We start from the raw sequence: 115,343 nt of genomic DNA on the forward strand, positions 1-115,343 counted from the left end.
CTGCTCGTCCTCGCGGCCGTGCCCTGGTTCAGCACCCTCCTCCCCGCCCTCGCCGGCCTCATCCCCTTCTAGAGAACATAACCACATTGACAGTTGAGCAACAGCAGCCGCCCGCCATCCACGGGTCCGTGGCCCTCCTGGGCACCGGACCGATGGGGGCACCTATCGCACGGAACATCCTGGCCGGCGGGGTCCCGCTGGCACTGTGGAACAGGACATCGGACAAGGCCCGAGCCATTGCCGGTGCCAGCCTCGCGGCCTCCCCCGCCGGCGCCGCCCGGGACATTGTCCTGACGGTCCTGCCGGACCTGCCGCAGGTCGAGGCCCTGCTGGCGGGCGACGACGGGCTGCTGGCGGGGTGGAAGCGCGCCGGCACCGAGCAGCCCATCCTCGTGATCCATGGGACGGTCTCGCCCGTGGCCGTCGCTGCCTTCGGTGAGAAGTGCCGGACCAACTGGGGCGTCACGGTGGTTGACGCGCCCCTAAGCGGCGGAACCATCGGTGCGGCGGAGGGCCGGCTCAGCATCATGGCCGGCGGGCCGCGAGAGGCCTTCGAACGCTGCGTACCGCTGTTTGGGTTGTACGGCACCAAAGTGGCGTGGTTCGGGGAAACCGGAGCCGGATCAACCGTCAAGGCGTGCAACCAGATTGTGGTTGCCGCCACCGTGACAGCGTTGGCCGAGGCCATGGCCCTGGCTGCGGCGTCAGGCCTGGACCTGGCGGGCGTGCAGTCTGTCTTGGCCGGCGGCCTGGCCAACTCGGAGGTACTGGCCCAAAAGGGACAGCGCTTCATCGACCAGAATTTCGACGGCGGCGGCTCGGCAAAGAACCAGCTGAAAGACCTTAACTTCATCGCAGAGACTGCCGGGGCTTCGGGCGTGAAACTCCCGTTGGCAGGCTGCTTGCGGGGCGTCTTCGAAAAGATGATCGCGGCAGGCGACGGCGACCTGGACCACACGGGGATCTACCGGACCATCCAGGGTTAGGTCCTTCGATTCAGCGGAGCCGCCTCGAGGACCTGCTGCAGCCCGGTGACCGGGATGTCGGGAAACTCGGCCCGCGCTGGCGCGTACTCAAAAGAAGCCGCCCCCGATTCCTCCCAGGCCGCAGCGCCCGCCACCCGGGCGAGGAACGGTGAAAAGGGCTTTGCAGCCACGGAGAGGGCCCGCGCGGCGGCCGCCGGGATCCGTTGGACCGACCCACGGCCGGCCCGGGCGAACAGGGCCTCCGCCATCTCGTTGGCAGTGAGCGTCTGCGAGCCCCAGTCGATGACGCGGTTCCGCAGCGCAGGATCCCGGAGGGCACGGACCACGACGGCGGCCGCGTCCCGGACCGAGGTATAGGTCACCGGGACGACTCCCGAGCCGAACACGGGCACCTTGCCCTTCGATTCAAGCGGGGCCGCCATGATCTCCAACCGCTGTTCCAGGAGCGCCCCCATCCTGATGACCGTCCAGTCCATGCCGGATGAACGGAGCGCATCCTCGGCGGCCGCTTTGCATCGCAGGTAGTCAATCGGTCCGTCCGGGGCGGCGCCGTGCATGGACATCATCACCAGGTGCCGGACTCCGGCTGCGCCGGCCGCACGGATCAGCCTGATGGCGCCGTCGCGGTCAACCGCGCGCGGGTTTGTGTCTTTGGCCCCAAATCCGGAGGCCGCGAACACCACCCCGGTGCAGCCGGCCACCGCTTGCCGGCAGTCCGTGTCCGAGGCGAGGTCCCCACGGAGGAGTTCGACGTCGTCGCCCATCTTTTGGGGGAAAGGCTGGGACGTGCCGCGGGCCATGACACGGACCTGCTGTCCCGCCTGCAGCAGGAGGGGAACCACGGCGCGGCCAAGGCGGCCCGTGCCGCCGACCACCAGGATCATGGCCGGCCACCTCCCGCAGCGCCCTGGATTGCTTCCCGGACGGCTTGGTTCACGTCGCCGGAGTCCTGGTCCACGGGCTCAAGGTAGAACTGGGCTGCGGCGATCTTGTCGTGACGGAGGGTGAAAATGGCCACCCCCGCGGCGCGCTGCACGGATCCGTCCGGACGGGTGCCGCGGTTGCTCCATTCCAGCCAGAGTTTGCCGTCCGGGCCGGTGGCGGCGTCGTGGACGGTGAGGGTGAGGTCCGGCAGGCCGGCAAAGAGTGCCGTCCAGTTTTTCCGGACCTGGGCGGAGCCGGTGAAGCTGCGGGCGGGGTGGACGGGGGTGGTGTTGCGGTAGTCATCCGCGAACTGGGACACCATGTCCTCGAGGTCGTGGCGGGCGGCCGCGGCCAGCATGCGCCGGACCGGGCCTTCGGGGACGCGGTCTATTCCTGAAGCGTCCATGATCTGCTCCTTAGGTTCCGTCGCGGGAGGCGGAGAGGCTGGTACGCTGAATTTGATACAGTCAGCTGTATCTAACTGATACAAGGAGCTTAAGCCCGATGGGACCCGCGGTCAATGGTGCGCCACCTCGTTCCCGCGGCTACGACGCCCGCCGCCGGCAGGAGGCGGCCGAGGAGTCCAGGAAGCGGGTGCTCGCCGAGTCGCGCGCGCTGTTCCTCGCGAAGGGATACGGCCGGACCACCATCGCCGCCATCTCCCATGCCGCCGGCGTGTCCAAGGAGTCGGTGTACAAGGGGTTCGGCGGGAAGCCCGGGCTGGTCCGGGCGATCTACGAGCAAAGCCTCCTGGGATCCGGCGGCCCTCCCGCTGAAGAGCGGTCGGACCGTGCGCAGGCCACCGCCGTCGACGCCCGCGAGCTTCTGGAGCAGTTCGGCCGGTTCATTTCCGAGGTGAGCCCGCTGGGCTCGCCTGTCTACCTGCTTATCCGGGACGCCGCGTCGAGCGGGGACCGGGACATGGCCGCGCTCCTGCGCCATGTGGATGACGAGCGGTACCGGCGGATGCTGCACAACGCGCACCAGGTGCTCGGACGGGGATTCCTGCGCCCGGGCCTGACGGCGGAGGAGGTGGCTGACGTCTTCTTCATGAGCACCTCGGCCGAGCTGTACGAGACCCTGGTCCTCAAGCGCGGCTGGAGCGCCGAGCGCTTTGGGACGTTCATGGCCAGGACCCTGGCGGCCAACCTCTTGCCGTCCGCCGGCGGTTGAGCCTGTCGAAAACCAGCCTTTCGAAACCGCGCGTAGGCTACTGCTACACCTGATATGTAGGTCTCGTTTGTCAAGAGCGTGAGGAAGCGGTCCTCGGGCTGGATTGCCTGGGACCGCTTCCTTTTTGTGCCCTGGGAAGAGGTGTTGGGTGTGGCCAGCGTGTCGTTGGCGACTGCGCGGTCAGACTGATATGCGCGGGTTGGTTACCGCAGGACGAAGTGTTCGGCTGGAGGTTACCGCTGGTCTAGCAATGACGGGCGTGGCCGTTGTTGGTTGCCCATAGGTGTATCGCGGATTTACTCCACGCGCTGCAAGGAACCACTTCCAACTGGGTTTCCCCGGGGGCTTTCTGTCTCTGATCAGTGCACGGACGCGATCGATCTTGGGGAGCGGGCTGCCGGAGGTGTGCTTGTGGCCAGGGACCAGCACCAGCCGGAGAGTTCGCGGGCGATGGCGACGTTGGCGATGACCGGGCGCTTGCGGCGTTCGAGGTAGCTGAGCCAGCGTTCGTGCAGGCGCCGATTGCCGGCATGGCCGCGGGTTCGTGCTTCGGAGGTGGCTTCCTCCCACCTGGACCGCATGAGCCGGGACGGGTTGTTATAGGGCCTGCGGTGGTGCCATGCGGCCTCCACAAGCAGGCGGCGCGCGTGGCTGTTGCCTGTCTTCGTGATGGACCCCTGGGACCGGGACTGCCCGGAGGAATGCTCAGTCGGGACCAGGCCGAGGTAAGCGCCGATCGTGGAACCAGTAAACCGGTCCCAGTCGCCGATCTCCACGGCCAGTCCAAACGCGGTCAGCGTCGAGACGCCGCGCAGGCACTGCAGTGATCTGACCACCGGGGTGTACTCGCTCGCATACGCCATCTCTGTGATCGCTTGATCGAGGCGGTCCCGGCGGTCTGAGATCTCATGCATCGCTTCCAGGGAGGACTCGTAGGTCAGCTGCCGGACCGGGTTCTCGAAGTGCTGGCGTGCCAGCCAGAGTTCATGAGTGCCAGTCCAGGCTTGCCCGCCGGAATAGACGATGCCTTGGCGCAACAGCAGTTTGGAAATCCGGTGCCGGGAACGCATCAGATCGCCACGGACGTCTTCCCGGGAACGGACCAGATCCCGTGCAGCTTCTTGGTCCGCCGATGGAATTCTTACCCCGGTGACCTCACCCAGCTTCAGGAGCCGGGCCAAATGCAGTGCGTCCTTTGCGTCAGTTTTTACCCGGTCCCCGGACGGGCGCTGGAGCTTCGATGGTGCCGCGACGACTGTGTCGATCCCGGAGGCCAGCAGGAACCGTGCCAGGCCAAAGCCCGTTGGTCCTGCCTCGTAAACGACTCTGACCGGCGACGGCAGGGAAAGAATCCAGGCGAGAATCTCACCACGATCCGGAGTCATGCGGTGCAAAATGACTTCGCCGGTCTGCGCGTCCAGGGCGCATGAAACAACAGTGCGGGCATGGACATCCAAGCCGACGCTTGTACGCTCGAACATAGCTGGAACCTCCAAATTTCAAATGTGGCTCTACCTGTTCGCCAAGTGTGGCAGGCAACCCACGACTTGCTTTGAAAAGGAGGTTCCAGCCCCCTGGGCCACATATTCCGGACCCTTCTGACAGAGGGCCATCAGCGCCGGAACTAGATCCGGAGCGTCCACCGATCCGCATCGGCGACGGGAATCGCACAAAGCAGGACGCTCCGGAAACGGTCCGGCGACAATGGACCTCCAGAAGGGTCCAGAGGCTCGACAGGTGGTCCTCCCAAGCCGGCCACCTCCTACTACATATCGTCTAGCCATACCCCTGACCGGAACGGAGACCCGCATGCACGCCGTGCTCGAATACACCTACGCTGACGACTATCTTGAGAGCCGTGAACAGTACCGCGCCGACCATCTCAGGGCGGGGTGGGAAGCCGTGGAACGCGGCGAGCTTCTGCTGGGCGGAGCAGCCGGCGAAGGCCCCTTCAAGGGATTGCTGATTTTCACCGGCGAGAACCCACTGGAGGCCGCCAAAGCGTTTACGGAAGCGGACCCCTACGTCATCAACGGCGTCGTGACATCGTGGGCCGCCAGCCCGTGGAACACCGTGTTGGGCAACGAAGCCGCCTCACCGGTCCACCCGTAAACGTGACTGTTTGGCCGCACTGACCTGAACCTACTCGGCGATGTCCTCGGCCCACAGGTCCGGCTTGTCGGCTTGGAACGAGCGCATCATGTCCACGCAACGCTGATCATCCAAGACCACCACCTCAACCCCACGTGCGCGCAGGAGGTCCAGTTCGCCGTCGAACGTGCGCGCCTCCCCCACCACCACGCGGGGGATCTTGAACTGGATGATGGTTCCCGCGCACATGGCACACGGGGCCAGCGTGGTGTAAAGCGTGGTGTCCCGGTAGCTCTTCTGCCGGCCGGCGGCGCGGAGCGCTGACATCTCGCCGTGCGCGATCGGATCGGCGTTCTGGACCCGTTCGTTGTGTCCGCTGGCAAAGACGCTGCCTTCCCGGGCGATCGCGGCCCCGATGGGGATCCCGCCATCGGCCAGGCTCTTCCGGGCGGCCTGGTAGGCGGCCTCGAATGCCTGAAAATCGTTGCTCTCCAGTGCCGGGGCGGCGGTTTGGTGCTGTTCGTGGGTCATAGCGGGGACCTTACGTCGTCGTGTGCGGCGATGGACTCGGCGATTCTCTTGATTGCCTCGAGTGTTTTCGGGATGCCCTCCAGCGCTTGCTGGGTGCGGTCGGCGATCTGGGCGTCGGCGCCGGCGCCGTACTTTTCTCCGAACATGGCGATACCCTCGGGCAGGAATTCCCAGGACTCGGTCAGGACCGTTCCGGTGCCCGCCGGGGTGAGGGTGAAGCCCCAGCGGACGTATTTGCCGCCCACCACCCAGGCGAACTCGCGGCCCGGCTCGGCGGCCACCACCTGCGAGCGGGTCTCCCAGGTCCGGTCCGGGAGCTCGTTCCGGCCGGTGAACCAGGCGCCAACGTGGTCGGCGCTGGTCTCGTCGTCCCACCAGCACGCTTTGCAGACCGGGCTCCACTCACCGGTGCGGGTGACGTCGGAGACCAGGCTGTAGAGCGTCTCGGCTGATGCATTGACCGTGACGGAATCCTGGTGCTGGCGGGGGCTGCTCTGGTCCATGGCTCCATCCTTGCAGACGGGCACTTCTCCGGCCGATAGCGGCCGCCGTGCCACAACTACTCCTGGGCGGGGATAGGACATGGCGAGGAAGATGGAACGACGACGTCGCGACTACCTTCCGGCGTCGGCCTCAGTTAGCGTGGGCGAGCGTCAGCCGCTGCCCTGAACGTAAGGCCGGAGCGGGAGCTATGGTCAGTCAGCTTCGGCTGAGGCGTTTGGCCCGGTTTGCGTACCGCCCTCCCCAGCCTTGCTGAGCGTGAAGATCCCGTAGTGCATGGCACCGGTGCGGTAGGCGAGGATCAGGCGCGGGATGCTAAGGACGAAGACGCGGTTGCGGGCGCGAAGGGCCAGCCGGCGCATCTCGGGATCCACGAGCAGGGCCTTCACCAGCCGGCGAGCGCAGATCGGCCAGGTGCGGGCGACGCGGCGGCTGACATCCTCATAGCCGGTGATCTCAAAACCGGCCGCCATAGCCATCGCCTCATACTCTTCGCGCGTGCCCATCGAGGGCAGGCGACCCTCGCGGCAGATCGGCTCCAGCAGGTGGCGGATTTTCCAACGGCCCGCATCGGTCTCGGCGAGCCACGCGCAGATGACGAACCGGCCGCCGGGTGCCAGCACGCGGTGCGCCTCGGCGAAAAACCGGGACTTGCCCACCATGTGCTCGCTCGATTCGATGGCCCACGCGGCGTCGGCCGAGGAGTTGGCCAGCCCGTTGGCGAGCCAGTCGCGGACCTGGATGTCCACACCGGCCACGGGATGCGCGGCGGCATACTGGGCCTGCTCAGCGGACAGGGTGAAGCCGGTGACGCTAACCCCGCGCGTCACAGCGAGCCGCCGTGCCGTGGAGCCGTAGCCGCAGCCGATGTCAACGCATTCCTGGCCCGGCATGAGGCCCAGCCGGTCGCCAACAGTATCCACCAGCGCCTCGACGGCCTCGGCGGGCGTCTCGCGGCCCGTCGTCCACAGTCCGTGGTGGACATGATTGCCCCACACCCGGCGGTAGACGGGATCGAGCTCGTCGTAGTGGTCCGCCACCGCTAAGGCGTCCTGGGAGATATCGGGGACGATCACGCCCCGACCCTACAACGGCGCCTCAGCACGAAGGAAGGGACGGACGACGACGTCACGTGCGTCCCACCGTCGTCCTTCCACCGGCCCCCACCAGTGCGTCGTTGACACCCACGGTGAAGGTTTGTCGGGGGTGTCGCCTAGAGTAAAAGCCGACGACGTGATGCACCAAACATCGGACCCTAATGGACTTCTACGCCATCAATTCCCTACGGGAAAACCATGCAGGCTGGTCGCTGCTCCGCGCCCAGAACGCGCCCCTTGCACTGACGTTCTTCATGGCCGCATTCACGGGTCCAAACGAGCGCAACCTGGGCCGGCAGGAGCTGATCGACGTCCTGGATGACGTGCTGTTCGGCCTCCGCGACAGCGAAGGCGAGGACAGGTTCCCCCGTCCCGCAGGTGAATACCTTGATGACTGGGCGGCCGACGACCGCCAATGGCTGAGGAAGTACTACGTCCCCGGCGAGGACGAACCCCATTACGATCTCACGGCGGCCGCGGAGGACGTGGTCCGCTGGGTGGAGAACCTGCGCGGGCGGGACTTCGTCGCAACCCAATCCAGGCTCACCAGCATCTTCGCGGTCCTAAAACAGCTGGTGCAGCAGTCCGAGACGGACCCGGAGGTGCGGCTCGCAGAGCTGCAGCGCCAGCGGGACGGGATCGACGCCGAGATGCAGCGGATCCGCGAAGGCAACATCCGCGTCATGACCGGCCCGGAAACGCTGGACCACTTCCAGCAGCTGACAGCCCTGGCCAAGGACCTGCTCTCCGATTTCCGCGAGGTGGAGCAGAACTTCCGCAAGCTGGACCGACAGGTCCGCGAGCAGATCGCCACCTGGGACGGCACGCAGGGTGAACTGTTGGAGTCGATTTTCGACAACCAGCAGGACATCAGCAGTTCCCTCCAAGGCCGCACGTTCCAGGGGTTCTGGGACTACCTGATGTCGCCCCAGCTCCGGACCGAGCTGCAGGACCTGCTTCAGCGTGCCACCCGGATCGAAGCCCTGGCCAACGCGGACAGCCTGAACGCGCTGGCCAACCTCCACCAGGACTGGCTTCCCGCCGTCGAACAGACCCAGGCCACCGTCCGGCAGCTTTCCCAACAGATGCGCCGGCTCCTGGACGACAAGGTGTTCCTGGAGAACAAACGCATCATGCAGCTGATCCGCCGTATCGAGTCCGGCGCGCTGGGCACCCGGGAGGCGCCGCCGTCGGGCGCTTTCATGGAGATTGACGCCCCATCCGTGGACGTGGTGCTTCCCTTTGAACGGCCCCTCTATGAGCCCAGCCGCAAAGTCCTGGTGGACGACGCCGTCGAAACAGCCGCCGACGCCGACGTGGACGCCTCGGCCCTGTTCGGCCAGTTCTTCGTGGACAAGGAACGCCTGCAGGCCAACATCGACTCCATTCTCGCCGGGACCGAGCAGGCCACCCTCGCCGAAGTCACGGCAGCTTACCCCCTCTCCCAAGGCTTGGCGGAGGTGGTGGCGTACTACCAGCTGGCCACCGAATCGGACTGGGCCACCATCAACCCGGAACAGTCCCAGCGGCTGTCCTGGCAGCTGCCGGACGGCTCCATCCGCGAAGCCACCATCGAACAGATCATCTTCGGAAGGCCGGCATGAACGTCCCAGCCCCAGCTGACACTGAAACCCGCACGCCGGAGGAGCTTCCCGCCGTCGTCACCCGGCTCTTCAAGGGCGTGCTGTACGCGGAGAACGACGAAAAGCTCTGGCAGTCCCTGCTCGGGCTGACCTCGCACGTGCGCGACTATGTGGCGGTGCTGGGCCTGGACCTGGTGCTGGACGAGTCTGAGGGTTACGCGTTCCTGCGGTCCAAGGATGATCCGGACGGCACACTCCCCCGGCTCATCGCCCGCCGCTCCCTGACCTTCAACGTCAGCCTGCTGCTGGCCCTGCTCCGCCGCCGCATGATGGAGTTCGACATCAACAGCATCGAGGTCCGGCTCATCATGAGCGAACAGGAGATCGCGGACATGGTCTCGGTGTTCCTGCCCGAATCCAGCAACGAGGCCCGGGTCCTGGACCGGCTGGGGGCTGACATCAAGAAAGTGGTGGAGCTCGGCTTCCTGCGCAAGCTCAGGGGGCAGACGGACACGTACGAGGTGGCCCGGATCCTGAAGGCGTACGTGGATGCGCAGTGGCTGGAAGAGTTCGACGCACGACTGGATGACTACCGCCGGACGCTCACCGGCGAGCCGCCCGCCTCTGCGGAACCAGCCAAGGCAATCGAAGCCGCACGCACGATTGGGGAGGACCAGTGACCGCGGATTTGGGCACGGACCTGCAGGAGAGCCTGTTCAGTCTGGATGAAACAGCTGCCGACGGCGGTACTCCCCCGGGCTTCCGGCTGCACCGCCTGGAGCTGCTCAACTGGGGCACGTTCCATCAGGGGATGCGCACGTTCCGGCTGGACGGGGCCAACAGCCTGCTCACCGGCGACATCGGTTCGGGGAAGTCCACGGTGGTGGATGCGATCACGACGCTGCTGCTTCCGGCACACAAAATCGAGTACAACAAGGCCGCGGGGGCGCAGAAGAAGGAGCGCTCCCTAATGTCGTACGTCCGGGGCTTCCACAAGAGTGCCCGGAGCGCCGCCGGGGAGTACTCCAAGCCGGTGGCGCTGCGCAGTGCGGGCCAGCTGACCGTGGTGCTGGGCGTTTTCCACAACGCCGTACTCGGCAAGTGGGTCACGCTGGGCATCACGTTGTGGGCTACCCAGGAGGCGGGGCAGCCCAACCGGTTCTACTCGCTCGCGGAAGCGGACCAGACGATTGCGGCGGACTTCAGCAATTTCGGCCAGGACCCGCTGAAGCTGAAGAAAAAGCTGCGTGCGGCCGGGGCGTCGGTCCATGATTCGTTCGAGCCGTACTCGGCCGCCTTCAAGCGCCAGTTCGGGATCAGCGGCAACCAGGCCATGGAGCTGTTCCACCGCACGGTGTCCATGAAGCAGGTGGAGAACATCACCTCGTTCGTCCGCGGCAACATGCTGGAGGAGGACGACGTCGCCGCCCGGATCACTAACCTGATCCACCACTTCGACGACCTGAAGAAAGCCCACGACGCCGTCCTCCGGGCCAAGGACCAGATCGCCCTGCTGACACCCATCAAGGAAGGCGCTGCACTCCATGCCGGGCTGACCGCCGACGACGAGCTGGCCCGGAAACAGCGTGACCAGCTGCATCCATGGTTCACGGAGCGGAAACTGCAGCTGAGCCTGGAGCACCAGGCCGAGCTGGAGCGCACCGGCGTGCGGCTGCAGGAAGACTGGACTCGGCTGAACGGCGAAGTCAAGCAGCTGCGCCGGGACCTGACCGGGGTGGAGGAGGACATCCGCACCAACGGCGGCGGACGGCTCGCCGCGATCGACGCCGAGCTTGCTGCTTTGGCCGCCAAGTCCGCCGAGCAGAAACAGCGGTTCGGTGCCTACTCGGCCGCGGCAGCGGACCTTGGCCTGCAGGCGCCCGAGGACCGTGTCCTGTTCGACGCGAACCGGGCTGGGCTCGCCGGCGTGGAACAGGACCTGACTGTCCAATCCGAGGCGCTGCACGAAGAGCGCACCACGCTATCCATCCGGCAGGCAGGGCTCGATACCAGGTCCGGGGAGATCAAAGCCGAGCTCACCAGCCTGCAGGCCCGGCGCAACCTGATTCCGCTTCCCCAGCTGGATATCCGCCGCCGGCTCTGCGAAGGCACCGCAATCGCCGAAACCGACCTGCCCTATGCGGGCGAGCTGCTCAAGGTCCGGGACGGCGAGGCCAGCTGGGAGGGCGCCGCCGAGCGGACCCTCCACGGGTTCGCCCTCTCGCTCCTGGTCCCCGCGGAGCACTACGCCGCGGTCAGCAGCTGGGTGGACGCAAACAACCTGCGCGGCCGGCTGGTGTACCTTCGAATTGGGGAGTCCTACGCGCCCAGGGCCGCCGAGCCGGGCACGCTGGCGGCGAAGATCGCCATCAAACAGGGCACCCCATTCAGGGACTTCCTGCAGGACGAGCTCAGCAGCCGGTTCGATTACTTCTGCTGCGAGAACCTGGCCGACTTCCGCCGCTACCCGAAGGCGCTGACACCCAACGGCCAGCTCAAAGGCGGGCGGGGCCGGCATGAGAAGGACGACCGCAAGGACCTGGCCGACCGGCGCAACTACGTGCTGGGATGGGACAACCACGACAAGATTGCCGGGTTCCGCGCCGACCTGGACGAGGTACAGGGCACGCTGAAGGTCGTGGCCGGGCAGCTTCACCGGGTCAATGGGGAGCTAGGGGCTCTGGACCGGCAGAACCGGCAGCTCGGTGTGGTGGGTTCCGTCACGGAATTCGCGGAGATCAGCTGGCAGGCCACGGCGCGCAGCATCGAGGACCTGAAGGCGGAAAAGCGGGCCCTGGAGACCATCAGCGACACTCTTCGTCAGCTAACGTCAACAAAAAACAACCTATGCGAGAAGCTTGGCCGCGTCGAAAAGAAGTCGGACAAAAAGAAGGAATTGCTTGGCGCTAACAAAAACGAGACTGAGGCGATCGCCGAGGGTATCACCGACTGCGAAGGCATCTTGGCTGCCACGCCTCTGACAGACGATGCCGCAATCCTGGCCGCGGTCCAAGGCTTGACCAATGAGACGCTCGGCGAACAGTCGTTGACGTATAAGAACACAGTCAATGTGGAAAGCAGTGTGCGAGCCAAGTTGCAGTCAAGAATTGACGGCCTCAAGGACCGCATCGCCGCAGCCTCAAACCGAACCGTCACCAAGATGGCGGACTTCCGCAACAAGTATCCGAACGAAACCACCGACGTCGACGCCTCGCTGGAAGCCGCGGCGGACTACAACCGGCTGCTGGAGCAGCTGGTGGGCAACGACCTTCCCCGGTTCGAGAACCAGTTCAAGGACCTCCTGAACCAGAACACCATCCGCGAGGTGGTGGCGTTCAATGCGTTCCTGGACAGCCGGCGGCAGAACATCGTTGACCGGATCGGCGAGATCAACCAGTCCCTGGCCGGTATTCCGTACAACACGGGCCGGCACATCCAGCTGGAGCACCAGGCCACATCGGACCAGGACGTGCGGGAGTTCGGCAGCGACCTGCGGGCGTGCTCGGAGGGAACCATCGGCGGGACGGATCAGTACTCCGAGCAGAAGTACCTGCAGGTGGAGCGGCTGATCGACCGGTTCCGTGGCCGTGAAGGCCTGACGGACCTGGACCGGAAATGGACGGCGAAGGTGACCGACGTGCGGAACTGGTTCACATTCTCGGCGTCGGAGAAGTGGACGGAGACCGGCGAGGAATACGAGCACTTCACGGATTCGGGCGGCAAGTCCGGCGGCCAGAAGGAGAAGCTGGCGTACACCATCCTGGCGGCGGCCCTGGCGTTCCAGTTCGGGCTGGGGTCCGGCAAAGGAACGGGCAGGAATGCCGGCAACGGCAGGAGCTTCCGGTTCGTGGTCATTGACGAGGCGTTCGGCCGCGGCTCGGACGAGTCCGCCCGCTATGGGTTGGAGCTGTTCCAGCGGATGCAGCTGCAGCTGCTGATCGTCACTCCCCTGCAGAAGATCCACGTCATCGAGCCCTTTGTCGCGCACGTGGGCTTCGTGGCGAACATCAACGGTCACGATTCCCAGCTGCGCAACATGACCATCCAGGAGTACCGCGAGGAGAAGGACCGGCGTGGCCACTAAGGCGTGGACCACGCTGGCGGACCTGAGGGCGCTGTCGCTGAAAGCGTGGAGCAGCGGTTCACTCCTCCGGGAGCTGCTGGAGCCCAGCGGACTGTACCCACGCCGTCGTCCGTTGAAGCGTCCGACGGCGGCCGAGCTGCTCAGCGATTACGCGGCGGTCCGCGCGTGGGCAGGTGAGCTTTTTTCCGGGGTAGGTGCCTACTCTTTGGAGACGGTGGAGACCGGGCGGCGGACGGTGGGGGCCAATTCCCTTCCTGGCACGGCTGTATTTGCCACTGTTGAGGACGAGATCGGCTTTGTAGGGAAGGCACGGGAGGTCGGCGTCTTCCGGTCCCTGACTGAGGGCCTGGCCGGACTGGATCCCCAGCTGGTGGACTGGGCAGCGAGGCGGCCGATGAAGCTCCTCGAACTGGGCCCGGCGGCCATGACTGCGGCGCGCATAGCGTTGTGGCTGCGGGACAACCCTGCGCCCGGTATCTACGTCCGCCAGTTGGTCCTGCCCGGGGTGCACACGAAGTTCATCGAGCGGCACCGGCAGGTTATTGACCAAATGCTGGTCACCCTCGAGCCTTCTTCGCGCGACCAGGAAATGTCCGCGGGTGACGACGAGCTGGAGTCCTCGGGCCGTGATGCGGGGCTCGAGGACAGCGCGGGAAGGACACCTGCGGCGAGATTTGCCCGCCGGCACGGGTTCCTGCACCCTCCGGAGTTAGTGAGGTTTCGTCTGTTGGATCCTGTAATTGACCAGTTCGGTGGGGCGCGGGACATCACATTGACAGCCGAAGCGTTCGGCGGGTTGCGGCTGCCGGTGGATACCGTCATCGCAACGGAGAACCAGGTCAATTTCCTGGCGCTTCCCGACCGCCCTGGGACGCTGGCACTTTTTGGGGGCGGGTACGGATTCTCTTCCCTGCGGGACGCCGCCTGGCTCCGTGACTGCCGTGTCCTCTACTGGGGCGACATTGACACCCACGGCTTCCGGATCCTCGACCAGCTCCGGGCCGCCCATCCGCATGTGGAGAGTGTCCTGATGGATGAGCGAACCCTGCTTGCACACAGGGGTGCCTGGGGTAGAGAAGAATCGCCCTCACGGGCGGCGCTTGCGAGGCTGACGGCGGCAGAAGCGGCGCTCTACGAATCGCTGGGGAACAGCACCTATGGCTCGAATATTCGTCTGGAGCAGGAGCTGATCAACTGGTGCTGGGCGCTTAAAGAGCTGGGGGCCTGAGTCCTTATCCCAGTTACCGGGCCAGGCCGGGAAAGACTTCGCACGCGCCGAACAACCCGTGGGCATCAGCCGCGTCGCATCCACTCCCGCTTGTCCAACAAACAGATCAGACGCCGACGTAGGCTGCCATACCCGGACCAACCCAACCAAAAGAGAGACAAGAGTGCATCAGGACGCCGCCCGGTTCCTGTCCCAGCCATTCGGGGCGTCAGATTCAGGTCCTTCTGGGCCGCTCGGCGGTGGAGCCAGATTCGAACTCCTGGCGGGGACCCCGGAAGGTCGTGTCTTAGGCAAGTTGCCCTCGGTTGTCATGGGCAGGCCTTAGAGTTAAGGGCAACATTTAGCGCTCGAAGGACAAGAACTTTGCAGACACAGGCCACTACCTGCCACCTAGTCCTAGGGGACGCAGCAGACCACATGACTTCGCTGGAGTCCGCAACGGTCGATCTCGTGCTAACCGATCCACCGTACAACCTTGGTACCTTCATGCAAGGTAGGCAAACTAATCTCGCTGCAATGCGTGCCAACAACTTCGTCGAAGCTGGCTGGGACAACCATGACTACAGCTCATGGTTGTCTCTAATGGATAAGTTTTTAGGTCAGACCGCGCGAGTGCTTAGACGCGGCGGTTCTTGCGTCATTTTTATGGCCGTCATCAAAGTCGAAACTCTAATACAGATTGCAGAAAGTCACGGACTGTACTACAAAACGACCGGTGTTTGGCATAAGACGAACCCAATGCCCAGAAACATGAATCTACATTTTGTCAACTCGACCGAGTCATGGATCTACTTCACTAACGGTACGAAGACTGGGACATTTAACAATCGCGGCAAAGTACTCCACGACCACGTCTCAACGGGTCTCACTCCATCGAGTGAGAAATTACACGGAAAACACCCCACACAGAAGCCGGTCAAATTAATGGAACATTTCGTCGAAGTGCTGACGAACAAACATGACCTCGTTTTAGACCCGTTCATGGGTAGCGGCTCCTCGGGCGTAGCCGCAAAGAGACTGGAACGTAATTACATTGGTATCGAATTGGACTCCAACTACTTCCAGATATCCGAAAAGAGAGTTCGCGCGATTGTCTAGCCTTAAAATTGTTGATCTTTTTGCCGGCGTTGGGGGAATGTCACTTGGCTTTGAAATGGCCGGCTATGAAACGCTCGTAGCAAATGAAATTGACCCCTCCATCGCCAGTTCATTTGCCCGCAATCTACCTCAAGCAAAAATGATAAACAAGGACATCACGCTCCTTAATCTCCATGAAACCTTCTCCCCTCTCCGTGGAAAGGTTGATGGCGTGGTAGGCGGACCTCCCTGCCAAGGATTCTCGCAGAAGGGAAAGCGAAGGTCAGTACTAGACGACAGGAACTTCCTGTTTAAATCATTTTACTCTGTTGTTCGAATTCTCGAACCACGTTTTTTTGTTATGGAGAACGTGCCTTCACTTCTGACCACGGAAAGCGGATTTTTTGCGCAGGAAATCAGAGGCTTGTTCGAGGGCATTGGCTACTCAGTGACTATGCAGGTGGTGGCTGCAGATGAGCTGGGGGTGCCGCAGAATCGGCGCCGCGCAGTAGTAACCGGCGTCAGGGGCCAAGCGCGGGGCTCCCGGCTCCAGCTGCCAGTCCACGAAAGGCAGACTATTTGGGCGGCTATAAGCGATCTTGCCTACCTTGAGAGCGGGGAGGGGGAGTTTGAGCAGGACTACCGCCTGGCTCCAATGAGCGTTTATCAAAAAGAAGCCCGTCGTGTGTCTACCAAGCTCTACAACCACGTCTCCACGCGTCACAGTCATGTTGCGCTCGAAAGAATGAAATTAGTACCACCCGGCGGAGGGCGCGCGTCATTGCCCGACCATCACCTCACGAAATCTATATTTAGCGGCACGTGGGGACGTATGGTTGGCGACGAACAATCTGTCACGATCACAACCCGCTTTGACACACCCTCTTCGGGGAAGTTTACGCATCCCCACTTGCATCGGGCTATCACCGTCCGCGAGGCTGCTCGGCTGCAATCCTTTCCTGATTCGTTCGTTTTCCATGGAACAAAAACGTCACAGATGAAGCAGGTGGGAAATGCGGTTCCACCACTCATGGCCCGTGAGATTGCCCTAGCTATAAGGAAAGAACTTTCTTGACAACTACCTATCCTGTACCCTATTTGCCCCAAAAGCCCTACCCGATCAGACTACGAACTAAGACTTCATTCACTGCTCCCAAGTCGAAGATTGCGCTTGTCATTCTGTTTTGGCTTGGCTCTAAACCCTCTGGCGTGGTTCCCTTTATCATTTCCAAGGAACCGACCGGAGAGCAAGGGGACCCTGGAGCGCAATTTGATTCTTCCTTGGTAAACGAGTTGGTCGATCGAGTCAACAACCTCCTACCCCAAGTTCAAGTTAACCAATTACGTGTCGCCATTCAAGATCATCCACTTCTCAAAGATCAACTCGAACCGATGCAAATGGGAATAAGCTATTTGTGGAAGCTTGCCGAAATAACTTTTTCCGAGCCGCGCCCCAACTCCGCCGAGCGGACGGGGGGCCGGCGTTTCCCGAAGAATATCTCTTATTCAAGTGCGATTGATCTCATATCTGCACTTGCCGACCTTGATGAGTCAGCTGTCCTGCGAACATTGATCACCTGGGCGCTACCTGGGCTGAACGTCGAGCCATCGATAGTCGCAGACGGATCTGCCGAGAAGGCGCTGACGCGGGTTTTGACGCACTCATCGGAGAGGTCCCTATTCAAGCTCAAACTCAACGGGGACGACTTCATCTTCACTCAGCCCGGAATTCTGGACAGGCTGGGTGACGGCGTTCCTTCCGTAGATATCAAAACTGATGACGAGCTCATGGGTTCTACTAGAATTCTGCGACCTCTTTTGGCAGACGGACTCAATTTCTATGCTGAACTAAGCAACGGGCGTGCGGCGCTGTCAAGCCACGCGGGTACCGCTAACGCTGCCAAGGCTTATGTTGGTCGTGCCCGGTTGTATGAGTCCCTCTTCAACAGCGAAGACGTCACCGCAAAGAATGAGATCCAAGAAGAGAATATTCAAACCGGAGTTGAAGCGCCGTTTCCGCGGAATCGGGTCGTTGTCGGCGCCCCCGGCACTGGGAAGAGCTTTCGTCTCGACGAGGATGCATTGTCGGTCGGTGCTGAAGTGACGCGAACCGTCTTTCATTCAGCGATGTCCTTCACGCAATTCTTTGGCTCGTTGCGACCAATGTCTTCGAAGGACGACGAGCGTGAGGTAGCCTTCAAGTTTATACCTGGACCTTTCATTCGAACCCTAGTAGCGGCCCTCCGGCGGCCCAGCAGAGCTCAAGTGCTACTCATAGAGGAACTGAACAGGGCCGACGCAGCGGCTGTTTTTGGGGATGTCTTTCAGCTCCTGGATCGCGACATGACCGGCAGCAGTTCATACTCCATCTCAGTGTCAACCGAATGTAGGACGTACCTCGAGCGCGAATTACCTGGGTACGATTTCAATTCGATAAGCATCCCTGCAAATTTTTGGATATGGTGTACCCTCAACCCAGCGGACCAAGGCGTAGGACACCTGGACGCTGCCTTCTTGCGCAGATGGACGCGCGAGTATGTGTCAATCGACGCGGGATCTGAAGCAGTAAGCCACCACATCCTGCGGTTACCGCAACATTCCCTTACGATTCCATGGAATGGCTTCCGAATTAGACTCAACGAGCTGTTGTCCACCAAGCTCGAACGTAGAATACCTGAAGATCGACTGCTAGGCCCCTTTTTCTTCACGCCGGCAGAATTAGGCTCTTCCAACCACGACTTCTTGTTTTGCGACAAGCTTCTGAACTATGTCGCCGACGACATTCTTCGACATTCAAAGAGCGATTTCTTTGGCAGCCCAAAGCTTGCGACCTTTTCGAGCATCAGAAGCGACTATTTTTCGAGTGATCATAGCTTGATACGATCTTGGCTGGCAGCTAACTTTGATTCGCTAATTGCGCCGGTGCAGTCGATCGACAATTTCCCACCCGATACCCAGGAACCGACCGTCGAAAAAGATGCATGAGTTCGCCTAAATATTCTGGCCTGGTCTACATACGAGAGGGTAGGTATTACAACCAGCATTCTCTGGCTCAGTCTCTATGCCTGTCGATCGAAGCCGCTGGCGAGCTGCTTAGAAAACTGGTAAAGGATGGCACAGCTGATTCTCGCGTAAGAGGTGGCGAAGAATTCATCGCTTTGCAATTCGTGGGGCTCATTGTGTTCGAACATATACCCTTTTTAGTCCTTCCAAAGACTGTCAAAGGCCCCGTAGCATTGGACGAGCGAGTGCGCTACCTGCGTCTGGTGACGAAATCCGTTGCACGCTATGCCCTCGACTTTCCTAAAGCAAATCTTGCGGACCTGAGAGACTTCGTAACAAAGGACGATTCTAGCCGGATAAGTCGATTTGGACTTGCGATAAAACTCTTGGAACATTGGATGGATCACGGTCTCCATTATCGCCCAACCTTTGAGTACGAGATCGACGGCCAAGGTGAAGCAGACTGGAGTCGAACGATAGATCGCGAAGTTCCCTTCAAAAGTAGCAAAGGGAAAACCGCGTTCCTAACTCTCCATACTCGGCGAACACTCGAGGATGAGTCACATCTCGTTCGCCGGTTGCATAGAGCCATCCTTGCCGACTGTGAGGACTATTTACTCGGGCTAGGACTACTGGACTTTTTTGTCCCCGCGGTACCGATGAAAGCTTCCGACCTACTATGCGACCTTGTGGTCTCACACGATTTGGACTCTGCCCTTCACCACGAGCTGGCCACTGTATACAGTGAGTCAGCGGAAGAACGCGTCAGGCTGATGATGGCCTATCTCCAATTTTACAGCGGTTTCGAGGAGACGGAAAGAATCACATATCTAGGCACGAAGAGTTTCCATCGAATCTGGGAGACTGCGACCGCATGGTCTCTTGGCAATCAATTATCATTCGAACGCGGAGCAAAGGCGACGGTTTCGGAAATTACTTTTCACGCGTCTGAAATTTTCGAATACAGTTTAGAACAGCTTCCCCATTGGACGTTTCTGGATGGTAATACTTTATTGGGGAGCCCCGGCGAGCCAGACATACTTCTCAGCGGTCAGAATCTAAGTTCTAACGACGACACAAAGTACTTCTGGATTGTTGATGCAAAGTACTATGACGTAAATGGTAGCTTCAGGGTCGAGAAGTTCCCGGGCGTCAATGATGTTCTTAAACAGCATATGTATCAGTTGGCGTTCGAAAGGCGAGTTACCTCGAGTGACTTGTTCTCAAGGAAGAACATATTTCTATTTCCCGGCGCAGATTTCGGTGTGCGTGTCATGGGAACGGTGAGTATCCCATTCCTTTTGACATCCTCACTTACGGAGATCGATCTCGTATCTGTGTGCCTTCCTAAAGTTCTCGAATGTTATGTTTATGGCGCCTCCGGTTCTCTAAGGCAGGAACTGTTAGACGCCTTCTGAGAATTTCTATGACGAGTGACAACAGGACCTAGGAGGTGTCATCGCCCCCCGGCTCCTCCAATACCTGCAGGTGCCGCTGCGCGCGGCGAAAAAGTCCTTGTCTTCTCCCGCAGGCTCAAGCATGTACGACCCTCCTAAGGTGTTCTGTGTGCATCACCGAAAGGTCAATCAGTTGTTGCACCGTAAGGCTCTGAACCTTTTTGGACCTGTAGATGAAGTTGGGATCAAAGTGGCCAAAAGGGCCCTCCGGCTTTGAAGTGGCGGACACCGCCACATTTGCAGTACCGAGGACGTGGTCCACGTGTTCAAACGAGAAGAATGCAGGGTAACGGCGCGCGAACTCTGCACGTTTCATTTTTGCCGCTGATCCTACGCCCGCCAGATGGTCGAGTATCAGGGCAAGGCTAAGCACACCGCCCTGATACTGCCACCCGGCCCGAACAGCCACACCATCGACGGCAACGTACATAAACCATGACACCCTTGGGAGCGAATGGCTCAGACCCGCTTCCACACCATCCGCGGGGACATCCCGCCGTTCCAGCTCATGCCGCAGCACAGCCCCGGTATGAGCCGCTCGCGCCTTCCCTAAACCGGTCACAGCCTGCTTTGGCAACCCCGGCGGGATCGAGTCGGGGGGCAGGAAGGCCTCTTCATCCGGTCCCGCCACCGCTGCCTGCGCCATCATGGCAGCCACGCCGCGAAGAACTGTGCAGTATCGAAGGACGGTCTCCACCTCGTAGCTGGGGTCCACCCCGTCAAAGGCGAGCTCAAGTGACTCTGCCAAGCGTTCAAAGCTCAGATGCTGCCATACAATGACATGCCCGTTTTTGGTCTGCTCTGCAGTGACGTACCCCTGCTCCAGAAAACTGTGTCGCGTCGGGCTGAGTAGCACTGTGCCGCCAACTGGTACCTTGCATTTGGCGAGCTTGGCAGCGTAGCGGTCCAGCTGTCCCGGCGACGGCACAGCAAAGACCTTGTTTTCGATGACCAGAGCACGACGGTCAGGCCAGTGCATGACAAGGTCAAGGTTTTCACGCTCACGCTCTACGAACCTCATACCCGAACCTCCGGCACCCCCGTTGCTAAGCGGCCCGAAAACATCGTCTGCCTGCCCGGGAAACGCGTCGAAGATCCAGGCAATCATGTTGCTGTGGAACAGCTCGCTGTTGCCGAACATGATCCTTCCGAGCGCCTCTTCCTGGAGAGAAACCGAAACGTCCAGAACTGACTGTTCCTCTGCCGGGGGGACCCCATCCAGATACAGCCGGACGGGATTCGCAGCTCCCTTGGGCGGAGCCAGGTGCCGGACGGAAAGCCCCAGCCATGACCTGGTTTCCTCGGTCTCATGCCCTTGGAAATACCAGCGGTTCTTTCCGTCTTTCTCCGTCCGGGGCGCCTCCGGTTCCTCCGATTCACCCCAACGGTCAATCTCGAATGCCGAACGAACCACGCCGTCCGCGATTCCCAGCGCTATTTCAGACTTCGCTCGGCTGACAGCGCCGATCTTCCAGTTACCCCGCGTCGCGTCGTGCAGCCGCTGACTCGACACTCCCTCGGCAAAGGTTTTGCTGATCACAAACATCACCACCGGGCGGCCTATCGCCGGCAATGGATTCTGCTCCAAATCATGCTCACTGGCCTGTTTCATAACTTCCCCATATCAGTTACTGCGTTCGCGCAGGTGTACTTCTTTAGACCATACGTTTCAATGTGATGAGCCCAGAGATCATGAGGCCCCGGATCCCCCATCGTGGTCAACCCCGCACCCACAACCGCGACGGTCTCCCCCGCGTCCCGTCTGACATCTGCCCCGTCGCGGCCAGCTTCGGCTCCATAAACCGGCGGAAAGTGTCTCGCATCAAAGGTGCGCCAGCCACCACCTCGTGCAGCTCCCGCAGATCCTTCAAAGTGAACGGCTCATCCAGAAGCGCCCCAGGATCCGGCGTCTCCGCGTAGGCAGCCTGCAACCACTCCACAGCCTTGGCCACGATGTCTGCATGTCCATAAGGAAGCCCGGCGATCACCTCCGGTTCCGCCGTCATCGAAGCCAGCCGGACGCCGTCGGACGTCAACGCCTCCTCCAAGTTCGCCAGCGGCACCACGTCCATGTGCGCCACCGACAGCACCCAGCCGCGGTCATCACGGCCAGGTTCGTCAAGCACCTGCAGCTGCCGCGGCACCCGCCCGGAGATCCCGGCCTTCTCCCGCAGGCACCGGAGCACAGCGTCCGCCAAGGTCTCCCGTTCCCGCAGGAAAGTTCCCGGGAGGGCCCACTTTCCGTGCTGGTGATCCTCCTCGCGGCGCACCAACAGTACGCAGACACTTCCCTCGGAAACGGTCAGCACCGCGGTATCCACTGCCACCGAAGGCCGCGGGAAGTCGAGCAGGGACGGAGCAGTGCCGTTCTGGGAATCCTTCACACCTCCATTTATCGCAGTCTTGCGCTAAAGAAGCAACCCGTGCATACTGACGTCAATTAGCGCAGAAATGCGATAAATAATCAGGAGGTCTTCATGAAAGTTCCCCAGCTCCACGTCGGCGCCGGCAGCAGCCTCGGCCCGCTCAGCATCTTCCCCGTCTGGACCTCCGCCCCCGGAAGCCTCGGCATCAGCACCGGCACCCACGCCGACGTCGCCGTCACCGAACTCGCCCGCGGCGCCCAGGTGTCCCGCCTCACCGTCACCAACAACGGCCCGCACCCGGCACTGCTGCTGGAAGGCGAGCTGCTCGAAGGCGGCCAGCAGCACCGGACCTGCGCCCGCGACGTCGTCCTCGGCCCGGGCGAAACCCGCGACATCGATACGTTCTGCGTCGAGGCCGGCCGCTGGGAGGACGGGCAAACCAGCCACCGCCGGCAGGCACGGCGCGCTCCGCTGAACGTCTGGTCCGAGCTGGCCAACGGTATGAACGGGCAGCGGGGAGGGAACCGACAGGACCGGATCTGGGAACGGGTCCGCCGCTTCGACGCCGCCCGGGGCGTCTCCGCCACCAGCTCCCTCCTCCAGCACCTGGACTGGTTCAAGGACGACAAAGAGGAACGCAACCGGTTCAGCGCCGCGGACGCTCCCGCCCCGCTGGAAGGCCAGCGCGGCGTGGTGATCGGCCTGGCCCGGCAGCCGCTGCTCCTGGAGGTCTTCGGCACCCACTCGCTCTTCCGCCGCCACTACCGGCAGCTGATCGAGTCTGCGCTGCTGGACCTTGAGCTTCTGCCACCCGAGGAACTCGCCTCCGGGCCGATGCCCGGCCAGCGCGCCCGCGACTTCGCCGCCCAGGTGCAGGCGATGGACTTCGGATCGTTCGACGGTGACGCTGCGGCTGTGGAGGTACGGAACCATGGCTCGTTCCGGAGCCGCAACGTCATCCGTGCCGCCGGGGCGGTCACCGCTGCCGGCATCGCCGTCGCACTCCCCCAGCGCTCACCCCAGCTCGCCCATCTGGCCGGCTGGAACACCCACCACCCCCTGATGGAGATGGCATGAAACTGAACCCCCTGCAGAATGACCGCGCGGCCGGCGTCCTCGTCGCCATGGCCGCCGGCGACGCCCTCGGAGCCGGCTACGAATTCGGTGCCCCGCTGCCGGACGGCACCGAAGTCAGTATGAAGGGCGGCGGCCCGTTCGGGTTCGCTCCCGCCGAATGGACCGATGACACGTCGATGGCCATCCCGATCGCCGAAGCGCTGCTGGAGTCCGCGGCCGACGGCGGCTCCTCCCCTGCGTGGCTCACAGGCGTGGTGCGGGCGTGGACTGCCTGGGCGGCCGAGGCGAAGGACGTGGGGGCGCAGACAAGTTCGGTGGTAGCTGCTGCCCGGCGGCTGGCTGCTGCTTCTGGCCGCGAGATCCAGGCCGCTGACTTCATTGCCGCAGCCGCCGACTTTCATGCCCGGACCGGCCGCAGCGCCGGCAACGGGTCCCTGATGCGCACTGCTCCCCTTGCCCCCGCGTACCTAGACCGGGAGCCCGCCGAACTGATGGCTGCCGCCGGCGAGCTCAGTGCCCTGACCCACGCCGATCCTGACGCGCAGGAGGCCTGCGGTCTGTGGTGCGTTGCCATCCGTCATGCTGTCCTCACCGGTGTGCTCGATGTCCGGGCCGGACTGCCGCTGCTGCCCGCCGAACGGGCTTCCGCGTGGCTGGAGCGGATCGAGACGGCGGAGCGGTCCCGGTCCCGCGACTTCACCCGCAACGGTTGGGTGGTTGAGGCATTCCAGGGTGCGTGGAGCGCCATCCAGTACGCGGGTTTGTCCGCGGTTGGCCCGACCCATCTTCGGGCTGCCTTGAAGGAGGCGGTGCGTGGCGGTCGGGACACCGACACGGTGGCCGCCATCGCCGGCGGCCTGGTGGGAGCGGCTTACGGCTACACCGCGGTGCCATTCGAGTGGCGCCGGCGGCTTCACGGCTGGCCCGGGATGCGGGCGCGTGACCTGATGGTCCTGGGCATGGAGCTGGGACGCGACGAGGGCCGCCGGCAGCTGTCCTGGCCGCGGGCGGAACGGCACGACTACAGCATGTGGAGTCGTACGGACTCCCTGGTCCAGCACCCACACGACGACGGGGTGTGGCTGGGTGGGGTCGGTGCACTTGAGTGCGTGGCTGAGTTGGGCATCGACGCGGTGGTGTCGCTCTGCCGGCTGGGCACGCTGGATGCGCCAGGCGTGGCACCGGAGGACCATGCAACTTTCTGGGTAGTCGATTCGGCTGATAAAAACGACAACGCACATGCCGCCTTTGTCCTTGGGGAGGCGGCGGCCGCCGTCGAACGCTTCCGGGCGGAGGGCAAAACCGTCCTGCTGCACTGCGTCCGGGCGGAGTCCCGCACCCCTACAGTTGCCGCCCTGTATGGCGCTCGTGTTGCCGGCATTTCCGCCATGGACGCGTTGGCAGACCTACAGCGCGTTCTGCCCGGCGCGCGGCCGAACCCGCTGTTCGTGCGGTTGCTGAAAGAAGCCGGGCCTGCCGTCAGGTCATAAGGACGACGGCGCGGAGCAGTTGCCAAACAATGTCGGCGGGAGCTGATAAGAATGATTTGGCATCAGAGGCGATGCCGCTTTGGCGCTCAGAATGGGGAGAGTTGCACTTGGGGGAACATGAGCCGACGTCTCACGGACGTCAGCTAGATCGGCACCGGATTGCTAGCCGGGCAGTGAAGGCCTACCAGGCCGGTGACCCGCTGCAGCGCATTGCCGCCGACGCCGCAATGAGAACGTACGACATGCTTCGCCTCCTCAGCAGGCGAGTAGCGGATCAAAGTGAGCAACTGCGGTCCCAAGCCCTTCGCAGGCGATGCTCTGCAACTGCTGACGTTCTGCGTAAGGATGCCTACCGAGTTGTCCAACTTTTAGACGCTGGAATTGAAAGCTCTGATATTCCGAGAATTCTCGCCGCTCTCGGCGCCACGATCGACATCGACATTGCTGCAGAGCTATTGAAGAGTCCTGACCTTCTCGTAGACCCCGCCCTTCGTCGAAGACCATTTATGGTCACCGACATGATGTGGTTGCGCTACGTCACGGGGTATCACCGAGGCATCGAACCGAATTACGAGCTGGCACTGGATAAGGTTCCGTTGCCCGAAATTCATGGTTTTCGAATAATCCTGTCCGAGGCACTCTCGCGGCAACAGGTCGGTCAGGTCATCGCTCTCATCGAAACAACGACTGCGGCGATGGACGCCGGCGACGACGAAGGCATTTCCTTCTCTCAGTATCAAGAGACGAGGGAAGCCATCATTCGTATATCGAGCGGCGAGGGGAACCCCCTGTCCCCGCCCCCGGCCGAACGGATCCGCGAGGGAACGACGGGGAGATCATGGCACTTGGCTCTTGAATGTGTCGGCATGAAGTTTCCGGCTTTGGAGGGTGGATTCGGCGCCGCCGACTACGTCGACGCTTCTCAGGCGTACCGCGCCACAGAGGGTCTCTTCGGGTCCCCGAAAGATGTCGCCAGTTACGACAGTTGGATGATCGCCGAAGTGGCCGCGGGTCGGGATCGTCCCTCTGCGGTGGCCATAGGACGGCACTTTGGCGCTTGGGAATCTGTGATCGGCGCCTGCGTTCCACTGGAAGAAGATGAGTTCCGCGGGATCGTCAGCCACTTGAGAACCGAGGCTGCGGCCGACAAGGCTTGGGCCCGAGCAGGAGAACTCATCAACGAAGTGCTCCGAACCATACCGTGGAACTCCTTCCTCAGCATTCAATATGGGGACGGCGCTGATGGACGCCCTCAGCCGTATGCCCAGATCACACCGGGGCCCGATGGGGCCTGGTGCGAGGTCGTTTCCGAGCAATTCCTTCAACCGGACGACTGGCCGATTTATCCCGAGCATCTGCTGGAACACGGTTGGTCGAAACCCGATGTAGAGGTCCCCAACTGGTACAAAGAAGCCGTCCCGCTGGAGGACGCCGGCCATGTCACCCTTGAGGGGCTCAGAAACGGCAGGTCTTGCTATGACGCTGACGAGCTTCGATGGCACACCGGGAGTTTCCCCTCGGGAACCAACCCGGACGGTGACGTCACAGTGGCAGACGTCCTGAAAGGATCCGTGCAAACCCTCCGCAATGCCAGCTGAATTCCCATTTTGAGTAGAAGGACCAGCATGACACTCCCCACGATCCTCACCGAAGGCAATGAAGAAGAAGCGGCCCGTCTCGTGGCCGCTTACTATCGGCGCCTACCAGACGGCCTTCCTGCCTACACAGGTAGCTACTTCAACTCATGGGCGGGAGGTGGGGACTCAGGCGAGAATCGGGATTCGATTACGGCCGACGATCTTGTAGCCGTCTCATTTCTGGCGGTGGATATACCGGGCGAAGCTGCCATCGGCATCCTGGACACGCATAGAGTACAAATTTCGGGTCTCCTAGCCAAAATTCCTGCCGACCGAGACCTTGCCGAGATACCCTCCGTCGAATTCGCGGATACCTTTGGCCCGGACAGCCCCGCGACTCAACTGTGGCATCTACTTCGCGGCCGCGATACCGGCAGATGGGGCGTGGGAGAGACAAAGACCAGCAAAATTATGGCTCGTAAACGTCCTCGGCTGGTTCCGATCTACGACTCAGTGGTTGGCCCGCTCATGGGCCTCAATGGAAATTCGATAGGCCAGTGGTCCACCTGGCACAACGCTTTCATGGAGGATCCTGGCCTATCGCCACGTTTGCGGCAGATACGCGATAAATCCGGAATCGAAGAACCGATCTCTGACCTCCGAGTTATGGACATCGTCCTATGGATGGATGGGAAACAGCGTCCATCGTCTGCAGCAACTAGCGAGACCTAGAGCACCGGAAGAGTCATGCCCCTATACCTCGAAGAACTTGCGTTGAGCGTTGCTCGGTGTAGTGAACTTGTGCGTGCTGCTACGGACACGGAAGAGGGCCGAGCCCACCCCTGCCGAAAGATCGTGGACTCGCAGGATGGATTTGCTGGCCCATTTCAAGTGCCAGAAGCTTGGGCCGGCAATTTGGCGTCGGCCCGTATCGTGTACCTGTCCTCGAACCCGGCCATTAGTGCGGGCAATCCAGCTGCCAGATGGCGCGCGAAGCGCGTAGCCGAAAAGTACCCCACTGTGGACTGGAGTGACGCCGACATCGCGGACTTCATGATTAGCCGTTTCGACCTGGAACATGGATGGGTCCTGAACCGCCGGCATCGAAAGGTGGAAACAGCGGACGGCCCCGCATGGGGTACTCCGGAGCCGTACTGGGGATGGGTGGAGAAGCAGACTAACGCGCTCATCGGGGCAGGAGCCCCGTGGTACGAGCATGCTGTAATGACGGAAGTTGTCCACTGCAAATCCAACGGCGAGGAGGGTGTCGCCCAGGCCGCGCCGCTGTGCTCCAGGAAGCATATGGACCGCATTCTTGCATCGTCACCGGCAGGGCTCGTTGTGGTCGTTGGCAGCAAAGCCGCGCAGGCTCTCAAGCTCGCCTATCCGAACAACTTTGGTCAGCGACCATTGTTCGGGAAGTACACCGACCACGGCGCGCCCTACCCGGATCAGAACCTCATTCATATAGAGCTCGGCGGACGGGACCGACTTGTCTGCTTCCTAAAGCATCCAAGTTCACACGGCGCAAAACCCTCATTCTCGTCTAGTTACCCTGAATCCCTCGATCGGCTACGGCTGGCAGCGAAGGGAATTCTATGAGGTGCATTCCGGAGGAACCGGACTTCGGCGAAGGACATCACGCGGAAAAGGCCGTGTGGACGGCACTTAAGAACAGCCTCCCCGATGACTGCGTCCTTGCCCACTCGGTCCAGGTCCGCGACGGCCGGAACGAATACGAAATTGACCTGCTGGTCCTCTGGCCCAACGTTGGCATGGCTGCGATCGAGGTCAAGGGCGGCCAGGTCAGCATCACGGACGGGCAGTGGTACCAGTCGGACCGCACCCAGAGACGCAAGATCCAAAGCCCCGTGGCGCAGTCCCAGAGCTCACTCCACGCCCTCAAGAACTGGCTGGAGAACCAGCTCGGTGCGCGCCTGAGCAGCCGCTGCGTCTACATGGTCAGCCTGCCCTACACCGACATTCCGCGGGACTGGACCATGGCAGGCTGCCCCCGGTCGCTCATCCTCGACCAGACCGGCAGCAAGTCCCCCGCCGACCTCGTCCGCCAAGCCATCGAAAACGAAGGCGGCGGCGCCTCCCCGCTGGCCCCGGCCTTCCTGGAACGCATCGTCCGCAAGCTGGGCGGAAACCTGGACACCGCCGTCGTACCTTCCACCACCTCGCAGGAGGACGAGGCAGAGCAGGATCACCTCACGGAACGCCAGTCCGTGCTGCTCCAGGCAACCCGCTCACTCAACAGGGTCCGTTTCACCGGCGGCGCGGGCAGCGGAAAGACGTGGCTCGCCGTCGAGAAGGCCAAGCTGCTCAGCAAGCAGGGCAAACGCGTAGGCCTCTTCTGCTACAACAAAGGCCTCGGGCAATACCTCCAGGACCGCGTCGGGACATGGAAGCGGCAAGCCAAGCCGGTGTTCACGGGCGAGTTCCACGAATACGTGCGCGGGCTGGGAGTCCCGGACGGCTCGGGGCAGGACTATTTCGACGTCGAGATGCCCCGCCTCCTGAAGGAGCTGGCAGCCGGACTGGAGCCGCACGAGCGGCTGGACGCCGTCGTCGTCGATGAAGCGCAGGACTTCGCGCCCCTGTGGTGGGACGCCCTTCTCGCGTGCACCAGCGACCCGGACGCGGGTGAGGTATACGCGTTCATGGACGACCGGCAGGACGTCTACCGGCGCTGGGGAGGCGCGACGGCGGACCTCACCAGCGGGCCGATGGCCACCTTCGTGCCCATCCACATCGACGATAACCTCCGGAATACCGTCAAGATCGCTGAGACGTTCAAGCCATTCGCCGGCGAATACTTCAAGCCCCGCGGAAGCACGGGCCTGCCCGTCCGGTTCGTGGACTGCCCAACCGAGGATGCGCTCGAGATCGCCGGGGACTGCCTGGATTCGCTGATCGACGAGGGCTGGGCGAACAACCAGATCGCGCTTCTCACCACCAAGGACCGCCACCCCATCCATTTGGACTACTTTAAGCGCGGCGCCACGGAAGAGTACTGGCGGGACTTCCACGCCAACGACGGTGAGTTCTACGGCCATGTGCTGGGTTTCAAGGGCCTGGAACGGTCTGTTGTTGTTCTTTGCGTGAACGGTTTCAAGGACATGGACCGGGCCCGGGAACAGCTCTACGTCGGGCTGTCCCGGGCACGCAGCCTACTGGTGGTTGTGGGTGATTCCGGGCTGCTGGAGGAGGCCGGCGGACGCGAACTCAAGCTCGCGCTGTCCCGGAGCCAGGCGTGGAATCCTGTGCTGAAAAACGGTTAGTGGCGCTGCTCACCTAAATTGTCGGTGCCCCGCAATACTCTTCAGGCACCAGATCAGAACCGTCCAATGGGGGATGAAATGCCAGAACTAGCCGACGCCGGGTCCCACCCGGTCGCGACGCTTCCGCGGGTGCCCGTCCAAGCTCCGCCCGCGGCGGTGCCTGCCTCCTACGACTACGGCTTCCTGTATCCGTGGCAGCAGGAGGCACTGAAGGCCTGGCACTCGAATGCGCGCCGCGGCGTGGTGGAGGCCGTGACCGGTTCCGGCAAGACGCGCGTCGGGATCGCCGCCGCTTTCGAGGCAGTCCGGCAGGGCATCAAAGTCCTGATCCTGGTGCCAACAGCCGAGCTGCAGCGCCAATGGCTGGTCTCCCTGCGCCGGGACCTGCCCGCCGCACGGCGCGGTGCCCTTGGCGACGGCCGGTCCGATTCCCTCGATGACGTGGACATCCTCGTCGCCATCGTTCACTCGGCGTCCAACCGGGAGACCCTCCGCTCGCACAAGGCCGGACTGATCATCGCTGATGAGTGCCACCGTTATGCCGCGCCCATGTTTACCGGTGCCCTGCAGGAAGGGTACGCATGGCGGCTTGGGCTCACAGCTACCTTCGAAAGGGCGGACGGTGAGCACGCGAACCTCCTGACGCCCTACTTCGGCGGCGTCATCTACAACCTCTGGTATGACCGTGCGCTGAAGGACCAGGTCATCGCCCCGTTCGACATCGCTTTGGCCGGTGTTGATCTGACGCCGTCGGAACAGAATGACTATGACGAGTTCTCGACGGTGATGGTGGAGGCGGCGCGGAACCTGGAGACGTACGCCGGCATCTCGCGGCGGCCCTTCCCCCAGTTCATCACTGCCGTGGCCGCGCTGGCCGCTTCGGATTCGCCCAGCCGGGAAGCAACCATCGCGCGCAGGTACATGCGGGCAATGTCCTCGCGGCTCACCCTGCTGGCCGAAGCCAAGACGAAGTATCTGGCGCTGGCAGCACTCAAGGAAACGGTTGATGGCTCCAATGGGACCTTGGTTTTCACCCAGACCCAAGATTCCGCGCGGCGGGCCCAGGAGCTGTATACGTCCCTCGGCTCAACAGCCTCTGCGGTGTTCAGCGGCATGAGCAAGGACGACCGCCGGCATGGCCTGGAGGATTTCCGTACCGGCGCATCGCAGGTTCTGACCGCGCCACGGCTCCTCGACGAAGGCATCGACGTCCCGGAGGCCGACCTCGGGATCATCGTTGCCGCCAACCGCAGCCAACGGCAGATGGTGCAGCGGCTCGGCCGTGTCATCCGCAAGAAGGCCGACGGACGGCCTGGACGCTTGGTTGTCCTGTACTCCAAGGGCACGGTGGAGGACCCAGACGTCCAGGGCGAGGAATTTCTAGGGAAGGTTTTGCCGTTCGCCCGCAACGTAGGTTTTTTCGACATCAAGACAGACCTGAACGGGTTGCAGGAGTTCCTTCGCCAGGCCGAACCTGAAGAGGCATCACTGCCCCGGACTGGCGGGACCACAACGGGCACGCCCGGGAACGGCGCTGGACCGGAGTGCGGCACTGCGCCTGAGCCGGTGGTGGGGCCCGCTGCGGAGGAGGACGAGAGCGCACCGACGTCGTTTGATCTTGGCGACTCCGATTGGCTCGAGGAGCTCCAAGGGCTCGAGGGCTTCAGCGACGACGGGGTTTCGGATTACCTGCAGCGGGCAGGCCGCGCGGATTTGCTGACAGCCGAGCAGGAAGTGGAGCTCGCGAAAGACATCGAGGCTGGCCTCTATGCTGCGCACCTGCTGGCGGACGGCACCGCACGTGGCCGCAAAGAATCCCGGGAACTCCGCACGATTGCCTTGCTCGGCGAACGCGCCGCGGAGGCCCTGCTCGAGGCGAACCTCCGGCTGGTCATTTCCATCGCCAAGAAGTACGTGAATCAGGGCATGGACCTGCTGGACCTGATCCAGGAGGGGAACATCGGCCTACACCGGGCAGTCTGCAAGTTCGACTACACCCTGGGTTTCAAGTTCTCCACATACGCGACCTGGTGGATCCGGCAAGCTGTCACCCGGGCGCTGGCCGACCAAGCGCGGGTTATCCGACTTCCGGTCCACATGGTCGAGCAGATCCACAAGGTGCAGGCAAGTCAGCGTGACGCTACCCGGAAGGGCCTCGAATACAGCCTTGAGGAACTCGGCAAGCTGACGGACCAGTCGGCTGAGAAAGTGGAGCATCTACTTGCGCTGAACCAGCCCGTGCGTTCGCTGGACTACCTTGTATCGGACGGCAGGGGCGGCCTGGAGCCGCTGGCCGACCAGCTCCTCGATCCCTGGCACGTTGATGTTCTTGAGCAGATTGCCAAGGAACAGCTCAAGGCCCAAGTGCACGCGGTCCTCGACACGCTGACTGAACGGGAGGCTGGCGTCATTGCGATGCGCTTCGGCATCGATGACGGCGAGGAAAAGACCCTCGACACCATCGGCAAGGTCTACGGCGTCACGCGGGAGCGCATCCGCCAGATCGAGTCAAAGACCATGGCTTTGCTCAGAGAACCAGAACGCTCCCAGTCCCTTCGTGAATACAACTATGGTGGTGTTGCATGACCAGCACGAATTTCCCCTCCGTGGGCCTCGCTCTAGCGGAGCTCGAAGCAATTGTTAGCCGTGCACAAGCCGCGGATCCGCTGGCGCCTGTAACCATTCTGGTCCCGTCACATGCTTCCGGCCTGGACGTCACCCGGTATCTGGGCAGGACCCTCAACGGGGGTGCTGGAAGCGTGGGCGTCAAAGCGCTCACGCTAAAGGACCTTGCAACCGAACTCATTGCCGAGGACCCTGCGCTGAACGGGCGGCGGCCGCTTCCTCCAGTCCTCCGGCTTGGTGCGGTCAGCAAGGCACTGCTCGCGGAACCGGGGCTCTTCAAGGATGTGGCTGACCAACCGGCCACGGCCCGGGCAATCGCCCGGACAGCTGAGCTTCTCGATGCTGTACCGGACCCCTCTGACGCGCAACTCCCGAACGTGACGCACGAAGTGCTGCGGCTTCACGGGACCGCGCAGGAGGTGTTTAGCCCGCGGTGGTACACGGACCATGAGGCTTTCATTCTCGCCAGCGGCAAACTTGGTAACAGCGCCGTGACGCGCAGGCTGGGCACCATCATTGGATTCATGCTGGGCAGCGAAAAGCGTCCGGCCGAAACGACCTTCCGCGAAACCCTTGAGCGGGCGGGAATGCAGCATCTCGGCGCGGCCGGATCGGTGGAGAGCGTCTCCAAACTGCTGACAGCATCGGACGCCGACGACGAGGTCCGCTCCATTGTCCGTCTTATCGTCGAAAGGCTCGCAGCAGGCGTTCCAGGCCACCGCATCGGAATCTTCTACTCTGCCGCACAACCCTATGCCGCACTGCTCACGCAGCGGCTCGGCCAGGCCGGAGTCACTTTCGTCGGACCATCAGCCAACCGGCTCATGGACTCGCCACTCGCCCGCGGCCTCCTTCAGTTGCTGAAACTGGACCCGCAGGATCTGGACACCCGCGCCATCCTGAACATCCATGCGGAACGGACCTTCTCCTGGCATGGGCAGAAACTGCCCAGTAGCGCAGAATGTGAAAGGTTCTACGCCAATCCACCCGCCGAAGAGGACTATGCAGGAGCAGACACCTCCGCCCAGGCGGACTACCTTAAAAAGTTCAGAATCTTCCAATCTTTCACGGAGGCCCTTGCAGCACGTATAAGCCAGGTCCATGCTGCTGCCACATGGAGTGACGCCTCCAGCTCGTTGGTCTCGCTGCTTGAGGATTTTATGGGTCCCAGGAGCGGTGGCGAACGTCCCGAGAAGAGCTCTGTCCGCAACGCCTTGGTTGAAGCAGCCTCGGAACTTCGTTACCTGGACCAGATCGGCCCGTTGCCGCTTCCCGCACTTATTCAAAGCACCATGGAGGACGCTATCGCCTCGCTAGGTGGCTGGACAGGGAAAAGCGGCACGGGCGTCGTCATCGGCAATTTCGCTGACGCCGTCGCAAGAGACCTGGATGTCATTTTTCTCATTGGGGCTGCCGAAGGGCTTGCACCAGCAAGGATCCGCGAGAACCCCCTGCTTCCGGACAGCGTCCGGGCTATGCTTGGTGGCGCCCTCCCTAGTGTCGAGCAACGTGCGGAAGCCAACAAGGAGCAGTTCTTTGCTGCTCTCGCTGCCGGGTCAGAATGCTTTATCACCAGCCCCCGGGGAGACCTCCGCGGCGCCGGAAGTTACCAAATGTCGCGCTGGATCAACCGCAAGCCCGCTCCACAGGACCAGTTGCAGTCTTTCGCACACGGCATCGAGAACGGCGCGCCGACTACGGGCTCGCTTCCCCCCACGCCACAGGAATGGCGGTTGCGCCGGATTCTCACTGCAGAGGGACGCACGGCATCGCTCCCGGAGGACATTGCGCTCCAGAAAGCGGTGGCTTGCACCCGCGACAGGCGGGATGGCATCTTCTCGAGATTCAACGGCAATCTCGGTGAATATGCCGGGACCGTCGTCAATCCCGAAAAGCCGCTCTCGCCCACACGTCTTGAGGAATGGGTCATCAGCCCGTTCAGCTACTTCGTGAAACACGTCCTGAAGGTCAACGTTTTGGAGGACGTGGCCCTCGAAGTGCAGATTTCGCCTCAGCAGCGCGGCATCCTGGTACACCAAGTCCTTGAAGACTACGTCCGCGGCATCACGAAGGGAGGACTACCGCCTTCATCAGATCGCCTTATGAAGTTGGCAGATGCCGCCTTTGAGGACGCGGCAAATCCCGCGTGGCTCAGGCACGTCTGGGAGCGCAACCAGGCCATGCTCCGTCAGGACCTGAAGCGTGTGCTCGCAGACGATGAGGACAGATTTGTTGAAGGCTGGCAGTACCTTGCAGCAGAAGCAAGTTTCGGGTCGGAAGACGCGGACAGCCACCCGCCGGTCGAGCTGACTCTTGGCGACGGCACTATCGTCCGGTTCCGTGGAAAGGTAGACCGGATCGACCGGAATGCCGATGGAAGCATCCGCGTGATCGATTACAAGACTGGCAAATCAAAAAATTACGAGGCTTTGGAGAAACACCCGACTGCCGCTGGCACCAGATATCAGCTACCGGTCTACGGTCTGTTCGCCCGGACGCTCGCGGACTCTTCGGCCAACGTCGCAGCGGAGTACTGGTTCATATCGAAAGCAGGCGGCTTCGCGAAGATCGGTTACTCCGTGTCTAACGAGGTTTTGGAGCAGCTGCGCGCGGACGCCGGTCTCATCATTTCAGCGCTGCGGAACGGAATCTTCCCGCCCCGGCCTGAGTCTGACCGCTACGTCAACTTCACAACCATGATGGGCGCCCAGGAGCTTGGGCAGCAATGGCTCAAGCTCCAGAACGCTCCCGAACTTGAGCCCTATGCCCAGCTCCTGAAGGCGGAAAAATGAACTCTGACGTAATGGAACTCAAAGACCAGTCGGACCGAGCACTGATCGAGCAAGAGCTCGAAGCGAACATCTTTGTCGAGGCAGGTGCTGGGAGCGGCAAGACGCATGAACTTGTCGAGCGCATCTGCTCGATTGTGGACGCGGGCCTCGAACTGAAAAACGTGGCCGCCATTACGTTCACTGAGAAGGCGGCGGGTGAGCTCCGGGAGCGGGTCCGCCAGCGGCTAACGGACGCCAGCCCCGCGGACCTGCGGCGGCGGGCGCTCGACCAGCTGGATACGGCCCCCATCGGCACCATCCACTCCTTTGCGGCGCGGATCATTAGCGAGCACCCCATCGAGGCGGGTGTTCCACCCCTGATCACTGTTGTAGACGAGCTGCGCTCCCAGATTGCTTTTACTCGACGCTGGGAGGCAGCCCGGCAGAAACTATTCTCTGACGAGTCTTTGAACGACGCCCTTCGCATCCTGCTCGCCGTCGGTGTCTCGCTGGACCACCTGCAAAACGTTGCTGCTGACTTGGACGCTAACTGGGACCGGCTGGAAAGTAATCCTCCCCGCAGGCGCCATATACCGGCCGTAGACCTTGGCCCGCTTCTCCGCCAAACTTCGGACGTCCTCGCACATGCAGACCATTGCTCTGACCCTGCGGACAAGCTGCTAGCTGCCTTCGAACACATAAAGAGCTGGCACGGCCGCCTCTCTAAGGCAGGATCCGGCGAACTGGGCCTGGTCCTCGAGTTGCTCAACGCTGTTCCAAAGAAGGGTTTCAGCTGTGGAAGGAACGCCAACTGGTCAGGCAACATTTCCACTGTTCAGCAGTCCTGCAAGGACTTAGCTGATCAAGCCGTGGCGTTGCGCAACAGCTTCGTCCAACCGGCCGTCGAAACCGTCACGGCCGCTATGGCCGAGGTCCTACTTCAAGCTGCCCGTGATCGCCAGCGCAGCGGCGAGCTCGAATATCACGACCTGCTGATCCACGCCCGCGACCTTCTTGTCGGCCAGGACAAAGAGGCCGTCCATGCTGCCCTGCACAATCGCTACCGCTGCATCATGCTGGATGAGTTCCAGGACACAGACCCCATCCAGGCCGAGCTTGCCACGCGGATCGCAGCAAATGAGGTCTGCGGCCCCGACGGCTGGGAACAGCTCAGCGTACCGCCGGGCCGTCTGTTTACTGTCGGGGATCCGAAGCAGTCCATCTACCGCTTCCGCAGGGCCGACATCGCCACCTACTTGGCTGCTCAGCAACGCTTTGCAAAGGATTCGGACTCCAGAATCGCCTCACTTCAGACCAACTTCCGGTCCACTGGAAGGCTTCTCGAGTGGATCAACGGCACCTTTGGCCAGCTCATCGCACCGAACGGCATGATTCAGCCGGAGTACCGCGCCCTCACTCCTGATCCGCAGCGCCCGGAGTGGCACGATGATTATGGTCCTGCCGTCTCTGTGATCGGACGCGGCGGTGCCCAGGCGGACGAATCGGGTAGAGTCTCCGCGGATGGCATGCGCCGGCAGGAAGCCGCGGACGTTGCCGCAGCCATCAGAATCGCCACCGGATCGGCAGGGGCGCCGCCGTGGCAGAAGCAAAGCAAACGGCCCGGCTTTGATTGTTCGCCCGTTGAGTTGAAGGACATTTGCATCCTGATTCCGACCCGCACCGCCCTCGCGGCCCTGGAAGATGCCTTGGACGACGCTGGCATCGAGTATCGTGCCGAGGCATCCTCTCTGGTCTACTCCACGCAGGAGGTCACCGACCTGCTGCTCGTCATGCGGGCAATCTCCAACACAACGGATGAAGCCGCGTTAGTGCTGTCTCTCCGGTCGGCAATGTTCGGATGCGGTGATGATCAGTTGTTCGAATGGAAGCAGGCCGGAGGACGCTGGAACCTCTTTGCCCCGGCGCCGGAAACAGTAAGAGACACGACTGTGGCGCAATCCATCAGTTATCTTGCGGCACTGTGCCGAGAGATGGAAGTGCTAGCGCCGGCCGAGCTTATGGAGCGTCTGGTTACCGACCGGCGGATGCTGGAAGCAGCCGTAGATGCTCCGCGTTACCGGGATGTCTGGCGCCGACTGCGCTTCGTCATAGACCAGGCCCGGGCATGGACGGAAGCCACGCACGGCGGGCTGCGTGACTATTTGGTGTGGGCGGCAGCCCAACAAGAGGAGAACTCCCGGGTCAAGGAAGCCGTTGTGCCGGAAACGGACGTTCAGGCCGTGAGGATCATGACCATCCATGCTTCCAAGGGACTCGAGTTCCCGGTGGTGATTCTGGCAGGTACGGGATCCGGCCCTAACAATCAGAAGGCTGCTGCCCTGTGGGACCAGGACTCGCAAGTTCAGGTACATTTCATTGGCGACATTCGGTCGGCAGGTTACAAATCTGCTGAGGATGCCGAAAAGGCGTTCGATAATGCCGAGAGGCTCCGCCTCCTTTACGTTGCATGCACTCGCGCGGAAAGCCACCTTCTCGTTTCCCACTACGTAAACGCCAAGGACAGTCTCGGCCAATCCTTGAAGGAGGCAGCTGACGCGGTTCCAGCACCAGATCTCAACATCCCAGAGGACATGCCACTGCATGCAAGAGCAGCCCACAAGGTCCAGCCAGTCGAGCCATTCGAAGTTTGGCAGAAGCGGTGCGATGTCTGGCAGAAGAACGCAGCCCTCGTATCGTCCACCTCCGTCACGGCAATTGCCAAAGGAGCGGACGGCTTTGCCGCGTCTGAGGTCGACGGGACCCCGCATTTTGTGAGCATTGATGAGGACGGCTCGCTGCCGACTCCGGTAGCGACAGCCGGGGAACACGGCAAGGAGTTCGGGACGGCGCTGCACCGGCTGCTTGAGCTAAGTGACCTAAGAGAAAATGAGAACCTCGACGTTCTCGCTGAAAGGATCGCCAGCACCGCCGGACTGTCAGATCCCGTTGGTTTGGCTGAACGTGCCCGTTCTGCACTTCGGAGCGCACCTGTACAGCGTGCGGCTGACCGGAAACACTGGCTTGAGCTTCCCGTGGTCACGACCAGCAACGGAATGACTCTCGAGGGCATCATCGACCTGATGTACCGCGAGGACGACGGAACCCTGGTCATCGCCGACTTCAAGACTGACATCAGTGTCACGCAAGAGACCTTGGCCGCTTACTGGCGTCAGCTGTCGACATATGCGGGCATGATGGAGCGCATCACTGGGCAAAGAGTGAATGAACTGGTGCTGATTTTCTGTAGGGCTGGCGACGCCGAAATCCGTCGTCAGTCTCGAGATGTGGGCGCTGAGGGGAGGGCGTAGGCGTAGGGTGCCGTCACCACCAACGGTGGCGGCACCCGGGGCTCTGACAGGCCCACTTCGGCACGCCCCACTCAACGTGGCCGGTCGTCGGGTAGAGACGCTGTTCCTCCATCACCACGCAACCGGCAAAGTCCGCCTTCGGATATTGCTCCATAACGTCGGGCAGTACCATTCCGTAGATAATGCGCCAAGACTCGTGCCCGCACACGGGGCATCTCCGCGTCGCAGAGGCCCTCTTTGTCTTTTTCTCCCCGGTCATGCAAGCAACATAGCCGCGGCGCCCGACATTCCTCGAGTTACAAAAAGTTCTAAGCTGCCATTTTGGCACCACCTCTCAAGTGCCGCAGTTCCTACGGCCGCCGCTGCCGCACCACTGAGAACCACTCCCGCACCCGGTCCGCGGCCGCCAGCACACCTCGCACGCCAAACTTCAGCCCAAAGTGAGTCAGCAACACCTATCGGGCCCAGTAACGTTCCTCGCCACACGGACGCCGGCGGCGCGTTTGAGGATGCTGATCCTAGCTCCAGTAAGCTCCTCCTATGGAATTAAACAGAGCTCTAGAACAACACATCGCAGTGTTTGGCGAGAGCGGCAGCGGCAAAACCGTCATGCTCTCCTCGTTTTACGGGGCGACACAGGAGCCGCGATACCTTCAGAAGAGCCTGTTTCATGTCCTGCCTGATGATGTAGGCCAAGGCAACCGGCTGCACAGGAACTACCTCGGGATGAGGAATTCGGCGCGGCTCCCCGAGCCCACCCGTTTCGCCGCCACTTCTTACGCATTCTCGGTGAAGCTCAAGGATGAGGCTGACGCCGAGTTGATGAAAGCCAAGCCTTTTGACGCCTTGCGCCTGGTCTGGCACGACTACCCCGGTGAATGGTTTGAGGAGGACGTAAGCGGTCCTGAGGAGGCCCAACGCAGGATTGACACCTTCAAAGCGCTGCTGGGCTCCGATGTCGCACTTTTGCTCATCGACGGTCAACGATTGTTGGACAACTCCGGCGAAGAAGAGCGCTATCTTAAGTCGTTATTCACCAACTTTCGCAACGGGCTGCTCTCTTTGAAGAGTGAGCTTTTGGAAGACGGCAAACCTCTCGTTGAGTTCCCCCGCATTTGGATCTTGGCGCTTTCGAAGTCAGATCTATTGCCGAAACTTGATGTGTTCAAGTTCCGTGATCTCCTAATCGAAAAGGCCTCGGAGGACATCGATGAACTGCGTAAAGTCATCGCTGGGCTCGTCGAGGCCAACGGCGCCTTGTCGGTGGGCGAGGACTTTGTGCTTCTTTCATCCGCGAAGTTTGAGTCGGGCAAGATTGAGGTGACCAAGCGCGTTGGCGTGGACCTCATCCTTCCCTTGGCCGCCGTGCTCCCATTCGAGCGACACACCCGATGGGCTGAGGCGCTGCACATACCGGGCAAGGTGCTTGAGAACTTACTGCGCGGCGCCGGACCTTTTGCCGCAGTCCTGATGGGAAGTAAGGGCATCTTGCCAGGACCCCTCGGTTTTCTGCAGAAGCTTGTCGGCCCCGACTTCATAAAGGACGCGGTAAACCTCGCCGCGGACAAACTGAGTGCTATCAACGCGGAAGCCGTCGCCAAGCGCGACTACCTCACGGCCACGTTAACGCGCTTCAAGATGGACCTAACCCAAGGTGAAGCGGACCGGACCCTGTTGAGGAGCCGTAGGTGAAGCTCATCTGGGCAACCCGCGGGCGGACGTGGGGTTTCCGTTTCCTTCGTGATGGGGGATTCCCAGATCCACTCGTGGAGTACGACAAGGCCTTCTCGAATGTGGAAGGCGAGTCGGAAGTCTGTCGCCGCGTTGGCGACACAGTGGCTCTTCGTTTCCCCGATCCTTCAGGATGGCAGGACGCGGCCGGCAGAGTCATCCCCCATGAATTCGTCGTTTTCCCGCCCCTTACTGAAGGGATCGACTCCCTCGAGGACGGTATTCGCGTAGTCTGGCCCATTGTTGCATCCGAATTCGCCCGGGTGTGGGAATTACCCAAGCCGCCCTCGGCCTAATGCGCATTGCTTGAAATGAAGATTTTCCCGGTCAGGACCTGCGCGACCGTACGATCAACCAGGGCGGCAGTCGAAGGGCGCGCCCGATAAAAACGGGACGCGCCCTTCCTGTACCCCGGGCCCCGGAGCGGCTCAGAGTTCTGATTCAGTCGACGAGCACCCGGGGCTTGGCTTGATCAGTTGCTTCAGCAGCGACGGAAACCTTCCGGTTCCGGTGGTTCAACCAGCATCCCACTGTAAGAACCGCCACGAGCCCGAAGGTACTCAGGAGCTGGGGCCGGGAGTCCTCCCCGATGAAGCCCACGGTGAAAATCGCCGCGAGGATAACCAGACCAACCACAGTCAGCCACGGGAACCCTGGCATCCGCAGGGGCAGCTCCGTCCCGTCGCGGTCGGCGCGGAGGCGCAGCCCGAGCTGGGCCAGGAGCGCGGACGTCCACACCAGCAGGCAGGTTGAGCCCACGATGTTGAGCAGGACGCCAAGGACCATCTCGGGGAAGGCCAGCTCCAGGACCACGGTGACAACGCCAAAGGCAACGCTGGCCAGGACTGCAACAACCGGAACCCGAGCCTTGGACACGGCAGCGAGCAGGCGCGGCGCTTCGCCGCGTTCGGCCAGCGAGAACGCCATCCGGGACGCGCCGTAGAGGTTGGCGTTGAGCGCGGAGAGCAGTGCCGCGACGGCTACCAAGGTGATGGCGGTGGCGGCCCCCGGCATACCGGCGGCATCAAGCACCGCGGCGAACGGGCTCTTCAGCCCCTCCGAGCCCACGGGAACCACCGCGGCGATTACGAAGATGGCACCGATGTAGAAGACCAGGATGCGCCACAGCACCGTGCGGACTGCCTTCTTCACGCTGCGGGCCGGCTCGGCGGTCTCGGCTGCCGCCACGGACACGATCTCGGTGCCGCCGAACGCGAACGCCACCACGAACAGGGCCGTCGCAATCCCGCCGAAGCCGCTCGGCGCGAAGCCCTCCCCCATGAAGTTGGCCAGGCCCGGCGACTGGACGCCGGGAATCAGGCCGAAGAGCAGCGCAAAGCCCACCAGGAGGAACCCGACGATCGCCGCCACCTTGAGCAGGGCGAACCAGAACTCGAACTCACCGAAGTTCTTCACGCTGGTCAGGTTCACGGCGGTGAGCACCACGATGAACACCAGGGCCATCAGCCAGACCGGCAGCGCCGGGAAGATCGTGGCCAACAGACCGGCAGCGCCCAGCGCCTCGGCGGCAATGACCACCACCAGCTGGATCCACCACAGCCAGCCGACCGTGGCGCCGGCCACCGGCCCGTAGGCCTTGGCGGTGTAGACGGAGAAGGCACCGCTGTCCGGGTTGGCGGCGGCCATTTCGCCGAGCGCCCACATCACCAGGATGATGAGCGTGCCGGCCACGAGATAGGAGATCAGCACCGCCGGGCCAGCCGCCTGGATGCCCGCGCCGGAGCCGATGAACAGGCCGGCGCCGATGGCGCTGCCGAGGCCCATCATGGTGAGCTGGCGGGGTTTCAGGACCGCGCCGAGGGCGCGGGCAGACGTCGTTGTCTGTTGTTCCATGGGGATTCCTCTGGGTTGTGGGTGGAACGGGTTGGGGAAAGGTCAGAAAGATGTCAGGCCGCGTGGGCTGCGAGGAGCCGGAGCACGCGGTTGTTTGAGGCGGGGTCGGCCACGGTGATCCGCATGCCGTCCCCCGGGTACGCACGGACCAGGATCGCCGCGGCGTCGAACGCGTCCACCAGCCTCGCCAGCAGCGCAGCATCCGCGCGAATCCACAGGAAGTTGCCTTGGCTCGGCTGCAGCTTCCAGCCCTGGGCCGCCAGCTCCGCGGCCATCCGGGCGCGCTCCTGCTTCACGGCGGAAACCCGGGCTGCCATTTCCTCCCCCGCGTGCAGCGACGCGATCGCCGCCTTCTGCGCCAGCGCGCTCACGGCGAACGGCAGGGCGGTGCGGCGCAAACCTTCGGCGATTGCCGCCGTCGTAATTGCGTACCCGACTCGCAGGCCGGCGAGCCCGTAGGCCTTGGAGAAGGTGCGCAGGATGCAGACGTTCGGGTACCGGCGGTAGAGCGCCAGGGAATCGGGGCCGCTGCCGGCGTCGGCGTACTCCACATAGGCCTCGTCGATCACCACCAGGACATCGGAGCGGACGGACTGGAGGAAGGCCTCGAGGCGGTCGTGGCTGATCGGCACGCCGGTGGGGTTGTTGGGTGTGCAGAGCAGGATCACCTTGGTGCGGCCGGTGACGGCGGCGGCCATGGCGTCGAGGTCGTGACCCTCGGCCTCGTCCAGCGGGACGCGGACCGGCCGGGCGTCTGACAGCTCCACCAGGATGGGGTAGGCCTCGAAGGAGCGCCACGCGAACACCACCTCGTCCCCGGCGTCGCACAGTCCGGTGATGATCTGCTGCAGGACGCCCACACTTCCGGGTCCCACCGCCACTTCCTCCGCGGTGACGCCCAGGTGCCGGGCGAGCCGTTCGCGGAGTTCGACGGCGGCCATGTCCGGGTAGCGGTTCATCCTGCCGGCCGCTTCGGTCACCGCAGCCATGGCGGCGGGCAGGGGATCGTAATGGCTTTCATTGCTGGCAAGGGCGGCGATGTCCGCGCCGGTGCCGCGCCGACCCGGGACGTAGGCGGGAAGTCCGGTGACGGCGCTGCGAAGGGTGGGCAACGCGGTTACGGGCGGGGCCAGGAGTTGTTCAGGGCTCATGAAGACCGATCATGGAAGTGACCGGGGCCACGTTGCAAGGTACGCTCTGGTGCGTGGGACTTCTGCTCAATTTCTAGTACTTGTGGTGAAAATATGACCATCGCGAACTCTCGCACCCTCGATTCCCTCGACGGCAGGATCATCCTTGCCCTGGACAAGGACCCCGAAGCCAGCGCCCTGGCACTGTCCCGGACCCTCGGCGTCGCCCGCAACACCGTCCACGCCCGGCTGGCGCGGCTGGAGCGCAGCGGCGCGCTCCGCTCCTTCAGCCGCAGGCTGGACCCTGCCGCGCTGGGCTACGAGCTGATGGCCTTCCTCTCGCTGTCCATCAGCCAGACGCGGACCGGCTCGGTGGAGAACGGGCTCGCGGCGATCCCGGAGGTCATCGAGGTGCACGCCACCACCGGCGACGCGGACCTCATGGCCAAGGTCGTGGCCCGCGGCACCGCCGACCTCTACCGCATCACCAACGAGATCCTGGAGATCGAGGGGATCGAGCGGACCAGCACCGCCATCTCCATCCTGGAACTCATGCCGCCGCGGTATGACGGGCTGATCAGCCGGCTGTCGAAGGAGGAGTCCCGCCCCGCGGAATAGGCGGGTGACACGCACCACAAATGGGCAAATTATCACTTCATGGCTCGTCTGCTGCCAAAAATCCCAGCTGCATCGCAGGGTATTGCAAATGTGAGATGCAGGCCACACGATGCCTGCATGACTTCACTTACCGTCTCCGGCCGCGTGGCACAGGTTCTCAGCAGCCATGTCAGCGACGTCTTTGGCGTCATGGGCAACGGCAACGTCTACTTCCTGGACGCCGCCGAGCAGCAGGGCCTCCGCTTCTCCCCCGTCCGGCACGAGGGCGCCGCCATCGCCGCGGCCGACGCCTACTACCGCACCTCGGGACGGCTCGCCGCGGGCACCACCACCTACGGCCCCGGCTACACCAACGCGCTCACCGCCCTGGCCGAGGCCGTCCAGGCGCAGATCCCGGTGGTGCTGGTCACCGGCGACGCCCCCACCACCGGCGCCCGGCCCTGGGACGTTGATCAGACAGCCATCGCCGCCGGCCTCGGCGCGGCCACCTTCACCGTCACCCGCGACGCCGCGGGCGCCATCACCCGGCAGGCGGTGGAGTACGCACTCACCAAGCGCACCGCCGTCGTGCTTGCCATCCCCTACGACCTCGCCGCGCTCGAGGCTGCGGACGAGGACCTTCCGGAACCGGCGGCACCAAAGATGACGGACGACGTCGACGGCGGCCTTGGGCAGGTTGCCCACCTGCTGGCCGGTGCCAGGCGGCCGCTGCTCCTGGCCGGCCGGGGTGCGCACCTTGCCGGCGCCGGCCCGGAGCTCCGCGAACTCGCCGACCGGCTCGGCGCGCTGACCGCCGGAACCGCCCTGGCGCTCAACCTCCTCAATGGCGAGGGGTACCTGGGCGTGGCCGGCGGATTCGGCACCGACACCGCGGCCGGGCTCATGGGCGAGGCCGACGTGGTCCTGGTGGCCGGGGCCAGCCTGAGCCCGTTCACCATGCGGTTCGGGCACCTGCTGGGCGCGGACAGCACCGTCATCCAGATCGACACCGCCCTGCAGCCGACCAACCCGCGGGTGGACTTGTTCGTCAGCGCGGATGCGAAGGCTGCTGCCATGCGTCTGCTGTCCTTGCTGGACGGCGAGGCATCTCTGGCTGGTTGGCGGGCGGAAGCTTCCCGGCGCCTGGCTGCGGGGCCGGGGCATGATTTGGGTTCGGCCGAGACTGAGGACGGCCGGCTTGACCCTCGCGCCCTCGCTACCGCGTTGGATGCCGTGCTGCCGGAGCGCCGCACGGTGGTCCAGGACGGAGGCCACTTCATCGGCTGGGCACCCATGTACTGGAACATCCCGCGGCCGCAGGACCTGGTAATGGTGGGGACCGCGTACCAGACCATCGGGCTGGGCCTGGCCAGCGCCGTCGGTGCCGCCCGTGCCGTGGAGGACGACCGGACCCTGGTGCTGGCCTCGGGTGATGGCGGTTTCCTGATGGGCCTGTCCGACCTTGAGTCGCTGATCGGTGCCGCCCGGAGCGCGATCGTGGTGATCTACAACGACGCCGCCTACGGTGCCGAGATCCACCAATACGGCTCGCAGGGCCTGACCGAGAAGCCCATGCTGATCCCCGAGGTGGACTTCAGCGGGGTTGCGCGGGCGTTGGGGGCTGAGTCGGCGGTTATCCGCTCGCTTGGTGACCTGTCCGCGCTGCAGGAGTGGATCGACGCCGGTGCTCGTGGAACGTTTGTTGCGGACTGCCGGATCACCTCCAACGTTCGGGCGCCCTGGCTGACTGAGTGGATGAACGCGACGCGGGCCGCGAAGGCTGCGGTGTCTGGTTAGGCCAGCTCAGCCCTCCAGCGACTGGACCGAATGCTGGCAATATGCGTTTAGAGGTAGAACGGAAGGATGTTTATCCCCTTCGAACCTCAATGTCGGGGTGGTTTTTCTCAACCCAATCAGCCATCCGGTTGCCCCTGAGTGTTATGAAGTTCAGCGAGGCTTCCCGGACCCTGATGTATTCGTCCTTCGTAGTCGGGACGCCGGAGCCCTCGAAGTTCTGGTCTTCCTCCCCGAGGAAGAAGTCGATCTTTCCCTCTGGCGTCACGAGGTCCTGGAGGTGGAAGAAGTCCACGAACTTGTCGAACGTGCGGAAGAGCTTGAAGAAATCCGCGTAGTTGGTGGTGACATCGGCGAGGGGACTGCCCGGCTCCTCGGCGTAGTGGCGCCGGATGCATTCCAGAGTTAAGTCCATCCGGTCCGCGATCCTCAGTCTCATTCCCCTCGCTGTGTTCATGGTGGGCCGGTGAATTTTCCTGACAGGCCAGATCATGGCACTGCCGATCGTATACGGCGGGTTGAAATAGCGGCGCTTCTGCTCGTCACTCAAATCGGCCTTAGCCTGGACCAAGTTCCTCGGCCTCCCCCACCTGGTGTAGGAGTTTGTGATCGCATCGCTCCCGAACGTGAATTCTTTATTAGGAGTCTGCTGGAACGTCAGGTAATTCTTACGACGCTCCGTAGGCTCCGCCGGCACCCCGACGTGGAGCAGTTCGCTATCGCGTAGCTCCTTCCTCCATAGCAGCTGATGGTCTGCTTTGAGCCGTGGACTGCGGGAGTCCGGATCCTTTCCCGGGCAGTCGTCTTGGTAGTTGAAGGTGATGTCGAAGACGCGCATGGTAGGGAGTCTATGTGCCCGCGAACTGCAAACTACGGAGCCTACAGCCGTGCGGGTCCTGTGACACGGGAAGATAGACGGGCGCAACGGCTCGTTCAGATGCAGTGCGTCGTGCTGGCCGGTGGGTCTACCGAACTGTGGTGGAGACTGGAGTCAGAAAGAACAAGCAACCTTGGTTGGCCTTGTAGTCGCCGATTTCAGCGACAAAGCGGAATTTATCGCCTTCGCTCACGTAGGACGGGACACTGCCAGTGAACTTTAGGTCAATTGTGTTCACGTTTCCGTACTTAAAGGCGGGACCTGCTGTTGTTTTTGGCCCCGCATCTCCGGGCCCGAGAAGGATGTCGTATCGGGTCTTGTACTTCTCATATTGCTGCAAGTTCGTTATAGAGCCGTCGAATTCAATTTTTCGGCCATGATACTTGGTCGCGAAATCCGCCACAGAGGAATCGCAGTAGTCGGCAGCAGCCAGGAGTGCAGCGAATTCTTTGTTGTTCCCGGTGGTGATGACTTGGGCGGCATCTTCGGCCATCGCGGGAGCAGGCGACTGGCTTGACGTTTCACTTGCCGCCTCGGAAACGGTTTGTTTGGTAGCAGTATTCTCGGGAGTTTCCACTCGACCAGTTTGTTCAGCCGCCGTGGGAGCAGGCGATGGGGCTGCCGTATCATTCAGGGCCACCGACTCGGACGACTTAGCGCGTCCTTTTTCCTGTGCTGCGGAGGCGCCAATGCCGACTGCCGCTAGTAGCAGGAGTATGGCCATTCCTACTACGAGAGCGCGTTGCTTGGCGGGCGCAAGTCCCCGGAAGACGACCCATGCCTTTGACAAAGCTGTCTCTGGTTTCACCCGCCGGAATTTCAAAGTGGTCCGAAGGGTCCCTTGGGCCTGGTCGACAAGTTCCCAGCCGCCTTCTCGCTGCTCCTTGGCGATGGAGCGACTCTCCAAGCCGCGCACGGCCTGAACAGATTTGTATTCGTACTTGATGTCGTCCGACACCCGGCCCCCAACCTCTTGCGTGAAGTGCCTCGGGCCCAATGGAGACTTCGCACCATTAGGTTCCCACCGCGCACTTGGCGCTTGGCTGGACCAGCATATGACGCGACGTCGTCCTCTACGAATCGGACGCAGACAGGATGGGAACGCTGGGGACTTCGATTCCCACACCTTCTGCAAGCCCGGGCCAATGAAAGGGTACGCTTTGCACACGGTACCCAAAAGCCTCGCCAGCGAACGGACTCATCAAATAGCAGATCAGATCCGTAAACATCAGGACTGGGTGCGCAGCAAGAGCGAGCAAACCGTGGTTACCAACATTGCGGATGCAGTTGACTACCTGAGTGCCTTCAACGCTTTGGAGAAAACTCCTAACGAGATGTGAATCTGTTGAACGAAACTGTCAGACTAAAGGCTCTCGTCGTGCGGTTTGCTACATAATGAAATGGCCTAAAAAATTCCACAGACGTGTCCGTTCCGGACTGATTGAAACGAGCTAGACGACCAGTGCCTAAGCGACCGCAGACCATACAAATCTTCCTGCCTCAAGGCGACCCTGCGGGCATAAGAATGGCAGAGATTACGACTCGGACAGTACGTGTTTTTGATGTGCCCCGGACTCTCCTGACGGACTTCCTTAAGATGCCCGAGGCAGGACAGGTCGGACTGTATTTCCTCTTCGGAGCCTCTGACGAGGCATCGGATGTCTGCTACATAGGCCAAACCGGAAACGTGGGCGTTCGCCTCAAGCAGCACACTGCGAGTAAGGACTACTGGGAGCGAGCGTTGGTTGCGGTCTCGTTGACTAACACTTGGACTGACACACACGTGGGGTACATGGAATGGCAGGCGATCGACAAAGCTCTCCGCTCGGATCGGTTCAAGCTGATGAACGGCAACGGAGCATCAAACCGTCACACGCCTGCTCCGTTGGAAGCCGACTGTAACGAGTACCTAGACACTATTTCCGTGCTCCTAACTACGCTTGGTTTCCCGGCAATGGAGCCAATCCAGAGAAGGGAGCCTGACCTCACTTCGGAATCGGTGAACGGCAATAAGCCGCACCACCTAACATTTTCCCGTCCAGGGTGTGAGGCGAAAGGACTCTTGACTGTTGAGGGTCTGATTGTCGAGGCAGGATCCTACGGCCGCCCAGTTGAGTCGCCAAGCTGCCCTACGTGGATCGTGAACCTTCGGCGCAAGCTCTTGGAAAGTGGCGCCGTCGAGTGCAGGGATGAGCGGCTGATCCTTGGGAAGGACTACCTTTTCAACAGTCCAAGTGCTGCAGCTGCAGCACTCGTAGGGCGAGCAATAAATGGCAGGACTTCCTGGAAAAATGCAACGGGGCGAACTCTCGATGAGATAGAGCGGATGCGCCTCGATTCAGTCGAAGCACCTGACTCCGGCGCACCTCTACAGGGTTAAGCGTCGGGGAAGAGGGCCGACAGCAGCGCGATGCTGTGGCGGCGGGCAATGGTGGAGGTGTCCCGGAAGCACTTGGGCATCCTGCACCGGACCATGTTCATGGGATTGGCGCAAGAATGAACGGCCGTCATCGGCGCGGTCATGTCGGAGAACCGGATTAGGATCACTTCCATGAGAATCGCCGTTGCAGGGGGAACCGGGACAGTGGGCCGCCACGTGGTGGCCGTCGCCAGGGAGCGCGGGCACAACGTGGTCAGCCTGAGCCGCGCGGATGGGGTGGACCTCATCACCGGGCGTGGCCTCGACCAGGCACTCCAAGGCGTCGACACCGTCATCGACGTCTCCGGCATCCAGGTCCTGTCCACCAAGAAGGCCGTGGACTTCTTCACCAACGCCACCCAGAACCTGCTGGCGGCCGGGAAGAAGGCCGGCGTAAAGCACCATGTGCTGCTGTCCATTGTGGGCATCGATAAGGCCAACTCGGGACTGTACGCCGGGAAGCTGGTGCAGGAGGACGAAGTCAGGCACGGCGGCATTCCGTGGACCCTCCTCCGGTCCACCCAGTTCCACGAGTTCGTGCCTATGTCCATCAAGGCCGCCTCAGTGGGCCCGCTGGTCTTCGTGCCCACGATGGTCACCCAGCCGGTGGCGGCAAGGGAGGTGGCCGCAGCCTTGGTGGATGCGGCCGAGTCCGGGCCGAAGGGACGCATTCCGGACCTCGGCGGCCCGCGGACCGAACACCTGAAGGGCCTGGTGGCGGCCTATCTGGCCAAGACGCGGCAGAAAAAACTGATCGTTCCCCTCCGGGTGCCCGGCCCCATGGGCAAGGCCATGCGCACAGGCGGGCTGATCCCGGCGCCGGGTTCCGCCGTCGGACGCCAGACGTTCCAGGAGTGGCTCGACGCCATCGACGCCGCGTAAAAGCCGATGCTAAATGGGGCACTTGCCCCATGCCCCTGCCGCGGCCCGCTCCTAATCTCAAGGCATGGAGAAAAGGAGGCGGCCATGACCATCCACCAGCCGCAGTCATCAGCACAGGCAACACCCAAACTTGCCGACCTTCCCGAGGACCCTGCCGAGCACTTCGCCGGCAGCGCCGTCTTCGGGCTGCCCTTCGCCAATGGCCACTACCTGGCGTTCCGGGATTTCCCGGTGAGCTCCGTCGGCCCGGGCTACCGCTCCGTCTGGCACCGCACGCCCGGCGGCGAATGGACCCTCTACGCGAACGTCCCGCCGCAGTTCAGCTGCGCCCGCTACTTCGGGCTGGCGTTCCACCGCACGGTGGAGACCGACGTCGACATCACCTGGAGCGGCCCGTCCAGCGCCGTGATCACGGTCCCGGGAGTCCTCGACTGGGACCTGCAGCTGGGCACCTCCGCGGCCACGAAAATGCTGACCGCCATGGCCGTGCGGATGCCCGAAAGGTTGTGGCGCAGCGAGCCCGTCCTCAGGGCCATGGGGGCGTTCGCCGGGCCGCTGCTCGGCGCCGGCCGGATGAAAATGTCCGGCCGGGTACCCAACGGCCAGACGTTCCAGGCCCAGCCCCGGCAGCTGTGGCTGGTCACCGATTCCAGGGCAACGGTCCTGGGTGAGGGCGCCGGACGGCCCGGCCCGCTCACGGTCCAGGACCACCTGGCGGACTTCTGGCTTCCGCAGCGTGGACTGTTCGGCGCGCAGGTGGGCGTCAGGTTCCCGTCCACCGCCCATCCCGCAGGGGAAGCCGCTGCCCAGGGACGGACCGGGAGAAGCCAGGCGGCATAACGGCCGACGGCGCGCGGTCCCTACTGCGGCGGCCGGCGGCTTCCTAGAATGGCAGGTGTGATGCAGTCTCCGGCTGCGCCCCGCCGCAGCGAAGTCCTGGCCGCGCTGTCGCTCGCCATCGACCTGGGGCTGGGGCAGCCGATGGAGCACATGCTGCGTGCGTCCCTGCTGGCGCTGCGGATCGCCGGGGCGGCGGGCGTGGACGCCGCAGGCCAGGGCAGGATCTACTACGCCAACCAGCTGGCCTGGATCGGCTGCCACGCAGATTCCTTTGAACTGGCCGCGCTGTTCACGGACGATATCGGCTTCCGCGCCGACTACTACCGCCGCGACCAGCACGGCCTGCCCATGTACGCCGGCATGTTCAGCCACGCCGGCGCCGGCCTCCCGCCACTCCCCCGCCTCGTCCGGTGGACGCGTTTCGCCGCGACAGGCAGCAGCGCGGTACGCACCATGATTGCCTCGCACTGCGTCTCCGCCGGAGTGCTGGCCAGCAGTGTAGGGCTCGACGACGGCGTGGCAGGGCTGCTCACCCACACCTTTGAGCGGTGGGACGGCAAGGGGCTGCCGGAGGGAGTCGCGGGGCCGGACATCCCGCTGGAGATGCGGATCATGCACCTGGCGGATACCGCCGAGGTCTTCCTGCGGACGGAAGGCGTGGCCGGCGCGGTGGCCATGGTGCGGGCACGCCGCGGCAGCCAGTTCGATCCGGCACTGGCCGAACTGTTCATCGATCAGCCCCAGGCACTCACCGAAGGACTCCTCGACATCGACTGCTGGCAGGCGGCCCTGGACCTCGCCCCCACCGACGCTCCCTTGTCCGGCAGCCAGCTCGATACGGTACTGCGCGCCATCGGCGACTTCGCAGACCTCAAGTCCCCCTACACGGCCGGACACTCCCGCGCGGTGGCGGCGCTGGCGGCCGCCGCCGGCGAGGAACACGGGCTCCCGGCGGACGACGTCAGGGAGCTCCGCCGCGCGGGATGGGTGCACGACCTGGGCCGGTTGGGGGTATCCAACCAGGTGTGGGACAAGAAAGAGCCCCTCTCCGCCCTGGAGCAGGAACGCATCCGCATGCACCCGTACCTGGGCGAACGGATCCTCAGCCGCGTACCCGGGCTGAAGGGCGAGGCGGCTTTAACCGGTCTGCACCACGAGCGGCTCGACGGGTCCGGTTATCCGCGCGGGATTGGCGGAAGCGAGCTGGGGATCAAGCAGCGGATCCTGGCGGCTGCGGACTCCTACCATGCCTCCGTGGAGCCGCGCCCGCACCGGCCCGCGCTCACACCGGCCGACGCGGCCGCCCGGCTGCGGCAGGAAGTTTCTACCGGGAGGCTCGCCCCCGAAGCGGTGGAGGCCGTGCTCGTGGCGGCCGGCCAGCAGCCCCGCCGCCCGCATTCGGCCGCAGGCGGACTCACCCCGCGCGAAGTCGAAATCCTCGGCATGCTGTGCCGCGGCCTGACGCCGGCCCAGATCGCAGACGGCCTCTTCCTTTCCCGTAAGACAGTTCGCAACCACGTGGAGCACATCTACACCAAGATCGGTGCCACCAACCGGGTGGGGGCTACGTTGTTCGCGATCAGGAATGGGCTGACCGAGTAGGAGAGCCCAATTGGACCAGTCCGCGCTGGCCCGGGACACATCCCTTGTGACTATTGGCTGACCAGCCGCCACAGTGACGTGACCTCGGCCGAGCGCGCCTCGAACAATGGATCTTCGCGGTCCGAGGCCTTCGGATGCGTTGGCTTGGTGTCCAGCCGCTCCGTCACCTTCAGCCCGGCCGCTTCGATGGCGGCCAGCAGGTCCGCACGCGAGCGCAGGCCCAGGTGCTCGGCGAGGTCGGACAGAACCAACCATCCCTCACCGCCCGGCTCCAGATGGCCGGGGAGCTCTGCCAGGAAGCGGAACAGCATCCTGCTGCCGGGGTCGTAGACGGCGCTGTCCAGGCTGGAATGCGGCGTGGCCGGGATCCAGGGCGGGTTGCATACGATCAGCGGTGCCCGTCCGGGCGGGAACATGTCGGTCAGCACTGCCTCGGCGCGGTCGTCGACTCCGAGGTTACGGAAGTTCTCCGCGGCGCAGGCAATGGCACGCGGTTCATTGTCCGTCGCCACCACGCGGCGGACGCCGCGGCGGGCGAGGACGGCGGCGAGCACTCCGGTGCCCGTTCCGACGTCGAACGCGAGCGTGTCCGCGGGCAGCGCGGCCGCTGCCACGAGATCCACATACTCGCTGCGGGTAGGGAAGAATGTGCCGTAATGCGGGTGGATGCGGTCCTGCAGGGCATCGACGTAGACCCCGGTCCGCCGCCACTCGTGGGCGCCGATGGCCCCCACGAGCTCATGCAGGGACACCACGGAAGACTCTGCAATGTCTCCGTACGCTTCCGCGGCGGCTTCGCCGATGTCCGGTGCGCGGCGCAGCGGCACCACCGGACCCGGATCAAGGGGAATCAGCAGCAGGCCCAGGATGCGTGCCCGGTGCGAGGCGGCCTGCCGGTGCCGGTAGAACCTTTCAGCCGGGGTTCCTGCGGCCTTCTTTCCGGCGCCTATCCGGCGGTCCAGGGCGTTGAGGATCTGCCGCGCGTTGTGGAAGTCTCCGTGCCAGAGCAGCGCGATCCCCTGGGATGCCATGCGGTACGCCTCATCGGCCGTGAGGGCGTCGTCCACCACCTCCACCCGCCCGGGCGCCGGCCTGCCGTTGGCCGACCGCCACCGCGCGGACATCCCGGTGCCGGCGTCCTTCCAGGTCACGTGCCCGGCCGCCGCGGCTGTGTTCAAAGGGGTGGGGTCAAAGGGCGGGACTTCCGCCGGAGCTGGGGTGCCAGTAGGGATGAAGTTCCATTCCAAGATGTTGAGTGCGATCGGATTCGGGCCGATTACAGCGGGGGTTCGACGACGTCGAAGGGGACGCTGCCAAGAGTCCAGACCGTCCGCCGGCAGCAAACGCGGGATGAGTGAATGGAGGGCGCTGAAGCCCAGAACCTACCGTGTCAGGGTACAGGTAAAACATGCGGTTTCCCTCTGGACAGGAAATAGTCTGTGCACAGATAATCTTTGTATAGACCATCTTCCGGGGAGGACACCATGTGGGAATACGAGCACGGCATCGACACCAACGCCACGCCAGAGGCCATCTGGCGGCTCTGGTCCGACGTCGAGAACTGGGGCGCCTGGAACGGGGAGATCGAGAAGATCGAGATCAACGGCCCCTTCGCTGAAGGAACGCAGATCCTGATGGCGCCTCCGGGGGACGATCCGATCCCCCTGGTCATCGCCGAGGCGGTCGAAAACGAACGCTTCGTGGACGAGGCCCGCTTCGGCGGCCTGCTCCTGCGCACCACCCACCGCATCGATCCGGCCGGCGGGGACCGGATCCGGGTGGTGTACCGGATGGAGATCACGGGCGACGGCGCCGACGAAGCTGGCCCGCAGCTTGGGCCCGGCATCACCGCGGACTGGCCGGAAACCATGGCCGCGCTGGTCAAGATGGCAGGCGGCTGATGCCGCTCAACCCCGGCGAGAGCCCCGGATTCCTGCTCTGGCACGCCACGCTGCGCTGGCAGCGGGAGATCGCCGCAGCTCTCGCCCCGCTCGACCTCACCCATGTGCAGTTTGTGCTGCTCGCCTGCGCCTGGTGGCTCAACAACCAGGGCGAGCACCCCAACCAGCTGGCCCTCGCCCGGCAGGCGGGCACCGACGTCAAGATGGCCTCCCAGGTCCTGCGCGCCCTGGAAGCGAAGGGACTCATCGAACGGGAAGTCGACCCGGCGGACACCCGGGCCAAACGGCTGCGCGTCACCAGCGCCGGAGCCGAGCTGGCTCCCCGGGCCATCGCCGCCGTGGAACTCGCCGACGCAAGGTTCTTCGAACCGGTGCCCGTGGACGATGCCGTGTCCCTGCTCCAACGCCTGGCCCGCCCCGGGCCGGGCACACCGCCAACAGCCGGCGGTGACCACACGGAGTCCAAGGTTCGGGCTACGCAAGGACGGGCCGCGGGTACAGCGCGATCTCAAGATTCGCGCAATTAATCCCCGTCATGGATAAATCCCCTTCCCCGCCGCAGCACAGGTCCCTATGGTGTTCAGACAAGCTCGCCCAAGGGGGTCCCTCTTGAAATTCACAGATGAATCTTCAGGCACAAGCTGCAACGCATCGGATGCGGCAGAGCACGCAGGCACAGCCAAACCAGCGGTGTCCAACGAGCAGCGAACGGCGGCACCCGCAGCCCACCGGCGGCCTGTCCCTGCTCCCCCACGCACCAAGCTCACACCCATCCAGGGTCAGCCTTCCAGGGCACGGAACCGGGAGCATGAGGTGCGGCGCCTGATCCACGATCTCGCCGCCCTCGCGTCAAGGCAGTGCCCGCAGTAGTTACCAGCCCGGCACCCCGGACTGGGAGCCGGGCCTAGTCCAGCGCCCAGGCCGCGGCGGCATCGGCACCGCCCGTCTTCCTGCGCCGCCTGAGCACCACCACAAGGAGCGCAGCACTGGCGAGGAGCCCAACACCCGCCACAGCGGCAACTGCCGCAACGGGCACGTTGAAGGACGCCTTGGCAACAACCGCACCGTCTGACGCGCCGCCGTCGGCCGCTGCTTCCGCTGGCTCGTCCCCACCCGTGGCGGGGGCCGCAACAGCGCCGGCCTGTCCGGCGTCGAGCACTGTCAGCGATCTGCTCCGCCTGTTGACCACCACCACGGACCCGTCAGCCCGCTGGGCCATGCGGCCCGGATCATCGCCGGCGGCAACCGTCTGCGCGGCGGCAGCACCGGCCGCGATGACGGACACAGTATCGTCCATGCTGTTGGTCACGTACACGGTCCCGTCCGCGGCGGCCAGGACCTCCTGCGGCGCCTGGCCTACGGGGATCCGCCGCGCCACCGTGGTCCCGCCCGGTTCGATCACCGCCACATCGGCGGTCATGATGTTGGCAACGTAGACGGTCCCGTCCGGCGCGACGGCAATCCCGTGCGGGTGGGCCCCGGCTTGCACGTCGATGGTGTGCGACGGCCACGGCGCACCGGCCGGAATCACGGTCACGGTGCCTGCGGCTTCGTTAACGGCGTAGGCTGTCCCGTCCTTGGCCACCGCCAGCCTCACCGGATGCGGGCCGGCCTGGATGGTCCGCTGGACCCACGCGTCGCCCGGCTTGACGACTGACACCGAGTGCTCGTCCGGATTCACCACGTACAGCGATCCCTCCGGGCCCACGGTCAGCCAGTGGGTCCCGGAAGACACCTTCATCACCAGGGAAACCTCGCCGGCGCCCGGGGCAACGACGCCGATCTGGGACTGGGCGCCCTCGCTTTGGGACACGTACAGGGTCCCGTCGGCGGTCACCGCCAGCGAGGTAGGGCCGCGCCCGGTCTTGATGGTCCGGGACGGTGCGGTCTCCCCGGGCGCGTAGGCGTTGACAACCCCGGCATAGGCGTCGTCGCTGACGTACAGGGTGCCGTCCGGTCCGGTGGCAATGCCCAGGGGCTGGCCGACGGCGTCAAGCGACTTGGCGGCGGCGGCGGCGGCAGGCGGAGGCACGACGGCGGAGGCCAGGACCAGCGTGGCGCCGGCCAGCAGTGCCATCCCGGCAGAGGAGACCGCGCCGGCGGCACGGCGAAGCGGCTGATGGATCACGATATTCCCCCATATTCCTGCCGACCCCCGCGGCAGTCCTCCGATCCTACCTACACGGCGCAGCAGACTCAGTGGCGGGCCGCACCGCCATCAGGAAGCCTTGCCGCCCGGACCGGCCGGGGCACGGCATCAGGCGGCACCAGGCCGCTCCTGGCACCCGGGTGGGGCCCGTCGTCGTACCCTCCGCCGCCGGCCCTAAACTGAAGTCCGAACCCTGCCGCCGACTTTCCCATGACAGGACCGCGCCCATGACCCTCGTCCTCCACAACGTCCGCCCCTGGGGCGGGGACGCCGCCGACGTGACGCTCGACGGCGGGGTGATCACCGCCGTCGGCCCCGTTGCCGTGGAAGGGGCTGCTCCAGGAGACCCGGACTCCAAGGCCGCCGCCACCGTGGACGGGCGCGGCCGGATCCTGCTGCCGTCTTTCTCCGACGTCCACGTCCACCTCGACTCCACCCGGCTGGGGCTGCCGTTCCGCCCGCACACCGGAGCGCCCGGGGTGTGGAACATGATGCTCAACGACCGGAACAACTGGCGCGACGCCGAGGCGTCCATCACCGAGCGGGCCACGCACACCCTGGGCGCGATGATCGGGCGCGGCACCACCCGGGTGCGCAGCTACGCGCAGGTGGACGCCGACGCCGGGCTGGAACGCTTTGAGGCGGTCCTCGCCGCCCGGGAAACGCACCGCAGCCGGGCGGACGTCGCGGTGATCGCGTTCCCGCAGGCCGGGCTGCTTCGAGAGCCCGGAAGCGCCGAGGTACTGGAGGAGGCGCTGAAGCTCGGCGCGGACGTGGTGGGCGGGATCGACCCCTGCGCACTGGACCGCGACCCGGTCCGGCACCTGGACATCGTCTTTGGCCTGGCCGAAAAGTACGGCAAGCCCGTGGACATCCACCTGCACGAGCCGGGCCAGCTGGGCCTGTTCAGTACCCAGCTGATCCTGGAACGCATTAAGGCGCTGGGCATGCAGGGGCTGGTGACCATCTCGCATGCCTTCTGCCTCGGGGAACTGCCGGACGCCCAACTCGACGAGCTCCTGGCGGACATGGCCGAGCTGGACGTCTCCGTGGCAACGGTTGCGCCCGCGTCCCCGCTGCCGCTGGAACGGCTCACCGCCGCCGGCATCCGGGTGGGCCTGGGCGAGGATGGCCAGCGCGACTACTGGTCCCCCTACGGCAACGCGGACATGCTGGACCGGACATGGCAGCTGGCGTTCACCAACAAGTTCCGGGCGGACGGGCTGATCGAGCATTGTGCGGCCGTGGCCACCATCGGCGGGGCAAGCATCATCGACCCCGCGGCACAGCGGCTTGGTTCCGTGGCGGACCGGCCCGGCCTGGCAGTGGGCGACCCCGCGGAACTGGTGCTGCTGGAGGGCGACACCGTCACCGCCGCCGTGATGGACAAGCTCCCCGGCCGCACGGTGATCCACCGCGGCACCGTGGTGGCCGACGGACTGCAGCTGGCCTGAGCTACTCCCCCATGCCAGGATGCACCGGAACGTAGTCCACGGTGTTGCCGGAGTTGGTCCGGCCGGCAGGGGCACGGTTGAACCCCCGCGCGTCGAGCCCGTTCTTGGCCCGGAATTCCGCGAGCGCAGCATCGTAGGCGTTGTTGAGGGTCCGGCCGGAAAATTCACCGGTGCTGCCATCGGCGAAAGCGATCCGGATGCGGATACCGGCCGGGTAGTGCCGGCTCATCCGGATAAAGCCTTCGGCGTCCTGGTGCAAGGTAATCAAGGGGGCTGCTTTCGGTCGTGGGATCAGCCTCAAGTCTGCCACCCCTCCGCGACGCCCGACGGCGGCACCCCGGGTTCCGCGGGCGGCGACCTGCACCGCTCATACTGGAATCATCCCGTCACGGCACCTGACCATGGAAGGTACCCATGCCTGCCCGTTTCCTCCCCGCCCATCCGCCCAAGCTGCACCTGGTGCTCATGCTGGCGCTGACCTTCTCCACAGGCGTGCTGGACGCCGTCGGTTACCTGGGCCTGGACCGGGTGTTCGCGGCGAACATGACCGGCAACGTGGTCATCCTGGGCATGGCACTCCTTGGCGGCGGGAACCTGCCCATCCTCGGCCCCATCGCAGCCCTGGCAGGGTTCATGACCGGTGCCACGATCTCCGGGCGGACGCTGCGGCTCAGCACCTCCGGCTGGAACCGGCGCACCACGGTGCTGCTGATCGGTGTCAGCGCCATCATGGCCGTAGTGGCATTACTGCTGCTCAGCGGCCTGAACCCGCGGGACAGCGAAGCCCTTACGGTAACCATCACCGGCACGCTGGCCGTCGCCATGGGGGCGCAGGCCGCCACCGCCCGGCACCTCAACGTCAAGGACGTCCCCACCGTGGTGGTCACCTCCACCATCACAGGCCTGGCGGCCGATTCTCGCTTTGGTGCAAATACCCACCCGGTTTGGGGCCGGCGGCTGGCTGCGATCGGGCTCATCATGGCCGGCGCGGCAGTGGGTGCAGGGTCCGTGCAGCTGCACCTCGGGCTCGGGGTACTGCTGACCGCCCTGCTCACCCTTGGGGTCGCCCTGCTGGGCCGGAGCGCCACAAACCGGCAGCTGGGTGGGCATGGCATGGAAACGGCCACGGCCGCACCCGCCCCGGATGCCGCCGTCGTGAATCCTGACGCCGAGGCCGGTCAGTAGTCCCCGGCTCCAGTCGTGGGCCGGCCATGGGGCAGAATGGCCGATGTGAGCAAACCCCAGCCCCCGAGGAAGCGACCCATGAAAAGCCACCGAAGGCGCCTAGGCGCCTTCGCCTTTATCCTGATCGTGCTGCTCGCAGGCCCCGGGCTGATGGTGCTGGGGACTGTCATGATCGATGCTGATGCTGAGCTGTCCCGGACAGGGGTGCAGAGCACGGGCACCATCACGGACTTCAACGACACACAGCGCGCCTCCAGCCGGGACATCAAAGTCCAGTACACCTCCACAGACGGAGCCGAGCATGTCGTCTCGGCTAGCGTTGACCACGACCAGCACCCCGAGGTCGGCACCCCCGTAACGGTTGTCTATGACGGCCAGGAGCCCTCCCGCGCCGTGGTCCTGGGTTTCGAGAGCGGGGGCGTGTCCATCCGCGGGGTTGGAACCATCCTGACCCTCGTGGCCGCCTTGGTAACGCTCATCGCGTTCATCATGAGGGTAGCCGGGAAACGCCGTGCGGGGCGCAGCTGATGTCGCAGCCGGGGAGGGACTTGATACCGGCCTACGGAATGCCACCCAAAGAGCGGAAGGTGTGGCCATGGGTGGCAGGTGGAGCGGCCATCGTGGCGCTCTGCATTGGAATCATGGTGGTGTCGCTGATGCCATTGATCAACGGGGCTCCGGCCCGTGAAACAGCCCGGATCAACGAGATGGTGTCCATCGCGGACGCAATTCCCGCCGGGGACGGCTGGGAAGTGACCGCAGCCAGCGATCCGAAAAATGATCCCGGCTGCATCCCCTTGGAGACGTCCTGCCACAATCTGGACAGGACCTGGTCCACCCCCTCGCAGGTCACCCTGGACGACCTGCGAGATTCGACCGGCTACGGCCTCAAGACGTTCACCAATCCCAACTGTGCCTCGGGCACCGTACAGGAGAACTACCACATCGAACTCTGCGTCCACCCGTACGAGGTAGAGCTCCGGATGTACGACAAATAGGGGCAGCCCTCCTGGCATCACTTGTCCTGCACGGGCAGCTACCGAAGGCTCAGCGCCACCACAAGGCCGATGACCACGGCGGCCACAACCCCCAGCGAGATGTAGAGTCCGGCCTTCATCGAACTCTTCTGCACCGTGGCTCCGGCGTTGGGGAGCGCTTCCTGCCATGCCTTGATGGCGTCCAGGCCCTGGTAGTAGGCGAACATCATGGCGGCTCCGCCGGCCGCGCCCGCCACAGCACCCATGCCGCCCGCGCCGCTCATGGCGGCTCCGGCGGAACCGGCGCGGCTCAAGCCGGTAGCGTCCGTGCGGCCATCCGCACCGGCGGCCATCTCCGCGAGTTGCCAGGAGGACGGGCTGGGCGACAAGGACGCGCCCACGCCCACAATGTCGTACTTCCGGCCGTTCGCCGTGACCACCATCGTCCCCATGCTCGTGAACCGGACCGCCGCCTGGGCTGCCGGCACGGAAAATACCGGCACCCCGTCAGCGTCATGCATGCTGAACGTTCCCGCGCTGTCCATGGCCACGATGGCAGGTACTGTCCTGGCTCCGTTGATCATGCTCTTGCGCCAGTAGAGCAAGGACTTCATCGGGGCCGCGGAAGCTGAGGGTGTTATCTCCATGACCACAGCTTAGGCGGCACCATCCCCTGCCCGCCCGCAGCCGGCATGGGGAGATCTTCCCTTGCCGGGCCGCCGGCCCGTACATCGGCACCCGGGGCGCGCGCCGTCGTCGTACGTCCTTCCGGGGCGCTATTTGAGTTTTGGCACCAGCACCGGCGTGTTTTTCTTGTACGCCTCGTAGTCCGGCTGGCCGCCCCACTTCTTGTCCGCCTTCTTCTCCAGGGGCGGGACGCCACTGCCCTTGGTGAGCAGCAGGGCCACGAACGCCGGGGAGATCAGCGCGGCCCACTGCCAGCCCTGCAGTACGGGCAGCGCGATGATGGCCACCCCCACCCACAGGGTGATTTCGCCGAAGTAGTTCGGGTGGCGGGACTTTGACCACAGCCCGGTATTGATGAAGCGTCCCTTGTTGGCGGGATCTGCCTTGAACCGGTTCTTCTCAATGTCCGCCAGGGTTTCCACCGTGATGCCCGCGGCCCACACCAGCAGGCCCACCCAGAAGAACCCGTCCAGGCCAACCTTTTTGTCCGACGTGATGGCCACCCATGCCAGCGCCGCCGTGAGCACCACCCACAGGCCCTGGATGGTCCAGGTGTTCAGGAATCGGAGGAAGTCCGGCTTGAGCTCATCGAACCGGTCATCCTTGCCGTGCTTGCTGATCCGCAGGAACAGGAAGCTGCCCAGGCGCGCGGCCCACAGCACCACCATTGCCGCCAGCAGCAGGCCGCGCGCATCGACGCCGGGGGAAGCCAGCACCAGGAACACGGTGATGGAGATGTAGGTAAGGGCCCCGGTGAGGTCATAGAACTTCTCGGTCTGCGCCTTGAAGCTGGGAATGAACACCAGCCACTGGATCACGAACGCCGCGGCAACCCCCAGCGCAAACACCGGGAACCCGCCAATCCGGGAACCTCCCTGGCTTCCGGCGAGGGCAATGAGCACCGCCACCACCACGGCGATGACAGTACTGACGAGCGCCTTGCGGCTGCTTCCATTCACGGACAGGCTCCTTTCCCGGGGCCTCAGCGCGATCCTGCGCTGACGATACCCTCTTATCCTGCTAGTCTCTCATGTATTCAAATCTATTTGATCACTAGAGGACAATAACTACAATATGGGAAGGCCTAGGAGGAGGACCCGTGGACGCACAGCACCATCCGGCCGCCGCCGCGCTCCAGAACTTGTTCAACCTCGCCAATGAGACAGAGCGCGAGGTGGCCCGCCATCTTGAACTGAACCTCACGGACTACCGGGCACTTAGCGCCCTGGTCCAGTCCGGACCGCTCACCGCCGGCGCTCTCGGGGAAACTTTGGGCGCCACCGCGGCCACCACCACCGCCATTGTCGGCCGGCTCGAAGCCCGCGGCTACGCTGAACGCCTGCGCTCCGCCGAGGACAGGCGGCATGTCCATGTCAGCGCCACCCCCGCCGCCGCCGAGAGGATCCTGCACCTGATGCTCCCCCTCATGGATGCCACCAACCAACACATCCACACGCTCCCCGCGGACGAACAGGCAGCCATCGCCGGATTCCTGGACGTCGCCTTGACCCTCATGCAGGACCATCTGCATTCCCTTTCCGAGAAGGACACCCCTTGAGAGAGTTCACCTCGCCGCCCCTGGCCGACCTGTCCACCCACCGGAACGCCACCGATCTTCTAATGCACCGGTACCGCACCTCCCCGGAGCACGTCGCTTTCGAGGTGCGGGCCAACGGTGCCGACATCACCGCCCCCTGGCGCCAGGTGACCACCCGCCAGTTCGTTTCTGAGGTCCGGGCCCTTGCCAAGGGCCTGATCGCGGCCGGCCTGCAACCCGGCGAAACCATGGCCATCATGTCCCCCACCCGGTACGAATGGGCGGTGGCGGACATGGCGGCGTGGTTCGCGGCCGCCGTCGTGGTCCCCATCTACGAAACCTCCGCCCAGCCCCAGGTGACCGCTGTGCTGTCCGATGCCGACGTCCGCCTGGCAATTGCCGGCACCACAGCGCACGCCGCGCTGCTGGAGCAGGGGTACGCCCGGACGGGAACTCCAGACTTGGGCATTTGGACCATGGACGCCCGCCCCGGAGCTGACCTTCAGGCGCTGGTGGAACTGGGCACCGACGTTCCGGACCGCGACGTGGAGGAACGGCGCCTGCTGCCGGACCAGGAGTCCGTGGCCACGATCGTCTACACCTCGGGCACCACCGCAGACCCGAAGGGCGCGTTGATCACCCATGGCAACTTTGTGGGCCAGATCCTCAACGTCGGCGCCGCCTACACCAGCGTGGTCCGCGAGGGCGGCAACACCATCATCTTCCTGCCCATGGCGCACGTCCTGGCCCGCGGCCTGCAGCTCATCTGCCTGGCCAACGGCATGCGCATCGCACACCTCGCCGATCCCCGTGAAGTAGTGCCGGCCCTGGGCGCCCTCAAGCCCACGTTCCTGGTGGTGGTGCCCCGCGTCCTGCAGAAGATCCAGGCGTCCGCAGCGGCCGCCGCGGCGCAAAAGCACCTGGGCCGGGTCTGGGTGCTGGCGCAGCGCACCGCGGTGGAATGGGGCAGGTTCGCGGAAGCGCACGACGCCGACCCCGGTGTGCGTGCCCCGCTGGGCCTGCGGGCCCGCCGGGCCGTGTTCGACCGTGTTTTTTACGCGCGTCTCCGCGCGCTGGTGGGCGGACGCCTTGACTACCTGCTGTCCGGCGCCGGCGCACTGGACACAGAATTGTCCCTGTTCTTCCGGGGCCTCGGGCTGCCCGTCATCGAAGGCTACGGACTCACGGAAACCACAGCCCCGCTCACCGGCAATCTTCCCGGCGCCATCCATTCCGGGTCCGTGGGCGTCCCCATGCCCGGCACCACCGTACGGATCTCCGATCAAGGCGAAGTGCTGGCCAGCGGGGTGGGCGTGTTTGCCGGGTACCGCCGCCTTTCCGACAACGACGAAGCGTTCGTGGACGGGTTTTTCCGTACCGGGGACCTCGGCGACCTGGACTCCCACGGCCGGCTCACCCTCAAAGGCCGCATCAAGGACGTGATTGTGACCGCCGGCGGCAAGACCGTCACACCCGCCATCTGGGAAGGTTATGTGGAGGGCGATCCCCTGGTGGCCCACGCCATCATGGTGGGCGAAGGCAAGCCCTACCTTGGCGGCCTGGTGCTGCTGGACCCGGAGTCCGTGACGGCGTGGGCCGAGCGCGAAGGCATTGCAGACCTTAGCGGGCTCAAGATTCCGGATGACGGCGGCGCCGTCCGAATCGAGGACGCCCGGCTGCTCAGCGTGGTGGGCAAGGCGGTCAGTGCCGCAAACGCCCGGCTGGCCCGGTCCGAACAGGTGCGCAAATTTGTCCTGCTGCTGGCGGACCTCAACGAGGCGCACGGCAATGTCACGCCCACGATGAAACTCAAACGCACCGTGTTTGCAGAACGCGCCCGGCATTTCGTGGACCACCTGTACACCGATCCAAGGAGCCAAGCATGAACCCCCGCACCAAGAACTGGCTGACCGCCTACGTTGTCAGTGCCGTGATTTTCGCCGTCCTGGACGTGGCGTGGATCCTGCTGGTGGCCAACCCGCTGTACCAGAACCAGATCGGCGGCCTGCTCGCTCCCAAGGCAAACCTGGCCGGGGCCGTGCTGTTCTATGTCATCTTCGTCGCCGGAATGGTGCACTACGGCGTCCGCCCCAACACCCCCGATGCCTCGGTACGCCAGCGCGTCACGGGAGCAGCCTTGTTCGGGTTCTTCACCTACGCCACGTGGGCGCTGACCGGGTTCGCCGTGCTGAAGGATTTCCCTGCCCTGGTGGCCGTCACGGACATCCTTTGGGGAGCCGCGGCCTGCAGCATCGTCACCTGGGCCACCGCCGCCTTGCTGCGGCGCCGGCTCGCCCGCCCCGCCGCAGCCTGAGTCTTCGTGGCGCCCGCGTCACGGGCAGCACGCTTTAGACCCGGGAACGGCGGCGGAACCCCGGAAAGCCGGGACCCGCCGTCGTCCGCCCCTGCTAAAGCCTGCCCTGCGTGACGCGGGACGGCGCGCAGGGCTCACCCGAACAGCGCCGCCACCTGGGTCAGCGTCTGGAACACCCCGTACGCCAGCGGGATCCCCACCAAGATCCAGCCCAGGACCAGCCTGCCGGTGGACCTTCGGACCGGTTCCTGCCCGCTGCGGGTATGTGCTGTGGTCATCTCAGGCCTCCATGGCTGGTTCGTGCCGCGCGGGGCGGGGTTCGTGGAATCGGGCGTCGACGGGGGTGACCAGCAGGTTGGCCACGAAGCCCACCACCAGCAGGGCCACCATGGTCAGCAAGGCCGGCTGGTAGGACGCGCCGGTCAACTGGCCCGGTTTCCCCTGCGCGTCCAGGATGCCATTGACGATCAGCGGACCGGCCACCCCGGCCGCTGACCAGGCCGTCAGCAGCCGGCCGTGGATGGCGCCCACCTGGAACGTCCCGAACAGGTCCCGCAGGTACGCCGGGGCGGTGGCGAAACCGCCGCCGTAGAACGAAATGATCAGGAACGCCAGCACCACATAAAGGAACGTGGCCGTGGCACCGGCCAGCGCCAGCACGGTGTACAGGACCGCGCCGACGCCCAGATACACCATGTAGATCCGCTTGCGGCCGGTGATGTCCGAAATGGCGGACCAGGCGAACCGCCCTGCCATGTTGCCGATGGACAGCAGCCCCACGAAGCCCGCGGCGACGCCGGCGCTGACCAGGGAGCCGCCGTCGGCCTTCCGGAAGAAGTCCTGGATCATGGGCGCCGCCTGCTCCAAGATGCCGATGCCGGCGGTGACGTTGCAGAACAACGCCACCCATACCAGCCAGAACTGCCGGGTCTTGATGGCGTTCTTGGCGGAGACGTTCTCCGTGGTGACCAGCTTGGCGGCCTTGACCTTGGCGGGGTCGAACCCGGCCGGGCGCCAGCCGTCTGCGGGGACCTTGATGGTGAAGGCGCCGAACAGCATGTAGGCGAGATAGACGACGGCGAGCGTCAGGAAGAGCTTCCCCACGGCATCGCCGCTGGCCACCCAGCCCTGCGCACCGGAGTTGGGATCGTAGGCCTTGAGCAGGGCCTGGGACACGGGGCTGGCGATCAGCGCGCCGCCGCCGAAGCCCATGATCGCCATGCCGGTGGCCAGGCCGGGGCGGTCCGGGAACCATTTAATGAGCGTGGACACCGGCGAAATGTAGCCAATGCCAAGCCCGATGCCGCCCACCACGCCGTAACCCAGGTAGACCAGCCAAAGCTGGTGCGTGAAGATGCCCAGGGAGCCGACCAGGAAGCCGCCCACCCAGAACATGGCCGAGGTGAACATCGCCTTCCGCGGACCGTTCCGGTCCACCCACGTGCCCATGACCGCGGCGGAGAGGCCCAGCATCACGATGGCGATGGAGAAGATCACCCGATCTCGGTTAAGCTGGCGCCGAAATGCTTGACCAGCGCGGTTTTGTACACGCTGGTGGCATAGGCCTGGCCAATACAGAGGTGGACAGCGAGCGCTGCCGGCGGGACAAGCCAGCGGTTGAAGCCCGGCGGGGCGATGGTTCGGTCACGGTCCAGGAAGCCCATGATGATGATTCCCTTGCTCGGTTGAATACGACGGTGTCCGGAGGCGAAGGGCACGGCCCGTTGCCTCCGGCAATCATCATGCAAATCATCAGCAAACGTACTGTTGGCGCGCCGACCGGTACTGAATATACGGCGAGCGGCACCACGGGACACGCCTCAAGCCGCCCTTGGATGGACGGCGCCCAGCTGCAGCGCACGGTTTGCCGGGTCCATTGCTGTTCCGCGGCCGATGCGTTATGGCGACGTTAGGAAAGGGTGGCGGCGAGGCGCATAGTTAGGAGATGACAAGCCCTTACACCCGCGGCGACTCCTTCAGCAGCGAGGCTTCCCGGAAGCACATCAGGCAGGCGCTCACGGACTACGGGGCAACGGACATCCTGTTCACCCAGCGAGGGGACCGGAGCGCTGTGGCTTTTAGGGGGACCGGACGGCAATTCCGGATTGTCATGCCATTGCTGCAGTCCGACGGCGCCCTGGCCATTCGTGGCGACATCGCGGACAGCCGGGTCCACGAAGCCAACGCGAAAATCCTCGAACGCGCCAACCGCAAATCATGGCATGCCCTGGCCCTGGCCATTGACGCCAAACTCGGAGCCGTGGCCGCGGGAATCGCCTCCCTCGAATCGGAATTCCTGGCCCACGTGGTGCTCCCCGGAAACCACACCGTGCTGGACGAACTCGCATCCGTGATTGATTCCGCCTACCGTTCCGGCCGGCGTCCGACCTTCGGCGGGCCGGTTCCGCATCCCGGCCCGGAAGAGTCGCTGATGAGCGTAGACTCAAAGTATCTCGGGACATCGTGACAGGACATCCGTTGCCCCGAAAATGAGCCCGATTCCCGGTTGCCTTCCACGGCCGCCGGCGCGCGCCGTACCGAGTAGCCTCGACGCCGGCACACCAGGGAATCGGTACGACGAGGGGCCGCACCACAACACCGGCCGGAACGGGTTAACACCGTTCACCTCCACTGCAGCCGATCCGGCCCCGGATCCCCTGCCCCAGCCACTCCGCCCCGCGTCCCGGGATCCGGCAGTGCACCCTTCAGAACGCTGGTAGACACCATGACCACCATCCAAGACTCTGTTATACGCGCCGACTCGGCGCTATCGGTCAGCGGAGTCCTCGCATCCGCGTTGCCACCGAACCTGGGCACCGCCCAAGGCCCCACGCGGTACACCGTTCCGGCCGTATTCTCCCGCCGGCCGCAGCCCCGCGAAATCGAGCTGCTGCACGGCGAAGCGACGAAACAGCGCCTGGCCGACGCCGGGTACAGCGATGTGGAACTCCGCGTCTCAGACCGCCGCCTCCTGATCACCAACACCAACCTGGTGGACCTCAAAGCAGGCCTGGCCCATCTTGTAGGCGTGATCCTGCGCGACATTTCAGCCCAAGCCGCCCAGGAACGGACCCACCGAACCGACGAACTCGAAGCGTTGGGCCTGGTGGAAGAAGAGCGCCTTGAGTCGCTGCGCAAGGCGGCCGCAGACATCCACTTCGATTAAGCCTTTCCTCCTCGTGTGCCGGCTGCGTAAACCGCGGCCGGCACCGGCGCATCCCGGGCCTGGGGGCGTCCTTGACACCATTACGAAAGGCACACCCCATGACTGACATCAGTATTCGCGACCAGTGGAACCTGCTTCCCGCTCCGGTCACCCAATGGCTGCTGGCGAACCCAGGCTGCATGATTCTGCCACGGACAATTTCCGCCCAGATCAGTGCAGCCGCCGGCGAGGGAGCCAACGGAGATCCCCACGGTGAGACCACGCTGTCCCGGGAGGACGTGGACTTTATCAGGATGAAATCCCATGAGGCCGGGCCGAATCCGGATTACACGTTCTTCGACTCCGTGCAGCCGTAGCTGGTCCCGGGGTACTGCCGCCCGGCGGCGGTACCCCGGCCCGCGCGTCACTCCGACCTAAGACGTCAGAGGGTGGCCAGGGCTCCCTTGGCGCTTTCCACCAGGACATGGGTTCCCGCCTCGACGTAGACCACCTCACCATCAATCTGGCAGGGCACCGTATCGCTGGTGGAGAAGGCATAGCGGCTGACGCTCGGTTGATGCCCCAGCCCCAGGGTGACCGCGCGGAGCGTCATCAGGGCCATCTTCATCAACCCGGCGTGGGGCAGCGTCACCACCTCGAACCGCCCATCGTCCGGGTAATGCGACTCGCTGACGGTGCCGTACTTGGCCATGCGTGAGACGTTGGCCAGGATCAGGCTGTCGAACCGGGCGGTGGCCCCGTCGTCCCGGACAAGTTCGAAGGGCTTCAACCTCGAGAGGGTGCGGGCCACGGAGACGAGCTCCAGGACCTTACCCTTCCCGCCCTGTTCAATGCCGATGGCCATCAACGAGGTCAGCCCGAACCCCACGTAGGAATGCGCGTACAGGACCCGTTCTCCCATTGCGGTCCGGAGCGTGATCCGCAGCAGGTCGACGCGCCGGCCCACACCGGCCGACGCCGCTTCCGCGAAGGTTCGCACCGGCAGGCTCCGGTAGTGGTCGTTGGCATTTCCGGCGGGAATGACGGCGCAGACGGCCTTGCTCCCGGGCACGTCCATCACGCCGTTGACCACCTCGTTGTACCCGCCGTCCCCGCTGACGGACAGGATGAGCGGCACACCCCGGCGCGCCTCGCCCCGGGCAAGTTCACGGGCATGTCCGGCAAATTCCGTAGGCAACAGCTCAACGGGCAGCCCCGGCAGGTCGGTGGCCAGTTCCCGCTGCAACGCCTCGATCCGCTGGCCCATTCCAGGCCGGCCGGGATTGAAGATCAGGACGGCACGGTCGAAAGGTGCGGCAGGTGCTCCGTCATCAGCCATGGCGTACGTGTTCTCCGGGTTCCTGGTGCGGGTGCCTCCAGCCTAACCCGCGGCGACCGCCCGCCCCTCACCCCTGCAGGCGCTGCCGGTAGTTCCGCGGCGTCTCACCCGCGTCGTTGAGGAAGTGCCGGTTGAAGTTCGACAGGTTGGAGAAGCCCACCTCGTAGCAGATCTCAGACACAGGCTTGTCGCTGCGCTCCAGCAGGCGCCGGGCGTGCGCCAGGCGCAACTTGCGGACCAGGTCGCTGAAGTTCTGCCCCGTGGCCCGCTTGAAGTACTTCGAAAAGGTGGGCTCCGGCATGCCCACCAGCGCGGCGGCCTCGGACATCCGCACACTGCCGGCATGGTTGCTGAACACGTACTCCAGGACCAGATCGACGACGGCGGCAGCCTGGCCGTCCAACTGCGGCCTGAACCAGGCTTCGGCCAGATAGCGGCGGTCGCCTTCCGGCGCGCCGGCAAGGACCGCGAAAAGTTCAAACAGGTGTTGCAGCCGCTCCAGGCCGGTGGTTTGGCCCATGGTTTCGATGGCCGCCGCTGCTGACACTGCGGTGTGGCCCAGGAATTCGATACCCCGCGCCGACTGTTCCAGGAGCGGACGGACCTCCGCGAGTTCGGGGACGAGGTTGGATGCCTGCTCCACCCACTTTCCGTCGAACTGGATGACGGCGTCCCGGTTCTCCAGTGCCTCGCCAGGTTCCAAGTCGCTGACCCAGTCGTGCGGCAGGCCCGAACCCACGATCGACACATGGCCGGCCTCGAAGGTGCCGATGTGGTCCCCGACGATGAACTTTCCGGTGCCTTTCCGAATGAGGTGGATCTCGTATTCCGGATGGTAGTTCCACCGTGCCACCGGGCTGGGGTAGCTGTGCTGGTGCCAGCGGACCGAATGGTTGGGATCCGGCGGGATCACCTCCCGGTTGGCCCGCATGCCCAGCAGCCGCTCGGCCAGCCGGGCTGTGGCTTCCTCGGCATTGTCCACTGTGGCCATGGTGGTCTCCGCGCATCGGGTGGTTATGAATTCTGGACAGCCCCCTGGCTGCCTTGTCCCAGAGTAGCGGGTGAAGGGCCCTTGCGGTTCGGAAAATAAGTATCAGAAATTCGCAACCAGGGCGCTAGTTGTGACCTGTGCCGCACCCCTAACCTTGAGGAACACTAGCACGGCGCACCGGGATTCCGGTGGCTGGCCGCGCTCCAACCGGGCACCCCGACGCAGCAGTCGGCGGGCACCGGTCCTGCATCTTCCTGAAGAACAAAGGAGTCCTTAATGCGCCCGAAAACGCGCGCTGCCGTCCTCTCCGCCGGGGCACTCTGCATCGCTTTGAGCGCCACGGCATGTGCGGGTGCCGGCGGATGGCAATTCCGCCGGCAACCCGAACAGCATCAACGTACTGATGGTGAACAACCCCCAGATGGAGGACCTGCAGAAGCTCACCGCAGACAACTTCACCAAGGAAACCGGCATCAACGTGAACTTTACGATCCTGCCGGAAAATGATGTCCGGGCGAAGATCAGCCAGGAGTTCTCCAGCCAGGCCGGCCAGTACGACGTCGCCTCGCTGTCCAACTACGAGATCCCGTTCTATTCCGCCAACGGCTGGCTGGCACCCCTGGACAGCGTGGCCAAGGACCCGGGTTTCGACCAGGCGGACATCCTGCCCGCGTACACGGCATCCTTGACCGGTACCGACGGCAAGCTCTACGGCGAACCGTTCTACGGCGAGTCCTCTTTCCTGATGTACCGCAAGGACATCCTGGCGGCCAAGGGCCTTACCCTGCCGGACAAACCCACCTGGGACCAGGTGGCGGACATCGCGGCGAAGGTGGACGGCGCCAGCCCCGGCATGAAGGGCATCTGCCTGCGCGGCCAGCCCGGCTGGGGCCAGGTTTTCGCGCCGTTGACCACCGTGGTGAACACATTCGGCGGCACCTGGTTCGACAAGGACTGGAACGCCCAGGTCAACAGCCCCGAATTTACGGCCGCAACCGAGTTCTACACCAACCTGGTCCGCCAGCACGGTGAAGCAGGTGCCGCGCAGGCCGGCTTCACCGAGTGCCTGAACAACATGAGCCAAAGCAAGGTGGCCATGTGGTACGACGCAACCTCCGCCGCCGGCGCCCTCGAAGCCGATGCTTCCCCCGTCAAGGGCAAGATCGGCTACGCCCAGGCCCCGGTGAAGGAGACCAAGTCCTCCGGCTGGCTTTGGACTTGGTCCTGGGCAATGCAGGCGGCATCCAAGAAGCAGGATGCGGCCGGGAAGTTCATCGCCTGGGCCAGCTCCAAGGAGTACGAGCAGCTGGTGGCATCCAAGCTCGGCTGGGCCAAGGTCCCCTCCGGCAAACGCGTCTCCACATACGAAAATGCCGAGTTCCAGAAGGCTGCCCCGTTCTTCACCGCGGAACGGTTCGCCATCGAGAACGCCGACCCGAAGAACCCCGGCACCCAGCCGCGTCCCGCCGTCGGCATCCAATTCGTGGGCATACCCGAGTTTGCTGCGCTGGGCACCAACGTCTCGCAAGGCGTCAGCTCGGCCATCGCCGGCCAAGGCACCGTGGCCGATGCCCTGGCGAAGGGCCAGGAAGCCGCCCGGAAAATCGGCAACAAGTACAAGCAGCCCTAACCGAACCGCAGGAGAATCCCATGACTACCGCAACGGCGCGTATCTCCCGACCGGGACACACCGCAGCCAAACCCGCACGCAGCCCCTCGTCTCGTGAACGCGCCCTGGCCTGGGCACGCCGCGCACCGCTGCTGCCCGCCCTGGTCTTCCTTATCGTCGTCACCCAACTCCCGTTCGTGGTGACCCTGTTCATCTCGTTCCTGAACTGGAACAGCCTGAGCCCCACCAAGACGGCCTTCGCCGGCCTGGAAAACTACGTCACGGTACTCACCGACCCAGACCTCCGCCAAGCCATCGTCACCACCATCGTCCTCACCGTCTCCGTGGTCCTGGCCAGCCTGCTCATCGGACTGGGCCTGGCGCTGCTGCTGGACAAGAAGTTCCTCGGCCGCGGACTGGCCCGCACCTTGCTGATCGCGCCGTTCCTGGTGGTCCCCGTGGCCGCGGCCCTGATCTGGAAGCATGCCCTCCTGAACCCCGCCTACGGGCTGGTCAACGGGATCCTCACCTGGATCTGGTCCCTCTTTGGCAGCAGCACCCCGCCCCAACTGGACCTGTTGTCGCAGGCGCCCCTGGCCGCCGTCGTCGTCTCATTGGTGTGGCAGTGGACGCCGTTCATGATGCTCATCCTGCTCGCCGGCCTGCAGTCCCGGCCCATGGACACCGTGGAAGCCGCCCAGATGGACGGCGCCACCCCCTGGGCGATCTTCCGGCACCTGACCCTCCCCCACCTGCGCCAGTACCTGGAACTCGGCGGTCTTTTGGGTGCCATCTACATCGTGCAGAACTTCGACTCCGTCTTCACCCTCACCGCCGGCGGCCTGGGCACCGCCAACCTCCCCTACGCCATTTACCAGACCTTCTATTACGCCAACGAATACGGCCTGGCCTCCGCGGCCGGCGTCGTGGTGGTCATCGGCACCATCATCGTGGCCACGTTCGCACTCCGCACCGTCTTTTCGCTCTTCAAGAAGGAGGCAGCACGATGAGCACCCTCACTCCCGCCGCGCCCCAAAGCACCACCCACGCCGCCCCAGGCAGCATGAGGGCCCGCCGCGGCAAGTCCCGGATGGACCCCACCCGCAACAACACTGCGGCCGGGCTCGCGGCCTGGCTGCTGGCACTGCTGTTCGCGTCCCCGGTGGTGTGGATGATCCTGACTTCCTTCCACTCGGAGACTGACGCAGCCACCAACCCGCCGTCGGTGGCCGCGAACCTGACCCTGGACGCGTACCGGGAATTCTTCGGCGAAACCTCCGGCGTCAGCCCCTGGCCGTCCCTGATCAACTCCGCCACCGCCTCCATCCTGTCCACGGCCCTGGTACTGGTCCTGGCCATCCCGGCGGCATACGCACTCTCCATCCGGCCCGTGAAGAAGTGGACAGACGTGATGTTCTTCTTCCTGTCCACCAAGATGATGCCCGTGGTGGCGGCGATCCTGCCGCTCTACCTGTTCGCCCGCACCGTTGGTGGCCTGGACAACATCTGGTTCCTGATCCTGATGTACACCTCCATGAACCTGCCCATCGCGCTGTGGATGATGCGGTCCTTCCTCGCCGAAGTTCCGGAGGAGATGCTGGAGGCGGCCCAGATCGACGGCGCCAACCTCCTGCTCATCCTCCGCAAGGTCATCGCCCCGGTGGCCATACCCGGGATCGCCGCCACCGCGCTGATCTGCTTCATCTTCAGCTGGAATGAACTGCTCCTGGCACGCGTCCTCACCGGCGTGGTGGCAGGCACGGCGCCCGTCTTCCTCACCGGCTTCGTCTCCGGCCAGGGCCTCTTCCTCGCCAAAGTCTGCGCGGCCGCCGTCGTCATCTCCCTGCCGGTGCTGTTCGCCGGCTTCGCAGCGCAGGACAAACTCGTCCAGGGCCTCTCCCTTGGCGCAGTGAAGTAAACGGCCCACCCGCCAATTACCCTCGATTTCAGCAAAGGACCCCGCTATGACCACCACCGCCCACGCCGCCGGCCTGCCGGCCACCATGCGCGCCGCCGTCCTGAAGAGCCAGGGCGACATGGCCATGGAATCACTCCCCCTCCCCCAGCTCGACCCGGACCAGGTCCTGGTGCAGGTCGCCGCCGTCGGCGTCTGCGGCAGCGACGTCCACTACTACGAGCACGGCCGGATCGGCCCCTACGTCGTGGACCACCCGCTGATCCTGGGCCACGAGCTCTCCGGCCGGATCACCGCCGTCGGAAGCGCCGTCGACCCGGCCCGCGTTGGCAGCCGAGTCGCCGTCGAACCCCAGCGGCCCTGCCGCACCTGCAAGCAGTGCAAGGCCGGCCGCTACAACCTGTGCCCGGACATCAAGTTCTACGCCACCCCGCCCGTGGACGGCGCGTTCGCCGAATACGTCACCATCCAGTCCGACTTCGCCTACGACATTCCGGACAGCGTCAGCGACGAGGCGGCCGCCTTGATTGAACCGCTGTCCGTGGGCCTGTGGGCCTGCGAGCGCGCGGAAATCCGGCCCGGCAGCCGGGTGCTGATCGCCGGCGCCGGCCCCATCGGCATCATCGCCGCCCAGGCGGCCCGGGCGTTCGGCGCCACCGAGATTTACATCTCCGACATCGCCGAGGACCGGCTCGCCTTTGCCCTGGAACACGGGGCCACCCACGCCGTGAACGCAAAGACGGACAGCGTGGAGGGGCTCGACGTCGACGCCTTCATCGATGCCTCCGGCGCTCCGCAGGCGGTCCGTTCCGGAATCAAGGCCGTGGCGCCGGCCGGCCGGGTGATCCTGGTGGGGCTCGGCGCAGACGATGTGGAGCTGCCTGTCTCCTACATCCAGAACCGCGAAATCTGGCTCTCCGGGGTCTTCCGCTACACCAAGACTTGGCCACTGGCGATCCAGCTGATCGCTGACGGAAAGGTGGATCTGGACATCCTGGTCACCGGAAAGTTCCCCCTCGCCGAGTCCGAAGCGGCGCTGAAGGCGGGAAAGCAGCCCGGCCAACTCAAGGCCGTGGTCTATCCGGGCCGCTGAGCACAGCACCACATCCCGCCCCATCACCTGCAAGGAAGCAGCCATGCCAACAGCCCACAACGTGCCGGATGCCGCAAACGGCGGTCCCGTGGTCACCGTGATCGGGGAATCCCTCGTGGACATCATCAATGACCCGCGCCGGGGAACCGCCGGCCGGAAAGCCCACCCCGGAGGCAGCCCGCTGAACGTCGCGGTGGGAACTGCGCGGCTGGGCCTTTCCACAAGCCTGGTGACCCATTATGGCGACGACGAGTACGGGCGGATCATCGATCAGCACCTGCAGTCCAACGGCGTCAGGCCGGTGCTGGGCGGGGCTGCACCCACCTCCACGGCAACGGCAACGCTGGGGCCGGACGGTGCAGCAACTTACGCCTTCAACATCACGTGGGACATCAATGGCGCATCGCTTCCCGCCCTGGCCGCCGTGGAAACCTCCGCGCACGTCCACACCGGTTCCATTGCCACCACGCTTTCACCGGGCAACCACGCCACGTATGCGCTGGTGGGGGCGGCCCGGCACGGTGCCACCGTCAGTTACGACCCCAACTGCAGGCCCGGCATCAGTCCCGATGTTGCCGCGGCTCGCAGGCAGGCTGAGGAATTCGTCGCCGCGAGCGACGTCGTCAAGGCAAGCGACGAGGACCTGCGCTGGCTTTATCCGGGCCGGACTCCCGAGGAGTCGCTGGCCGCCTGGCTGGAGCTCGGCCCGGCGCTGGTGGCCCTGACCCGCGGTGTTGAGGGACCGGTGCTCCTGAACAGGCAGGGCCGCGTGGAGTTGCCGGGTGAAAGAATCGAGGTGGCGGACACCGTCGGGGCGGGTGACTCGTTCATGGCCGCCCTGATCGCCGGCCTGTCGCAGATGGACCTCCTGGGCGCCGGGGCCCGGCCGCGGCTGGCCGCCCTCAAAGCTGCTGACCTGCGCCTCCTGGCCGGCTACGCGAACAGGGCCGCGGCCGTCACCTGTTCCCGCCCCGGCGCCAACCCGCCCGGGCTGGCAGAACTGGGGACGGCGTCGCCTGACGCGGACGCCTGCTTCCGGACGCCCCCGCCTCGCATCAGGCACGCAGAGTAGCCCAGTTTTCGCCGCGACACGCCGGGAATCCGCGCTCCCGCGGCCGTTTCCCCGTGAAAACCGGGCCAGTGTGACACGAAGGCGGCAGGCGGCTGCTGCGCGCCGGGCACGAAAAACCCGGGCATGGGCCGCTTCGTGCGATAGCTTGGCAAGCAGTCACAACAACTTTCGAAACCAGGCAGGCACGCATGGATGCGGACGTCATCATCATCGGGGCCGGGTTGGCCGGGCTGGTGGCCTGCAACGAGCTGGTCCGTGCGGGAAAGCGCGTGGCCATCCTGGACCAGGAGAACCAGGCCAACCTGGGCGGCCAGGCGTTCTGGTCGCTAGGCGGTCTTTTTCTGGTGGACACCCCCATGCAGCGCCGGCTGGGCGTGAAGGATTCCTTCGATCTGGCGTGGCAAGACTGGCAGGGCTCGGCGCAATGGGACCGGCTTTCCGGACCGCACCCGGAGGACGAGTGGGCCACTCAGTGGGGCCGCGCCTACGTGGAGTTCGCCGCCGGCGACAAGCGCTCCTGGTTGCAGGAAAAGGGAATCCGGTTCACGCCGCTGGTGGGCTGGGCCGAGCGCGGCGACGGCAGGGCCGGCGGCCACGGCAACTCGGTTCCCCGCTTCCACGTTCCGTGGGGCACCGGCACCGGGGTGTCCGAACCATTCGCGGACAAGGCGCGCGAGGCGGCCGCGGCAGGCAGCGTCACGTTCTTCTTCCGGCACCGGGTGGACGGTTTAACGTACGACGACGGTACGGTCACCGGGGTGCGTGGCGCAGTACTGGCACCGGATGCGTCGCCGCGTGGGGTGTCCTCCAACCGGGAAATTATTGGGGACTTTGAGTTGCGGGCGCAGGCTGTGGTGATCGCCTCCGGCGGGATCGGCGGCAACCACGAGCAGGTGCGGCGCTGGTGGCCGGACCGGCTGGGAACACCGCCGCGCAGGATGGTCACCGGGGTCCCGCAGCATGTGGACGGGCGGATGCTGGACATCGCCGACGGGTCCGGAGTCCGGCTGGTGAACCGGGACCGGATGTGGCATTACACCGAGGGAATCCAGAACTGGAACCCCATCTGGCCGGACCACGCCATCCGGATCCTGCCCGGCCCCTCCTCATTGTGGTTCGATGCTCTGGGCCGGCGACTCCCCTCCCCCGGCCTGCCCGGTTACGACACGCTGGGCACCCTCCGCCTGCTGCGGACCACCCCGGACATCCAGCAGTACGACCATTCCTGGTTCATCCTCAACCAGCGGATCATCGAAAAGGAGTTCGCCCTTTCCGGCTCCGAACAGAACCCGGACATCACCAACCGGGACCTCAAGCTGCTGCTGAAGACGCGGCTGGGCCGCGGTGCCTCCGGCCCGATCGAAGCGTTCAAGGAGCACGGCGCGGACTTTGTGGTGGCGGACAACCTTCCGGACCTGGTCCGCGGCATGAATGGGCTCACCGCGGAGCCGCTGCTGGATGGTGCGCTGCTGCGGCGGCAGATCGGGGAGCGTGACGCCGAGATCCGTAATGCCTATTCCAAGGACGCCCAGGTGGCGGGCATCCGCAACAGCCGCCGCTACCTGGGTGACCGGCTCTTCCGGACAGTGAAGCCGCACCGGATCCTGGATCCGAAGGCGGGCCCGCTGATCGCGGTGCGGCTCCACGTCGTCACCAGAAAAACGCTCGGCGGCATCCAGACGAATTTATCCGGACAGGCGCTCGGGCGGGACGGCATCCCCATTCCCGGCCTCTACGCCGCCGGGGAGGCCGCCGGGTTCGGGGGCGGTGGCGCCCAAGGATACAACGCCCTCGAGGGCACCTTCCTGGGTGGCTGCATCTTCACCGGCAGGACGGTGGGGCGTTCCCTGGCCCGGGCGTTGTAGCCGCACCTTCTTGCCGGCTTGCTAGGGTCGGCATATGGCCATCCTCCCCCGTTCCATGGACGACGTGATTTCCGAGCCGCTGCGTGCCCAGTTCGAATTCTTCCTTGACGAGCACCGGGCTGCGCTCGACGACTGCCTGGACGGCTTGACCGAAGAGCAGGCCCGGCGCCGGCTGGTTCCGTCCCGCACCACGCTGCTGGGCCTGGTGAAGCACGCCACCTTCGTGGAGAAGGTCTGGTTCGACGAAGCCGTCACGGGCCGCCCGCGCAGTGAGATCGGTATCCCGGCCACCCCGGACGAATCGTTCATGCTTGACGACGCCGACACGGTCGCCTCGGTCCGGTCAGCCCACCGGGAGGCGTGCGCCGCCTCCCGGGCGGCCGCGGCCGGCCTCGGCCTGGACGATGTGGTCACCGGCAACCGGCGGGGCCCGCTTCCGCTGCGCTGGGTGTACCTGCACATGCTGCGGGAACTGGCCCAGCACTGTGGCCACGCGGACATCCTGCGGGAGCAGGTGCTGGCGGTCCCGTCACGGCGATGACACCGCGGCGGAACCGCCCTTGGACCTTTCGGCGGTCTGGTCAGGCTACGCCGGCGGCGGCAGTCACTGCGCCGGCGGACGAGTCTTCTGCCGCGCCCGCGAGCCGCAGCCAGGTGTCCACCACCGTGTCCGGGTTCAGGGAGACGGAATTGACGCCTTCCTTCACCAGCCATTCAGCGAAGTCCGGGTGGTCGCTGGGGCCTTGGCCGCAGATGCCCACGTACTTGCCGTGCGCCCGGCAGGCCTTGATGGCCATGCTGAGCAGCTTTTTCACGGCCGCGTCCCGCTCGTCGAAACTGTTGGCCACGATGGCCGAGTCACGGTCCAGGCCCAGGGTCAGCTGGGTCATGTCGTTCGAGCCGATGGAGAAGCCGTCGAAGTACTCCAGGAAGTCGTCGGCGAGCAGCGCGTTGGAGGGCAGTTCACACATCATGATGACCTCGAGGCCGTTCTCACCGCGGCGCAGGCCGTTCTCGGCGAGCAGGTCGATGACGCCCCGCGCCTCGTCCAGGGTGCGCACGAACGGGATCATCAGCTTGACGTTGGTCAGGCCCATCTCGTTGCGTACGAAGGACAGGGCCTCACACTCGAGGTCGAAGCAGTCCCGGAAGGACGGTTCCAGGTAGCGGGACGCGCCGCGGAACCCGATCATCGGATTCTCCTCGTGCGGTTCGTACGCCGGGCCGCCAATGAGGTTGGCGTACTCGTTGGACTTGAAGTCGGACATGCGGACGATCACCGGTTCAGGGGCAAAGGCGGCGGCGATGGTGGCCACGCCCTCGGCCAGGCGCTTGATGTAGTAGTCGCGGGGGCTGTCGTATGCGGCAATCCGCCCGCGGATCTCGGCGGCCACTTCCGCCGGCTGGCTGTCCAGGTTCAGGAGCGCCTTGGGGTGGATGCCGATCTGCCGGTTGATGATGAACTCCAGCCGGGCCAGGCCCACGCCGTGGTTGGGCAGCTGCGCAAAAGTGAACGCCTGTTCCGGCGTGCCCACGTTCATCATGACCTTTACCGGCGCCTCGGGCAGCTGGGTGACCCCGGTCTCCTCGACGCTGAAGTCCAGCAGGCCTTGGTAAATGGTGCCGGTCTCGCCGTCGGCGCAGGACACGGTCACCTCCTGGCCGTCGGCCAGCGCGTCAGTGGCGTTGCCGGTGCCCACGACGGCGGGAATCCCCAGCTCGCGGGCGATGATGGCCGCGTGGCAGGTGCGCCCGCCGCGGTTGGTGACGATCGCTGAGGCACGCTTCATGATCGGCTCCCAGTCGGGGTCGGTCATGTCTGCCACCAAGACGTCGCCGGTCTGGAACGAGGCCATCTGGTCGATCGCGGTGAGGATCCGGACCTTTCCGGCGCCGATCCGCTGGCCGATGGCGCGGCCTTCCACCAGCACCGGGCCGGTCGCGTTCAGGCGGAACCGGCTCATGCTGCCCGGGGCCCGGCGGGACTGCACGGTTTCCGGGCGGGCCTGCAGGATGTACAGTCCACCGTCAATGCCGTCCTTGCCCCACTCAATGTCCATCGGGCGGCCGTAATGCTTCTCGATGGCGACGGCGTGGCGCGCAAGCTGCTCCACGTCGTCGTCCGTGAGGCTGAAGCGCGAGCGCTGGGACTCCTCCACCGGCACGAAGTCGATGGTGCGGCCGATCTCGCTGTTGGTGGTGTAGGTCATCTGGAGGGCCTTCTCGCCCAGGCCCCGCTTGAGGATGGCCGGCCGGCCGGCTTCCAGGGCGGGCTTGTACACGTAGAACTCATCGGGGTTCACGGCGCCCTGGACCACTGCTTCGCCCAGCCCGTAGGAGGAGGTGACGAACACGGCGTCCTGGAAGCCGGACTCGGTGTCCATGGTGAACATGACCCCGGAAGCGCCGACGTCGGAACGCACCATGCGCTGGATGCCCGCCGAGAGTGCCACCTCGGCGTGCTCGAACTTATGGTGCACGCGGTAGGCGATGGCGCGGTCGTTGTAGAGCGAGGCAAAGACGTCCTTGATGGCCTGCAGGATGTTCTCGATGCCGCGGACGTTAAGGAAGGTCTCCTGCTGCCCGGCGAACGAGGCGTCGGGAAGGTCTTCTGCCGTGGCGCTGGAGCGCACCGCCCAAGAAAGATCCTGCGAGCCGGCGTGCTTGTCCACCAGCTGCTGGTACGCCTCGCGGACCTGCGCCTCGAAATCCGCCAGGAACGGCGTGTCGCGGACCAGGGACCGGATCTCCTGGCCGGCAGCCGCCAGCGCCGTCACGTCATCGGTGTCCAGGCCAACGAGCCGGTCGGCGATCTTCTGGTCCAGGCCGGAGTCGGACAGGAACCGGCGGTACGCGTCCGCCGTGGTGGCGAATCCGTCCGGGACCTGTACGCCGGCGGACGTCAGGTTCTGCACCATCTCGCCCAGGGAGGCGTTCTTGCCGCCCACCTTGTCCAAGTCCTCAAGCCCGAGTTCGGAGAACCAAAGAACGTCTGTGGTCATGTTTACTGCTCCTTTGCAGAGGTGGCTTAGGCATTGCTGGCCGCCACGGTAGTGCCGGCCGGAAGAAAAACCTTGTCAACAGTGGCAGGTCTGCCGCGCACTTTCCACATGATGTGCGCCACGCCACGTTTGTGAATTGTTGCTAATGCTTGAGATTCATCCGCTGCAGGATGGTGGCCGCCATCTCCTCCACGGACACGGTGGCGGAGTTCAGGTACGGGATCCGGTGGGATACGTACAGCTGCTCGGCGCTGCGCAACTCAAAGCCGCACTGACGCAAGGATGCGTAGGGCGAGCTGGGCCGCCGTTCGGTGCGGATCTGGCTCAGGCGCAGCGGGTTGGACGACAGGCCGAAACACTTGGACACGAAGGGCTGCAGCGGCTTCGGCAGGCCGTCCCGCTGGAAGTCCTCGTCGACGAGCGGAAAGTTGGCGGCGAAGATCCCGTGCTGGAGTGCCAAATACATGGTGGTGGGCGTCTTGCCGCACCGGGACGGGGCCACCAGGATCACCTGCGCCTTCTCCAGGGCACGCAGGCTCTGGCCGTCGTCGTGCTCCATCGCGTACTCCACAGCCGCCATCCGGGACTGGTAGCGCGCGGCGTTGCCCAGGCCGTGCGCCCTGCCGGGTTCGCCACTGGCAGGCGCGCCGAGCGCCTGTTCCAGCACGCCCACGTGCGTGCCGATCAGGTCCACGATCACGCCTTTGCAGCCGGCCAGGATCTGCCGGATTTCGCTGCTGACGGCGGTGGAGAAGACCAGCGGCCGGGGCCCGGTGGCGGCAAGGCCGTCGATGGTGCGCACCACCGCCCGTGCCTGCTCGGCCGTGGTGATGAAGGGGATGGTGACACGGTCAAAGTCGGCCACCGGGAACTGGGTCAGCAGCGTATTGCCCAACGTTTCCGCGGTGATGCCCGTACTGTCCGAGAGGAAGTAGACAGGGCGTAGAGCAGCAGTGGTCATGGCACGACTTTAGCGGCCGCTGTGGTGCGGACCCGAAGTCTGGACCGGCGCGGGCCCGGCCGACGCGTTGGTTGTACGCGGGCCGGTTCGCCGGTCAGGCCGCTTTCACAGGGGACGGCCCGGCGGCGGACGCTGCCTGGTTCTCGCGGGCCAGGAAGGCGGAGAGTTCACCGATGGTGCTCATCAGCGGGGCGGGGAACACCACCGTGGAGTTCTTGTCGACGGCGATTTCCACCAGGGACTGCAGGTTGCGGAGCTGCAACGCGAGTGGGTGCGCCATCATGGTGTCGGACGCATCGCCGAGCGCTGAAGCGGCGATGGCCTCGCCTTCGGCGGCAATGATCTTCGCTCGCTTCTCGCGTTCGGCTTCTGCCTGGCGGGCCATGGCACGCTTCATGCTTTCGGGCAGCTGGATGTCCTTGAGCTCCACCAGGGTGACTTCCACGCCCCATTCGACGGTGAGCACGTCGAGGATTTCGCGGATGTCGCCGTTGATCCGTTCGGTCTCGGACAAGGTCTGGTCCAAGGTATGGCGGCCAACCACCTTCCGCAACGTGGTCTGGGCGATCTGGTCGATGGCCGCGGCCACGTTCTCGATGGCGATGACGGATTTCACGACGTCCACCACCCGGTAGTAGGCCACCGCTGACACGTCCACGCTGACGTTGTCCTGGGTAATGATGCCCTGTGACTGGATGGGCATGGTCACGATCCTGAGGCTTACCAGCGGCAGCCGGTCGATAACAGGAATGATCAACCGCAGGCCGGGGTCTCTTACGCCGACCACCCTGCCAAGCCGGAACAGTACGCCCTTCTCGTATTGGCGGACGATCCGGATGGACATCCGCGCAGCAACGAGAAGCAGGATAACGAGGACGATGATAGTCACGGTGGTGGGGTCCATCGGGATCCCCTCCTGGTCTTTGCGCGGGCCGTGCCGGCACCTGGCTGGCGCCGTGACAGGGGCCCTGCACTTATTGTCCCACCAAAGGCGTCAGGGAGCTTGGAACCGGAGCATACTGGACGTGTGAATGCGACAGGCGCCGCCTTGTGGTTGCCTTGGGGCGTGGTGGGCGGAGTTGTGTGGCTCGTGGCCGGTCGTCCGCGGCCGCCCGGGCTTCGGCGTCGAACCTAAACCGCAGAAACGATGCTTCCGTACCCCTGCAAGAACATCCTGCGGCCCTGGCCTTCATCGGTCCACACCCAGATGATCGAATAATCGGAGGTCACAGCGTCCACGACCCCGGTGCCGGCCAAGGTTCCTTCGGCAAAACTGACCCGGTCCCCCACCGCAAGCCGGGGGTGCCTGGTCCGCTTCCGCCGGGGCTTGAGGGTGGCGGTGTCCCCTGCCACGGCAGGGTCTGGCAGGCATGTACTGACGTGCTGGCGCATCGGTTTCCTCCGGGCTCATGGGCGGACAGTCAGCTCATTACAACCCTGCCCGCTGCTCCCAGGTCACGCACGCCGGCGTGGTGCAGCAAGACTAACGCGCCATGGCACAGCATGCAGGGTCCGGAGGCTTTGGACGGAGTGTGACTGCGGGAGTTTCGTCAACCGTATTGTTCGAAAACCGAATCTCCATCGAGTTGATGTTTTCCGCGATTTTTCGCCATAAACTGGGCAGGCTGTGCTGAACAGCTTTGGGGGCGCGGCTGAGGCCGCCTGATTGAAAGGCGGCAGCGTGCTTCGCACTGCTTCGCTACGTGTGGTGGCTGGGATTACTTTTGCACTTGTATCGCTCCTGGCCAGTGGGAGCGTGAAGGCCACGGCCGATGACTGGAACCCGGTGAAATACGTCGAGGGCATCATTACGGGGCCGCCGGGTACGCGGTTTGATGAATTAAGGGTGCAACTTACCGATGCCCAGAGCGACATGCTCAGGCCCGCCGAACCAGTCTCGCCAGACGGCCGCTACCGCGTGCCCTACAGCGGGATGGACTACGCCAATCTTCGGGTCTCGGGAGGCGACAGCGGACTGGCGACGACATGGTACGGCGATGTGGCCCGGCAAGAAGAAGCAACCACACTCCCCCTAAGCAACCGCGGCGCGCAAGGCATCGACGTGACAATGGCTCCGGGTTCCACCATTTCCGGCACTGTTTCCGCGCCACCCGGGACTGATTACAGCCAGTTGGCGGTGGTTGCAAGCAGCACTTTCGTCTCCCGGTACGGGGGCGTCCCCCGCACCGCCGTTGAGCGGACAGCCCACGTGGCGCCCGACGGAAGCTACACCGTCACAGGGCTCGGGGCGGACAGCTTTACCCTCCGAGTGACCCCAGGCTCGAGCGGCCTTTTGGAAACGTGGTACGGCGGTGGAGCAGACAAGAAGGCGGCAAAATCGCTGGGTCTACAGGCAGGGAGCCACACAACGGACGTGAACATCAGCCTGCTCACACCCTCAAGCGTTAGTGGCAGGGCTGTCTTTCCCCCGGGATCTACTCCGGAAGCAGGCTTCGTGCGCATCTATTCCGACGCCGGCAACGTTGTCAGCTCTACGACCTTTGGCGAGGACGGCGCATACAGCCTGCCACAGGTTCCTGCGGGACCTGCCAGGATTTCCTTCGGGGGTACCACCAAGAACGGCGCTTTCGCGACCATGTGGTATCCGAATGCAGGACAATTCGCGGCAGCTGGGGCACTAAACTTCGGACAGGGGGAAAAGCGCTCCGGCCTGGATCTGCTCATGGCACCCGCGGGGGCACTATCAGGAACTGTCACCGGTTCAACCTCGCCTGTGTCCGTTAATTTGTACGATTCCCTGGGTCGCTTTGTCAGGGGCACCACCACGGACGCTTCCGGCAACTACCTCATTGGCAACACAGGCCCGGGCGCCTATAAGGTCCGTTTCAATGAACCGTGGCAGTACGGCCCCTCGTTGCTGACACAGTACTATCCCGGAGTTCCAGAAAATGAAGGATATGCAAAGGGTGCCGATGTCACCGTCGCGCTGGGAAAGACGACTTCCGGCATCAATGCCGCGATGACCGGTGGCGGTTCCATTACCGGCCTCATCCAGAGCCGAGCCGGGAGCCCGCTCGGGTATCACAGTGTCAAAGCCATGGCCACAAACGGTTCCGCTGATGAACGAATAGCCACCACGGACCCATCGGGAAGGTTTGTTGTCGGCGGGCTTGCTGACGGCGACTACATTCTGGAGACCAACGTGGACGTCTACACGAGTTACCTTATTCCCCTCGGGAAGGTCTACTCCGGCAATGTGCGCGACCGCCAGCAGGCACAGGTCATGTCAATCCGCAACGGACAGACCATTGATGCGGGGACATTGTCGTACGACACGGCAGGGCTCAAAGCCTCTCCGGCGGCCGGAAAGTTTGTTCCCGTTCAGCCGGCAAGGCTGCTGGATACCCGGGAGTTGTCCACGCCCCTGCCGATCCAAACAAGTCGGGTGGTCCAAGTCAGCGGACGGGCCGGGGTACCGGCCGATGCAAGCGCCGTGGCGCTGAACGTGACCGTCACGGACCCGACCTCGTATGGATTCGTGGCTGCCTTCCCGTTCGGCCAGCAAAGTACCAACACGTCCACAGTCAACTTCCGGGAGCGCCAAACGGTCGCCAATTCCATAGTGGTGCCTGTCCATGACGGCCGGATTAATCTGGAGAACGCCGGCTACGACGGAAATCTTCATCTGATCGTCGATATAGCCGGGTACTTCACAGGCGGAATTCCCACGGACAGCGGGGCATACCAGGCAGTAACGCCTTTCCGCGCCGCAGACAGCCGTGGAACGCTTGGGACCCGCAGCGGCGAGGTGTTTGACATTCAAATGATTGGCCTGGCGCCTCTACCCGCAGAGGTCGGCGCCGTTGTTGTGAACATTACGGCGGCCAACATCTACCGCGACAACATCCACACCAGCCACGGACATTTGACCGCTTACGCGAGCGGCACCAGCCGCCCGGCAACGTCCACCGTCAACTATGACTGGACCACCGGCGACACCCCGAATCTTGCAATCGTTCCGGTGGGCGCTGACGGCAAGATCAGTATCGCGAATACATCGCCAGGGCCGGTGGGCATCGTTGTCGACGTGGTGGGATATTTCCTGAAGGGCGCGGGTTCAACTCCGGGCGCTTTCGAGTCCTTGGCGCCCAAGCGGCTCCTGGACACCCGGACGACTGCTTCCCCCTTGGACGCCAACGCAGACGCCGCTGTGACCATAAGCGGCGCTAACGGCATTCCGGCTGGAGCCAAGGCGGCGCTGATCAACCTGACTGTTACGGACCCAACATCCGTTGGGCACTTGAGGGCTTATCCAAGCGGAGGCCCCCTCCCGGGAACATCGAACGTCAACTTCGAGGCGACTCAGACCCGGGCCAGCTTCTCCGTGGTTCCCATCGGGCCGGACGGCAAGATCGCCATCAGGAATACCTCCGCCGGTCGATCGCACGTCATTGTCGACATTGTTGGCTACATTCGCGGCTAGGCCGCTCTGGGACCCGGCCAGTGGAGCCGGGCAGCAGGCCAGTGGAGCCGGGCAGCAGGCCAGTGGAGCCGGGCAGCTGTCCGGCCCCGGCCAGCGAAGAATCAGTCCAGCGCCGCCACGGATCCCAGCGCGTCCCAGGCGAAGCTCGCCAGCCAGTGCGTGGACATGAAGTCGCCGCTCTCCAGCCCGGCGAGCCCGGCCTTCAACAGCGGATCGAGTGCCTCGCTGAGGACGGCCGCCGCGGCGGATGCCTCGGGCTTGGAGGATTCGCGCAGGGCGGCGATGATGCGCGCCACCTGGCCGGCCCGGGTCAGGTTCAGTCCGTGCAGGTGCACCAGGTAGCCGTCGGTCTCATCCGTCACGCTCACCGGCTGCAAGATCCGCGACGCCGTGGAGAGCTCCGGCAGGAACCCCGCGAACCAGCCTGCGAACTCGTCCGCGGAAAGCACGCGGCGCATCAGGTCCGCCTCGCTGAGGCCGGCGGAGAGGAAGTCCTGGCCGCTGAGCTCCCAGTCCCCCGGCCAGCCGCGGTCATCCGCGAACCAGCCGCGCGCCGCTTCCTCGCACGCCGTCGCGGCGTGCTCGCGGCCCAAGGATCGGAAAGCGTCGAGCATGTAGCCCACACCGAACGCGGCGTTGGTGTGCAGCCCGTGCCGGACGGGGTATTGCGCCTTGGCCATCCACGCCACGCTGAGTTCCGCCACTGCATCCACCAGCGGCTCCAGGGCGGAGCCCCATTCGCGGATCTGCGCATCGGAGGACGCGGAACAGGTGGCCGCAAGCCGCATGAGCCACGCCCAGCCATACGGACGTTCCCAGGACGGGTTGGCCAGCAGGTAGTCCCGTTCCACCGCCAGCTTGGCCGGGGTCAGGTTGGCGCCCAGGGCTTCCCGCAGCGACGCGGCAGTCGGGCCGTCCACCCAAGCCGCCGTCCCGCCGTCGGACGCCCCCTGCGGAGCAGCCCCGGACGAAGGCGATCCTGAGGCGGCCCCCAGCAGGCTGGCCCCCAGCCAATGCATGTGGACGCAGGAGTGCCAGTCGAAGGAGGTGTAGAACGCGGGGTGGATCTGCTCCGGCGTGGGACGGTCGTCGGCGGACATCTGGGTGTGGTGTGCCGAGTGCGGGTAGGGCTCCGAAAGGTTGCCCAGCACCACGGCGGCGTAGTCCGGGGCCGCCTGTACGCGAAGATCGTTGTCCATCATGCTCCTTTGAAAGCCGGGATGAGCGGAAGGTTTAGTGGAAGGCCAGGAAGTACATCAGCACGATGTTGACTGCCAGCAGCGGGATGGCCGTGCCCACCTGGGCCGTGATGACGCCGTACTTGTTCTTCATCTCCAGCAGCGCGGACGGCACCAGGTTGAAGTTGGCTGCCATGGGCGTGCAGAGGGTGCCGCAGAAGCCGGCGAGCATGCCGATCGCGAAGATGATGGCGGGGTCACCGTGGAAGGTCTGCACCAGTACGGGCCAGCCGATGGCGGCGGTCATGATCGGGAAGGCCGCGAAGCCGTTGCCCATCAGCACGGTGAAGAGGAACATGCCGATGCAGTACACCAGCACGCCCGCGATCAGCGAGCCCTTGGGCAGCAGCCCTGACGCCAGGGTGCCCACCGCGGTACCGACGCCGGCCTTGGTGAAGAGGATGCCCAGCGTGGTGAGCATCTGCGGCAGCAATGCGGCCCAGCCGATGGATTCGAGGATCCGGCGGCTTTCGAAGAGGGGCGTGGCCGGGTTCTTGGGCTTGAGGATGACAAGGGCGACGACGACGGCGGCTACGGCGCCGATGGCCAGCGCCACGAGCGTGGTGTTCTTGGGATCCAGCAGCGGAGTGCCGCCGATCACCAGCACAGGAGCAGCGAGCACCAGGATCACAGTGACCAGGGGCAGGGTCAGGGCGGGGATAAAGAGCTTGTTGCCGAAGCGTTTGGCGTAGGCCTCGCGCTCGGGCCCGGTGGAGGTGCGGTGCTTGCCGTGGCCCAGCAGGCCGGTGGATGCCAGTACCACCAGGACCAGGACGGCGACGCCCAGGATCCAGGCGGGTGCGGTTCCTGCCTGGACCCAGGTGCTGTAGAAGAAGCACAGGCCCAGCAGGCCCCAGAAGGCCGAGCTGCCCCAGCGGCGGGGGTGGTTGGTGTCGGCGGCGATCAGCGACGCCCATGCGACGAACAGAATGCCGACCAGCCAGTAAACGGCTTCAACGTTGATCATTTGGCTTCTCCTGCAGTTTCCTTCTGGGCGGTGAGCTCAAACTCGCGGTATTCCTTGTCCAGTTGCTTGTCCAGGCGCAGCAGCCTGAAGCCGTGGATGAGGAAAGCGGCGATGGCGGTGGGGATGGCCCAGAGCGCCAGCTGGAGCGGTTCCAGGTGCAGGTGGTAGGTGGTGTCCACGAACGTGGTGATCAGCAGGATGGAGCCGACCGCCACGAACACGTCCTCGCCGAAGAACACACCAACGTTGTCGGCGCCGGCGGCGTGGCCCTTGATCTTCTCGCTGATCTTTTCCGGCACGTGGCCGTAGCGGCGCAGCGCTGCGCCCTCCGCCATGGGGAACACCAGCGGGCGGACGGTCTGTGCGTGGCCGCCGATGCTGGTCAGGCCCACGGCGGCGGTGATCTGGCGGACGGCCAGGTAGCCGATCAGGACGCGTCCGGCGGTCAGTTTGGCGAGCCGGCCGATGAGGGTTTTGGCCTGCTCCTGCAGCCCGAAGAACTCGATAATGCCCACCACGGGCAGCACCGCCACAAAGATGGTGACGGAGCGGCTGCTGGCGAAGCCGGTGCCGAACGACTCGAGGATCTGCGCGGGGTTCATGCCGCCCAGGAGCGCGGTGACGATGCCCGCGACGGTGACGACAATCAGGGGGTTCAGGCGGATGGCGAAGCCAACGATCACCAGCAGCACCCCGATGAGTACAAGCATGATTATCCCTTCCCAGGGGACCCGTGACGGGTCTGCGAAAGTGGGGGCCGGCGCGTCCGTGCCCAGGTTTAGTCGGTGGGGCGGCGCCGAGGGGCGGGCGCCCCGGTCACGTTAGGGCTGCAGGATTGTGTGGGCTGCAGGACAACGGTGTGATCCACAGCATAGCGTTTTGTTCAACAATCCCGCAACCCCTCCTGCGGAAGGGATCGGGTCAACGGCCGACGGCGGCGAGCAGTTGCGCTTCGGCGCGCTCCAGGTAGTCGGCCAGGAAGTCCGCTGCCGCGGCCAGTTCCCCGGCCTCCAGGAGCTCCACGATCTTCGCGTTGTCCTCCACATAGGGTTCGTGGAAGGCGGGATTGGCGGCCATGGAGTGGAATACCAGCCGCATCTCGGCCAGCACCTGGTCCATGAGGCTGTTCAGGCGTTCGCTGCCGGCGCGGTCCACGATGGCACGGTGGAAGTCCTGGTTGGCGCCGGCCATGCCCGGGATGTCGCCGTCAACGGCGGCGGCCCTGGCAGCCTTGACGATCGCCGCCAGGGGCTCCGTGGAGACTGTGCCGGACCACAGCACCGCCGAAGGCTCCAGGAAGCGCCGGACACGGTAGATCTCGCGGATGTCCTCCGCCGTGGGGTGCGCGACGAACACGCCGCGGTTGGGAATGCGGGTGACGATGTGTTCCGAGTGCAGGGCTGCGAATGCTTCCCGGAGGGTGTTCCTGGACACGCCGAGGGCCTCGCGGAGGGCTTCCTCTGCGAGCTTGGATCCGGGCTTGAGCTGGCCGGCCTCAATGCGGCTGCGGAGCTGCGCGGCCACCCACAGCCCGGTTTCGGCGTGCTTGGTGGTCCTGGCCTGGGCTTGGAGATCGGCCAGCACCTCGTCAAACGTCATGGCACCACGATATCGGCAGGGCGCGGATACCCTGTCCGCGCCTGACGTATTCCGCCATCATGGTTACCATGACGTGGCTTGATGGCCTGCGCTTCGACCCGATCAGTCCGCTGCTTTCGAGCGGGCACCCGGCCGTACGCTTCTGGGCGGTCAAGGAACTGCCCCCGCCGGCAGGCCTTGCCGGCGGCCCTGCGGGAACGCCTGAAGTGGCACTCTGGGACCTTCCGATCCCGCGCCGGATCCTGCGGCGCCAGGCGGCCGACGGGTCGTGGACCTACCCGGGAAGGAGGCCCCGGGCGCGGACGGATTACGACCTGCTGGAAACTTATCGGCAACTGGGGTTCCTGGTGGAGATGTTCGGGCTCACGCACCGGCACCCCGCCCTCGCGGCAGCGGCCGACTATGTGCTCTCACGCCAGTCCGCCGAAGGTGATCTTCGGGGGATTTACGGGAACCAGGTGTCTCCCAACTACACGGCGGCCCTCATCGGGCTCCTCAGCAAGGCGGGCTATAGCGGTGACTCCCGGGTGGAACGTGCCTTCAGTTGACTTGAGGCTTCGCGGCAGGACGACGGCGGCTGGGCTCTTCCGTTCCGCACCCGGGGAAGAAACCTCGACGCGCTTGACGACCAGCAGACCATCACCGGCGACCCGGCCCAGCCTTTCTCGCATCTGATCACCGGGATTGTCCTCAGGGCGTACGCGGCCCATCCTGGGCACCGCGCCAGTGCCTCCGCGCAACACGCTGCGGAACTGCTTGCGGGCCGCTTCTTCAAGCCGGATGCCTACCCGGACAAGGGCCGCGTCTCCGACTGGACCGAGTTCAGCTTTCCCTTTTGGATGACGGACCTCGAGTCCGCCCTCGACGCGATCAGCATCATCCGCCCCGACGTCGAGTCGGAAAGGACCGGCCGGGCGCGCGACTGGCTGTCCGCTCACCAGGAACCCTCGGGGCTCTTCACCGGCCATCTGCTCCGGGACAGGTTCCACGACCTCCAGCTCTGGTTCAGCCTCGCGGTGTGCCGGGTGTTCGCGCGCATGCCGTCGCCAGGTGCCCCGCCGGCCTCCTAACCGATGGTGGTGAGCGCCTGTCCGGGCCCGACGGCGTCTCCGGGCGCCGCGTACAGCTCCCCGACCGTACCGGCACGGTGGGCGGCCACGGCCGTTTCCATCTTCATGGCTTCGAGCACCAGCACCGCCTCGCCTTCCTCGACGAGCGTTCCGGGCTCAGCCAGCCACTTGACCACGGTGCCGGCCATGGTGGCTAGCAGGTCGCCGTCGTTCTTCTCGGCCGGAGCAGGCGCGCTCCCCTCCGCCGCGTCGGGACGGCCGCGGCCACCGCCGTTGAGCAGCGAATCCAGGAGCACGGCAGGTAGTCCGAGCTCCATCCGCTTGCCGTCCACTTCGATGCCGATGGTCCGGCGCGGTTCCTCGGGTGCGGCGGGGCTGAACGCGGGGTCCGCTTCCAGCTCAGCGGCGAATTCACTCTCGATCCAGGTGGTGTAAACGCCCAGGGAATCGGTGCCGGTGAAGTCTGGAGCCTCCACCACAGCGCGGTGGAACGGCAGGACAGTGGCCAGCCCGCCGATGCGGAATTCGCGCAGCGCGCGGCGGGCGCGGCGGAGGGCCTGCTGCCGGTCCGCGCCGGTGACCACCAGCTTGGCGAGCAGCGAATCGAACTGTCCCGGCACTGTTGACCCGGCCCGCACACCCGTATCCAACCGGATACCCGGCCCGGTGGGCACCTCGAACGAATCCACGGTACCCGGGGACGGCAGGAATCCACGGCCCGGGTCCTCGGCGTTGATCCGGAACTCGAAGGCGTGGCCTCGCGGCTCGGGGTCCGCCAGTACGGGAAGCGCCTCCCCCGCCGCGATGGACAGCTGAGCAGCCACCAGGTCCACGCCGGAAGTTTCCTCCGTGATGGGATGCTCCACCTGGAGCCGGGTGTTGACCTCCAGGAAGCTCAGGAAGCCGGAGCCGTCCAGCAGGTACTCCACGGTGCCGGCGCCCACATATCCGGCCTCCCGGCAAATGGCCTTGGCCGAGGCATGGATGGCGGCCCGCTGGTCCGGCGTAAGGAACGGCGCCGGCGCCTCCTCCACGAGCTTCTGGTGCCGGCGCTGCAGCGAGCAATCGCGGGTGCCGACCACCACAACGTTGCCGTGCGTGTCCGCGATGACCTGGGCCTCCACGTGCCGGGGGCGGTCCAGGAACTTCTCCACGTAGCACTCGCTGCGGCCGAAGGCTGCGAGGGATTCGCGTACCGCGGAGTCGAAGCTTTCCTCGATGTCGGCAAGGTTCCGGACCACTTTCAGGCCGCGTCCGCCGCCGCCGAAAGCCGCCTTGATGGCCACCGGAAGGCCCACCTGTTCTGCGAACGCACGGACTTCGGCGGCGCTGGCCACCGGGCCGTCGCTCCCGGGTGCCAGCGGGGCGCCGGCACGGACCGCAACCTCGCGGGCGCTGACCTTGTCGCCGAGCAGCCGGATGGTGTCCGGCGAGGGCCCGATCCAGGTCAGGCCGGCGTCGATCACGGCCTGGGCGAACCCGGCGTTTTCGGACAGGAAGCCGTATCCGGGGTGGACGGCGTCGGCACCGCTTTTGGCGGCGACCGCCAGGATCTTTTCAATGTCCAGGTAGGTTTCCTGTGGCCGGGAACCGGCCAGCGAGTATGCCTCGGTAGCGGCGGAAACGTGCAGCGCGTCGGCATCCGGATCGGCGTAGACGGCAACGCTTTCCAGGCCCGCATCGTCGCAGGCCCGGGCGATCCGGACGGCAATTTCGCCGCGGTTGGCAATGAGGACTTTACGCATGGAAGCTTTCCTTCGGTGTTTCGGGCTGTTCTGCCGGGGATGCTGCGGTGAACCGCACGGTGGCACCCGGCGGAAGTTGGGCGGCTTTGTCCAGGTCAGCGTGGACGACGACGGCGATCACCGGGTACCCGCCGGTCACCGGATGATCGGAGAGGAAGAGGACCGGCTGGCCTTCCGGGGGCACCTGCACGGCGCCGCGGACAGTGCCTTCACTTGCCAGTTCACCCTCCTTGCTCCGTGTCAGTGCTTGTCCGTCCAGGCGCAGGCCGATCCGGTTGGACCTGGGTGTCACGGTCCACTCCTGGGACAGGAAGCTTTGCAGGGTTTCGTCGTTGAACCAGTCCTGCCGCGGTCCGGGAACCACGCGGAGCACTGTGGCGTGGCCATGGTCAGGGAGGGGTGAGATTTCGGGGTTGCCCACAACGCTGCCCGGTTTGGCGGCATGCACGGGAAGGATGGTTCCTGCTGTGAGCGGTTCGGGGCCGATCCCGGACATGGTGTCGGTGGATCGGCTGCCCAGTGCGGTCGGGCCGGCGACCCCGCCACGGACGGCCAGGTAGGAGCGGAGACCTGCCGTGGGCGCGCCCACGGTGAGCCGCTCCCCTGCCAGCAGCGCGAACGGGGCGTCGCACGCCGGGTGCCGCACCGCCGTCGTCGTTTGTGCATCGTCCGGCGACGTCACCGCCAATGGCGCGCTGGCGCCGGTGACGGCGATGACCTGGTCGGTCAGGGCTTCGAGTTCCAGGCCGCCAAAGAGGGTTTCGATGCCCGCTGCGTCCTCCGGGTTGCCCACCAAGCGGTTGGCGCGGCGCAGGGCACCCCGGTCCATGGCACCGGAGCTGCTGACACCCAGGGCTGCGTAGCCCGGCCGGCCGAGGTCCTGGATGGTGGCTTGGAGGCCCGGCTTGCGCACGGCCAGGCCCGCGGTGGCATGTTCCCCATGGGGCGCCTGGCTGGCAGCAGTTTCGGTGGCTTCCTGCCGCCGGGTCGTGGCTTGCGCCCGGACGGCGGCGAAACGGACGGTATCGCCCGGGCGGATGAGCGCCGGGTTCTCCCGCTCGAGGTCCCAGAGTGCGGCGTCGGTCCGTCCGATCAGCTGCCAGCCGCCCGGTGACTGCCGGGGATAGATTGCCGAGTATTGTCCACCCAGGGCCACCGCCCCGGCGGGTACCGCGGTTCGCGGGGAGCGCCGGCGCGGCACGTCAAGGGTGGAATTCTCGCCGGTGAGGTAGGCGAAGCCCGGGGCGAATCCGGCGAAGGCAGCCGTCCACAGCTGGCCTGTGTGGGCTGCTACGACGCCTTCGCGGCCGAGACCGGTGAGCGCCGCTGCTTCGTCCAGGTCGTCGCCGTCGTACACCACCTCAATGGTGACCAGCGTGCTGTCAGCCTCCGCGGGCGCTTCAAGGTCCAGGCCGCGAACGTGCGCGGCCAGTTCCTGCAGGGCATGCGGCGAATCGGCGGTGATCAGCACGGTCCCGGCGGCGGCAATGACATCGATCTGGCCCGGCCGGGGGTGCGCCATAAGTTGTGCCTGGAGGCTGAGCACCGCGTCCAGGGAGGAGAGCTCGACCAGGATTGCCTGGTCTCCGGCGGGCTTGATCGCGGTGAGGACCGGCGCCGTGGCCGGGCGCTGTTGTGTGGCAGCCATGGCTAGGCGAAGCTTTGGATGGTGATGCCGGCGTCCCCCAGGGCGGTACGGACGGCGGCGGCCATTGCCACGGCGCCGGCCGTGTCGCCGTGCAGGCAGATGCTTTCCGCTTTGACCGGGACCAGTGATCCGTCCACGGCGCGGACCACGCCATCGGTGGCCAGGCGCAGGACGTGCTCGACGACGTCCTTCACCTCGTGCAGCACGGCTCCGGGTTCGCGCCGGGAGACCAGGGTGCCGTCAGGGTTGTAGGCACGGTCGGCGAAGGCTTCCGTGACCGTGCGCAGCCCGGCGGCGTCGGCCTGGCGCTGGATCTCGGAGTTCGGCAGGACCATGAGGGGAAGGGTGGGGTCCACGGCAAGGATGGCGGCCACCACGGCGCCGGCCTGCCGGGGGTGGTTGACGATGGTGTTGTACAGTGCACCATGCGGTTTGACGTAGCGGACTGCGGTTCCGGCGGCGAGGGCTACGGCCTGGACGGCGCCGATCTGGTAGACCACGTCAGCGGTCAATTCCGCCGGGGTCATGTCCACGAACCGGCGGCCGAAGCCGGCCAGGTCCCGGTAGCCGGGGTGAGCGCCCACCGTGACGCCGGCCTTGGCGGCGGCCAGGCAGGTGGCCATGATGCCCACGGGATCTCCTGCGTGGAAGCCGCAGGCCACGTTGGCGCTGGAAACACTTTCGAAAATGGCGGCGTCATCGCCGAAGGACCAGTTTCCAAACGATTCGCCGACGTCGCTGTTCAAGTCGATGCTGGGCATGTGATCTCCGTCTCGGATTGGTGGTACTCCAAGAATGCCCTAAAAATCCGGATTGTTCAACAATCCGGTCGACCTTTACTAACGCCCGCTCAGATCCTGCAGCTCCAACTCAGACGCCCGCTCAAATCCTGCAGCCTCAACCAAAACGCCAGCTCAGTTGTTGCGGGCTACCCGTCACGGGTGAGCGGGCGTTACCGGAGGACCCGACGCCCGCTCACTTCCTGCAGCTTCTCCCCCAACGCCCGCTCAGATGTGGGCGGGGGTTGCGGGGTTAAGTGTCGGGGGTGAGCGGGCGTGGGCGTGTGGTGGGTGGTGGTGTTTTTAAATGTGGGAGGCCCCAACCGTGTGGTTGGGGCCTCGACCAATGTGTGTGTCCGGCGGTGTCCTACTCTCCCACACCCTCCCGGGTGCAGTACCATCGGCGCTGTGGGTCTTAGCTTCCGGGTTCGGAATGGGACCGGGCGTTTCCCCCACGCTATGACCGCCGTAACCTTGTTACCCGTCCCAACCCTGGGGTTGGTGGGAAGACTGTGTGGTTACAACATGTGTGGTGTTGTTATTCAGTTGTTGGTTCCGTGCCGTATCAAACCCCGGGTGTTGTCGGGGTTGTTGGTTGGGAACCACATAGTGGACGCAAGCAGATTTTTGTATGTATCTGTGTGGTGTAAGTTGTTGGCCTATTAGTACCGGTCAGCTTCACGAGTCGTTAGTCCTCGCTTCCACATCCGGCCTATCAACCCAGTGGTCTGGCTGGGGGCCTCTCACACATAAAGTGTATGGAAATCTCATCTTGAAGCGAGCTTCCCGCTTAGATGCTTTCAGCGGTTATCCCATCCGAACGTAGCTAATCAGCGGTGCACTTGGCAGTACAACTGACACACCAGAGGTTCGTCCGTCCCGGTCCTCTCGTACTAAGGACAGCCCTTCTCAAATTTCCTGCGCGCGCAGCGGATAGGGACCGAACTGTCTCACGACGTTCTAAACCCAGCTCGCGTACCGCTTTAATGGGCGAACAGCCCAACCCTTGGGACCTACTCCAGCCCCAGGATGCGACGAGCCGACATCGAGGTGCCAAACCATGCCGTCGATATGGACTCTTGGGCAAGATCAGCCTGTTATCCCCGAGGTACCTTTTATCCGTTGAGCGACGGCCATTCCACAATGTACCGCCGGATCACTAGTCCCGACTTTCGTCCCTGCTCGAGATGTCTCTCTCACAGTCAAGCTCCCTTGTGCACTTACACTCGACACCTGATTGCCAACCAGGCTGAGGGAACCTTTGGGCGCCTCCGTTACTTTTTAGGAGGCAACCGCCCCAGTTAAACTACCCATCAGGCACTGTCCCTGACCCGGATTACGGGCCGAAGTTAGATGTCCAAAGTGACCAGAGTGGTATTTCAACGATGACTCCACCCGAACTGGCGTCCGGGCTTCAACGTCTCCCACCTATCCTACACAAGCCACTCCGAACACCAATACCAAACTATAGTAAAGGTCTCGGGGTCTTTCCGTCCTGCTGCGCGTAACGAGCATCTTTACTCGTACTGCAATTTCGCCGAGTTTATGGTTGAGACAGCGGGGAAGTCGTTACTCCATTCGTGCAGGTCGGAACTTACCCGACAAGGAATTTCGCTACCTTAGGATGGTTATAGTTACCACCGCCGTTTACTGGGGCTTAAATTCTCAGCTTCGCCGTGAGGCTAACCGGTCCTCTTAACCTTCCAGCACCGGGCAGGAGTCAGTCCGTATACATCGTCTTGCGACTTCGCACGGACCTGTGTTTTTAGTAAACAGTCGCTTCCCCCTGGTCTCTGCGGCCCCGATCCCCTCCACACCGCGAAGGTGTATCAAGGTTGGGGCCCCCCTTCTCCCGAAGTTACGGGGGCATTTTGCCGAGTTCCTTAACCATAATTCTCTCGATCGCCTTAGTATTCTCTACCTGATCACCTGTGTCGGTTTGGGGTACGGGCGGCTAAAACCTCGCGTCGATGCTTTTCTCGGCAGCATAGGATCACCAAATCCCCCCAAACGGGGGTCCCATCAGATCTCAGGCACCATGAGTGGCGGATTTGCCTACCACTCGCCCTACATCCTTAGACCGGGACAACCATCGCCCGGCTCGGCTACCTTCCTGCGTCACACCTGTTAATACGCTTGCCTCCCAGGATCAGGTCCCGCGCTCCACCAAAACCCACAACACCACAAGGGTGAGCGGGCAGGTCTCGGGCGGTTAGTATCCCCTGTTCAACATGGACGGTTTTTCGCCGGTACGGGAATATCAACCCGTTGTCCATCGACTACGCCTGTCGGCCTCGCCTTAGGTCCCGACTTACCCAGGGCAGATTAGCTTGACCCTGGAACCCTTGATCATTCGGCGGACGGGTTTCTCACCCGTCTTTCGCTACTCATGCCTGCATTCTCACTCGTGTAGGCTCCACCGCTGGTTTACACCGCGACTTCACCGCCCACACGACGCTCCCCTACCCATCCAAACACCTGAACCACGAAGGCTTAGTAAATGTTTGAATGCCACAACTTCGGCGGTGTACTTGAGCCCCGCTACATTGTCGGCGCGGAATCACTTGACCAGTGAGCTATTACGCACTCTTTTAAGGGTGGCTGCTTCTAAGCCAACCTCCTGGTTGTCTGGGCAACTCCACATCCTTTCCCACTTAGCACACGCTTAGGGGCCTTAGTTGGTGGTCTGGGCTGTTTCCCTCTCGACTATGAAGCTTATCCCCCACAGTCTCACTGCTGCGCTCTCACTTACCGGCATTCGGAGTTTGGCTGACGTCAGTAACCTTGTAGGGCCCATTAGCCATCCAGTAGCTCTACCTCCAGCAAGAAACACGCAACGCTGCACCTAAATGCATTTCGGGGAGAACCAGCTATCACGAAGTTTGATTGGCCTTTCACCCCTACCCACAGCTCATCCCCTCCATTTTCAACTGAAGTGGGTTCGGTCCTCCACGACGTCTTACCGTCGCTTCAACCTGGCCATGGGTAGATCACTTCGCTTCGGGTCTAGATCACGCCACTGCAACGCCCTATTCAGACTCGCTTTCGCTACGGCTGCCCCACACGGGTTAACCTCGCGACGTAACACTAACTCGCAGGCTCATTCTTCAAAAGGCACGCCGTCACCAGAATCAGACTGGCTCCGACGGATTGTAAGCACACGGTTTCAGGTACTGTTTCACTCCCCTCCCGGGGTACTTTTCACCTTTCCCTCACGGTACTGGTCCGCTATCGGTCATTAGGGAGTATTTAGGCTTATCAGGTGGTCCTGACAGATTCGCACGGGATTTCTCGGGCCCCGTACTACTTGGGATACTCTCACAGGCGGCACAAACACATTACGGTTACGGGACTAACACCCTCTCTGGCCGGCCTTTCAAAACCGTTCACCTATGCGCGCACATCACACCCCACCAGCCCGGCAGAACTGGTATGGAAAGTCCCACAACCCCGACCATGCAACGCCCGCCGGCTATCACACATGGAACGGTTTAGCCTGATCCGCGTTCGCTCGCCACTACTAACGGAATCACTATTGTTTTCTCTTCCTGCGGGTACTGAGATGTTTCACTTCCCCGCGTTCCCCCCACGCACCCTATGTGTTCAGGTACGGGTCACCAAGTCACTCGCGCGCTCAGCGGGGTTTCCCCATTCGGACACCCTGGGATCACAGTCCGGTTATCGACTCCCCCAGGCTTATCGCAGATTCCTACGTCCTTCTTCGGCTCCTAATGCCAAGGCATCCACCGTGTGCTCTTAAAAACTTGACCACAAAGATCAAAAAAATTTCTCGAGAGAACCACAAAAACCAACCACACCCCAACACCCACAAAGGGCATCAACAGCGCAGCCAGATCCAGGTTCATATTCTTGGAAATTGCTTCTTATACAAGATGCTCGCGTCCACTATGTAGTTCTCAAACAACAACCCCAAACCACACACCCCACACACCACGCCCGCAACAGCAGACGCACCCATGCATGATCGATGCAGCCAGGAAACCAGAAACAAACAAACCCACCAACAACCCCCACCCAAACAGGCAGGAGCCGTCCGTGGCCCTGTTGCCTCAGGACCCAACAGTGTGCCAAACACTAAACCGCGCCATCACCCACCCACCGTTCCAGAACCATCACTGGCTCGTACTAAGACAAGCAGAAAACACCACGACCGCTATTTGTTGATATTCCACCCTTGAGCACCCGCCACGAAACACTCGTCCGCGAAACGGGCCTTTACTCCTGACAACACCACCACCCCGCATACACGGGACAGCAACCGTTGTAGGTGCTCCTTAGAAAGGAGGTGATCCAGCCGCACCTTCCGGTACGGCTACCTTGTTACGACTTAGTCCCAATCGCCAGTCCCACCTTCGACAGCTCCCTCCCACAAGGGGTTAGGCCACCGGCTTCGGGTGTTACCAACTTTCGTGACTTGACGGGCGGTGTGTACAAGGCCCGGGAACGTATTCACCGCAGCGTTGCTGATCTGCGATTACTAGCGACTCCGACTTCATGGGGTCGAGTTGCAGACCCCAATCCGAACTGAGACCGGCTTTTTGGGATTAGCTCCACCTCACAGTATCGCAACCCTTTGTACCGGCCATTGTAGCATGCGTGAAGCCCAAGACATAAGGGGCATGATGATTTGACGTCGTCCCCACCTTCCTCCGAGTTGACCCCGGCAGTCTCCTATGAGTCCCCACCATCACGTGCTGGCAACATAGAACGAGGGTTGCGCTCGTTGCGGGACTTAACCCAACATCTCACGACACGAGCTGACGACAACCATGCACCACCTGTAAACCGACCGCAAGCGGGGCACCTGTTTCCAGGTATTACCGGTTCATGTCAAGCCTTGGTAAGGTTCTTCGCGTTGCATCGAATTAATCCGCATGCTCCGCCGCTTGTGCGGGCCCCCGTCAATTCCTTTGAGTTTTAGCCTTGCGGCCGTACTCCCCAGGCGGGGCACTTAATGCGTTAGCTACGGCGCGGAAAACGTGGAATGTCCCCCACACCTAGTGCCCAACGTTTACGGCATGGACTACCAGGGTATCTAATCCTGTTCGCTCCCCATGCTTTCGCTCCTCAGCGTCAGTTAATGCCCAGAGACCTGCCTTCGCCATCGGTGTTCCTCCTGATATCTGCGCATTTCACCGCTACACCAGGAATTCCAGTCTCCCCTACATCACTCTAGTCTGCCCGTACCCACCGCAGATCCGGAGTTGAGCCCCGGACTTTCACGGCAGACGCGACAAACCGCCTACGAGCTCTTTACGCCCAATAATTCCGGATAACGCTTGCGCCCTACGTATTACCGCGGCTGCTGGCACGTAGTTAGCCGGCGCTTCTTCTGCAGGTACCGTCACTTTCGCTTCTTCCCTACTGAAAGAGGTTTACAACCCGAAGGCCGTCATCCCTCACGCGGCGTCGCTGCATCAGGCTTCCGCCCATTGTGCAATATTCCCCACTGCTGCCTCCCGTAGGAGTCTGGGCCGTGTCTCAGTCCCAGTGTGGCCGGTCACCCTCTCAGGCCGGCTACCCGTCGTCGCCTTGGTAGGCCATTACCCCACCAACAAGCTGATAGGCCGCGAGTCCATCCAAAACCACAAAAGCTTTCCACCAACCACCATGCGATGGAAGGTCATATCCGGTATTAGACCCAGTTTCCCAGGCTTATCCCAGAGTCAAGGGCAGGTTACTCACGTGTTACTCACCCGTTCGCCACTAATCCCCAGTGCAAGCACCAGTTCATCGTTCGACTTGCATGTGTTAAGCACGCCGCCAGCGTTCATCCTGAGCCAGGATCAAACTCTCCGTTGAAGAAAAACAGACACAACCAAGCAGGTGGAAATAACACCACACCCGGCTGCACAAAATTTGAAACCAGCTGTAAAAACCAGACCACACCACGGGGTGGCGGATCCAGTCAATTCAACCAATCCATAAAACAATTGGTATCAACAAACTTGGCACACTATTGAGTTCTCAAACAACAGACACACCCGGCACCACCACAACCAAAAACCAGTCGCAGATCGCTCCGGAGCAACTTTCCAAACTTACCCGATCCCCCACCCCAACGCAAATCCATCACTCAGGACCCACACCAGGAAGAAGACCACCCCAACCCACCAGGCTCGCCACAAAGCGAACCATTTTCCAGGCCGTTCAGAAGGGGGTTTTCGCCGCTATCTTTCCGCATCAGCGGCGGCGACTCAGAAAACAATACACGCCCACCAACCCCACCGCAAATCCAGGAACAGGGGGCTCCGTACACTGCCGGAAACCGCGGATTTCCGCGGTTTCCGGCAGTTGAGGGCCGTCTTAGCGGCCGGATCTCCGTCTTATGCGTTGAGTCACAGTGATGACTTGGGTGCGCCAGCCGTGTGGCGTGGGTCTTCGTCGGGCTGCCCATCCGCCTCCCGGTCATCCGCGGATGCCGCAGCCGGTCCGCCGTCCACAGAATGGCGGCCGCTCCCGCCGTTGTCGCCACGGGTCTTCAGGAGGCTGGCAACCGTGGCAACGGCGATGGTGGCAGCGATGAACAGCAGCGAGAACCAGATGGGGATCTCGGGGACCCACAGGAGCGGCTGGCCGCCGTTGATGAAGGCCAGTTCGTTCACGTGCAGTGCGTGGAAGACAAGCTTCACGCCGATGAAGGCGAGAATGACGGCGAGGCCCTGGGCCAGGTAGACGAGGCGTTCCAGCAGTCCCCCGATCAGGAAGAACAGCTGGCGCAGGCCCATGAGGGCGAAGGCGTTGGCGGTGAAAACGATGTACGCCTCGTTGGTAAGCCCATAGATGGCCGGAATGGAGTCAACGGCAAAGATCAGGTCCACAAAGCCAATCGCAATGATGGTCAGCATCATGGGGGTATAGAAGCGTTTGCCGCCTTGCTTCACTGTGAGCTTGTCGCCGTGGTATTCGTCGGCAACCGGCAGGACGCGGCGCACCAGTTGCATGAACTTGCCGTCAGCAGGGTTGGAATCGTGGCTGCCGAAAGCCTGCTTGTAGGCGAGGAAGAGCAGCAGCGCACCGAAGATGTAGAAAATCCAGGAGAAGTTCTCGATCAGGCCGGCGCCGATGGCGATGAAACCGCCGCGAAGAATCAGCGCGATGACGATGCCGATCATCAGCACTTTCTGCTGGTACTTCTTCGGGACAGCGAACCCGCTCATCACGATCAGGAAGACGAACAAGTTGTCGATCGAGAGTGCCTTCTCGGTGAGGTACCCGGCGAAATACTCGCCGCCGTAGGACCAGCCGGACACCAGGCCGATGCCAACTCCGAACAGGAGGGCCAGCCCAATGTAGAAGGCCGACCAACGCGCTGATTCACCGATGGAAGGCTCATGGGGTTTGCGCACGTGCGCGAAAAACTCGTAAACGAAGAAGAGGACTGTCACAGCAAGGGTGATGATCCAGATCAGTGGTGTTACCTGCATTTGGGTACTCCAAGGGTTCGGCGTTGACTATTACGCCAAGGTCTCCTCCGCCCGGACTGATCCGGAGCTGACGGCCCGGGATGCTTCGCTGCATCCGTATTGACGGGCCAACCACAGACGGGAGTACTCCCCTTGATTCGTCAATTCTAACGTACGCCGGCGGTACGCATCAAAAGCTTTTCCCCGCACTTCGCCGCCGGCAGTTGGGGGTCGGGTGCAGGGCTGTCAGCGCAAACAATGCTGTCCGTCGAGGGACATTGGCCCCTGGCCCGCCACAGGCTCGGCAATAGAAAATAGACCCGGGCATTCCACGACGCCGTGGTTGCCGGGACCGAGGATGGGGCATTGTGGAATCCAAAACCATTGTCGTGGGCTATGACGGTTCGGAGCCGGCTGCACTGGCTGTCCGGTGGGCTGCGAGGGAGGCGTCCCGGCGCAAGGTTCCCCTCCATCTGGTGCATTGCACCTTGTGGCCACTGCTGACGAAGAACCTGGGGCCAGTCCCCGGCATCAAGGACAGCGGGCTCCAGCACGCGGCGGAAAAAACACTGCAGGAGGGCGCCGCCCACGCGCGCCAGTCCGCCCCGGATGTGGAAGTCCGGACCAGTCTGTTGTCCGGGAGCCCCAACGTCAATCTGCCCAGGCTCTCCGCTGGCCAGGACATGCTGGTCCTCGGGAGTCGCGGACTCGGCGGATTCATGGGCCTGCTCATCGGCTCCGTCAGCCTTGAGATGGCAGCCACCGCATCGTGTCCCGTGGCTGTGATCAAGCCCGGCGAAGACCCTTACGGCCCCGTGGTGGTCGCCGTTGAGGACCCGGAGTCCTCCGCGGCACTTGAGGATGCTTGCACCGCGGCCCCCTCGTCGGGAGCCCGGCTGGTCATCATCCACGTCCGGACGGTTCCGGCCGGCTACCGGCTTGTCCGGGACCCTGTTGACCCCGGTGCCGCGGCCGAGGCTCTGCTGGACTCGGCTGTTGCCAAGGCGCAGGAGTTGGCGCCCGGGCTTATGGTTGAACAGCAGCTCCTGACCGACACCTCTGTACCCCGCGCCATCCTGCACGCAGCCCAAGGCGCACGCCTCACCGTCGTCGGGACGAAAGGCCACGGACTGATCAAGGGAAGCATCGGTTCGACGGCCCATGCCGTCCTCCACCATGCCAAGGGTCCAGTGCTCGTTTCCCGGCGCCCGCCCGCCGCCAAGGCAGCGCACGGGTCCTAATCCGGATGGACGTGGGTGCCCGGTCGCGCAACCTAAACGCAGGGACTCAAAGGCATCCGAGGCTTGGGGTATCCGGCGTGGCCGGTGATCCGACTCTGACCGAATACAGGAATGCCGTGGAAACCTTCGCGAGAAGGAAGGCTTCCACGGCTCGCGGTTCTAACGCTCGCAGGCAACTCCGTCACCGTCGCGGTCCAGAGCCGACCGGTAACCTGGCTGCCCCCTGTACAGCGGGGCCGCCCCGGCCGCTTTAGCGGCTGTGCAGTTTGCGAAGTATGCCGCCGGCGCCGGCGCAGCAGGAACGGCCGCGGGAGCAGGCGCCTGCGCCGCCTGCTGAGCCGCGGCGGCGGCAGCTTGGTCTGCTGCCGCTTTGGCAGCAGCAGCTTGATCAGCCGCAGCCTTGTCCGATGCCGCTTTGTCCGCCGCGACTTTGTCGGCAGCGGCCTTCGCGGCGGCGGCCTTCGCGGCCGCGTCTGCAGCTGCCTTGTCAGCTGCAGCCTTCTCGGCCGCAGCCTTTTCAGCGGCGATCTTTTCCAGGGACTTAACGCCAAGGTGCACCGTGGAGCCCTTTGCTGCCTGGGCTCCGTTGGAAGGGTCCTGGGTCAGCACCTGCCAGTTCTTCTTCACGATGATCGATTTGCCGTCAACAGAGTCAACCGCGTCAACCTTGAAGCCAAGCTTCTCCAGTTGGTCCGTCGCCGTGTCCAGGGTCAGCCCTACAACTCCCGGGACGGTGACGGAGGCTTCCACCGTGGCAGTCGCCGATGCCGCGGAGGCCGGCTCCACCGCAGCCTGCTTGCCGCCGCCGCAGCCGGTCAACATAAGTCCGGTCAACACAGCCAAGGCCAGCGTCTTCTTCAACCTGCCGGCGGCAGGCCCGATGTTTTCTTTCATGATTCCCCCTAGGAATGCGTGATGGTGATGGTGGAAAGAGAGCCCGGCGAATCCCGGGCAAGAGCCCTACTCGCAGGCGACGCCGTCGGAGTCGCGGTCCAGCGCCGGCCGGTATCCGGCCTGGCCCGCGTAGATCGGCGCCGCTCCTGCGGCCCTCGCCGCAGTGCAGTTGGCGTAGTACACAGCCGCCGCGGGGGCGGGCGCAGCAGGAGCAGGAGCAGGGGCAACCGGAGCAGGAGCGGGGGCAACCGGAGCCGGCGCCGGCGCAACCGGAGCCGGCACGGGAGCTGCAGGAGCAGGCGCAACGGCGGAAGGTGCCGGCTCGGCAGCGACGGGCGGCGGCGCCTGCTGGTTGGTCGGTGCCAGCTGCCCGGTGCAGTCGCCCAGGATCCGTGCCATCGCGTCGTGCTCCGCCTGGGTCACCCACAACCCGTACGTGGCCTTCACGGAAATTTGCCGGGCGACGTACTCGCACCGGTACCCCTTGTTGGGCGGCAGCCAGGTGGCGGCGTCACCGTCGCCCTTTTGCTGGTTGGCAGGCCCGTCAGTCGCCTGCAGGTTCAGCGGGTCATTCGCGAATGCCGTCCGCTGCCCGGCGGTCAACTGCTGGGCCCCCTTCTGCCAGGCGTCGCTCAACGCCACCACGTGGTCGATCTGCACGGCGGTGCTCGTCGCGGATCCGCGTACGAAACCGATGGTGGTGCCGGTATACGGATCGGCGAGGGTGCCGGACTGCACCTTGCAGGGCACATTGTTCGTGAACGTGATGCCGGTGAGGTCCCGCTGGAGGATGTCATTGCGCGTATCGCAACCGTTCCGGTCCACGTCCGCCCATGCCTGCCCGAATTGCGCCCGGTCATAGCCCGTCTTCGGCGCGCGGCCCTTGATGGCAAGCGTTGCAAGCAGGTCGATCGCCTTGGTGGCGTAGGCGGGCTGCGGGTTGGGCGCTGCCGCGGAGACGCCCGCCGCTACGGCGTTGGGGGTGTCCGGGTCCAGCGGCTCGCCGGTGTCCCCAGTCGTGGGCGTAGGAGTGGGCATGGACGACGGCGCCGCCACGGCCGGCGCAGTGACGCTCGCTGTCGCTGCCCTCGCCGTAGCCCTGCTTTCCGCGGAGGCGGCCTCAAGGTCCGCGCCTGCGACACGGGGCAGCGCCCCGGCACCACCGATGAGAAGGGCGAAGGACGCGGCTATGGCGACGGCGCCGGCCTTGCGTTTCGCCGGCAGCCAGGCCCAGGACCGCCTTCCAGTGAGCACGACGTAAAGACCAGTCAGCGCACCGGAGATGCCGAGGAAAATCAGGGCGCCTCCAACACCGCCGCTGAGTGCGCCCAACAGCATGAAGATGGCGGTAATTGCTCCGATGGCAAACGTCGAAGCGCGTGGATTCCGCGGCGGCTTCGGCGTCGGCGCGGATTGAGCAGCCCCCAAGAGGGTCTGGTAGTCGGACATTCTTCCCCAATGATGAGGACGCCGAGCAAGTCGGCACCCCTTTTCTGCCGGGCCTTCTGCTAAGCCCTGCAAAGCTCGATGCCGCTGAGCCTACGGCCCCATGACGCGCGGATTTGCCGCCGCCGTGAATACTCGGCCAACATTCAGCCAGTCTTGAGGGAACCTTGAGGAAGCGGGCTTCCCGCGCGTCACAATACGGCCGGAGGGCGAATGGACCTGCGCCGGACGACCGTTCCCCCGCTGGCATGGGCAAAGGTAGAGTTGCCCGCATGCAGATGCGCCTCGAAGTGGTCCAGGTCCCGGTTTCCGATGTCGAGAAATCAAAAGCTTTTTACACCGAACAGCTGGGCTTTGTGCTGGACCATGACGTGGAGCACATCCCCGGCATGCGCGTTGTCCAGCTGACGCCGCCAGGTTCTGCCGCCTCGGTAGTGATCGGAACCGGCATGACCGCCATGGCTCCGGGCAGCCTGGAAGGTCTTCAACTGGTGGTTCCGGACCTCCCGGCCGTCCGCGATGAACTAGTGCAGCGCGGGGCCGAGATCAGCGAAATCCAGGACCTGGGCGGCGTCCTGTTCGCCTACTTCAGCGACCCAGACGGCAACCGCTGGGTCATGCAGGGACAAACCCCGCCCGCCGTCCGCGACGCCCACAAAGCCGGCTAGCCCGCGGGCCGGTCCCGGACCATCCGCAGTTCCGGCACGCTTTCCCACTCCGGCGGCAGGTTGCCGCGACCGCCGTCGAACCTAAAGCCTTGGCGGCGGTAGAAGGACTGCGCCTTGACGTTCTCCTCAAGAACCCACAAGTAGGCGGGCGAACCGCCCAGGGCGGCCTCCAGCAGGGCCTTCCCCAGCCCGCTCCCCTGTGCGCGCTTCAGTACGAAAATCGAGTACAGCTCCAGCGCGAACGGGCTGTCTTCCTGGCGCGGCGGGCCGGCGTCGGCAAGGCCTACAATCTCGCCGTTGGCGTCCTCGGCGACGATCCGCGGGTGGGGAGCCTCAAGATACGGCCGACGCCGGGCCACGCGTTCCGGGATTGAGCGCCGCCGCTCAGCAAAGAATCCGGGCGAAAGCAGGTGTCCGTAGCTTTCTTCGTGCGCGGCCGTATGCATCAACACGATGGCCTCGGCATCCTCCGGAGTGGCCCGTCGAAGTACATAATCCATCGCTCCAGCCTAATAAGGGCGGCACCGGATCAATGTGTTGGCGGGGCCGCCGTGGATCCGCGGACCACCAGTTCGGTGCCCAGCTCGATCCGTTGCGGCAGTTCCTCGTCGCCGTCCAGGTGCCGCAGCAGGGCACGCATGGCGGTTTCCGCCATCTGCACCACCGGCTGCCGGATGGTGGTGAGGCCCGGCTCAACCCATTCGGCGGCGGGGATGTCGTCGAAACCAATGATGGACAGGTCTTCCGGGATGCGCAGCCCGGCAGAGCGCGCCGCACGGTAGGCGCCCAGTGCCTGGTCGTCGTTGCCGGTGAAGATCGCCGTCGGCCTGTCCGGCAGTTCCAGTAGCTTGCGCGTGGCCGCCTCGCCGGCCTCGATGGAAAAGTTGCCCGGCACCATCAGGGCCGGGTCCAGCGCAATGCCGGCCCGGCGCAGCGCGGAGATGTAGCCGTCCTCGCGGGCGCTGCTGCATTGCAGGTCTTCGCGTCCGCCAATCATGGCGATCCGTTTGTGCCCCAGCTTGAGCAGGTGTTCCGTGGCCGAGTAGCCGCCCTCCCAGTTGGCCGCGCCCACCGTCATCAGGTCCGGTCCGGGCTGGCCCACGGGGTCGATCAGGACCACCGGGATCCCCAGCGATTTCACCCGCTGGATCTGTTTGGCGTCCAGCTGGTACACGGCCATCAGCAGGCCGTCGGATTTACGCTCCGCGAGGTTTGCCAACCAGGGCCGGATTCGGGACCCGTCCAGGCTCAGGCTGCTCACCACGGTTCCGTATCCGGCGTCCTGCGCCACCCGCTCCACGCCCTCGATGATCTCCAAGGCCCATTCCGAGCCCAGGCCGGGAAACACGAGGTCCACAAGGCCGGCCTTCTGCCGGCGCTTGGCCGGGCGGCGCGCGTAATCGCGGCGGGCGATGATTTCCTCCACCCGCGCCCGGGTCTCCGCGGCGACGTGCGCATGCCCGTTCAGCACCTTGGACACGGTGGGAACGGATACGCCGGCCTCGCGGGCAATCTCGCTGATTGTCGCGCGCCCGGTGTCCTGTTTGCTCACCACGGAAACCACCCTTTCACCCGGGTCACGCGCCCGGGGCTAGTTATCGGAAAGTTCCCACGCCTGAATCCGGCCGCACATGCCGTAAATCCTGCGGTTTTCCCGTTTTCCCATCGTAGTTCGCGCGTTCGCCAGATAGATACTTTCCGCCGTGTCCAGAGAAGCCAGTTGCCGCCGGGTGACCTCGGCCTGCCGGGCTGCGCCGGCTGCCAGAAGCCCGGCCCAGGCTCCGGCCCTGGCGGACGCCAGCCGGGCGGCCGCGGCGTGGAATCCCGCCAACGCCGCCGGCCCGGATTCGAGGACAGCGTCCTTGAGCGCCAGGTAGCCTTCCAGCGCCAGGTCACGACGACGGCGCGCGGCTTCCTCGGCTGCGACCAGTCCCGTGTCGGCATCAGTCTGCTCCAGGACCGCGGCGCGGCGGTACGCTGCCGGGTCGGTGAGGTGCTCCGGCGGGAAGGTCATCACGGCGTCCCCGTGTTCGGGCAGCCCTGCGTTTTGCATGACCACCAGGATCTTCAGGTCCCCCGAATCGTTGATGGCGCGGTGGACTGTACCGGGGGTGAACCAGAGAACCACGCCGGGCTCCAGCGCAGTGGTGGTGAACCCTCGTGAATCAAGGGTCTCCAGCCGGCCCGCTCCCGCCAGCACCACATACGCCTCGGTGGAGGCGGTGTGCACGTGCGGCGATCCGCCGGCGGCGCCATCCGCCCCCGGCCAGTCGTAAATGCTGATCTCGGACAGGCCGGTAGCACCCGGGAACGTTGAGCCCATACTCAGGCCCAATTGCCAAGGGCGGTTTGCGCGGCTGCCGCCAGCGCCGCGGCACGGCCCTGGTCCACGCCGCCGTCGGCGATCACCACCGCATAGCGGTACGTCAGCGGCTCACCTGCCCGGAGCGGGACCTCGGCGCTGAAGAAGGGTGCTGAACCCAGGCAGGCGAACATGGAGGACCGCGCGAACCACTGGTTCGGTGCGCCGGGGTTCGAACCGTCTTCCACGAAGGCAACGGTGGAGGACCGGCAACTGACGTCGTGCTTGCCGGTAAAGGCGATCCACGGCGATCGGGTGCCCATGAATTCGTCGGTACCGGCGCCTTCCTGGTTGCGGAATTCGCCGCCGGTAAAGGACCGTGGGCCGCGCCAGAAGAGACCGCCGTAGCCTGCGTTGTGGCGGCCTTCCGTGGTGGGGCTGCCGATCCGGATCTCTGCCCCGGAGATGTTGTCCATCCGGGTTTCGAAGAGGATGGCGTAGGCACCTCCGGTTTCGTCGCCGGCACCGCCGTCCGCCAGCAACTGGACGTTGAACCGGCGGTCCTCCGCAATGACCGGGTCACCGTCCTGCGAGGTCCAGGTGAGGGATTCCGATGCGGTGATCCCTGCGCCGGAGTGCTCGATCCCGGTGAAGGCGGCGTGGGTCATGGCGCCGTTGTTGTCCAGGTTGGCGTACTCGGTGGCGCGCGTGTAGGTGGCGCCGCCCCAGAAGTTGTGGCTGCCCACGTTCGGGAGCGCCCAGGAGAGCCCCTTGTGCCAGACGTGGTCCCAGGGCCGGGAAATGGTCACGTCGTCTCCGCCCAAGGTGGTCAGCGGATGGAAGAACGGGCGGGGGCTCTCGTATTGGGGGTCGGTGGGCCGGTAGGTATAGGTGGCGATGGGCTTGCCGTCGGCGGTAAACGTGAGGGCTGCGCCGTCGTCGGTGACATCCAGCCGGGCTGTGTGGACGGCTGCAGGGGCGGTGGTCATGGCGGGAGGCTCCTTGGGGTGTGGGGTGTGGGGTGTCAGGCGCGGGCGGCGTCGAAAGCTGTTTCGTTGAGGGCCGTGGCATCCAGGGCGGCGGTGCCCAGCCCGTCTCCGTCCATCCCGCCGTAGAAGGGGTGGCCGGGGACGATCTCGCCGCGGCGGACGGCCCTGCCGGTAAAGGCGGAGGCGTAGATCGCGGCAGCGAGCTCAAGGGTCTGCCGGGCGGAGTCTGCGCCGGCGGGCAGCGGAAGCCCGGCGTCGAGCGCTTGGTACATGGCCAGGAACTGGGCGGAGTGTCCGCTGCCGCCTTCCAGCGGCCGGCTGCGCCATTCGGTGCGGACCCGGTCTTCGTGGCCTGGTGCGCCGGTAACGGTCCAGTTGTCCGTGGCGTAGCCGTAAAGGTGGCTCAGTTCCACGGTGGCGAACTCGCAGTCGATCCGGATGTCCGAGGTCTCCCGGGGCGAGAGCAACGAGTTGACGATGGTGGCCACGGCGCCGTTGCGGAACCGGACCAGCGCGGCGGACAGGTCTTCGGTGGACGTGGCACGTGCCTGCCGGCCTGCTATCGCGGTGACTTCCTCCCACGGTCCCAGCAGGTGCAGGAGGAGATCGAATTGGTGGATGCCGTGGCCCATGGTGGGGCCGCCACCCTCGGCGTTCCACGTGCCGCGCCAGGGCAGGTCCCAGTAGCTGTCCGGCCGGTACCAGAGGGTATCGCAGCGGGCCACCAGCGGGCGGCCGAACCCGGCGCCCCCGATCAGTTCCCGGGCGGCCGCGGCGGCATCCCCAAACCGGTGCTGGAACACGCAGGAGAACTGGGCGCCGCCTTTAGCCTGGGCTTTCTCCAGCCGGTCGAAGTCCGCCAGGCTCAGTGCCGGGGGCTTCTCCGAGAGGACATGCACCCCGGCTTCAAGGCATTCGATGGCTTGGTCGATGTGCAGCATGGGCGGGGTGCACAGGTGCACGATGTCCGGCTGGGCCCCCGCGAGCAGTTCGGCCACCGTGAGGTATGTGCCGGGAATGCCGTGCTTCTCCGCAAAGGAGTCCAGCCGGCCCTGGTCCACGTCGCAGGCTGCGACGAGCTCGGCGCGCCCGCCTGTCCGTGCCAGGTTGTCCGCGTGGACCGCGGCGATCCCGCCGGTGCCCACAATGGCCACTTTGTACGTGCGCATGTTCTCTCCGTCGTTGCAGTGAAGTCGTTGCCCAGAAGCGTGCCCCGAAGCGGTTGCCGTGATGATGCCGGACCACCCGGCATTGCACCGGCCGGGTGACCCTGCATCGCCGATGCTCCTCAAGAAACTTTCTATGCTCTCTTCGAAGTTTCGGATGCTCGCTGCAGCTACGTGTCCAAGGCTTTGTTTTCAACCGTAGGAAGATTTTGATTCCAGAGTCAAGGGGTTTCGATCTAGAAACTAAACATAAGTTTCTGATACTTTCTTAGAAACATCGTCCGATCCTAGGAGACGTCCGTGACCAGCGGTGCCGCCGAAAAGCAAGCCCTCCCCTCACCCGCGGCGGGCGTCGAGCCGCCTTCCGCCGTCGGACACCTGTCCCTCGAGGAGCTGGTGCGGCAGATGACCCTTGAGGAAAAACTGGCCCAGCTGGTGGGCGTGTGGGTAAATGCTTCCACTGAAGGCGACTCTGTTGCCCCGTTGCAGAACGAAATGGCAGGCGACGCCCGTTCCTGGGACGACGTGATTTCTGCGGGCCTCGGCCAGATCACCCGGATGTACGGCACGGTTCCGCTGGAACCACTTGAGGGGGCGCGCCGGCTGGCCGCTGCGCAGGAGCAGATCATGGCCGCCTCACGGTTCCGGATCCCCGCGCAGGTGCACGAGGAATGCCTGGCCGGGCTGGCCGCCTGGAAAGCGACCGCCTTCCCTGTACCGCTGGCCTGGGGCGCCACCTTCAACCCGGCGCTGGTGCGCCGGATGGCCGGCTTGATCGGCGGCCAGATGCGGCAACTGGGCGTCCACCAGGGCCTCGCGCCGGTACTGGATGTGGTGCGGGACCTCCGCTGGGGCAGGGTGGAAGAAACCATTGGCGAGGACCCCTACCTCGTGGGCACCGTGGCAAGCTCCTACGTCAAAGGGCTGGAAGCCGAAGGGATCATTGCCACCCTCAAGCACTTCGTGGGCTACTCCGCCTCACGCGCCGGACGGAACCACGCGCCCGTCTCCATGGGCCCCCGGGAACTCGCGGACGTCATGCTGCCGCCGTTCGAACTGGCCATCAAGGACGGCGGCGCCCGTTCCGTGATGCACGCCTACACGGACACCGACGGTATTCCCGCCGCGGCAAACCGTGCCCTGCTGACCTCCCTGCTCCGGGACGAGTGGGGCTTCGCCGGGACCGTGGTGGCGGACTACTTCGGCATCGCCTTCCTCAACGCCACGCATGGCATCGCCGCCGATTCCGGAGAGGCTGCAGCCCTGGCGTTGGCAGCGGGCGTGGACGTGGAACTGCCAACGGTGAACTGCTACGGCCTGCCCCTGCTTGAGCGCGTGCGCTCCGGCGAGGTCCCCGAATCCCTGGTGGACACCGCACTCCTGCGGGTGCTCCGGCAAAAGCAGGAAGCCGGGCTGCTCTCGCCGGACTTCGACCCAGCTCCCCCGGCCCTGGCTGCCGGCGCCATCGACCTTGACCCTGCGGCCCACCGGGCGCTGGCCCGGGAGATCGCCACGCAGTCCCTGGTGCTGCTGACCAACAGGGCGCACGACGACGGGCCAAGCCTGCCGCTGCCGGCGGCGGCTTTGGCGTCGGTGGGCGTCGTGGGGCCGCTGGCGCAGGACCCGTTCGCCATGCTGGGCTGCTATTCCTTTGACGCCCACGTCGGCGCATCGCATCCCGAGGTGCCCATGGGCATCCGGGTTCCGACTGTGGCCGGTGCAGCCGCCGAGCGGTTTGGCCGGATCCGGACCGCCGCCACGGGAACGTGCGAGGCCATCAGCGACACGCAGGTCCTGGAAGCCTGCCGGATTGCCTCAGCGGTGGACACCTGCGTGATCGTAGTGGGTGACAATGCGGGCCTCTTTGGCCGGGGCACCTCCGGCGAAGGCAACGACGCTGCCGACCTGCGGCTCCCCGGTGACCAGCACCGCATGCTGGACCAGGTCCTCACGGCTGCCGAGGCCGCCGGCACCCGCACCATCGTGGTGGTCCTCAGCGGCCGGCCTTACGCGCTGGGCGACTTCGCGGCCAGGGCCGGAGCAATCGTGCAGGGGTTCTTCCCGGGCGAGGAGGGCGCCGAGGCGCTGTGGGACGTCCTGACCGGAGCCGTGACTCCGTCCGGCAAGCTGCCGGTTTCCGTGCCGCGGACCTCCGGCGGACAACCGGGCACCTACCTGCACAGCCGCCTGGCCGGGCCGTCCGGCGTCAGCGCACTGGACCCCTCACCGCTGTTCGGTTTCGGGCACGGCCTGTCCTACACGACCTTCGACTTTTCCTGCCACACGGCCAGCGGGCCCACGATGACGACGGCGGGCTCCGTCACCGTGGGATGCTCGGTGGCCAATACCGGCCCGGTTGACGGGGCGGAAGTGGTGCAGCTGTACCTCGAGGACCCGGTGGGCGAAGTGGTGCGGCCTGTCCGTGAACTGATTGGCTACGCCCGGGTTGACCTTGCGGCCGGCGCCGCGGCCCGGGTGGAGTTCACGGTGCACGCGGACCGGACCTCCTTTACCGGGGTGGACCTGAAGCGGGTGGTGACCCCGGGCTTGGTGAAGCTCCATGTATCGACCTCCAGCAGCCGGGACCTCCACACCCACGAACTCATCCTGCACGGCGACCGCCGCGAGGTGGGCTTTGACCGGGAGATGCTGACACCGGTAACGGTAACCCCGCTTTAGCCGTGCCGACCGGACCTGTCATCCCCGGCCGTGCACCGGCCTGGCGTTAGCCGGGGGTTCCCCAACCTCATGGATGCCATGGCCGCTGCAGGCCGTCTTGGTGACGACGGCCCGCTCGATGCGCGAGACGGTGAACCACCGCATTGCGTCGCGCAGCCGGCACCACCCAACCAGGTACCACTGGCCGCTGGTGGCGGCGAACAGCACCGGCTCGACGTCGCGGGTGGTGGCGGTCCCGTCCCCCGCCGTGTAGCGGAGGCGGATCACGCGCTGCTCGGCCATCGCCTCCTCCAGTGCGGATTTGATGGCGCGGGACGAGGCGGGAAGCGCGTTGACCCAGACGCGGTGGGCCAGCTCGTCCGCTTGTGCCCGGGTTTTGGGATCGAGGACATCCATGATCTTTCGGACACCTGCTGCTGCCAGATCGGCGTAGGGGACATCAGGCGCGGCGGACACCGCTGCCATGAGCGCCACGGCCTGGGCCGGTGACAGGCTGACGGGAGGCAGGGACGCACCTCCAGCCAAACCGTAGCCACCGCCCGGACCCGGCCGGGACCATACCGGCGCCCCGCTGTTCTCCAACGCATCGAGGTCCCGCTTGATGGTGCGAACGGATACCTCAAACGCCGCAGCCAGCCGTTCGGCGGAAATCCCCCGCCTGCCGCTGCGGCGCAACATCTCGGAGAGGGCATGGAGCCGTTCGACCCGCTTCACCGTTCAGGCCCTGGCAAATTCATGACATAAATAGTGACATACCCTTGTCCGGTACGCCTGCGAGGGTATTGGCATGACAACTACTTCAAGCCGTCCCATTGTTCTCATCGCCGGCCACTGGCTGGGCGCCTGGGCGTGGGACGAAGTGCTGGAACACCTGGCAACCGACCACTCCCGCGCAGTCGCGATGACGCTGCCCGGCCTCGACGTGGACGATCCCGGGCGTGCGGCAAAAACCCTCGACGACCAGGCCGCAGCGGTCCTGGACGTCGTCAGCCGGCTCGGGGCCTCTGCGGACCAGCCCGCCATCCTCGTCGCCCACAGCGGAGCAAACGCCCCAGTCAGCCTCGTCCTTGACCGACACCCCGAACTTGTCCATCGAGTGGTGTGGGTCGACTCGGGCCCTGTGGCACCGGGAAGCGGCTTCGGCGCGGGCATCCCGGGAGAGTTGGCGGAGCTTCCGCTGCCGCCCTTCGATGTCCTCGGACAGCAGGCGAGCCTCGAGGGCCTGAGCCCGGAAGTCCTCGAGCGTTTTCGGGCCCGGGCCGTCCCTGAACCCGGGCCTGTGCTTCGTCAGGCCGTCGAGCTCAGGAACGATGCCCGCCACAAGGTCCGGATCACCCTGGTGTGCTGTTCGATTCCGAGCGCGCAGGTGCTGGAGCTCGCCCGCGGCGGGCATGCCATGTTTGCAGAAGTCGCGCACGTCGAACACCTCGACGTCATCGACCTCCCAACGGGGCACTGGCCCATGTGGAGCCGTCCCCGCGACCTCGCCAAAGCCATTGGGTCAGCCGCGTCCCGCACAAACTGACGAGGTCAGGCGAGAGTGAATTTCTCCTCAACCAGCGCCAGCAGCGGGCGCGAGTTCAGGCACACCAGGAACACCACGGTCCCGGCGAGCAGCGGCAGCAGGTAGGTGGTGGTCATCAGCAGGAGGGTGGCGGTGACGAACAGGATGCCGGCGTTGCCCAAGGAGACCCGCTTCCGGGCGCTGAAGCTGTACAGGGAGAGCCGGTACACGTCCCGGGTCCGGAACGAGAACCGGGACAACAGCAGCAGCGCGTTAAAGCCCGCTGTGGCCACGAGCAGCGCGAGGACCAGCAACGCCGGCCGGAGCGCCGGTGCGGCGGGTCCGAGCGACGGCAGTCCGGCGAGGTTCACCGCGATGA

96 protein-coding genes, 3 rRNA genes and 2 pseudogenes (2 of these 101 running past the window's edge) are annotated in these 115,343 nt (G+C 64.5%); 55 read left to right on the forward strand and 46 right to left on the reverse strand.

The window, feature by feature from the left end:
- Together AC4EEO_RS13800 and AC4EEO_RS13805 are read left to right on the forward strand one after the other, a co-directional pair.
- Positions 1 to 72, forward strand: partial view of a TRAP transporter large permease gene (locus AC4EEO_RS13800; protein WP_491339058.1) — the final stretch only. Its footprint begins 1,848 nt before the window's first position; the window shows 72 of its 1,920 coding nt (coding positions 1,849-1,920); its start codon lies off the left edge, out of view; it ends in the stop codon at positions 70 to 72.
- Positions 73 to 86: 14 nt separating this feature from the next.
- Positions 87 to 986: an NAD(P)-dependent oxidoreductase gene (locus AC4EEO_RS13805; RefSeq protein WP_491339059.1), complete on the forward strand. Its 900-nt coding sequence runs from the start codon at positions 87 to 89 to the stop codon at positions 984 to 986.
- Here the strand turns inward: AC4EEO_RS13805 and AC4EEO_RS13810 are convergent.
- Both AC4EEO_RS13810 and AC4EEO_RS13815 read right to left on the reverse strand, forming a co-directional pair.
- Positions 983 to 1,870, reverse strand: coding sequence for an SDR family oxidoreductase (locus AC4EEO_RS13810; RefSeq protein ID WP_491339060.1), 888 nt, complete (start codon positions 1,868 to 1,870; stop codon positions 983 to 985). The genes AC4EEO_RS13805 and AC4EEO_RS13810 overlap by 4 nt on opposite strands.
- On the reverse strand, positions 1,867 to 2,316 hold the full coding sequence (locus AC4EEO_RS13815; protein ID WP_491339061.1) for a nuclear transport factor 2 family protein: 450 nt from the start codon (positions 2,314 to 2,316) through the stop codon (positions 1,867 to 1,869). Before AC4EEO_RS13815 ends, AC4EEO_RS13810 begins: the two co-directional genes overlap by 4 nt.
- Before the next feature lie 98 nt (positions 2,317 to 2,414).
- Here AC4EEO_RS13815 and AC4EEO_RS13820 point away from each other — a divergent pair, with 98 nt between their 5' ends.
- A complete protein-coding gene (locus tag AC4EEO_RS13820) occupies positions 2,415 to 3,083 on the forward strand; it encodes a TetR/AcrR family transcriptional regulator (RefSeq protein ID WP_491339062.1) in 669 nt (222 codons plus the stop codon).
- Between the two features lie 359 nt (positions 3,084 to 3,442).
- Here the strand turns inward: AC4EEO_RS13820 and AC4EEO_RS13825 are convergent, their stop codons facing one another.
- Complete coding sequence (locus AC4EEO_RS13825) at positions 3,443 to 4,564, reverse strand: IS110 family RNA-guided transposase (protein ID WP_491329093.1); 1,122 nt, start codon at positions 4,562 to 4,564, stop codon at positions 3,443 to 3,445.
- A 328-nt stretch (positions 4,565 to 4,892) separates the two neighbouring features.
- On the opposite strand from AC4EEO_RS13825, the gene AC4EEO_RS13830 reads away from it, so the two are divergent.
- The gene (locus tag AC4EEO_RS13830; RefSeq protein ID WP_491339063.1) at positions 4,893 to 5,195 is read left to right on the forward strand and encodes a YciI-like protein; all 303 of its coding nucleotides are present in this window, start codon (positions 4,893 to 4,895) and stop codon (positions 5,193 to 5,195) included.
- 30 nt (positions 5,196 to 5,225) lie between these two features.
- Here the strand turns inward: AC4EEO_RS13830 and AC4EEO_RS13835 are convergent, their stop codons facing one another.
- From AC4EEO_RS13835 to AC4EEO_RS13845, 3 genes are all read right to left on the reverse strand, one after another.
- Complete coding sequence (locus AC4EEO_RS13835; protein WP_491339064.1) at positions 5,226 to 5,705, reverse strand: nucleoside deaminase; 480 nt, start codon at positions 5,703 to 5,705, stop codon at positions 5,226 to 5,228.
- Positions 5,702 to 6,208, reverse strand: coding sequence for an SRPBCC family protein (locus AC4EEO_RS13840; protein ID WP_491339065.1), 507 nt, complete (start codon positions 6,206 to 6,208; stop codon positions 5,702 to 5,704). The genes AC4EEO_RS13835 and AC4EEO_RS13840 overlap by 4 nt, the downstream gene beginning before the upstream one ends.
- Positions 6,209 to 6,400: 192 nt before the next feature.
- Positions 6,401 to 7,282 carry an SAM-dependent methyltransferase gene (locus AC4EEO_RS13845; RefSeq protein WP_491339066.1) on the reverse strand — a complete coding sequence of 294 codons (882 nt, stop codon included), beginning with the start codon at positions 7,280 to 7,282 and terminating at the stop codon, positions 6,401 to 6,403.
- A gap of 182 nt (positions 7,283 to 7,464) precedes the next feature.
- On the opposite strand from AC4EEO_RS13845, the gene AC4EEO_RS13850 reads away from it, so the two are divergent.
- The 8 genes from AC4EEO_RS13850 to AC4EEO_RS13885 all read left to right on the forward strand — a co-directional run bounded on the left by AC4EEO_RS13850 (position 7,465) and on the right by AC4EEO_RS13885 (position 19,696).
- A complete protein-coding gene (locus AC4EEO_RS13850) occupies positions 7,465 to 8,907 on the forward strand; it encodes a DUF3375 domain-containing protein (protein ID WP_491339067.1) in 1,443 nt (480 codons plus the stop codon).
- Positions 8,904 to 9,566: a DUF4194 domain-containing protein gene (locus AC4EEO_RS13855; RefSeq protein ID WP_491339068.1), complete on the forward strand. Its 663-nt coding sequence runs from the start codon at positions 8,904 to 8,906 to the stop codon at positions 9,564 to 9,566. Before AC4EEO_RS13850 ends, AC4EEO_RS13855 begins: the two co-directional genes overlap by 4 nt.
- On the forward strand, positions 9,563 to 12,970 hold the full coding sequence (locus AC4EEO_RS13860) for an ATP-binding protein (protein WP_491339069.1): 3,408 nt from the start codon (positions 9,563 to 9,565) through the stop codon (positions 12,968 to 12,970). The genes AC4EEO_RS13855 and AC4EEO_RS13860 overlap by 4 nt, the downstream gene beginning before the upstream one ends.
- Positions 12,960 to 14,198 (forward strand): Wadjet anti-phage system protein JetD domain-containing protein, encoded by a 1,239-nt coding sequence (locus AC4EEO_RS13865; protein ID WP_491339070.1) that lies wholly within the window; start codon positions 12,960 to 12,962, stop codon positions 14,196 to 14,198. Before AC4EEO_RS13860 ends, AC4EEO_RS13865 begins: the two co-directional genes overlap by 11 nt.
- Positions 14,199 to 14,615: 417 nt before the next feature.
- Complete coding sequence (locus tag AC4EEO_RS13870) at positions 14,616 to 15,296, forward strand: DNA-methyltransferase (RefSeq protein ID WP_491339071.1); 681 nt, start codon at positions 14,616 to 14,618, stop codon at positions 15,294 to 15,296.
- Complete coding sequence (locus AC4EEO_RS13875) at positions 15,289 to 16,350, forward strand: DNA cytosine methyltransferase (protein WP_491339072.1); 1,062 nt, start codon at positions 15,289 to 15,291, stop codon at positions 16,348 to 16,350. The genes AC4EEO_RS13870 and AC4EEO_RS13875 overlap by 8 nt, the downstream gene beginning before the upstream one ends.
- Positions 16,347 to 18,260 carry an AAA family ATPase gene (locus AC4EEO_RS13880; protein WP_491339073.1) on the forward strand — a complete coding sequence of 638 codons (1,914 nt, stop codon included), beginning with the start codon at positions 16,347 to 16,349 and terminating at the stop codon, positions 18,258 to 18,260. Before AC4EEO_RS13875 ends, AC4EEO_RS13880 begins: the two co-directional genes overlap by 4 nt.
- Positions 18,257 to 19,696, forward strand: coding sequence for an LlaJI family restriction endonuclease (locus AC4EEO_RS13885; RefSeq protein WP_491339074.1), 1,440 nt, complete (start codon positions 18,257 to 18,259; stop codon positions 19,694 to 19,696). The genes AC4EEO_RS13880 and AC4EEO_RS13885 overlap by 4 nt, the downstream gene beginning before the upstream one ends.
- 115 nt (positions 19,697 to 19,811) lie before the next feature.
- On the opposite strand, the gene AC4EEO_RS13890 is transcribed toward AC4EEO_RS13885, so the two are convergent.
- A complete protein-coding gene (locus AC4EEO_RS13890; protein WP_491339075.1) occupies positions 19,812 to 21,347 on the reverse strand; it encodes a PD-(D/E)XK nuclease family protein in 1,536 nt (511 codons plus the stop codon).
- A 106-nt stretch (positions 21,348 to 21,453) separates the two neighbouring features.
- On the reverse strand, positions 21,454 to 22,119 hold the full coding sequence (locus AC4EEO_RS13895) for an NUDIX hydrolase (RefSeq protein WP_491339076.1): 666 nt from the start codon (positions 22,117 to 22,119) through the stop codon (positions 21,454 to 21,456).
- A gap of 93 nt (positions 22,120 to 22,212) precedes the next feature.
- Between AC4EEO_RS13895 and AC4EEO_RS13900 the strand changes: the two genes are divergently transcribed.
- The 10 genes from AC4EEO_RS13900 (at position 22,213) to AC4EEO_RS13945 (ending at position 39,928) form a co-directional block, all read left to right on the forward strand.
- A complete protein-coding gene (locus AC4EEO_RS13900; RefSeq protein WP_491339077.1) occupies positions 22,213 to 23,178 on the forward strand; it encodes an ARPP-1 family domain-containing protein in 966 nt (321 codons plus the stop codon).
- Positions 23,175 to 24,668: an ADP-ribosylglycohydrolase family protein gene (locus AC4EEO_RS13905; RefSeq protein ID WP_491339078.1), complete on the forward strand. Its 1,494-nt coding sequence runs from the start codon at positions 23,175 to 23,177 to the stop codon at positions 24,666 to 24,668. The genes AC4EEO_RS13900 and AC4EEO_RS13905 overlap by 4 nt, the downstream gene beginning before the upstream one ends.
- A 173-nt stretch (positions 24,669 to 24,841) precedes the next feature.
- Entirely contained in the window at positions 24,842 to 26,266 is a 1,425-nt protein-coding gene (locus tag AC4EEO_RS13910; RefSeq protein ID WP_491339079.1) for a TY-Chap domain-containing protein, read from the forward strand.
- Between the two features lie 27 nt (positions 26,267 to 26,293).
- Positions 26,294 to 26,977: a DUF6308 family protein gene (locus AC4EEO_RS13915; protein ID WP_491339080.1), complete on the forward strand. Its 684-nt coding sequence runs from the start codon at positions 26,294 to 26,296 to the stop codon at positions 26,975 to 26,977.
- A gap of 288 nt (positions 26,978 to 27,265) precedes the next feature.
- Positions 27,266 to 27,847, forward strand: a complete 582-nt coding sequence (locus tag AC4EEO_RS13920; RefSeq protein ID WP_491339081.1) for a hypothetical protein — start codon at positions 27,266 to 27,268, stop codon at positions 27,845 to 27,847.
- Positions 27,844 to 29,532 carry a nuclease-related domain-containing DEAD/DEAH box helicase gene (locus AC4EEO_RS13925; RefSeq protein ID WP_491339082.1) on the forward strand — a complete coding sequence of 563 codons (1,689 nt, stop codon included), beginning with the start codon at positions 27,844 to 27,846 and terminating at the stop codon, positions 29,530 to 29,532. The genes AC4EEO_RS13920 and AC4EEO_RS13925 overlap by 4 nt, the downstream gene beginning before the upstream one ends.
- Positions 29,533 to 29,610: 78 nt before the next feature.
- Positions 29,611 to 32,118: a sigma-70 family RNA polymerase sigma factor gene (locus AC4EEO_RS13930; RefSeq protein WP_491339083.1), complete on the forward strand. Its 2,508-nt coding sequence runs from the start codon at positions 29,611 to 29,613 to the stop codon at positions 32,116 to 32,118.
- On the forward strand, positions 32,115 to 34,949 hold the full coding sequence (locus tag AC4EEO_RS13935) for a PD-(D/E)XK nuclease family protein (protein ID WP_491339084.1): 2,835 nt from the start codon (positions 32,115 to 32,117) through the stop codon (positions 34,947 to 34,949). The genes AC4EEO_RS13930 and AC4EEO_RS13935 overlap by 4 nt, the downstream gene beginning before the upstream one ends.
- A gap of 11 nt (positions 34,950 to 34,960) precedes the next feature.
- A complete protein-coding gene (locus tag AC4EEO_RS13940) occupies positions 34,961 to 38,236 on the forward strand; it encodes a UvrD-helicase domain-containing protein (protein ID WP_491339085.1) in 3,276 nt (1,091 codons plus the stop codon).
- Between the two features lie 540 nt (positions 38,237 to 38,776).
- Positions 38,777 to 39,928 carry a TRAFAC clade GTPase domain-containing protein gene (locus AC4EEO_RS13945; RefSeq protein ID WP_491339086.1) on the forward strand — a complete coding sequence of 384 codons (1,152 nt, stop codon included), beginning with the start codon at positions 38,777 to 38,779 and terminating at the stop codon, positions 39,926 to 39,928.
- Positions 39,929 to 40,408: 480 nt separating this feature from the next.
- Here the strand turns inward: AC4EEO_RS13945 and AC4EEO_RS13950 are convergent, their stop codons facing one another.
- The gene (locus tag AC4EEO_RS13950; protein ID WP_491339087.1) at positions 40,409 to 41,821 is read right to left on the reverse strand and encodes an amino acid permease; all 1,413 of its coding nucleotides are present in this window, start codon (positions 41,819 to 41,821) and stop codon (positions 40,409 to 40,411) included.
- Between the two features lie 53 nt (positions 41,822 to 41,874).
- On the reverse strand, positions 41,875 to 42,972 hold the full coding sequence (gene hisC / locus AC4EEO_RS13955) for a histidinol-phosphate transaminase (RefSeq protein ID WP_491339088.1): 1,098 nt from the start codon (positions 42,970 to 42,972) through the stop codon (positions 41,875 to 41,877).
- Positions 42,973 to 43,065: 93 nt separating this feature from the next.
- On the opposite strand from hisC, the gene AC4EEO_RS13960 reads away from it, so the two are divergent.
- Together AC4EEO_RS13960 and AC4EEO_RS13965 are read left to right on the forward strand one after the other, a co-directional pair.
- Positions 43,066 to 43,569 carry an Lrp/AsnC family transcriptional regulator gene (locus tag AC4EEO_RS13960; RefSeq protein WP_491339089.1) on the forward strand — a complete coding sequence of 168 codons (504 nt, stop codon included), beginning with the start codon at positions 43,066 to 43,068 and terminating at the stop codon, positions 43,567 to 43,569.
- 117 nt (positions 43,570 to 43,686) lie between these two features.
- Positions 43,687 to 45,345, forward strand: a complete 1,659-nt coding sequence (locus tag AC4EEO_RS13965) for a thiamine pyrophosphate-binding protein (RefSeq protein WP_491339090.1) — start codon at positions 43,687 to 43,689, stop codon at positions 45,343 to 45,345.
- 70 nt (positions 45,346 to 45,415) lie between these two features.
- Here AC4EEO_RS13965 and AC4EEO_RS13970 read toward each other — a convergent pair whose 3' ends face one another.
- Together AC4EEO_RS13970 and AC4EEO_RS13975 are read right to left on the reverse strand one after the other, a co-directional pair.
- Positions 45,416 to 46,180: a DUF6994 family protein gene (locus AC4EEO_RS13970; RefSeq protein WP_491339091.1), complete on the reverse strand. Its 765-nt coding sequence runs from the start codon at positions 46,178 to 46,180 to the stop codon at positions 45,416 to 45,418.
- 127 nt (positions 46,181 to 46,307) lie between these two features.
- Positions 46,308 to 47,177 carry a DUF4839 domain-containing protein gene (locus AC4EEO_RS13975; RefSeq protein WP_491339092.1) on the reverse strand — a complete coding sequence of 290 codons (870 nt, stop codon included), beginning with the start codon at positions 47,175 to 47,177 and terminating at the stop codon, positions 46,308 to 46,310.
- A 187-nt stretch (positions 47,178 to 47,364) separates the two neighbouring features.
- Between AC4EEO_RS13975 and AC4EEO_RS13980 the strand changes: the two genes are divergently transcribed.
- Positions 47,365 to 47,559, forward strand: coding sequence for a hypothetical protein (locus AC4EEO_RS13980; RefSeq protein WP_491339093.1), 195 nt, complete (start codon positions 47,365 to 47,367; stop codon positions 47,557 to 47,559).
- A gap of 185 nt (positions 47,560 to 47,744) precedes the next feature.
- Positions 47,745 to 48,599 carry a GIY-YIG nuclease family protein gene (locus tag AC4EEO_RS13985; protein WP_491339094.1) on the forward strand — a complete coding sequence of 285 codons (855 nt, stop codon included), beginning with the start codon at positions 47,745 to 47,747 and terminating at the stop codon, positions 48,597 to 48,599.
- Here AC4EEO_RS13985 and AC4EEO_RS13990 read toward each other — a convergent pair.
- Positions 48,596 to 48,772 (reverse strand): hypothetical protein, encoded by a 177-nt coding sequence (locus AC4EEO_RS13990; RefSeq protein ID WP_491339095.1) that lies wholly within the window; start codon positions 48,770 to 48,772, stop codon positions 48,596 to 48,598. The genes AC4EEO_RS13985 and AC4EEO_RS13990 overlap by 4 nt on opposite strands.
- Between AC4EEO_RS13990 and AC4EEO_RS13995 the strand changes: the two genes are divergently transcribed.
- The 3 genes from AC4EEO_RS13995 to AC4EEO_RS14005 all read left to right on the forward strand — a co-directional run bounded on the left by AC4EEO_RS13995 (position 48,771) and on the right by AC4EEO_RS14005 (position 51,962).
- Positions 48,771 to 49,520, forward strand: a complete 750-nt coding sequence (locus AC4EEO_RS13995) for an SDR family oxidoreductase (protein WP_491339096.1) — start codon at positions 48,771 to 48,773, stop codon at positions 49,518 to 49,520. The two genes, AC4EEO_RS13990 and AC4EEO_RS13995, sit on opposite strands and share 2 nt — an antisense overlap.
- Before the next feature lie 84 nt (positions 49,521 to 49,604).
- Entirely contained in the window at positions 49,605 to 50,360 is a 756-nt protein-coding gene (locus AC4EEO_RS14000; protein WP_491339097.1) for a hypothetical protein, read from the forward strand.
- Positions 50,361 to 50,420: 60 nt separating this feature from the next.
- Positions 50,421 to 51,962 carry an HD domain-containing phosphohydrolase gene (locus AC4EEO_RS14005; RefSeq protein ID WP_491340428.1) on the forward strand — a complete coding sequence of 514 codons (1,542 nt, stop codon included), beginning with the start codon at positions 50,421 to 50,423 and terminating at the stop codon, positions 51,960 to 51,962.
- Positions 51,963 to 52,012: 50 nt separating this feature from the next.
- Here the strand turns inward: AC4EEO_RS14005 and AC4EEO_RS14010 are convergent, their stop codons facing one another.
- A complete protein-coding gene (locus AC4EEO_RS14010; protein WP_491339098.1) occupies positions 52,013 to 53,140 on the reverse strand; it encodes a methyltransferase in 1,128 nt (375 codons plus the stop codon).
- Positions 53,141 to 53,446: 306 nt separating this feature from the next.
- Here AC4EEO_RS14010 and AC4EEO_RS14015 point away from each other — a divergent pair, with 306 nt between their 5' ends.
- Both AC4EEO_RS14015 and AC4EEO_RS14020 read left to right on the forward strand, forming a co-directional pair.
- Positions 53,447 to 53,863, forward strand: a complete 417-nt coding sequence (locus AC4EEO_RS14015) for an SRPBCC family protein (RefSeq protein ID WP_491339099.1) — start codon at positions 53,447 to 53,449, stop codon at positions 53,861 to 53,863.
- A complete protein-coding gene (locus AC4EEO_RS14020) occupies positions 53,863 to 54,390 on the forward strand; it encodes a MarR family winged helix-turn-helix transcriptional regulator (RefSeq protein WP_491339100.1) in 528 nt (175 codons plus the stop codon). Before AC4EEO_RS14015 ends, AC4EEO_RS14020 begins: the two co-directional genes overlap by 1 nt.
- 377 nt (positions 54,391 to 54,767) lie before the next feature.
- Here AC4EEO_RS14020 and AC4EEO_RS14025 read toward each other — a convergent pair whose 3' ends face one another.
- Positions 54,768 to 55,991: a virginiamycin B lyase family protein gene (locus AC4EEO_RS14025; RefSeq protein WP_491339101.1), complete on the reverse strand. Its 1,224-nt coding sequence runs from the start codon at positions 55,989 to 55,991 to the stop codon at positions 54,768 to 54,770.
- A gap of 248 nt (positions 55,992 to 56,239) precedes the next feature.
- Between AC4EEO_RS14025 and AC4EEO_RS14030 the strand changes: the two genes are divergently transcribed.
- The gene (locus tag AC4EEO_RS14030) at positions 56,240 to 57,466 is read left to right on the forward strand and encodes an amidohydrolase (RefSeq protein WP_491339102.1); all 1,227 of its coding nucleotides are present in this window, start codon (positions 56,240 to 56,242) and stop codon (positions 57,464 to 57,466) included.
- Between the two features lies 1 nt (position 57,467).
- Here the strand turns inward: AC4EEO_RS14030 and AC4EEO_RS14035 are convergent, their stop codons facing one another.
- Positions 57,468 to 57,734: a hypothetical protein gene (locus tag AC4EEO_RS14035; protein ID WP_026264667.1), complete on the reverse strand. Its 267-nt coding sequence runs from the start codon at positions 57,732 to 57,734 to the stop codon at positions 57,468 to 57,470.
- 146 nt (positions 57,735 to 57,880) lie between these two features.
- Here AC4EEO_RS14035 and AC4EEO_RS14040 point away from each other — a divergent pair, with 146 nt between their 5' ends.
- From AC4EEO_RS14040 to AC4EEO_RS14050, 3 genes are all read left to right on the forward strand, one after another.
- A complete protein-coding gene (locus AC4EEO_RS14040; protein ID WP_491339103.1) occupies positions 57,881 to 58,651 on the forward strand; it encodes a YoaK family protein in 771 nt (256 codons plus the stop codon).
- Between the two features lie 78 nt (positions 58,652 to 58,729).
- A complete protein-coding gene (locus AC4EEO_RS14045) occupies positions 58,730 to 59,179 on the forward strand; it encodes a DUF3592 domain-containing protein (protein WP_491329442.1) in 450 nt (149 codons plus the stop codon).
- Positions 59,180 to 59,250: 71 nt separating this feature from the next.
- Positions 59,251 to 59,649 (forward strand): hypothetical protein, encoded by a 399-nt coding sequence (locus tag AC4EEO_RS14050; RefSeq protein ID WP_491339104.1) that lies wholly within the window; start codon positions 59,251 to 59,253, stop codon positions 59,647 to 59,649.
- Positions 59,650 to 59,687: 38 nt separating this feature from the next.
- Here AC4EEO_RS14050 and AC4EEO_RS14055 read toward each other — a convergent pair whose 3' ends face one another.
- Both AC4EEO_RS14055 and AC4EEO_RS14060 read right to left on the reverse strand, forming a co-directional pair.
- A complete protein-coding gene (locus AC4EEO_RS14055) occupies positions 59,688 to 60,275 on the reverse strand; it encodes a hypothetical protein (RefSeq protein WP_491339105.1) in 588 nt (195 codons plus the stop codon).
- A 129-nt stretch (positions 60,276 to 60,404) separates the two neighbouring features.
- A complete protein-coding gene (locus tag AC4EEO_RS14060) occupies positions 60,405 to 61,274 on the reverse strand; it encodes a DUF1295 domain-containing protein (protein WP_491339106.1) in 870 nt (289 codons plus the stop codon).
- Positions 61,275 to 61,414: 140 nt separating this feature from the next.
- Between AC4EEO_RS14060 and AC4EEO_RS14065 the strand changes: the two genes are divergently transcribed.
- The 3 genes from AC4EEO_RS14065 to AC4EEO_RS14075 are packed head-to-tail and all read left to right on the forward strand — an operon-like array spanning position 61,415 to position 64,166.
- Positions 61,415 to 61,873 (forward strand): MarR family winged helix-turn-helix transcriptional regulator, encoded by a 459-nt coding sequence (locus AC4EEO_RS14065; protein WP_133832000.1) that lies wholly within the window; start codon positions 61,415 to 61,417, stop codon positions 61,871 to 61,873.
- Positions 61,870 to 63,738: an AMP-dependent synthetase/ligase gene (locus tag AC4EEO_RS14070; protein WP_491339107.1), complete on the forward strand. Its 1,869-nt coding sequence runs from the start codon at positions 61,870 to 61,872 to the stop codon at positions 63,736 to 63,738. Before AC4EEO_RS14065 ends, AC4EEO_RS14070 begins: the two co-directional genes overlap by 4 nt.
- On the forward strand, positions 63,735 to 64,166 hold the full coding sequence (locus AC4EEO_RS14075; RefSeq protein ID WP_109863593.1) for a DUF2177 family protein: 432 nt from the start codon (positions 63,735 to 63,737) through the stop codon (positions 64,164 to 64,166). The genes AC4EEO_RS14070 and AC4EEO_RS14075 overlap by 4 nt, the downstream gene beginning before the upstream one ends.
- 134 nt (positions 64,167 to 64,300) lie before the next feature.
- Here AC4EEO_RS14075 and AC4EEO_RS14080 read toward each other — a convergent pair whose 3' ends face one another.
- Together AC4EEO_RS14080 and AC4EEO_RS14085 are read right to left on the reverse strand one after the other, a co-directional pair.
- Positions 64,301 to 64,444, reverse strand: coding sequence for an MFS transporter small subunit (locus AC4EEO_RS14080; RefSeq protein WP_491339108.1), 144 nt, complete (start codon positions 64,442 to 64,444; stop codon positions 64,301 to 64,303).
- Position 64,445: 1 nt separating this feature from the next.
- Positions 64,446 to 65,830 (reverse strand): annotated as a pseudogene (locus AC4EEO_RS14085) (OFA family MFS transporter).
- Between the two features lie 281 nt (positions 65,831 to 66,111).
- Between AC4EEO_RS14085 and AC4EEO_RS14090 the strand changes: the two are divergent.
- The 3 genes from AC4EEO_RS14090 to AC4EEO_RS14100 all read left to right on the forward strand — a co-directional run bounded on the left by AC4EEO_RS14090 (position 66,112) and on the right by AC4EEO_RS14100 (position 67,688).
- On the forward strand, positions 66,112 to 66,633 hold the full coding sequence (locus AC4EEO_RS14090) for a hypothetical protein (protein WP_018762080.1): 522 nt from the start codon (positions 66,112 to 66,114) through the stop codon (positions 66,631 to 66,633).
- A gap of 258 nt (positions 66,634 to 66,891) precedes the next feature.
- Positions 66,892 to 67,332, forward strand: coding sequence for a hypothetical protein (locus tag AC4EEO_RS14095; protein ID WP_240617818.1), 441 nt, complete (start codon positions 66,892 to 66,894; stop codon positions 67,330 to 67,332).
- Between the two features lie 98 nt (positions 67,333 to 67,430).
- Positions 67,431 to 67,688: a hypothetical protein gene (locus tag AC4EEO_RS14100; protein ID WP_109863597.1), complete on the forward strand. Its 258-nt coding sequence runs from the start codon at positions 67,431 to 67,433 to the stop codon at positions 67,686 to 67,688.
- A gap of 65 nt (positions 67,689 to 67,753) precedes the next feature.
- Here AC4EEO_RS14100 and AC4EEO_RS14105 read toward each other — a convergent pair whose 3' ends face one another.
- Both AC4EEO_RS14105 and AC4EEO_RS14110 read right to left on the reverse strand, forming a co-directional pair.
- Positions 67,754 to 68,650 carry a diacylglycerol/lipid kinase family protein gene (locus AC4EEO_RS14105; RefSeq protein WP_491339109.1) on the reverse strand — a complete coding sequence of 299 codons (897 nt, stop codon included), beginning with the start codon at positions 68,648 to 68,650 and terminating at the stop codon, positions 67,754 to 67,756.
- Positions 68,651 to 68,717: 67 nt separating this feature from the next.
- Positions 68,718 to 69,641: an AraC family transcriptional regulator gene (locus AC4EEO_RS14110; RefSeq protein ID WP_491339110.1), complete on the reverse strand. Its 924-nt coding sequence runs from the start codon at positions 69,639 to 69,641 to the stop codon at positions 68,718 to 68,720.
- Positions 69,642 to 69,917: 276 nt separating this feature from the next.
- Here AC4EEO_RS14110 and AC4EEO_RS14115 point away from each other — a divergent pair.
- The 7 genes and pseudogenes from AC4EEO_RS14115 (at position 69,918) to AC4EEO_RS14145 (ending at position 77,736) form a co-directional block, all read left to right on the forward strand.
- A pseudogene (locus AC4EEO_RS14115) lies at positions 69,918 to 71,271 on the forward strand (ABC transporter substrate-binding protein).
- A gap of 20 nt (positions 71,272 to 71,291) precedes the next feature.
- Positions 71,292 to 72,260, forward strand: coding sequence for a carbohydrate ABC transporter permease (locus AC4EEO_RS14120; RefSeq protein WP_491339111.1), 969 nt, complete (start codon positions 71,292 to 71,294; stop codon positions 72,258 to 72,260).
- Positions 72,257 to 73,168 (forward strand): carbohydrate ABC transporter permease, encoded by a 912-nt coding sequence (locus tag AC4EEO_RS14125; protein ID WP_491339112.1) that lies wholly within the window; start codon positions 72,257 to 72,259, stop codon positions 73,166 to 73,168. The genes AC4EEO_RS14120 and AC4EEO_RS14125 overlap by 4 nt, the downstream gene beginning before the upstream one ends.
- 46 nt (positions 73,169 to 73,214) lie before the next feature.
- On the forward strand, positions 73,215 to 74,258 hold the full coding sequence (locus AC4EEO_RS14130) for an NAD(P)-dependent alcohol dehydrogenase (RefSeq protein WP_491339113.1): 1,044 nt from the start codon (positions 73,215 to 73,217) through the stop codon (positions 74,256 to 74,258).
- 43 nt (positions 74,259 to 74,301) lie between these two features.
- The gene (locus AC4EEO_RS14135) at positions 74,302 to 75,330 is read left to right on the forward strand and encodes a carbohydrate kinase family protein (RefSeq protein ID WP_491339114.1); all 1,029 of its coding nucleotides are present in this window, start codon (positions 74,302 to 74,304) and stop codon (positions 75,328 to 75,330) included.
- A 188-nt stretch (positions 75,331 to 75,518) separates the two neighbouring features.
- Positions 75,519 to 77,195, forward strand: coding sequence for an FAD-binding dehydrogenase (locus AC4EEO_RS14140; RefSeq protein WP_491339115.1), 1,677 nt, complete (start codon positions 75,519 to 75,521; stop codon positions 77,193 to 77,195).
- Positions 77,196 to 77,229: 34 nt separating this feature from the next.
- Positions 77,230 to 77,736: a DinB family protein gene (locus AC4EEO_RS14145; protein WP_491339116.1), complete on the forward strand. Its 507-nt coding sequence runs from the start codon at positions 77,230 to 77,232 to the stop codon at positions 77,734 to 77,736.
- Between the two features lie 40 nt (positions 77,737 to 77,776).
- Here the strand turns inward: AC4EEO_RS14145 and ppsA are convergent, their stop codons facing one another.
- The 4 genes from ppsA to AC4EEO_RS14165 all read right to left on the reverse strand — a co-directional run bounded on the left by ppsA (position 77,777) and on the right by AC4EEO_RS14165 (position 82,550).
- Entirely contained in the window at positions 77,777 to 80,197 is a 2,421-nt protein-coding gene (gene ppsA, locus AC4EEO_RS14150) for a phosphoenolpyruvate synthase (protein ID WP_491339117.1), read from the reverse strand.
- Between the two features lie 142 nt (positions 80,198 to 80,339).
- Entirely contained in the window at positions 80,340 to 81,158 is an 819-nt protein-coding gene (locus AC4EEO_RS14155) for a pyruvate, water dikinase regulatory protein (RefSeq protein ID WP_026264675.1), read from the reverse strand.
- 94 nt (positions 81,159 to 81,252) lie between these two features.
- Positions 81,253 to 82,062, reverse strand: a complete 810-nt coding sequence (locus AC4EEO_RS14160; protein WP_491339118.1) for an SPFH domain-containing protein — start codon at positions 82,060 to 82,062, stop codon at positions 81,253 to 81,255.
- Between the two features lie 227 nt (positions 82,063 to 82,289).
- Positions 82,290 to 82,550 (reverse strand): hypothetical protein, encoded by a 261-nt coding sequence (locus AC4EEO_RS14165; protein ID WP_018762089.1) that lies wholly within the window; start codon positions 82,548 to 82,550, stop codon positions 82,290 to 82,292.
- 274 nt (positions 82,551 to 82,824) lie between these two features.
- Between AC4EEO_RS14165 and AC4EEO_RS14170 the strand changes: the two genes are divergently transcribed.
- Complete coding sequence (locus tag AC4EEO_RS14170; protein ID WP_491339119.1) at positions 82,825 to 85,602, forward strand: hypothetical protein; 2,778 nt, start codon at positions 82,825 to 82,827, stop codon at positions 85,600 to 85,602.
- A gap of 101 nt (positions 85,603 to 85,703) precedes the next feature.
- On the opposite strand, the gene AC4EEO_RS14175 is transcribed toward AC4EEO_RS14170, so the two are convergent.
- The 4 genes from AC4EEO_RS14175 to AC4EEO_RS14190 form a co-directional block, all read right to left on the reverse strand.
- Entirely contained in the window at positions 85,704 to 86,804 is a 1,101-nt protein-coding gene (locus AC4EEO_RS14175) for a DUF2891 family protein (RefSeq protein WP_491339120.1), read from the reverse strand.
- Between the two features lie 31 nt (positions 86,805 to 86,835).
- Complete coding sequence (locus tag AC4EEO_RS14180; RefSeq protein ID WP_018762091.1) at positions 86,836 to 87,807, reverse strand: DUF979 domain-containing protein; 972 nt, start codon at positions 87,805 to 87,807, stop codon at positions 86,836 to 86,838.
- Positions 87,804 to 88,517: a DUF969 domain-containing protein gene (locus AC4EEO_RS14185; RefSeq protein WP_018762092.1), complete on the reverse strand. Its 714-nt coding sequence runs from the start codon at positions 88,515 to 88,517 to the stop codon at positions 87,804 to 87,806. Before AC4EEO_RS14185 ends, AC4EEO_RS14180 begins: the two co-directional genes overlap by 4 nt.
- A gap of 211 nt (positions 88,518 to 88,728) precedes the next feature.
- Complete coding sequence (locus AC4EEO_RS14190) at positions 88,729 to 89,406, reverse strand: GntR family transcriptional regulator (RefSeq protein WP_461841629.1); 678 nt, start codon at positions 89,404 to 89,406, stop codon at positions 88,729 to 88,731.
- Positions 89,407 to 89,474: 68 nt separating this feature from the next.
- Between AC4EEO_RS14190 and AC4EEO_RS14195 the strand changes: the two genes are divergently transcribed.
- Complete coding sequence (locus tag AC4EEO_RS14195) at positions 89,475 to 89,954, forward strand: hypothetical protein (protein WP_491339121.1); 480 nt, start codon at positions 89,475 to 89,477, stop codon at positions 89,952 to 89,954.
- A 291-nt stretch (positions 89,955 to 90,245) separates the two neighbouring features.
- Complete coding sequence (locus AC4EEO_RS14200) at positions 90,246 to 90,476, forward strand: hypothetical protein (protein WP_491339122.1); 231 nt, start codon at positions 90,246 to 90,248, stop codon at positions 90,474 to 90,476.
- On the opposite strand, the gene AC4EEO_RS14205 is transcribed toward AC4EEO_RS14200, so the two are convergent.
- The 7 genes from AC4EEO_RS14205 to AC4EEO_RS14235 all read right to left on the reverse strand — a co-directional run bounded on the left by AC4EEO_RS14205 (position 90,473) and on the right by AC4EEO_RS14235 (position 102,096).
- Positions 90,473 to 92,221, reverse strand: coding sequence for an acetyl/propionyl/methylcrotonyl-CoA carboxylase subunit alpha (locus AC4EEO_RS14205; protein ID WP_491339123.1), 1,749 nt, complete (start codon positions 92,219 to 92,221; stop codon positions 90,473 to 90,475). The genes AC4EEO_RS14200 and AC4EEO_RS14205 overlap by 4 nt on opposite strands.
- Positions 92,214 to 93,869, reverse strand: coding sequence for a 5-oxoprolinase subunit B/C family protein (locus AC4EEO_RS14210; protein ID WP_491339124.1), 1,656 nt, complete (start codon positions 93,867 to 93,869; stop codon positions 92,214 to 92,216). Before AC4EEO_RS14210 ends, AC4EEO_RS14205 begins: the two co-directional genes overlap by 8 nt.
- Positions 93,870 to 93,871: 2 nt before the next feature.
- Entirely contained in the window at positions 93,872 to 94,630 is a 759-nt protein-coding gene (locus AC4EEO_RS14215) for a LamB/YcsF family protein (protein WP_491339125.1), read from the reverse strand.
- Positions 94,631 to 95,002: 372 nt separating this feature from the next.
- Positions 95,003 to 95,119 (reverse strand): 5S ribosomal RNA (gene rrf / locus AC4EEO_RS14220).
- Positions 95,120 to 95,289: 170 nt separating this feature from the next.
- Positions 95,290 to 98,418: ribosomal RNA gene (locus tag AC4EEO_RS14225) — 23S ribosomal RNA — on the reverse strand.
- 529 nt (positions 98,419 to 98,947) lie between these two features.
- A 16S ribosomal RNA gene (locus tag AC4EEO_RS14230) occupies positions 98,948 to 100,471 on the reverse strand.
- Together the 16S, 23S and 5S rRNA genes form the textbook arrangement of a ribosomal RNA operon.
- Positions 100,472 to 101,007: 536 nt before the next feature.
- A complete protein-coding gene (locus AC4EEO_RS14235; RefSeq protein WP_491339126.1) occupies positions 101,008 to 102,096 on the reverse strand; it encodes a TerC family protein in 1,089 nt (362 codons plus the stop codon).
- Between the two features lie 347 nt (positions 102,097 to 102,443).
- Between AC4EEO_RS14235 and AC4EEO_RS14240 the strand changes: the two genes are divergently transcribed.
- Positions 102,444 to 103,316, forward strand: a complete 873-nt coding sequence (locus AC4EEO_RS14240) for a universal stress protein (protein WP_491339127.1) — start codon at positions 102,444 to 102,446, stop codon at positions 103,314 to 103,316.
- A gap of 159 nt (positions 103,317 to 103,475) precedes the next feature.
- On the opposite strand, the gene AC4EEO_RS14245 is transcribed toward AC4EEO_RS14240, so the two are convergent.
- Together AC4EEO_RS14245 and AC4EEO_RS14250 are read right to left on the reverse strand one after the other, a co-directional pair.
- The gene (locus tag AC4EEO_RS14245) at positions 103,476 to 104,210 is read right to left on the reverse strand and encodes an excalibur calcium-binding domain-containing protein (RefSeq protein ID WP_491339128.1); all 735 of its coding nucleotides are present in this window, start codon (positions 104,208 to 104,210) and stop codon (positions 103,476 to 103,478) included.
- Positions 104,211 to 104,276: 66 nt separating this feature from the next.
- Positions 104,277 to 105,659 (reverse strand): GmrSD restriction endonuclease domain-containing protein, encoded by a 1,383-nt coding sequence (locus tag AC4EEO_RS14250; protein WP_491339129.1) that lies wholly within the window; start codon positions 105,657 to 105,659, stop codon positions 104,277 to 104,279.
- A gap of 269 nt (positions 105,660 to 105,928) precedes the next feature.
- Between AC4EEO_RS14250 and AC4EEO_RS14255 the strand changes: the two genes are divergently transcribed.
- Entirely contained in the window at positions 105,929 to 106,324 is a 396-nt protein-coding gene (locus AC4EEO_RS14255; RefSeq protein ID WP_109863989.1) for a VOC family protein, read from the forward strand.
- Here the strand turns inward: AC4EEO_RS14255 and AC4EEO_RS14260 are convergent.
- Genes AC4EEO_RS14260 through AC4EEO_RS14280 form a run of 5 tightly spaced genes read right to left on the reverse strand, consistent with a single transcriptional unit; the run spans position 106,321 to position 110,784 of the window.
- Positions 106,321 to 106,824: a GNAT family N-acetyltransferase gene (locus AC4EEO_RS14260; RefSeq protein WP_018762294.1), complete on the reverse strand. Its 504-nt coding sequence runs from the start codon at positions 106,822 to 106,824 to the stop codon at positions 106,321 to 106,323. The genes AC4EEO_RS14255 and AC4EEO_RS14260 overlap by 4 nt on opposite strands.
- Before the next feature lie 29 nt (positions 106,825 to 106,853).
- Complete coding sequence (locus AC4EEO_RS14265; protein WP_109863988.1) at positions 106,854 to 107,879, reverse strand: LacI family DNA-binding transcriptional regulator; 1,026 nt, start codon at positions 107,877 to 107,879, stop codon at positions 106,854 to 106,856.
- 36 nt (positions 107,880 to 107,915) lie between these two features.
- Complete coding sequence (locus tag AC4EEO_RS14270; protein WP_491339130.1) at positions 107,916 to 108,647, reverse strand: cupin domain-containing protein; 732 nt, start codon at positions 108,645 to 108,647, stop codon at positions 107,916 to 107,918.
- A gap of 2 nt (positions 108,648 to 108,649) precedes the next feature.
- Positions 108,650 to 109,615 (reverse strand): DUF6807 domain-containing protein, encoded by a 966-nt coding sequence (locus AC4EEO_RS14275; protein WP_491339131.1) that lies wholly within the window; start codon positions 109,613 to 109,615, stop codon positions 108,650 to 108,652.
- 35 nt (positions 109,616 to 109,650) lie between these two features.
- Entirely contained in the window at positions 109,651 to 110,784 is a 1,134-nt protein-coding gene (locus AC4EEO_RS14280) for a Gfo/Idh/MocA family protein (protein ID WP_491339132.1), read from the reverse strand.
- A gap of 297 nt (positions 110,785 to 111,081) precedes the next feature.
- Between AC4EEO_RS14280 and AC4EEO_RS14285 the strand changes: the two genes are divergently transcribed.
- Positions 111,082 to 113,460, forward strand: coding sequence for a glycoside hydrolase family 3 N-terminal domain-containing protein (locus tag AC4EEO_RS14285; RefSeq protein ID WP_491339133.1), 2,379 nt, complete (start codon positions 111,082 to 111,084; stop codon positions 113,458 to 113,460).
- Between the two features lie 18 nt (positions 113,461 to 113,478).
- Here AC4EEO_RS14285 and AC4EEO_RS14290 read toward each other — a convergent pair whose 3' ends face one another.
- On the reverse strand, positions 113,479 to 114,174 hold the full coding sequence (locus tag AC4EEO_RS14290) for a helix-turn-helix transcriptional regulator (protein WP_491339134.1): 696 nt from the start codon (positions 114,172 to 114,174) through the stop codon (positions 113,479 to 113,481).
- A 73-nt stretch (positions 114,175 to 114,247) separates the two neighbouring features.
- Between AC4EEO_RS14290 and AC4EEO_RS14295 the strand changes: the two genes are divergently transcribed.
- Positions 114,248 to 114,985 (forward strand): alpha/beta fold hydrolase, encoded by a 738-nt coding sequence (locus AC4EEO_RS14295; protein ID WP_491339135.1) that lies wholly within the window; start codon positions 114,248 to 114,250, stop codon positions 114,983 to 114,985.
- Between the two features lie 5 nt (positions 114,986 to 114,990).
- Here the strand turns inward: AC4EEO_RS14295 and AC4EEO_RS14300 are convergent, their stop codons facing one another.
- Positions 114,991 to 115,343, reverse strand: the 3' portion of a protein-coding gene (locus AC4EEO_RS14300) for a DUF624 domain-containing protein (RefSeq protein ID WP_491339136.1). The gene runs 325 nt beyond the window's last position; only the last 353 of its 678 coding nucleotides appear in the window; its start codon lies off the right edge, out of view; its stop codon occupies positions 114,991 to 114,993.

It is taken from the genome of Pseudarthrobacter sp. MOO13 (assembly GCF_058267655.1).

Coding starts and splice junctions, on each gene's coding strand:
- AC4EEO_RS13810 (WP_491339060.1), bottom strand. CDS start 1,870: ATGATCCTGGTGGTCGGCGGCACGGGCCGCCTTGGCCGCGCCGTGGTT.
- AC4EEO_RS13815 (WP_491339061.1), bottom strand. CDS start 2,316: ATGGACGCTTCAGGAATAGACCGCGTCCCCGAAGGCCCGGTCCGGCGC.
- AC4EEO_RS13820 (WP_491339062.1), top strand. CDS start 2,415: ATGGGACCCGCGGTCAATGGTGCGCCACCTCGTTCCCGCGGCTACGAC.
- AC4EEO_RS13825 (WP_491329093.1), bottom strand. CDS start 4,564: ATGTTCGAGCGTACAAGCGTCGGCTTGGATGTCCATGCCCGCACTGTT.
- AC4EEO_RS13830 (WP_491339063.1), top strand. CDS start 4,893: ATGCACGCCGTGCTCGAATACACCTACGCTGACGACTATCTTGAGAGC.
- AC4EEO_RS13835 (WP_491339064.1), bottom strand. CDS start 5,705: ATGACCCACGAACAGCACCAAACCGCCGCCCCGGCACTGGAGAGCAAC.
- AC4EEO_RS13840 (WP_491339065.1), bottom strand. CDS start 6,208: ATGGACCAGAGCAGCCCCCGCCAGCACCAGGATTCCGTCACGGTCAAT.
- AC4EEO_RS13850 (WP_491339067.1), top strand. CDS start 7,465: ATGGACTTCTACGCCATCAATTCCCTACGGGAAAACCATGCAGGCTGG.
- AC4EEO_RS13855 (WP_491339068.1), top strand. CDS start 8,904: ATGAACGTCCCAGCCCCAGCTGACACTGAAACCCGCACGCCGGAGGAG.
- AC4EEO_RS13870 (WP_491339071.1), top strand. CDS start 14,616: ATGACTTCGCTGGAGTCCGCAACGGTCGATCTCGTGCTAACCGATCCA.
- AC4EEO_RS13885 (WP_491339074.1), top strand. CDS start 18,257: ATGAGTTCGCCTAAATATTCTGGCCTGGTCTACATACGAGAGGGTAGG.
- AC4EEO_RS13890 (WP_491339075.1), bottom strand. CDS start 21,347: ATGAAACAGGCCAGTGAGCATGATTTGGAGCAGAATCCATTGCCGGCG.
- AC4EEO_RS13900 (WP_491339077.1), top strand. CDS start 22,213: ATGAAAGTTCCCCAGCTCCACGTCGGCGCCGGCAGCAGCCTCGGCCCG.
- AC4EEO_RS13905 (WP_491339078.1), top strand. CDS start 23,175: ATGAAACTGAACCCCCTGCAGAATGACCGCGCGGCCGGCGTCCTCGTC.
- AC4EEO_RS13915 (WP_491339080.1), top strand. CDS start 26,294: ATGACACTCCCCACGATCCTCACCGAAGGCAATGAAGAAGAAGCGGCC.
- AC4EEO_RS13925 (WP_491339082.1), top strand. CDS start 27,844: ATGAGGTGCATTCCGGAGGAACCGGACTTCGGCGAAGGACATCACGCG.
- AC4EEO_RS13930 (WP_491339083.1), top strand. CDS start 29,611: ATGCCAGAACTAGCCGACGCCGGGTCCCACCCGGTCGCGACGCTTCCG.
- AC4EEO_RS13935 (WP_491339084.1), top strand. CDS start 32,115: ATGACCAGCACGAATTTCCCCTCCGTGGGCCTCGCTCTAGCGGAGCTC.
- AC4EEO_RS13940 (WP_491339085.1), top strand. CDS start 34,961: ATGGAACTCAAAGACCAGTCGGACCGAGCACTGATCGAGCAAGAGCTC.
- AC4EEO_RS13945 (WP_491339086.1), top strand. CDS start 38,777: ATGGAATTAAACAGAGCTCTAGAACAACACATCGCAGTGTTTGGCGAG.
- AC4EEO_RS13950 (WP_491339087.1), bottom strand. CDS start 41,821: ATGGAACAACAGACAACGACGTCTGCCCGCGCCCTCGGCGCGGTCCTG.
- hisC (WP_491339088.1), bottom strand. CDS start 42,972: ATGAGCCCTGAACAACTCCTGGCCCCGCCCGTAACCGCGTTGCCCACC.
- AC4EEO_RS13960 (WP_491339089.1), top strand. CDS start 43,066: ATGACCATCGCGAACTCTCGCACCCTCGATTCCCTCGACGGCAGGATC.
- AC4EEO_RS13965 (WP_491339090.1), top strand. CDS start 43,687: ATGACTTCACTTACCGTCTCCGGCCGCGTGGCACAGGTTCTCAGCAGC.
- AC4EEO_RS13970 (WP_491339091.1), bottom strand. CDS start 46,180: ATGCGCGTCTTCGACATCACCTTCAACTACCAAGACGACTGCCCGGGA.
- AC4EEO_RS13980 (WP_491339093.1), top strand. CDS start 47,365: ATGAAAGGGTACGCTTTGCACACGGTACCCAAAAGCCTCGCCAGCGAA.
- AC4EEO_RS13985 (WP_491339094.1), top strand. CDS start 47,745: ATGGCAGAGATTACGACTCGGACAGTACGTGTTTTTGATGTGCCCCGG.
- AC4EEO_RS13995 (WP_491339096.1), top strand. CDS start 48,771: ATGAGAATCGCCGTTGCAGGGGGAACCGGGACAGTGGGCCGCCACGTG.
- AC4EEO_RS13990 (WP_491339095.1), bottom strand. CDS start 48,772: ATGGAAGTGATCCTAATCCGGTTCTCCGACATGACCGCGCCGATGACG.
- AC4EEO_RS14000 (WP_491339097.1), top strand. CDS start 49,605: ATGACCATCCACCAGCCGCAGTCATCAGCACAGGCAACACCCAAACTT.
- AC4EEO_RS14005 (WP_491340428.1), top strand. CDS start 50,421: ATGCAGTCTCCGGCTGCGCCCCGCCGCAGCGAAGTCCTGGCCGCGCTG.
- AC4EEO_RS14015 (WP_491339099.1), top strand. CDS start 53,447: ATGTGGGAATACGAGCACGGCATCGACACCAACGCCACGCCAGAGGCC.
- AC4EEO_RS14020 (WP_491339100.1), top strand. CDS start 53,863: ATGCCGCTCAACCCCGGCGAGAGCCCCGGATTCCTGCTCTGGCACGCC.
- AC4EEO_RS14030 (WP_491339102.1), top strand. CDS start 56,240: ATGACCCTCGTCCTCCACAACGTCCGCCCCTGGGGCGGGGACGCCGCC.
- AC4EEO_RS14040 (WP_491339103.1), top strand. CDS start 57,881: ATGCCTGCCCGTTTCCTCCCCGCCCATCCGCCCAAGCTGCACCTGGTG.
- AC4EEO_RS14045 (WP_491329442.1), top strand. CDS start 58,730: ATGAAAAGCCACCGAAGGCGCCTAGGCGCCTTCGCCTTTATCCTGATC.
- AC4EEO_RS14055 (WP_491339105.1), bottom strand. CDS start 60,275: ATGGAGATAACACCCTCAGCTTCCGCGGCCCCGATGAAGTCCTTGCTC.
- AC4EEO_RS14075 (WP_109863593.1), top strand. CDS start 63,735: ATGAACCCCCGCACCAAGAACTGGCTGACCGCCTACGTTGTCAGTGCC.
- AC4EEO_RS14080 (WP_491339108.1), bottom strand. CDS start 64,444: ATGACCACAGCACATACCCGCAGCGGGCAGGAACCGGTCCGAAGGTCC.
- AC4EEO_RS14090 (WP_018762080.1), top strand. CDS start 66,112: ATGACAAGCCCTTACACCCGCGGCGACTCCTTCAGCAGCGAGGCTTCC.
- AC4EEO_RS14095 (WP_240617818.1), top strand. CDS start 66,892: ATGACCACCATCCAAGACTCTGTTATACGCGCCGACTCGGCGCTATCG.
- AC4EEO_RS14100 (WP_109863597.1), top strand. CDS start 67,431: ATGACTGACATCAGTATTCGCGACCAGTGGAACCTGCTTCCCGCTCCG.
- AC4EEO_RS14105 (WP_491339109.1), bottom strand. CDS start 68,650: ATGGCTGATGACGGAGCACCTGCCGCACCTTTCGACCGTGCCGTCCTG.
- AC4EEO_RS14110 (WP_491339110.1), bottom strand. CDS start 69,641: ATGGCCACAGTGGACAATGCCGAGGAAGCCACAGCCCGGCTGGCCGAG.
- AC4EEO_RS14120 (WP_491339111.1), top strand. CDS start 71,292: ATGACTACCGCAACGGCGCGTATCTCCCGACCGGGACACACCGCAGCC.
- AC4EEO_RS14125 (WP_491339112.1), top strand. CDS start 72,257: ATGAGCACCCTCACTCCCGCCGCGCCCCAAAGCACCACCCACGCCGCC.
- AC4EEO_RS14130 (WP_491339113.1), top strand. CDS start 73,215: ATGACCACCACCGCCCACGCCGCCGGCCTGCCGGCCACCATGCGCGCC.
- AC4EEO_RS14135 (WP_491339114.1), top strand. CDS start 74,302: ATGCCAACAGCCCACAACGTGCCGGATGCCGCAAACGGCGGTCCCGTG.
- AC4EEO_RS14140 (WP_491339115.1), top strand. CDS start 75,519: ATGGATGCGGACGTCATCATCATCGGGGCCGGGTTGGCCGGGCTGGTG.
- AC4EEO_RS14145 (WP_491339116.1), top strand. CDS start 77,230: ATGGCCATCCTCCCCCGTTCCATGGACGACGTGATTTCCGAGCCGCTG.
- ppsA (WP_491339117.1), bottom strand. CDS start 80,197: ATGACCACAGACGTTCTTTGGTTCTCCGAACTCGGGCTTGAGGACTTG.
- AC4EEO_RS14155 (WP_026264675.1), bottom strand. CDS start 81,158: ATGACCACTGCTGCTCTACGCCCTGTCTACTTCCTCTCGGACAGTACG.
- AC4EEO_RS14160 (WP_491339118.1), bottom strand. CDS start 82,062: ATGGACCCCACCACCGTGACTATCATCGTCCTCGTTATCCTGCTTCTC.
- AC4EEO_RS14165 (WP_018762089.1), bottom strand. CDS start 82,550: ATGCGCCAGCACGTCAGTACATGCCTGCCAGACCCTGCCGTGGCAGGG.
- AC4EEO_RS14175 (WP_491339120.1), bottom strand. CDS start 86,804: ATGATGGACAACGATCTTCGCGTACAGGCGGCCCCGGACTACGCCGCC.
- AC4EEO_RS14180 (WP_018762091.1), bottom strand. CDS start 87,807: ATGATCAACGTTGAAGCCGTTTACTGGCTGGTCGGCATTCTGTTCGTC.
- AC4EEO_RS14185 (WP_018762092.1), bottom strand. CDS start 88,517: ATGCTTGTACTCATCGGGGTGCTGCTGGTGATCGTTGGCTTCGCCATC.
- AC4EEO_RS14190 (WP_461841629.1), bottom strand. CDS start 89,406: ATGACGTTTGACGAGGTGCTGGCCGATCTCCAAGCCCAGGCCAGGACC.
- AC4EEO_RS14195 (WP_491339121.1), top strand. CDS start 89,475: ATGACGTGGCTTGATGGCCTGCGCTTCGACCCGATCAGTCCGCTGCTT.
- AC4EEO_RS14200 (WP_491339122.1), top strand. CDS start 90,246: ATGACGGACCTCGAGTCCGCCCTCGACGCGATCAGCATCATCCGCCCC.
- AC4EEO_RS14205 (WP_491339123.1), bottom strand. CDS start 92,221: ATGCGTAAAGTCCTCATTGCCAACCGCGGCGAAATTGCCGTCCGGATC.
- AC4EEO_RS14210 (WP_491339124.1), bottom strand. CDS start 93,869: ATGGCTGCCACACAACAGCGCCCGGCCACGGCGCCGGTCCTCACCGCG.
- AC4EEO_RS14215 (WP_491339125.1), bottom strand. CDS start 94,630: ATGCCCAGCATCGACTTGAACAGCGACGTCGGCGAATCGTTTGGAAAC.
- AC4EEO_RS14235 (WP_491339126.1), bottom strand. CDS start 102,096: ATGCAGGTAACACCACTGATCTGGATCATCACCCTTGCTGTGACAGTC.
- AC4EEO_RS14245 (WP_491339128.1), bottom strand. CDS start 104,210: ATGAAAGAAAACATCGGGCCTGCCGCCGGCAGGTTGAAGAAGACGCTG.
- AC4EEO_RS14250 (WP_491339129.1), bottom strand. CDS start 105,659: ATGTCCGACTACCAGACCCTCTTGGGGGCTGCTCAATCCGCGCCGACG.
- AC4EEO_RS14255 (WP_109863989.1), top strand. CDS start 105,929: ATGCAGATGCGCCTCGAAGTGGTCCAGGTCCCGGTTTCCGATGTCGAG.
- AC4EEO_RS14260 (WP_018762294.1), bottom strand. CDS start 106,824: ATGGATTATGTACTTCGACGGGCCACTCCGGAGGATGCCGAGGCCATC.
- AC4EEO_RS14270 (WP_491339130.1), bottom strand. CDS start 108,647: ATGGGCTCAACGTTCCCGGGTGCTACCGGCCTGTCCGAGATCAGCATT.
- AC4EEO_RS14275 (WP_491339131.1), bottom strand. CDS start 109,615: ATGACCACCGCCCCTGCAGCCGTCCACACAGCCCGGCTGGATGTCACC.
- AC4EEO_RS14280 (WP_491339132.1), bottom strand. CDS start 110,784: ATGCGCACGTACAAAGTGGCCATTGTGGGCACCGGCGGGATCGCCGCG.
- AC4EEO_RS14295 (WP_491339135.1), top strand. CDS start 114,248: ATGACAACTACTTCAAGCCGTCCCATTGTTCTCATCGCCGGCCACTGG.